Origin of the sequence: Hyphococcus aureus (assembly GCF_042643165.1) — a bacterium.
In the GTDB taxonomy this organism is placed as follows: domain Bacteria; phylum Pseudomonadota; class Alphaproteobacteria; order Caulobacterales; family Parvularculaceae; genus Hyphococcus; species Hyphococcus aureus.
The window spans coordinates 1-110,364 of sequence record NZ_JBHRSH010000001.1 but is presented as its reverse complement, the minus strand read 5'-3'; the positions used below and the strand labels follow the sequence as shown (position 1 = coordinate 110,364).

Annotated in this window: 115 protein-coding genes (1 of these 115 only partly in view); 67 read left to right on the top strand and 48 right to left on the bottom strand. The window is 58.0% G+C overall.

Annotated features, from left to right (window positions below; all coding sequences use genetic code 11):
- From ACFOOP_RS00575 to ACFOOP_RS00565, 3 genes are all read left to right on the top strand, one after another.
- Window positions 1–377, top strand: the 3' portion of a protein-coding gene (locus ACFOOP_RS00575; RefSeq protein ID WP_379878666.1) for a metallophosphoesterase. 574 nt of this gene lie to the left of the window's left edge; only the last 377 of its 951 coding nucleotides appear in the window; the start codon falls outside the window, past its left edge; the stop codon is at window positions 375–377.
- Between the two features lie 462 nt (window positions 378–839).
- Window positions 840–1,721: an SDR family oxidoreductase gene (locus ACFOOP_RS00570; RefSeq protein WP_379878664.1), complete on the top strand. Its 882-nt coding sequence runs from the start codon at window positions 840–842 to the stop codon at window positions 1,719–1,721.
- Window positions 1,722–2,561: an MOSC domain-containing protein gene (locus tag ACFOOP_RS00565; RefSeq protein ID WP_379878662.1), complete on the top strand. Its 840-nt coding sequence runs from the start codon at window positions 1,722–1,724 to the stop codon at window positions 2,559–2,561. It abuts the gene before it with no gap.
- A 2-nt stretch (window positions 2,562–2,563) separates the two neighbouring features.
- On the opposite strand, the gene ACFOOP_RS00560 is transcribed toward ACFOOP_RS00565, so the two are convergent.
- Window positions 2,564–2,791, bottom strand: a complete 228-nt coding sequence (locus ACFOOP_RS00560) for a hypothetical protein (protein WP_379878660.1) — start codon at window positions 2,789–2,791, stop codon at window positions 2,564–2,566.
- Between the two features lie 102 nt (window positions 2,792–2,893).
- Here ACFOOP_RS00560 and ACFOOP_RS00555 point away from each other — a divergent pair, with 102 nt between their 5' ends.
- The 6 genes from ACFOOP_RS00555 to ACFOOP_RS00530 all read left to right on the top strand — a co-directional run bounded on the left by ACFOOP_RS00555 (window position 2,894) and on the right by ACFOOP_RS00530 (window position 9,364).
- A complete protein-coding gene (locus tag ACFOOP_RS00555) occupies window positions 2,894–3,823 on the top strand; it encodes a histone deacetylase family protein (RefSeq protein ID WP_379878658.1) in 930 nt (309 codons plus the stop codon).
- A 41-nt stretch (window positions 3,824–3,864) separates the two neighbouring features.
- Window positions 3,865–4,479: a histidine phosphatase family protein gene (locus ACFOOP_RS00550; protein ID WP_379878656.1), complete on the top strand. Its 615-nt coding sequence runs from the start codon at window positions 3,865–3,867 to the stop codon at window positions 4,477–4,479.
- Window positions 4,480–4,614: 135 nt separating this feature from the next.
- Window positions 4,615–5,946 (top strand): aldehyde dehydrogenase family protein, encoded by a 1,332-nt coding sequence (locus ACFOOP_RS00545; RefSeq protein ID WP_379878654.1) that lies wholly within the window; start codon window positions 4,615–4,617, stop codon window positions 5,944–5,946.
- A 532-nt stretch (window positions 5,947–6,478) separates the two neighbouring features.
- Window positions 6,479–6,796 carry a helix-turn-helix transcriptional regulator gene (locus tag ACFOOP_RS00540; RefSeq protein ID WP_379878652.1) on the top strand — a complete coding sequence of 106 codons (318 nt, stop codon included), beginning with the start codon at window positions 6,479–6,481 and terminating at the stop codon, window positions 6,794–6,796.
- Window positions 6,783–7,691, top strand: a complete 909-nt coding sequence (locus ACFOOP_RS00535; RefSeq protein ID WP_379878650.1) for a reverse transcriptase family protein — start codon at window positions 6,783–6,785, stop codon at window positions 7,689–7,691. The genes ACFOOP_RS00540 and ACFOOP_RS00535 overlap by 14 nt, the downstream gene beginning before the upstream one ends.
- A 74-nt stretch (window positions 7,692–7,765) precedes the next feature.
- Window positions 7,766–9,364 (top strand): ABC-F family ATP-binding cassette domain-containing protein, encoded by a 1,599-nt coding sequence (locus tag ACFOOP_RS00530; RefSeq protein WP_379878648.1) that lies wholly within the window; start codon window positions 7,766–7,768, stop codon window positions 9,362–9,364.
- Window positions 9,365–9,493: 129 nt separating this feature from the next.
- On the opposite strand, the gene ACFOOP_RS00525 is transcribed toward ACFOOP_RS00530, so the two are convergent.
- The 3 genes from ACFOOP_RS00525 to ACFOOP_RS00515 form a co-directional block, all read right to left on the bottom strand.
- Entirely contained in the window at window positions 9,494–9,979 is a 486-nt protein-coding gene (locus ACFOOP_RS00525; RefSeq protein ID WP_379878646.1) for a YHS domain-containing (seleno)protein, read from the bottom strand.
- A gap of 216 nt (window positions 9,980–10,195) precedes the next feature.
- Window positions 10,196–11,053, bottom strand: a complete 858-nt coding sequence (locus ACFOOP_RS00520) for a cysteine hydrolase family protein (RefSeq protein ID WP_379878644.1) — start codon at window positions 11,051–11,053, stop codon at window positions 10,196–10,198.
- Window positions 11,054–11,339: 286 nt separating this feature from the next.
- On the bottom strand, window positions 11,340–12,518 hold the full coding sequence (locus tag ACFOOP_RS00515) for a BaiN/RdsA family NAD(P)/FAD-dependent oxidoreductase (RefSeq protein ID WP_379878643.1): 1,179 nt from the start codon (window positions 12,516–12,518) through the stop codon (window positions 11,340–11,342).
- Between the two features lie 100 nt (window positions 12,519–12,618).
- Here ACFOOP_RS00515 and ACFOOP_RS00510 point away from each other — a divergent pair, with 100 nt between their 5' ends.
- Window positions 12,619–12,879 carry an exodeoxyribonuclease VII small subunit gene (locus ACFOOP_RS00510; protein WP_379878641.1) on the top strand — a complete coding sequence of 87 codons (261 nt, stop codon included), beginning with the start codon at window positions 12,619–12,621 and terminating at the stop codon, window positions 12,877–12,879.
- Here the strand turns inward: ACFOOP_RS00510 and feoB are convergent, their stop codons facing one another.
- Both feoB and ACFOOP_RS00500 read right to left on the bottom strand, forming a co-directional pair.
- Window positions 12,880–14,733, bottom strand: a complete 1,854-nt coding sequence (gene feoB / locus ACFOOP_RS00505; protein WP_379878639.1) for a ferrous iron transport protein B — start codon at window positions 14,731–14,733, stop codon at window positions 12,880–12,882.
- Window positions 14,730–14,963 carry a FeoA family protein gene (locus ACFOOP_RS00500; RefSeq protein ID WP_379878637.1) on the bottom strand — a complete coding sequence of 78 codons (234 nt, stop codon included), beginning with the start codon at window positions 14,961–14,963 and terminating at the stop codon, window positions 14,730–14,732. The genes feoB and ACFOOP_RS00500 overlap by 4 nt, the downstream gene beginning before the upstream one ends.
- A gap of 330 nt (window positions 14,964–15,293) precedes the next feature.
- Between ACFOOP_RS00500 and dxs the strand changes: the two genes are divergently transcribed.
- The 3 genes from dxs to ACFOOP_RS00485 all read left to right on the top strand — a co-directional run bounded on the left by dxs (window position 15,294) and on the right by ACFOOP_RS00485 (window position 19,301).
- Window positions 15,294–17,207 carry a 1-deoxy-D-xylulose-5-phosphate synthase gene (gene dxs / locus ACFOOP_RS00495; protein ID WP_379878635.1) on the top strand — a complete coding sequence of 638 codons (1,914 nt, stop codon included), beginning with the start codon at window positions 15,294–15,296 and terminating at the stop codon, window positions 17,205–17,207.
- A gap of 47 nt (window positions 17,208–17,254) precedes the next feature.
- Window positions 17,255–17,725, top strand: a complete 471-nt coding sequence (locus ACFOOP_RS00490) for a methyltransferase family protein (RefSeq protein ID WP_379878633.1) — start codon at window positions 17,255–17,257, stop codon at window positions 17,723–17,725.
- A 109-nt stretch (window positions 17,726–17,834) separates the two neighbouring features.
- On the top strand, window positions 17,835–19,301 hold the full coding sequence (locus tag ACFOOP_RS00485; RefSeq protein WP_379878631.1) for a sodium:solute symporter family transporter: 1,467 nt from the start codon (window positions 17,835–17,837) through the stop codon (window positions 19,299–19,301).
- A 78-nt stretch (window positions 19,302–19,379) separates the two neighbouring features.
- On the opposite strand, the gene ACFOOP_RS00480 is transcribed toward ACFOOP_RS00485, so the two are convergent.
- A complete protein-coding gene (locus ACFOOP_RS00480; protein WP_379878629.1) occupies window positions 19,380–19,952 on the bottom strand; it encodes a type 1 glutamine amidotransferase domain-containing protein in 573 nt (190 codons plus the stop codon).
- A 110-nt stretch (window positions 19,953–20,062) separates the two neighbouring features.
- Complete coding sequence (locus ACFOOP_RS00475; RefSeq protein ID WP_379878627.1) at window positions 20,063–21,094, bottom strand: serine hydrolase domain-containing protein; 1,032 nt, start codon at window positions 21,092–21,094, stop codon at window positions 20,063–20,065.
- A gap of 69 nt (window positions 21,095–21,163) precedes the next feature.
- Between ACFOOP_RS00475 and ACFOOP_RS00470 the strand changes: the two genes are divergently transcribed.
- From ACFOOP_RS00470 to ACFOOP_RS00460, 3 genes are read left to right on the top strand one after another with little or no spacing between them, the layout of a single operon-like run.
- Window positions 21,164–21,889, top strand: coding sequence for a TlyA family RNA methyltransferase (locus ACFOOP_RS00470; RefSeq protein WP_379878625.1), 726 nt, complete (start codon window positions 21,164–21,166; stop codon window positions 21,887–21,889).
- Window positions 21,867–23,159 carry a class I SAM-dependent RNA methyltransferase gene (locus tag ACFOOP_RS00465; RefSeq protein WP_379878623.1) on the top strand — a complete coding sequence of 431 codons (1,293 nt, stop codon included), beginning with the start codon at window positions 21,867–21,869 and terminating at the stop codon, window positions 23,157–23,159. Before ACFOOP_RS00470 ends, ACFOOP_RS00465 begins: the two co-directional genes overlap by 23 nt.
- A 3-nt stretch (window positions 23,160–23,162) precedes the next feature.
- Window positions 23,163–24,236: a class I SAM-dependent methyltransferase gene (locus ACFOOP_RS00460; protein ID WP_379878621.1), complete on the top strand. Its 1,074-nt coding sequence runs from the start codon at window positions 23,163–23,165 to the stop codon at window positions 24,234–24,236.
- On the opposite strand, the gene ACFOOP_RS00455 is transcribed toward ACFOOP_RS00460, so the two are convergent.
- The gene (locus ACFOOP_RS00455) at window positions 24,211–25,185 is read right to left on the bottom strand and encodes an alpha/beta fold hydrolase (RefSeq protein WP_379878619.1); all 975 of its coding nucleotides are present in this window, start codon (window positions 25,183–25,185) and stop codon (window positions 24,211–24,213) included. The two genes, ACFOOP_RS00460 and ACFOOP_RS00455, sit on opposite strands and share 26 nt — an antisense overlap.
- A gap of 118 nt (window positions 25,186–25,303) precedes the next feature.
- On the opposite strand from ACFOOP_RS00455, the gene ACFOOP_RS00450 reads away from it, so the two are divergent.
- Window positions 25,304–26,218 (top strand): alpha/beta hydrolase family protein, encoded by a 915-nt coding sequence (locus tag ACFOOP_RS00450; RefSeq protein ID WP_379878617.1) that lies wholly within the window; start codon window positions 25,304–25,306, stop codon window positions 26,216–26,218.
- A gap of 4 nt (window positions 26,219–26,222) precedes the next feature.
- On the opposite strand, the gene aroC is transcribed toward ACFOOP_RS00450, so the two are convergent.
- Window positions 26,223–27,323 carry a chorismate synthase gene (gene aroC / locus ACFOOP_RS00445; RefSeq protein WP_379878615.1) on the bottom strand — a complete coding sequence of 367 codons (1,101 nt, stop codon included), beginning with the start codon at window positions 27,321–27,323 and terminating at the stop codon, window positions 26,223–26,225.
- 99 nt (window positions 27,324–27,422) lie between these two features.
- Between aroC and pdxH the strand changes: the two genes are divergently transcribed.
- From pdxH to ACFOOP_RS00410, 7 genes are all read left to right on the top strand, one after another.
- Window positions 27,423–28,079, top strand: a complete 657-nt coding sequence (pdxH, locus tag ACFOOP_RS00440; protein ID WP_379878613.1) for a pyridoxamine 5'-phosphate oxidase — start codon at window positions 27,423–27,425, stop codon at window positions 28,077–28,079.
- 11 nt (window positions 28,080–28,090) lie between these two features.
- Complete coding sequence (locus ACFOOP_RS00435) at window positions 28,091–28,486, top strand: Rid family hydrolase (RefSeq protein ID WP_379878611.1); 396 nt, start codon at window positions 28,091–28,093, stop codon at window positions 28,484–28,486.
- Window positions 28,487–28,600: 114 nt separating this feature from the next.
- On the top strand, window positions 28,601–29,638 hold the full coding sequence (locus ACFOOP_RS00430) for an amidohydrolase family protein (protein ID WP_379878609.1): 1,038 nt from the start codon (window positions 28,601–28,603) through the stop codon (window positions 29,636–29,638).
- 87 nt (window positions 29,639–29,725) lie between these two features.
- Window positions 29,726–30,124, top strand: a complete 399-nt coding sequence (locus ACFOOP_RS00425) for a hypothetical protein (RefSeq protein WP_379878607.1) — start codon at window positions 29,726–29,728, stop codon at window positions 30,122–30,124.
- A gap of 61 nt (window positions 30,125–30,185) precedes the next feature.
- Window positions 30,186–30,704, top strand: a complete 519-nt coding sequence (locus ACFOOP_RS00420; RefSeq protein WP_379878606.1) for a tellurite resistance TerB family protein — start codon at window positions 30,186–30,188, stop codon at window positions 30,702–30,704.
- A gap of 55 nt (window positions 30,705–30,759) precedes the next feature.
- Window positions 30,760–31,566: a DUF2189 domain-containing protein gene (locus ACFOOP_RS00415; RefSeq protein WP_379878604.1), complete on the top strand. Its 807-nt coding sequence runs from the start codon at window positions 30,760–30,762 to the stop codon at window positions 31,564–31,566.
- 167 nt (window positions 31,567–31,733) lie between these two features.
- Window positions 31,734–32,081, top strand: a complete 348-nt coding sequence (locus ACFOOP_RS00410) for a hypothetical protein (protein ID WP_379878602.1) — start codon at window positions 31,734–31,736, stop codon at window positions 32,079–32,081.
- Between the two features lie 69 nt (window positions 32,082–32,150).
- On the opposite strand, the gene ACFOOP_RS00405 is transcribed toward ACFOOP_RS00410, so the two are convergent.
- Genes ACFOOP_RS00405 through ACFOOP_RS00385 form a run of 5 tightly spaced genes read right to left on the bottom strand, consistent with a single transcriptional unit; the run spans window position 32,151 to window position 37,550 of the window.
- On the bottom strand, window positions 32,151–33,593 hold the full coding sequence (locus ACFOOP_RS00405) for a Na+/H+ antiporter NhaC family protein (RefSeq protein ID WP_379878600.1): 1,443 nt from the start codon (window positions 33,591–33,593) through the stop codon (window positions 32,151–32,153).
- Complete coding sequence (locus ACFOOP_RS00400) at window positions 33,590–34,747, bottom strand: trans-sulfuration enzyme family protein (protein WP_379878598.1); 1,158 nt, start codon at window positions 34,745–34,747, stop codon at window positions 33,590–33,592. The genes ACFOOP_RS00405 and ACFOOP_RS00400 overlap by 4 nt, the downstream gene beginning before the upstream one ends.
- Before the next feature lie 9 nt (window positions 34,748–34,756).
- On the bottom strand, window positions 34,757–35,710 hold the full coding sequence (locus ACFOOP_RS00395) for an ROK family protein (RefSeq protein ID WP_379878597.1): 954 nt from the start codon (window positions 35,708–35,710) through the stop codon (window positions 34,757–34,759).
- Window positions 35,656–36,567 (bottom strand): MBL fold metallo-hydrolase, encoded by a 912-nt coding sequence (locus ACFOOP_RS00390; RefSeq protein ID WP_379878595.1) that lies wholly within the window; start codon window positions 36,565–36,567, stop codon window positions 35,656–35,658. Before ACFOOP_RS00390 ends, ACFOOP_RS00395 begins: the two co-directional genes overlap by 55 nt.
- A gap of 47 nt (window positions 36,568–36,614) precedes the next feature.
- On the bottom strand, window positions 36,615–37,550 hold the full coding sequence (locus ACFOOP_RS00385) for a hypothetical protein (protein ID WP_379878593.1): 936 nt from the start codon (window positions 37,548–37,550) through the stop codon (window positions 36,615–36,617).
- A gap of 134 nt (window positions 37,551–37,684) precedes the next feature.
- On the opposite strand from ACFOOP_RS00385, the gene ACFOOP_RS00380 reads away from it, so the two are divergent.
- Complete coding sequence (locus tag ACFOOP_RS00380) at window positions 37,685–38,053, top strand: hypothetical protein (RefSeq protein ID WP_379878591.1); 369 nt, start codon at window positions 37,685–37,687, stop codon at window positions 38,051–38,053.
- Here the strand turns inward: ACFOOP_RS00380 and ACFOOP_RS00375 are convergent.
- Together ACFOOP_RS00375 and ACFOOP_RS00370 are read right to left on the bottom strand one after the other, a co-directional pair.
- Complete coding sequence (locus ACFOOP_RS00375) at window positions 38,050–38,436, bottom strand: hypothetical protein (protein ID WP_379878590.1); 387 nt, start codon at window positions 38,434–38,436, stop codon at window positions 38,050–38,052. The two genes, ACFOOP_RS00380 and ACFOOP_RS00375, sit on opposite strands and share 4 nt — an antisense overlap.
- Before the next feature lie 35 nt (window positions 38,437–38,471).
- Window positions 38,472–38,912, bottom strand: coding sequence for a protein tyrosine phosphatase family protein (locus ACFOOP_RS00370; RefSeq protein WP_379878588.1), 441 nt, complete (start codon window positions 38,910–38,912; stop codon window positions 38,472–38,474).
- 79 nt (window positions 38,913–38,991) lie between these two features.
- On the opposite strand from ACFOOP_RS00370, the gene ACFOOP_RS00365 reads away from it, so the two are divergent.
- The 4 genes from ACFOOP_RS00365 (at window position 38,992) to ACFOOP_RS00350 (ending at window position 40,653) form a co-directional block, all read left to right on the top strand.
- Window positions 38,992–39,411, top strand: coding sequence for a VOC family protein (locus ACFOOP_RS00365; protein WP_379878587.1), 420 nt, complete (start codon window positions 38,992–38,994; stop codon window positions 39,409–39,411).
- 13 nt (window positions 39,412–39,424) lie between these two features.
- Window positions 39,425–39,598, top strand: a complete 174-nt coding sequence (locus ACFOOP_RS00360; protein WP_379878585.1) for a hypothetical protein — start codon at window positions 39,425–39,427, stop codon at window positions 39,596–39,598.
- Complete coding sequence (locus tag ACFOOP_RS00355) at window positions 39,595–39,813, top strand: VOC family protein (RefSeq protein ID WP_379878583.1); 219 nt, start codon at window positions 39,595–39,597, stop codon at window positions 39,811–39,813. The genes ACFOOP_RS00360 and ACFOOP_RS00355 overlap by 4 nt, the downstream gene beginning before the upstream one ends.
- A 228-nt stretch (window positions 39,814–40,041) precedes the next feature.
- Entirely contained in the window at window positions 40,042–40,653 is a 612-nt protein-coding gene (locus tag ACFOOP_RS00350) for a class I SAM-dependent methyltransferase (RefSeq protein WP_379878581.1), read from the top strand.
- Window positions 40,654–40,662: 9 nt separating this feature from the next.
- Here the strand turns inward: ACFOOP_RS00350 and ACFOOP_RS00345 are convergent, their stop codons facing one another.
- Complete coding sequence (locus tag ACFOOP_RS00345) at window positions 40,663–42,345, bottom strand: amidohydrolase (RefSeq protein WP_379878579.1); 1,683 nt, start codon at window positions 42,343–42,345, stop codon at window positions 40,663–40,665.
- 362 nt (window positions 42,346–42,707) lie between these two features.
- On the opposite strand from ACFOOP_RS00345, the gene ACFOOP_RS00340 reads away from it, so the two are divergent.
- Window positions 42,708–43,436 (top strand): VPLPA-CTERM sorting domain-containing protein, encoded by a 729-nt coding sequence (locus ACFOOP_RS00340; protein ID WP_379878577.1) that lies wholly within the window; start codon window positions 42,708–42,710, stop codon window positions 43,434–43,436.
- 119 nt (window positions 43,437–43,555) lie between these two features.
- Here the strand turns inward: ACFOOP_RS00340 and ACFOOP_RS00335 are convergent, their stop codons facing one another.
- The 3 genes from ACFOOP_RS00335 to ACFOOP_RS00325 all read right to left on the bottom strand — a co-directional run bounded on the left by ACFOOP_RS00335 (window position 43,556) and on the right by ACFOOP_RS00325 (window position 46,035).
- The gene (locus ACFOOP_RS00335; protein WP_379878575.1) at window positions 43,556–44,371 is read right to left on the bottom strand and encodes an NTP transferase domain-containing protein; all 816 of its coding nucleotides are present in this window, start codon (window positions 44,369–44,371) and stop codon (window positions 43,556–43,558) included.
- Between the two features lie 117 nt (window positions 44,372–44,488).
- Entirely contained in the window at window positions 44,489–45,334 is an 846-nt protein-coding gene (locus ACFOOP_RS00330; RefSeq protein ID WP_379878574.1) for an NTP transferase domain-containing protein, read from the bottom strand.
- Window positions 45,307–46,035, bottom strand: coding sequence for an HAD family hydrolase (locus ACFOOP_RS00325; RefSeq protein WP_379878572.1), 729 nt, complete (start codon window positions 46,033–46,035; stop codon window positions 45,307–45,309). Before ACFOOP_RS00325 ends, ACFOOP_RS00330 begins: the two co-directional genes overlap by 28 nt.
- A gap of 159 nt (window positions 46,036–46,194) precedes the next feature.
- Here ACFOOP_RS00325 and ACFOOP_RS00320 point away from each other — a divergent pair, with 159 nt between their 5' ends.
- On the top strand, window positions 46,195–47,496 hold the full coding sequence (locus ACFOOP_RS00320) for a lipopolysaccharide biosynthesis protein (RefSeq protein ID WP_379878570.1): 1,302 nt from the start codon (window positions 46,195–46,197) through the stop codon (window positions 47,494–47,496).
- Between the two features lie 35 nt (window positions 47,497–47,531).
- On the opposite strand, the gene ACFOOP_RS00315 is transcribed toward ACFOOP_RS00320, so the two are convergent.
- From ACFOOP_RS00315 to purD, 5 genes are read right to left on the bottom strand one after another with little or no spacing between them, the layout of a single operon-like run.
- Complete coding sequence (locus tag ACFOOP_RS00315) at window positions 47,532–48,038, bottom strand: GNAT family N-acetyltransferase (RefSeq protein WP_379878568.1); 507 nt, start codon at window positions 48,036–48,038, stop codon at window positions 47,532–47,534.
- A 10-nt stretch (window positions 48,039–48,048) separates the two neighbouring features.
- Entirely contained in the window at window positions 48,049–49,113 is a 1,065-nt protein-coding gene (locus tag ACFOOP_RS00310) for a phosphotransferase (protein ID WP_379878566.1), read from the bottom strand.
- A gap of 24 nt (window positions 49,114–49,137) precedes the next feature.
- Window positions 49,138–49,416 (bottom strand): TMEM165/GDT1 family protein, encoded by a 279-nt coding sequence (locus ACFOOP_RS00305; RefSeq protein WP_379878564.1) that lies wholly within the window; start codon window positions 49,414–49,416, stop codon window positions 49,138–49,140.
- Window positions 49,413–50,303 carry an alpha/beta fold hydrolase gene (locus tag ACFOOP_RS00300; protein ID WP_379878562.1) on the bottom strand — a complete coding sequence of 297 codons (891 nt, stop codon included), beginning with the start codon at window positions 50,301–50,303 and terminating at the stop codon, window positions 49,413–49,415. Before ACFOOP_RS00300 ends, ACFOOP_RS00305 begins: the two co-directional genes overlap by 4 nt.
- Window positions 50,300–51,589, bottom strand: coding sequence for a phosphoribosylamine--glycine ligase (gene purD, locus ACFOOP_RS00295; RefSeq protein WP_379878560.1), 1,290 nt, complete (start codon window positions 51,587–51,589; stop codon window positions 50,300–50,302). Before purD ends, ACFOOP_RS00300 begins: the two co-directional genes overlap by 4 nt.
- Before the next feature lie 98 nt (window positions 51,590–51,687).
- On the opposite strand from purD, the gene ACFOOP_RS00290 reads away from it, so the two are divergent.
- Window positions 51,688–53,136 carry a hypothetical protein gene (locus ACFOOP_RS00290; protein WP_379878558.1) on the top strand — a complete coding sequence of 483 codons (1,449 nt, stop codon included), beginning with the start codon at window positions 51,688–51,690 and terminating at the stop codon, window positions 53,134–53,136.
- 80 nt (window positions 53,137–53,216) lie between these two features.
- Window positions 53,217–53,423, top strand: coding sequence for a hypothetical protein (locus ACFOOP_RS00285; RefSeq protein ID WP_379878556.1), 207 nt, complete (start codon window positions 53,217–53,219; stop codon window positions 53,421–53,423).
- Here the strand turns inward: ACFOOP_RS00285 and ACFOOP_RS00280 are convergent, their stop codons facing one another.
- The 3 genes from ACFOOP_RS00280 to ACFOOP_RS00270 form a co-directional block, all read right to left on the bottom strand.
- Entirely contained in the window at window positions 53,424–53,909 is a 486-nt protein-coding gene (locus ACFOOP_RS00280; protein WP_379878554.1) for a hypothetical protein, read from the bottom strand.
- Window positions 53,906–55,153, bottom strand: a complete 1,248-nt coding sequence (locus ACFOOP_RS00275; protein WP_379878552.1) for a sulfite oxidase — start codon at window positions 55,151–55,153, stop codon at window positions 53,906–53,908. The genes ACFOOP_RS00280 and ACFOOP_RS00275 overlap by 4 nt, the downstream gene beginning before the upstream one ends.
- A gap of 85 nt (window positions 55,154–55,238) precedes the next feature.
- Window positions 55,239–57,032 carry a tetratricopeptide repeat protein gene (locus ACFOOP_RS00270; protein ID WP_379878550.1) on the bottom strand — a complete coding sequence of 598 codons (1,794 nt, stop codon included), beginning with the start codon at window positions 57,030–57,032 and terminating at the stop codon, window positions 55,239–55,241.
- Window positions 57,033–57,335: 303 nt separating this feature from the next.
- Here ACFOOP_RS00270 and xseA point away from each other — a divergent pair, with 303 nt between their 5' ends.
- The 6 genes from xseA (at window position 57,336) to ACFOOP_RS00240 (ending at window position 61,363) form a co-directional block, all read left to right on the top strand.
- Window positions 57,336–58,793 carry an exodeoxyribonuclease VII large subunit gene (gene xseA, locus ACFOOP_RS00265; RefSeq protein WP_379878548.1) on the top strand — a complete coding sequence of 486 codons (1,458 nt, stop codon included), beginning with the start codon at window positions 57,336–57,338 and terminating at the stop codon, window positions 58,791–58,793.
- An 85-nt stretch (window positions 58,794–58,878) separates the two neighbouring features.
- A complete protein-coding gene (locus ACFOOP_RS00260; protein WP_379878546.1) occupies window positions 58,879–59,127 on the top strand; it encodes a DUF2093 domain-containing protein in 249 nt (82 codons plus the stop codon).
- Window positions 59,124–60,125: a M23 family metallopeptidase gene (locus tag ACFOOP_RS00255; RefSeq protein WP_379878544.1), complete on the top strand. Its 1,002-nt coding sequence runs from the start codon at window positions 59,124–59,126 to the stop codon at window positions 60,123–60,125. Before ACFOOP_RS00260 ends, ACFOOP_RS00255 begins: the two co-directional genes overlap by 4 nt.
- A 46-nt stretch (window positions 60,126–60,171) precedes the next feature.
- Entirely contained in the window at window positions 60,172–60,417 is a 246-nt protein-coding gene (locus ACFOOP_RS00250; RefSeq protein WP_379878542.1) for a (2Fe-2S)-binding protein, read from the top strand.
- Window positions 60,418–60,536: 119 nt separating this feature from the next.
- Window positions 60,537–61,016, top strand: a complete 480-nt coding sequence (gene bfr, locus ACFOOP_RS00245; protein ID WP_379878538.1) for a bacterioferritin — start codon at window positions 60,537–60,539, stop codon at window positions 61,014–61,016.
- Window positions 61,016–61,363, top strand: coding sequence for a Kazal-type serine protease inhibitor family protein (locus ACFOOP_RS00240; protein WP_379878536.1), 348 nt, complete (start codon window positions 61,016–61,018; stop codon window positions 61,361–61,363). The genes bfr and ACFOOP_RS00240 overlap by 1 nt, the downstream gene beginning before the upstream one ends.
- Here ACFOOP_RS00240 and ACFOOP_RS00235 read toward each other — a convergent pair whose 3' ends face one another.
- From ACFOOP_RS00235 to ACFOOP_RS00220, 4 genes are read right to left on the bottom strand one after another with little or no spacing between them, the layout of a single operon-like run.
- Window positions 61,364–62,314: a lysophospholipid acyltransferase family protein gene (locus ACFOOP_RS00235; protein WP_379878534.1), complete on the bottom strand. Its 951-nt coding sequence runs from the start codon at window positions 62,312–62,314 to the stop codon at window positions 61,364–61,366.
- A complete protein-coding gene (gene lpxK / locus ACFOOP_RS00230; protein WP_379881475.1) occupies window positions 62,311–63,288 on the bottom strand; it encodes a tetraacyldisaccharide 4'-kinase in 978 nt (325 codons plus the stop codon). The genes ACFOOP_RS00235 and lpxK overlap by 4 nt, the downstream gene beginning before the upstream one ends.
- A complete protein-coding gene (locus ACFOOP_RS00225; protein WP_379878532.1) occupies window positions 63,288–64,589 on the bottom strand; it encodes a 3-deoxy-D-manno-octulosonic acid transferase in 1,302 nt (433 codons plus the stop codon). The genes lpxK and ACFOOP_RS00225 overlap by 1 nt, the downstream gene beginning before the upstream one ends.
- Before the next feature lie 9 nt (window positions 64,590–64,598).
- The gene (locus ACFOOP_RS00220) at window positions 64,599–65,321 is read right to left on the bottom strand and encodes a lysophospholipid acyltransferase family protein (RefSeq protein ID WP_379878530.1); all 723 of its coding nucleotides are present in this window, start codon (window positions 65,319–65,321) and stop codon (window positions 64,599–64,601) included.
- 92 nt (window positions 65,322–65,413) lie between these two features.
- Between ACFOOP_RS00220 and ACFOOP_RS00215 the strand changes: the two genes are divergently transcribed.
- From ACFOOP_RS00215 to ACFOOP_RS00205, 3 genes are all read left to right on the top strand, one after another.
- Entirely contained in the window at window positions 65,414–67,165 is a 1,752-nt protein-coding gene (locus ACFOOP_RS00215; RefSeq protein WP_379878528.1) for an ABC transporter ATP-binding protein, read from the top strand.
- 119 nt (window positions 67,166–67,284) lie between these two features.
- Window positions 67,285–67,599, top strand: coding sequence for a hypothetical protein (locus ACFOOP_RS00210; RefSeq protein ID WP_379878526.1), 315 nt, complete (start codon window positions 67,285–67,287; stop codon window positions 67,597–67,599).
- 67 nt (window positions 67,600–67,666) lie between these two features.
- Window positions 67,667–68,326, top strand: a complete 660-nt coding sequence (locus ACFOOP_RS00205; protein ID WP_379878524.1) for a hypothetical protein — start codon at window positions 67,667–67,669, stop codon at window positions 68,324–68,326.
- Between the two features lies 1 nt (window position 68,327).
- On the opposite strand, the gene ACFOOP_RS00200 is transcribed toward ACFOOP_RS00205, so the two are convergent.
- The 5 genes from ACFOOP_RS00200 to ACFOOP_RS00180 all read right to left on the bottom strand — a co-directional run bounded on the left by ACFOOP_RS00200 (window position 68,328) and on the right by ACFOOP_RS00180 (window position 72,085).
- Entirely contained in the window at window positions 68,328–69,023 is a 696-nt protein-coding gene (locus ACFOOP_RS00200; protein ID WP_379878522.1) for a protein tyrosine phosphatase family protein, read from the bottom strand.
- Window positions 69,024–69,030: 7 nt separating this feature from the next.
- Window positions 69,031–69,264 (bottom strand): DUF4170 domain-containing protein, encoded by a 234-nt coding sequence (locus ACFOOP_RS00195; protein WP_379878520.1) that lies wholly within the window; start codon window positions 69,262–69,264, stop codon window positions 69,031–69,033.
- Window positions 69,265–69,284: 20 nt separating this feature from the next.
- On the bottom strand, window positions 69,285–70,628 hold the full coding sequence (locus tag ACFOOP_RS00190; RefSeq protein ID WP_379878518.1) for a TldD/PmbA family protein: 1,344 nt from the start codon (window positions 70,626–70,628) through the stop codon (window positions 69,285–69,287).
- A gap of 83 nt (window positions 70,629–70,711) precedes the next feature.
- Entirely contained in the window at window positions 70,712–71,368 is a 657-nt protein-coding gene (locus tag ACFOOP_RS00185; RefSeq protein WP_379878516.1) for a glutathione S-transferase family protein, read from the bottom strand.
- A gap of 3 nt (window positions 71,369–71,371) precedes the next feature.
- A complete protein-coding gene (locus ACFOOP_RS00180) occupies window positions 71,372–72,085 on the bottom strand; it encodes a glutamine amidotransferase-related protein (RefSeq protein WP_379878514.1) in 714 nt (237 codons plus the stop codon).
- A gap of 82 nt (window positions 72,086–72,167) precedes the next feature.
- Here ACFOOP_RS00180 and ACFOOP_RS00175 point away from each other — a divergent pair, with 82 nt between their 5' ends.
- Complete coding sequence (locus tag ACFOOP_RS00175) at window positions 72,168–72,947, top strand: enoyl-CoA hydratase (RefSeq protein WP_379878512.1); 780 nt, start codon at window positions 72,168–72,170, stop codon at window positions 72,945–72,947.
- A gap of 3 nt (window positions 72,948–72,950) precedes the next feature.
- Here ACFOOP_RS00175 and ACFOOP_RS00170 read toward each other — a convergent pair whose 3' ends face one another.
- Together ACFOOP_RS00170 and ACFOOP_RS00165 are read right to left on the bottom strand one after the other, a co-directional pair.
- On the bottom strand, window positions 72,951–73,949 hold the full coding sequence (locus ACFOOP_RS00170; RefSeq protein WP_379878510.1) for an amidohydrolase family protein: 999 nt from the start codon (window positions 73,947–73,949) through the stop codon (window positions 72,951–72,953).
- A gap of 81 nt (window positions 73,950–74,030) precedes the next feature.
- Window positions 74,031–74,297 (bottom strand): PGPGW domain-containing protein, encoded by a 267-nt coding sequence (locus tag ACFOOP_RS00165; RefSeq protein ID WP_379878508.1) that lies wholly within the window; start codon window positions 74,295–74,297, stop codon window positions 74,031–74,033.
- A 262-nt stretch (window positions 74,298–74,559) separates the two neighbouring features.
- Between ACFOOP_RS00165 and ACFOOP_RS00160 the strand changes: the two genes are divergently transcribed.
- The 4 genes from ACFOOP_RS00160 (at window position 74,560) to ACFOOP_RS00145 (ending at window position 79,352) form a co-directional block, all read left to right on the top strand.
- The gene (locus tag ACFOOP_RS00160) at window positions 74,560–76,104 is read left to right on the top strand and encodes a UbiD family decarboxylase (protein ID WP_379878506.1); all 1,545 of its coding nucleotides are present in this window, start codon (window positions 74,560–74,562) and stop codon (window positions 76,102–76,104) included.
- Between the two features lie 71 nt (window positions 76,105–76,175).
- Entirely contained in the window at window positions 76,176–76,586 is a 411-nt protein-coding gene (locus ACFOOP_RS00155; protein ID WP_379878504.1) for a hypothetical protein, read from the top strand.
- Window positions 76,587–77,689: 1,103 nt separating this feature from the next.
- On the top strand, window positions 77,690–78,151 hold the full coding sequence (locus ACFOOP_RS00150; protein WP_379878502.1) for a hypothetical protein: 462 nt from the start codon (window positions 77,690–77,692) through the stop codon (window positions 78,149–78,151).
- A gap of 127 nt (window positions 78,152–78,278) precedes the next feature.
- Window positions 78,279–79,352, top strand: coding sequence for a helix-turn-helix transcriptional regulator (locus ACFOOP_RS00145; RefSeq protein ID WP_379878501.1), 1,074 nt, complete (start codon window positions 78,279–78,281; stop codon window positions 79,350–79,352).
- 30 nt (window positions 79,353–79,382) lie between these two features.
- Here ACFOOP_RS00145 and ACFOOP_RS00140 read toward each other — a convergent pair whose 3' ends face one another.
- Both ACFOOP_RS00140 and ACFOOP_RS00135 read right to left on the bottom strand, forming a co-directional pair.
- Window positions 79,383–80,234, bottom strand: coding sequence for an ATPase (locus ACFOOP_RS00140; protein ID WP_379878499.1), 852 nt, complete (start codon window positions 80,232–80,234; stop codon window positions 79,383–79,385).
- A 135-nt stretch (window positions 80,235–80,369) separates the two neighbouring features.
- Complete coding sequence (locus ACFOOP_RS00135; RefSeq protein WP_379878497.1) at window positions 80,370–80,912, bottom strand: polysaccharide biosynthesis/export family protein; 543 nt, start codon at window positions 80,910–80,912, stop codon at window positions 80,370–80,372.
- 491 nt (window positions 80,913–81,403) lie between these two features.
- On the opposite strand from ACFOOP_RS00135, the gene ACFOOP_RS00130 reads away from it, so the two are divergent.
- The 8 genes from ACFOOP_RS00130 to ACFOOP_RS00095 all read left to right on the top strand — a co-directional run bounded on the left by ACFOOP_RS00130 (window position 81,404) and on the right by ACFOOP_RS00095 (window position 90,265).
- Complete coding sequence (locus tag ACFOOP_RS00130) at window positions 81,404–82,555, top strand: glycosyltransferase family 4 protein (RefSeq protein WP_379878495.1); 1,152 nt, start codon at window positions 81,404–81,406, stop codon at window positions 82,553–82,555.
- Between the two features lie 2 nt (window positions 82,556–82,557).
- Window positions 82,558–83,439: a glycosyltransferase family 2 protein gene (locus ACFOOP_RS00125; RefSeq protein WP_379878493.1), complete on the top strand. Its 882-nt coding sequence runs from the start codon at window positions 82,558–82,560 to the stop codon at window positions 83,437–83,439.
- A 3-nt stretch (window positions 83,440–83,442) separates the two neighbouring features.
- Window positions 83,443–84,222, top strand: a complete 780-nt coding sequence (locus tag ACFOOP_RS00120; RefSeq protein WP_379878491.1) for a sulfotransferase family 2 domain-containing protein — start codon at window positions 83,443–83,445, stop codon at window positions 84,220–84,222.
- Between the two features lie 172 nt (window positions 84,223–84,394).
- Window positions 84,395–85,888, top strand: coding sequence for a lipopolysaccharide biosynthesis protein (locus tag ACFOOP_RS00115; protein ID WP_379878489.1), 1,494 nt, complete (start codon window positions 84,395–84,397; stop codon window positions 85,886–85,888).
- 189 nt (window positions 85,889–86,077) lie between these two features.
- On the top strand, window positions 86,078–87,232 hold the full coding sequence (locus tag ACFOOP_RS00110) for a glycosyltransferase family 4 protein (protein WP_379878487.1): 1,155 nt from the start codon (window positions 86,078–86,080) through the stop codon (window positions 87,230–87,232).
- Entirely contained in the window at window positions 87,229–88,029 is an 801-nt protein-coding gene (locus tag ACFOOP_RS00105) for a sulfotransferase family 2 domain-containing protein (protein ID WP_379878485.1), read from the top strand. Before ACFOOP_RS00110 ends, ACFOOP_RS00105 begins: the two co-directional genes overlap by 4 nt.
- A 37-nt stretch (window positions 88,030–88,066) precedes the next feature.
- Complete coding sequence (locus tag ACFOOP_RS00100) at window positions 88,067–89,032, top strand: glycosyltransferase family 2 protein (protein WP_379878483.1); 966 nt, start codon at window positions 88,067–88,069, stop codon at window positions 89,030–89,032.
- 69 nt (window positions 89,033–89,101) lie between these two features.
- Entirely contained in the window at window positions 89,102–90,265 is a 1,164-nt protein-coding gene (locus ACFOOP_RS00095) for an acyltransferase family protein (RefSeq protein WP_379878482.1), read from the top strand.
- On the opposite strand, the gene ACFOOP_RS00090 is transcribed toward ACFOOP_RS00095, so the two are convergent.
- On the bottom strand, window positions 90,262–91,035 hold the full coding sequence (locus tag ACFOOP_RS00090) for a sulfotransferase family protein (RefSeq protein WP_379878480.1): 774 nt from the start codon (window positions 91,033–91,035) through the stop codon (window positions 90,262–90,264). The two genes, ACFOOP_RS00095 and ACFOOP_RS00090, sit on opposite strands and share 4 nt — an antisense overlap.
- Before the next feature lie 265 nt (window positions 91,036–91,300).
- On the opposite strand from ACFOOP_RS00090, the gene ACFOOP_RS00085 reads away from it, so the two are divergent.
- The gene (locus tag ACFOOP_RS00085) at window positions 91,301–92,191 is read left to right on the top strand and encodes a glycosyltransferase family 2 protein (protein WP_379878479.1); all 891 of its coding nucleotides are present in this window, start codon (window positions 91,301–91,303) and stop codon (window positions 92,189–92,191) included.
- A gap of 10 nt (window positions 92,192–92,201) precedes the next feature.
- Here the strand turns inward: ACFOOP_RS00085 and ACFOOP_RS00080 are convergent, their stop codons facing one another.
- From ACFOOP_RS00080 to ACFOOP_RS00065, 4 genes are read right to left on the bottom strand one after another with little or no spacing between them, the layout of a single operon-like run.
- Window positions 92,202–93,611: a glycoside hydrolase gene (locus ACFOOP_RS00080; protein WP_379878477.1), complete on the bottom strand. Its 1,410-nt coding sequence runs from the start codon at window positions 93,609–93,611 to the stop codon at window positions 92,202–92,204.
- Window positions 93,611–94,726 carry a glycosyltransferase gene (locus ACFOOP_RS00075; protein ID WP_379878475.1) on the bottom strand — a complete coding sequence of 372 codons (1,116 nt, stop codon included), beginning with the start codon at window positions 94,724–94,726 and terminating at the stop codon, window positions 93,611–93,613. Before ACFOOP_RS00075 ends, ACFOOP_RS00080 begins: the two co-directional genes overlap by 1 nt.
- 33 nt (window positions 94,727–94,759) lie before the next feature.
- Window positions 94,760–97,030 carry a GumC family protein gene (locus ACFOOP_RS00070; RefSeq protein WP_379878473.1) on the bottom strand — a complete coding sequence of 757 codons (2,271 nt, stop codon included), beginning with the start codon at window positions 97,028–97,030 and terminating at the stop codon, window positions 94,760–94,762.
- Between the two features lie 56 nt (window positions 97,031–97,086).
- Entirely contained in the window at window positions 97,087–98,394 is a 1,308-nt protein-coding gene (locus tag ACFOOP_RS00065) for an outer membrane beta-barrel protein (protein WP_379878471.1), read from the bottom strand.
- Between the two features lie 281 nt (window positions 98,395–98,675).
- Between ACFOOP_RS00065 and ACFOOP_RS00060 the strand changes: the two genes are divergently transcribed.
- The 11 genes from ACFOOP_RS00060 (at window position 98,676) to ACFOOP_RS00010 (ending at window position 109,579) form a co-directional block, all read left to right on the top strand.
- Complete coding sequence (locus ACFOOP_RS00060) at window positions 98,676–99,707, top strand: endonuclease/exonuclease/phosphatase family protein (RefSeq protein WP_379878469.1); 1,032 nt, start codon at window positions 98,676–98,678, stop codon at window positions 99,705–99,707.
- Complete coding sequence (locus ACFOOP_RS00055) at window positions 99,698–100,810, top strand: nucleotidyltransferase domain-containing protein (RefSeq protein WP_379878467.1); 1,113 nt, start codon at window positions 99,698–99,700, stop codon at window positions 100,808–100,810. The genes ACFOOP_RS00060 and ACFOOP_RS00055 overlap by 10 nt, the downstream gene beginning before the upstream one ends.
- A 121-nt stretch (window positions 100,811–100,931) precedes the next feature.
- The gene (locus tag ACFOOP_RS00050) at window positions 100,932–101,075 is read left to right on the top strand and encodes a lasso RiPP family leader peptide-containing protein (RefSeq protein ID WP_379878465.1); all 144 of its coding nucleotides are present in this window, start codon (window positions 100,932–100,934) and stop codon (window positions 101,073–101,075) included.
- A gap of 62 nt (window positions 101,076–101,137) precedes the next feature.
- Window positions 101,138–101,419, top strand: a complete 282-nt coding sequence (locus ACFOOP_RS00045) for a lasso peptide biosynthesis PqqD family chaperone (protein ID WP_379878463.1) — start codon at window positions 101,138–101,140, stop codon at window positions 101,417–101,419.
- Window positions 101,403–101,831: a lasso peptide biosynthesis B2 protein gene (locus tag ACFOOP_RS00040; RefSeq protein ID WP_379878461.1), complete on the top strand. Its 429-nt coding sequence runs from the start codon at window positions 101,403–101,405 to the stop codon at window positions 101,829–101,831. The genes ACFOOP_RS00045 and ACFOOP_RS00040 overlap by 17 nt, the downstream gene beginning before the upstream one ends.
- Window positions 101,832–103,736 carry an asparagine synthase-related protein gene (locus ACFOOP_RS00035; RefSeq protein WP_379878460.1) on the top strand — a complete coding sequence of 635 codons (1,905 nt, stop codon included), beginning with the start codon at window positions 101,832–101,834 and terminating at the stop codon, window positions 103,734–103,736.
- Window positions 103,733–104,647 carry a phosphoenolpyruvate carboxykinase (ATP) gene (locus ACFOOP_RS00030; RefSeq protein WP_379878458.1) on the top strand — a complete coding sequence of 305 codons (915 nt, stop codon included), beginning with the start codon at window positions 103,733–103,735 and terminating at the stop codon, window positions 104,645–104,647. The genes ACFOOP_RS00035 and ACFOOP_RS00030 overlap by 4 nt, the downstream gene beginning before the upstream one ends.
- Window positions 104,644–106,437 (top strand): ABC transporter ATP-binding protein, encoded by a 1,794-nt coding sequence (locus tag ACFOOP_RS00025; protein ID WP_379878456.1) that lies wholly within the window; start codon window positions 104,644–104,646, stop codon window positions 106,435–106,437. Before ACFOOP_RS00030 ends, ACFOOP_RS00025 begins: the two co-directional genes overlap by 4 nt.
- A 156-nt stretch (window positions 106,438–106,593) precedes the next feature.
- Window positions 106,594–107,463 carry a sulfotransferase gene (locus ACFOOP_RS00020; protein ID WP_379878454.1) on the top strand — a complete coding sequence of 290 codons (870 nt, stop codon included), beginning with the start codon at window positions 106,594–106,596 and terminating at the stop codon, window positions 107,461–107,463.
- A gap of 31 nt (window positions 107,464–107,494) precedes the next feature.
- A complete protein-coding gene (locus tag ACFOOP_RS00015; RefSeq protein ID WP_379878452.1) occupies window positions 107,495–108,373 on the top strand; it encodes a sulfotransferase family 2 domain-containing protein in 879 nt (292 codons plus the stop codon).
- A 525-nt stretch (window positions 108,374–108,898) separates the two neighbouring features.
- On the top strand, window positions 108,899–109,579 hold the full coding sequence (locus tag ACFOOP_RS00010; protein ID WP_379878450.1) for a sugar transferase: 681 nt from the start codon (window positions 108,899–108,901) through the stop codon (window positions 109,577–109,579).
- A 152-nt stretch (window positions 109,580–109,731) separates the two neighbouring features.
- On the opposite strand, the gene ACFOOP_RS00005 is transcribed toward ACFOOP_RS00010, so the two are convergent.
- Window positions 109,732–109,944, bottom strand: coding sequence for a hypothetical protein (locus tag ACFOOP_RS00005; protein ID WP_379878448.1), 213 nt, complete (start codon window positions 109,942–109,944; stop codon window positions 109,732–109,734).
- Between the last annotated feature and the right edge of the window lie 420 nt (window positions 109,945–110,364).

Sequence of the window (110,364 nt, the reverse complement as noted above, 5' to 3'; positions counted from 1 at the left end):
TAGAACTTGTTGCGCTTTCCGACCAATGGGATCATCGCCAAAAATTGTCTCTTCTGACAGCGCCGCAAAGCGCGCCGCGCGTCGTTCTCACCCATAATCCGGCGACGATTAAGGATCTCCGCACCGACATGACGGCCGACCTTCTTGTCGGTGGGCACACCCATGGCGGACAGATTCAATTGCCGTTTCTGACTTGCGCGGTAACAGGCGTCTGCGGTGATGCGGCTTATGGTTTGCGAGCCGTTGGGGATGTTCAAATTTTTACAACCTCAGGCACAGGCATGGTGGGTTTGCCCATGCGCTTTCGTGTCCCGCCCCGCATGGATATTTTGAAAATTCACTATCCGTCCTGCATCGAAACGGGAAACTCATTTTAAGACTCGCGACACAACTTTGATCGTTGTTTCATGTAAAATTTTTCATAATCGCGAATATAGCCGTTACACAAAAAGATGATCGATTTCTGTGTTGCATTGCGCACGTTCTAATGTGTAAGTGCGGAAGAAACGATCTCGCTTTCAACCCTCCATCGGAAAGGAAAGATAATGTTCGTAGAGTCTCGCGACATGTCGCAGCTGGCGGAAATCAAGAATCATATCGATTCTCATGGTTTCGCCTCGGCAATCATGAAGGATCATGTCGCGATCGGGTTCTCAAAAAAACAGCCGGGCGGGGATAGTCCCGGCATATTGAGGCAGAGGATTGTGCGTGTGAGGTCGCTGGACGAAGCCTGTTGCGCGATTGGCTGTTGTTGTATGATGCGGTCTCAATAAGGGGCGCCAAATTCTGTTGCATGCCTCGCAGGTGCGGCTAGTCTGCGTCTCGCGAGGAGACAACCCATGACAGATTTGAAGAACAAAACACTATTCATCACTGGCGCAAGCCGCGGCATAGGTCTGGCGATAGCGCTAAGGGCGGCGAAAGACGGCGCCAATATCGCCATCGCCGCCAAATCCGCCGAGCCTCACAAACACCTGCCGGGAACGATCTATACGGCGGCGGAGGAAATCGAAGCGGCGGGCGGCAAGGCGCTGCCGATCGTGTGCGATATCCGCCATGAGGATCAGGTTCAGGCAGCGGTAGACGCGACGGTCGAAAAATTCGGCGGCATCGACATTTGCATCAATAATGCTTCGGCGATTTCTCTGACGGGAACCGAAGCCACCGAGATGAAGCGGTGGGACCTGATGCATTCCATTAATGCGCGGGGGACATTCCTGACATCGAAGACCTGTATTCCGCATCTCAAGAAAGCGAAAAACCCGCATGTTCTGATGTTGTCGCCGCCGCTCGATATGAGCCCGAAATGGTTTGCCGGTCATACTGCTTACACCATGGCGAAATATGGCATGTCCATGTGCGTTCTCGGCATGGCGGCGGAATTTAAGACCGACGGCATCGCTTTCAATGCGCTTTGGCCGCGCACGGCGATTGCAACGGCGGCCGTGAAATTCGCGCTTGGCGGAGACGCCATGATGCAGGCTTCGCGCAGCGTCGATATTCTGTCCGATGCAGCGCATCTTATCTTTACCAAATCCGCTAAGGAGTTCACCGGAAATTTCATCATCGACGACACGTTCCTTTATGAAAACGGCGTGACCGATTTTGAGAAATACCGCGTCGATCCTTCGAAGCAGCTGGCGCCGGATTTCTTTGTTCCCGACTCCTCCACGCCGCCTCCGGGTGTCGTGGAAACCCTGATGAAGGGAATGCTGGGCTAGGTGAAGGTTGCTTCTCTACATATCCACCCGGTCAAATCGATGCGGGCTCTTGATGTGGACCGTGCGGGTATCGAGACGCGCGGTCTTGTCGGCGATCGCCGCTGGCTGGTGACCGATGGGGAGAGTGGTTTTCTGACACAGCGAACCTGTTCCGTGTTGGCGAAAATTGATGCGGTATATGAGGGCGCGGCGCTCAGGCTTTCCGACGGCGAAACAGAGTGTGTCGTCGATCCGCCTGCGGGCGGCGACCGGCGCCAAGTCACAGTCTGGAAGGATCAGGTGAGCGCCGCCGCCGCGGGGCAGGGCGCCAGCGACTGGTTGTGCGGCGTTCTGGACCGTGCTGTGCGTCTGTTTTATATGGATGACGATTCGCGCCGCATGACGTCCGGCAATTGGGGCAATACACGGCCAGTGAGTTTCGCCGACGGTTATCCGCTGCTTGTTACGACGACGGCGTCGCTCGCGGCGCTTAACGAAGCCATCGTTGCGAATGGCGGCGAAGGCGTGTCCATGGCCTGTTTCCGTCCCAACATCGTCATTGACGGCGCTGATCCGTGGGCGGAGGATTTCTGGAAAGTGATCCGCATTGGCGGCGTTGAGATTGAGCTTCTAAAGCCATGCGACCGGTGCGTTGTGACGACTCTTGACCCGGCGACGGGCGAGAAACTGGGGCGTGAGCCCCTAAAGACGCTCAACATGCTGCGCCGGTCGGCGCATTCGGACCTGTCAGGCGCTGTTCTGTTTGGCTGGAATGCGGCTCCGCTAGGAGAAGGCGTTCTCGCCGTCGGCGATGCGGTTGAAATTATCGAGCGCCGTCCCGAAGGCTGGCCGCTCGCGTAGAATTAGTGGTGATGCGGCTCGGTGTTGATCTTGCCGCATTTACCGCATTTGATCACCGCGCCATGGGCGTCGTGGTGGCCCACATTCACAAGCAGCTTGGTCTTGCAGCCGCCGCAGCGATAGGTTTCGTCGCCGCCGCCCTCGCGTAAGGGTTTTCCAGCCGTGTGTTCTTCGACCTCAACGCCCTTGGCGCGTTCGGGGTCTATGACGATCATATCGAATTGGGGCATGGGCGCTCCGGGAGGTTTCGTTTCCCAGACTTATAAGCCATTCGAGCTGAAAACCTAGGGCGGCGCATTTTCATGGGGCCGGGCGCGCGGTAGAACAAAGCTATGACCACGCTTTTATACACCCACTCCTCTTTCGCCGCTCATGAAGTGCCGCCCGGCCATGTGGAGCATCCCGGCCGCTACGCCGCTGTTGAAAAGATGCTGGCGTCCAAGGATTTCGCATCGCTTGAACGGCGTACGCCGCCGCGCGCAAGCGCCGAACAGGTCGAGCGTGTCCACCCTGAGCGCTTCCGCGACCTCATTGAAGACAATTCGCCCGCTGAGGGGCTTGTTCAGTTTGACGCCGACACTTTCGCCGGACCCCATTCCGTTGACGCAAGCTTGCGCGCCGCCGGCGGCGCCTGTGCGGCGGTGGATGCGCTTTATAAGGGTGAGGCGAGGAACGCGTTTATCGCCGCCCGCCCGCCAGGACACCACGCCGAGCCCGAACGGGCGATGGGCTTTTGCCTGTTCAACGGCGCCGCCATCGCGGCGCTTCATGCGCGCGCTTCGCATGGAGCCAAACGCGTCGCCGTCGTCGATTTCGACGTTCATCACGGCAACGGCACCGAGGCCGCTTTCTGGCATAATGAACACGCCTTTTACGCCTCGTCCCATGAATGGCCGCAATATCCGGGGACAGGCCGCGCCAGTGACCGCGGCGGCTTTGACAATATCGCCAACGCCCCGCTTGCAAGCGGGGAGGGAAGCCTCGCCTTTCGCCGGGTCTGGGGCGAGACATTATTGCCGGCCCTGTCTGATTTCGGGCCGGAGCTGATTGTCATCTCCGCCGGGTTCGACGCCCATGCAGCCGACCCCTTGGGCGGGTTGACCCTGACGGAGGATGATTTCGCCTGGGTCACGCGAGAGATCGCCGCGGTTGCCCGGGACAAGGCGGGCGGGCGGCTGGTGTCGATCCTCGAGGGCGGTTACGATCTGAAAGCGCTGGCGGCCAGCGTCGCCGCTCATGTCAACGTCTTGATGGACGGATGAAAACCGCGCCATAAGGGCGGCTGGGGCAAAGCAGTAACGTCATGACCGGCCGTATCATCACCGCACGCCATGGGCGTCCAAATTTGTCGCGCGATGTGACCATCACCGCGCGCGAATATGGCGACTGGTGGGCGCGTTACGACGAAAGCGGCCTGCACCCCGATGAGCGCCCGCCCGAGGGGCTGATCGCACTCGCAAAGGGGGCGAGGACCGTCCTTTCCTCGACCTTGCCGCGCGCCATCGAGACCGCGGCGCAGGCGACCGGTGGCGCGAGGGAGGTTCCGGCGGACCCCATTTTCGTGGAGGCGCCGCTGCCGCCGCCGCCCTGGCCGGATTTTCTGAAACTGCGCCCCGGCCAGTGGGGCGTTGTCTCGCGCATCCTCTGGAGCCTCGGTTATGCGCCCCCGGGGGTGGAGCATCAGCGCGAGACCTGGGGCCGGGTTGCGGAAATCGCGACGCGTCTCGAAGACCACGCCGCGAAGGGCGACGTTCTGCTTTGCGCTCATGGCTATCTCAACTGGATGATCGACCGGCAGCTTGTCCGCAGCGGCTGGACCCGGACGGAGCGCGACGGCGGCAATCACTACTGGTCGTGGCGGATCTATGAACCGCCGGGCGAGAAGCGCCCGGTCGGGGCCGAAGTCGCCGCGCAATAGGCCTGCGCCGTTCCGTTTAGGCGCGCCCATTTGGCGCCGGCGGAGGATTTCACGACTATCGCTTCAGGATTAGGCAAGCCCCGCACGGCGCGGATTTGCTATGCTGAAACCAACAGATTGAACGAGGCAAGCCCCATGAAAAACCCATCTCCAGCAGATCTTCAGCGCGTCTTTGACCTGCAAAGCGAAAACCAGTGGAACATCAAGGCGTCGAGCGCGCAGACCCGTAAAGCCAAGCTCGCCAAGCTGAAAGACGCCGTCGCGGCGCATGCCGACGACATCGTCGCGGCGGTGCAATCGGACACGCGCAAGCCGGAGGCTGAAATCCGCGTGACCGAGGTCGGCGGCGTGATGGGCAACATCCAGATGAATATTGACGGCCTTGAGGAGTGGATGAAGCCGCAAATGATCCAGCCGGCGTCCAATCCGGACGACAAGGCGAAAATCACCCATGAGGCGCGCGGCGTCTGTCTGATCCTCGGGCCGTGGAATTTCCCCCTCGGGCTGACCTTCGGCCCGCTCGCCGCCGCCGTCGCTGCCGGCAATTGCGCCATGGTCAAGCTGACGGATCTGTGCCCCGCCACAGCCGAAATCGCCGGCAAGATCATCCGCGAGGTGTTCGACGAAAACGAAGTGGCGCTGTTCGAGGGCGATGTCTCGGTGGCGCAGGCGCTGTTGGAGCTGCCCTTCAACCATATTTTCTTCACCGGCTCGCCGCGCGTCGGCAAGCTGGTGATGGCGGCGGCGGCGAAAAACCTCGCCTCCGTGACGCTGGAGCTTGGCGGCAAGTCGCCGGTCATCGTCGATGAGAGCGCCGATATCGACAAGGTCGCGGCCGACCTCGCCCAGGCCAAACAGTTCAATGGCGGTCAGGCTTGTATCTGTCCCGATTATGTCTTCGTCAAAGACGCCCAGAAAGACGCCCTGACCAAAGGCTTCGCCGCGAAGGTGAAAGAAAATCTCTATACGGATGGAAAGCTGAACAAGGAAAACATCGCCCAGATCGTCAACAAGCGCAATTTCGACCGCGTCAAAGGCCTGTTTGACGATGCGGTGGCGAAGGGCGCGACGGTCGCCGCGGGCGGCGAGCTGGAGGCGGAAGACCTGACCGTTCATCCGACCATGCTGACCGGCGTCACCCCGCAGATGAAAATCATGCAGGAGGAGATCTTCGGCCCCCTGATCCCGGTGATGACCTACTCATCCATGGATGAGGTGATCGGCTATATCGAGGCGCGCGACAAACCGCTGGCGCTTTATATCTATAGCAAGGATCAGGACACGGTGAACAAGGTGCTGGCCCGGACCTCATCGGGCGGCGTCACGGTCAATGGCGTCTTCTCCCACTATCTCGAAAGCCAGCTCCCCTTTGGCGGGGTGAACACCAGCGGTATCGGCTCCTATCACGGCGTCTTCGGCTTCAAGGCGTTCAGCCATGAGCGCGCGGTTTACATGCATCAGGGGTAGAGGGCACGAGATGAAAAAAGTTCACTAAAAGTGATTTTTTTTCTTGCAATTGTATCTGTTTTCACCTCATATTCATGAGGTTCGATACCCTTTGGGTCGGAATTAAGTCTTTAGACCTTGAGCCTTTCGGGGCTCGCGGAAGGGGAAGCCCTTCTACCGCTAGTTAGGCCCACGGCCTCCGCCACGACGACGGGACCGAGCGCCGGCCAAGCAGACACGGCGAAAGACACGCCGTGTCTATGCATGATGGTGAAGCTGTCGTGTCCGCTTTCTGATCGGTGAAGACCTCTCACTAATTCCGGTGAGAGCGATCAGAAGGAGACATGAAGATGTCAGAGATTGAACGACGACGGCGGCGACTGAAACGGAAAAGGGAGCGATGGCCAGCTTGGCTGCGCTCGAAATACCTAATTCGTGGGCTCTTTATCTTGGGGCCGCTCTTCTTTCGACTGGTTCGGATCATCCGTACTTTGTTTGGATTGAATGAGTAAGTCGCTAGCCGGATTGTATCAGTAAGGAGAGGTGAAGGAAGATGTTATCGGAAGCGTTGAGATTGCTGCGAGTGTTTCATGATATGAAACAGGGCGAGCTTGCAGAACGGCTTGAGCTCTCGAAATCCTATGTTTCTGAAATTGAAAATGGCAATCGTACTCCCTCGTTCGATGTTATTGAAAAGTATGCAAATATTTTTGGTGTGCCAATATCTTCCATTATGTTCTTTTCGGAACAGCTTGACGCAAAGCATGGTGACAAAGCCCATGCAGGCAGCACACGCAAAGTGATCGCCTCAAAAATTTTGAACTTCCTGAAAGTAATTGAAGAGCGGACGGCAGTACATGAAGCCCCCTGACGCACAAGGATACGCTCTTCGGGATTGCGCCTTATTTAACATACAAACGCGTAAGAAACTTGCTGAGCGTCTTTTAATCAGTCCTTCGCGACTGAAACGCCTTACAGACGGTCGAGATCGTTATCGCTGCTGGGCTGAGCCAAAGAAAAATGGTGGGTTTCGTGAGATCGAAGCGCCCCTTGATGATTTGAAAAGTGTACAGGCCCGCATCTCTGATCTCTTGAAGCGTGTAAACTCGCCTGAATATCTAATGGCTCCTGTGAAAGGCCGTTCATATGTTGATAACGCGGCGGCTCATATTGGTGCACGCGCCTTCCGTCTACTCGACATCGAGGATTTTTTTCCGTCCTGTACAGACAAGCGAGTGTTCTGGTTCTTCAACTCTGTCTTGTGTTGCTCTGTCGATGTTGCCGCGACGATGACGCGGCTCGCGACCAGAAACAATCATTTACCGCAGGGAAGCCCGTGCAGTCCGATACTAGCCTTCTATGCGTATCTTGATATGTGGGAGATGATTAACGGGATAGTCGAGAGAGGCCAATGTCGCCTTTCTGTGTACGCAGATGACATTACTATCTCAGGGGCTATCATTCGCGGATCTGACATCTGGATGATAAAAGAAACCCTCTATAAGTTTGGTCATCGTTACAATCGCGATAAAGAGCGCGCGATCATCGGTCGCGCGGCAAACGTCACCGGCGTAATTGTTAAAGACAACGCCCTGTTGTTGCCAAATCGTCAGCATAAGGCGCTTGCCCAAGCTATGCGCAAGCGCACCACAGCTACGTCGTTCAAAGAGCGCATAGCAATTGATCGCCAGATACGAGGCCGTGTCGCCCAAGCGGAGCAAATTACGAGACATGTAGAGAAACGCGCCAAGATCTCTACAGAATAGCATATCGCGCCAAAACCTTCCCTCCGCGTCATACCACCCCTTGCCTAATTGCTGCATTGCGGTAAGACCCCGCAATGTTGACGATTTCGAACCTTGATTACCGCGTTGAGGCGCGCCCCCTGTTTGAGGGGGCGAGCGCCCAGATTTCCGATGGCTGGAAGGTCGGGCTTGTGGGCCGCAACGGCACCGGCAAGTCGACCCTGTTGCGCCTCATCCGCGAGGAGATCGCCCACCCCGCCGCGGACAGCGCCATCCGCATGTCGGCCAAGGCCTCACTCGGCTGGGTCGCGCAGGAGGTTGCGCCCACAGACGAGACCATTCTGGAGGTCGTGCTCGCCGCCGATCATGAGCGCCACGCCCTGTTGGCGGAGGCCGAGACCGCCGAAGACCCCATGCGCATCGCCGACATCCACACGCGCCTGATCGACATTGACGCCTGGTCCGCCGAAGCGCGCGCCGCGGAAGTTCTGAAAGGCCTCGGTTTCTCCGATGGCGATCTTGCGCGCGCCACGCGTGAGTTCTCCGGCGGCTGGCGCATGCGCGCGGCGCTCGCGGGCGTGTTGTTCGCCGAGCCGGATCTGCTGCTGCTCGACGAGCCGACCAACTATCTCGATCTCGAAGGCGCGGCCTGGCTAGAGGGCTATATCAAGAAATATCCGCATACGGTGCTTATCGTCTCTCACGACCGCGAATTGCTGAACCGCTGCGTCACCCACACCATGGCGCTGGAGCACAAGCAACTGACCGTCTGTCCCGGCGGCTATGACGCCTGGCTGAAACTGCGCGCCATGAAAGTCGCCCAGCTTGAGAGCCAGCGCTCCAAGCAGGAAGCCGAGAAAGCGCATTTGCAGGCCTTCGTCGATCGCTTCCGCGCCAAGGCGTCGAAAGCCCGTCAGGCGCAGTCGCGCGTCAAGAAGCTTGAAAAGATGCAGGATGTGTCGATCCCGCTGGCCGAGCGCACGACGCCGTTTCATTTCCCCGCGCCGAAGGACCAGCTTTCGCCGCCCATGCTGCATATCGCCGGCGCCGATCTCGGCTATGGCGATGATGCGCTGATCCTTGCCGATGTCGATCTGCGGGTCGACCCGGAAGACCGCATCGCCATTGTCGGCGCCAACGGACAGGGCAAGACAACGCTGGTGAAGTCCATCGCCGGACGGTTGAAGCTTTTGGGCGGCGAGGTGACGGCGCCGCGCTCCATCCGTATCGGCTATTTCAGCCAGGACCAGCTTGACGAGCTGACGCTGGGCGACACGGTGCTCGATCATGTGCGCCGCGCCATGCCCAAGGACACGCCCGTGGGCAAACAGCGCGCACAGGCCGCACAGATGGGGTTTTCCCACGAGAAGGTCGATACGACGGTTGAGAAATTATCCGGCGGCGAAAAGGTGCGCTTGCTGCTGGGACTGATGTCTCTCGATGCGCCGCATATCCTGATCCTCGACGAGCCGACCTCGCATCTCGATATCGACAGCCGCGAGGCGCTGATTTATGCGCTGAATGATTTTCCGGGCGCGGTGTTGTTGATCACCCACGATGTGTTTCTCGCCGAAGCGACCGCCGACCAGCTCTGGCTTGTGAAGGACGGCAAGGCCGAACCTTATGCGGGCGATCTCGACGATTATCGCGCGCTGATCACGCAGGCGGATAAACGGTCAAAGGCTGCGGCCTGAACGCAGCAATCGCCCGCCTCCCAATGGGCGGCGGGCGTTTCGACAAATGCGTTGGCATTTGGTTTTAACGGCTTCTCCCGCGTATGCGGTGCAAACGGCCGAACGGCGTCGTCCGGCCGCTCGGGCGCGTTAAAGATCTTTCACGGCCGTATGCTGGATCGACGGCCATTTCGCTTCCGCTTTCGCGAGAATGCGTTTTGAGTCTTTTTTGTACTTTTCAAAAATGTCGGCGTTGACGAACAGATAGAGCTTGCCGTCGACAATATCCGCATAGCGCGGATCGCCGTCGAGTTTCTTGCCGAGAGCGACGGCGTAAGCGCAGAAGCCGCCATATTGCGGTATGTATTTCTCCGGCGCCGCCTTGAACTGGCCGGCGGATTTCGCGGAGGCGAAGTAGTAGGCGACGCCGTCAATGACGACCGTGTGGGCTGCGTCGCCTTCGGCGACCGCGTTCAGCGTCGTCAGGGCGACAGCGTCGACGCCGTGCAGGCCGAGGGGAGCGCCGGCCGTCGTAATGCCGGAGGAGACATTGTTTTCATCTGCTGCAAAGCTCGGCACAGACGACGAGAATATGAGAGCGATGGCGGCGGCGGTGGTCTTGAATGTGTTGGTCATTGTTTTTTCCTTTGATTGAGTTGAGGCGTAGGCGGATTGAACTTCCGAAAATCGGTCTGGCGGTTTTGCGGAAGAGGGTTGGCAGGCGAGTGAACGCAACGGAGCGCCTGTGCAGTCGCTTTTGAAAGACGCGCCCGGCTGGCTGGGAGCTGGTGGGGGAGGCGCCAGCCGGGCGCAGCAAGCCATCAAGTCGAGTGGGGCGGATGGCCTGGGGGGTCAGCGGCGGTATGCGGATTTGATCGCTTTCACAGTGTTTTCCGTATTGTCGACAGCGCTGGCGATCATTCGGAAATTGGTCAGCGAGGCATCATAGCCGTTATAATGTTCGGTAATGGCGCCGGCCGTCGCATCGGTGACGACCATGACTTCAAAGCCGTTTTCGATGAGCGCGCGCATGTGCGATTCAGTGCAGAGGTTTGACGACATGCCGCCGAGGATGACTTTGTTCACGCCGGCCTTGCGCAGCTGGAGAACAAGGTCGTTGCTGTCGGGGCCGTAGACTTTGTGCGGGCTCGTGACGACAGTGCGGCCGTTGTTGATATAGGGCTTGTACTGATCAAGCCAGTCGGCGCCGGAGCCTTCAAAACCCTCGAGATCGAGCGCATTCTTGCGATCGAACATGCCGATCTTGTGCATCAGCGTCTCAAGCGTGCCTTCAAAGCGCCATTTATGGTCGTGCTCATAGTAGTAATGCGGAGAGACAAAAACCGGCATGTCGGTTTCTTCCGCGGCTTTGAACAGCGCGCCGAGGTTTTGAACTGTTCCGTTGTCAGTGATGCTTTTGCCGACGACGCCCCAGGTGACGCCTTCAAGCGAGAGAAAATCGTTTTGCGGGTCGGTGATGACGATCGCCGTGTCGTTAGCGGTGATCGTGAAGCCCGGTTCGGGAAGGCCGTCATTGAGCGGCGGCGTTTTTGCGGTCGCGGCGCGCGACGGTCCGCCTTCCGCGAAGGCTGGGGCGCCCGTCACCAGCGTAATGATTGCGGCGAACAGCACCAGATTGGCGACGATAGCGAATGTGAGCGCCGTCATGTTGACGGTCCGGCTGTAAAATTGACGAAGCGAGGTTTCCATCTCTCCATCCCCTTTCTTTCGAAGTGTTTCCATCATGAGGAGCGGATGCGCTTCCGCCCGGTTGGCCGATTGATAACATTAACCGATCGGTACATGTTAAATAGAGTGCGTGTACCGAACTGTCAATGTGTCGGCGCAAAAAAGCCGGCCGTGGCGACGGCCGGAAGTTTTTTGGTATGTAAGATGCTGTTTTTATTTGGTAATATATTGAGACCGGGCGATCTCACAGATTGCCAGAGTAACTATTCAGTTAATGTCGTGTGCGCCGCCTGGGGTGGATTGCGGCTCAAACCACCTGTCCGGCCGCCCAGCCGGAAGACCAGGCCCACTGGAAATTATAGCCGCCGAGCCAGCCGGTGACGTCGACCGCTTCGCCGATGAAATAGAGCCCCGGCGTTTCTTTCGCTTCCATTGTCTTTGACGACAGCCCGTCTGTGTCGATGCCGCCTAGCGTGACTTCCGCCGTGCGCCAGCCTTCGCTGCCGGCGGGTTTCACGCGCCATTGCTTCACCGCATCGGACAGTACTTTCAGCTTTTTGTCGGAGGCGTCGCCGATTCTGCCTTCAAGTCCGGCGCGCGCCGTCGCCGCATCGGCGAGCCGCTTGGGCAGGAACTCCGCCAGCACGGTTTGCGGCGCCAGCTTGCCGGTCGTTTGCCGTGCGGCGCGCAAGCGTGCGAACACGTCAATATCGGGCGCAAGGTCAATCGCAATGTCGTCGCCCTCGCGCCAATAGGATGAGATTTGAAGGATGCACGGGCCCGAAATGCCGCGATGGGTGAACAGCAAGGCTTCGCGAAACGCCATGCCGTTGCAGGAAACGCTCGCTTCCGTGCTGACGCCGGAGAGCGCCTTCATCTCTTCCAGCAAGCCGCTGGTGAAGGTGAGAGGTACAAGCGCCGGGCGCGGTTCGATGATGTGAAGACCGAATTGCTGCGCGACGTCATAGGCGAAATCCGTCGCGCCCATTTTCGGAATCGACTTGCCGCCGGTCGCGATGACAAGCGATGAACAGGCGAGGGCGCCGCCGCTGGTTTCCAGCGCAAATCCATCCGCTGTTTTCTCGATAGTGCCGATGCTCGTAGACAGGCGCAGCTCGGCGCCCGCCTCTTTGCAGTCGTCAGTCAGCATCTCGATAATCGACCGCGAGCTATCGTCGCAAAAAAGCTGGCCCAGCGCCTTCTCATGATAGGCGATCCCGCGCGCCTCGACCCGTTTGATAAAATCTGCGGCGGAGAACCGCTTCAGCGCCGACTTGCAGAAATGCGGATTGGCCGAAAGGAAATGCTTCGGCGCGGCGTGGATATTGGTGAAATTGCATCGCCCGCCGCCGGAGATGCGAATTTTCTCGCCGGGATGCTCGGCATGATCGATCAGGAGGATGCGCCGTCCGCGCCGGCCCGCCTCAATCGCACACATCATGCCGGCTGCGCCGGCGCCAATAACGATAACGTCAAAACTGTTCATAGGCCTGTTCTTATGGGCTTTGCTGCGCGCCGCATAGGGGGCCAAACCAGTATGCCCGCCTCCTATTGCTCGAGGGAGCGGGCCCCGCTAAACAGCCTCTATGGCTAAAGCACCCTCACCTCAAGCAAGCGGCGACATCGCCTCACTTTCGTTTGAAAAAGCGCTCGCCGAGCTTGAAGGCATCGTCAGCAAGCTCGAAAGCGGCGGGGCGGCGCTCGAAGAATCGATCGCTCTCTATGAACGCGGCGCGGCCCTGAAGGCCCATTGCGAAAAGACCCTCAAATCGGCGCAAGAGAAAATCGAAAAGATTGTTGTCGGCGCTGATGGAAAACCGAAGACCGAAAAAGCGAGCTTTGAGTAGTCAAAGCCCGGCGGCGCGGCTCGTCCAAAAAGTGAGGCCGGCGGCGGCGTAGGCGAGCGCAAACAGATAACCAAGCGCGAAGCCAGCCCATTTCCATGACCCTGTTTCCCGGCGGATGGTGGCCAGAGTCGCGAAACATTGCGGCGCAAACACATACCAGGCGAGGAACGCGAGCGCAGTCGGCAGACTCCACGCCGATTGCAGGGTTTCCGCAAGTCCTGAACTGTTTTCCGCGGCGCCGTGCACAGCGTAGACGGTGCCGAGCGCGCCGACCGCGACTTCACGCGCGGCCATACCCGGCACCAGCGCAATAGCGATTTCCAGATTGAACCCAATGGGCGCCAGCAAAGGCTCCAGCAGCCCGCCAAGGCGTCCTGCGTAACTCTCTTTCAGGCTGGCCGCGGAGGCGGGATATGCCGCGAGAAACCACAAGATAACGGAGGTCGTCAAAATCACCGTGCCGGCGCGTTTCAAAAACGCCGCCGCGCGTATCCACAGGCTGATGAAAAAATCCTTGGCGTTGGGGAGCTTGTAAGTGGGCAGCTCCATGATCAAGGGTTGCGAGCGCGCTTTGGCGATCGTCCGCTTGAAGATGAAGGCGATCAACACGGCGCTAATAATGCCCGTGATATAAAGCGCAAAGAGAACGAGGCCCTGCAAGTTGAACAGGCCGACTTTCTCGGCGGGAATAAAGGCCCCAATGATGAGCGCATAAACGGGCAGGCGCGCCGAGCACGTCATCAAGGGCGCAATCAGGATCGTGGTGAGCCTGTCTCGGTCGTTTTCGATAACGCGCGACGCCATGATGCCCGGAATGGCGCAGGCGAAACTCGACAGCAGCGGAATGAAGGCGCGGCCATTGAGCCCGAAACGGTGCATGATCTCATCCATGAGAAATGCGGCGCGCGCCATATAGCCTGAGGCTTCAAGGATCAGGATGAAGGTGAAAAGTATGATGATCTGCGGCAGGAAAACGACGACGCTGCCGACGCCCGCAATGACGCCGTCGACAAGAAGATCGCGGAGCCATCCGGACGGCAGATGCGCGGCGACGAAATCGCCCAGCGCCCCGGCCCCGGCGTCTAGCATGTCCACCGGTCCCGCAGACCAGGTGTAGACCATCTGGAACATGGTGAAGAGCAGCCCGGCGAGAATAAACGGACCTGCGACCGGGTGGAGAACGACGCGGTCGATGGCGCGGGTAGCGCGGTTAAAAGGCGGCTCATAGGTGATGGCGGCGCTGGCGATCCGGCGCGCCTCGATCTGATGTGCGCGAACGTCTTCCGGGGCGGGGAAGGGGCCCGGCGGCGGCGCGGCGATTTCTTTTTTGGCGAGGGCCGCGTCGAGTTTTGCGAGCAGTGCTTCACGGCCGGCTTTGCGGGTGGCGTTGGCGGTGACGACAGGAAGTCCCAACTCTTTTTCGAGCCGGTCAATGTCGATCTCCAGGCCGTCGCGGGTCGCGAGATCGAACATGTTGAGGACAACGATCATGGGCGCGCCGATCGCCCGCAACTGCAACACCGATTGAAGGTGCGTGCGTAAAGTGGCGGCGTCGACCAGCGCAAGGATTAACTCCGGCGCCGTGTCCAGTTTGCCAAGCACCGTATCGAGCGCGAGGCGTTCATCAAGGGAGCGCGGCGACATGCCGTAAAAACCCGGCAGATCGATCAGGTCGACATTGCGGCCAGCTGGCGTTGTAAAGCGGCCATGGCGGGTCTCAACCGTGGCGCCCGGATAGTTGGCGACTTTGGCGCGTCCGCCCGTGAGGCCGTTGAATAATGTGGACTTGCCGCAGTTGGGCGCGCCCACAAGAGCGATCCGCGTTGGCGCGATGTCCGTGGCTGCCGCGCTCATTGGTCGAGTTCCACCTCGATGGCGCGGGCCTCTTCCGTGCGAAGGGCGATAAGGGTCCGGTTCAGCCGCACACAGATCGGGGTTTTCGCCAGCGGCCCGAAATGGGCAAGTTCGACGGAGTCATCCTCCGCAAAACCGATTTCGCGCAGCTTCGCCTCGATCAGGGGGTCGGCGCCGCTGATCGCGGTCACCCGGCCAACGGCCCCTTTTTTCATGTCGGTCAGTTGCATAGGCGTTTCCTGAGGCGTCTATCTCGCCCTTTTGAGAATGAGTTGCAATAAGGGATTTCCCGTAGACCCTGCGGCTGATTAGCGGGGAATGACATTAGCGGCTGAGGGCCCGGCGAAAGCAGATCCGTCAGCGATCACGCTTCTGGCGGCGTCCGCGCCCCTTAAGCCACAATGGGCTTCAAATCTCCGGGGGCTTGCCGCCTTTTCACCCCAATAGGGGTGGAGAAATCCTCGTGAAGCGCTAGAACGGTCCCTTGCCGCAGCGCAGCGGGAGAGGGTCCGCAAGCGCGGCGTCAGGTGCTGGTTTAATAAGAATAAAAGGGTTGCCCCATGGCTGTTGAAACGCCGCTGCTCGACACCGTCAAATTCCCCGCAGATTTGAGAAAGCTGGACAAGAGTGAATTACGCCAGCTCGCGGATGAACTCCGCGCGGAGATGATTGATGCGGTGTCGGTAACCGGCGGCCATCTTGGCTCCGGGCTCGGCGTGGTCGAGCTGACGACGGCGATCCACTATGTCTTCAATACGCCTGATGATCGCCTTGTCTGGGATGTGGGTCACCAGTGCTACCCGCACAAGATTCTCACTGGTCGCCGCGACCGCATCCGCACCTTGAGACAGGCCGGCGGTCTTTCCGGTTTTACGAAACGCGCCGAGAGTGAATACGATCCCTTTGGCGCCGCTCATGCGGCGACGTCGATTTCGGCGGCGACGGGCTTCGCCGAGGCGTCGCGCCATTTAAAAAAGAACACGACATCCATCGCCGTCATCGGCGACGGCTCCATGTCTGGCGGCATGGCCTATGAGGGGCTCAACAACGCCGGTCATCTGGGAAGCAAACTCGTCGTCATCCTCAATGACAATGACATGTCCATCGCGCCGCCGGTTGGCGCCATGAGCGCCTATCTGGCGCGGGCGTCGTCATCCGGCGTCTATCAGGGCTTCCGGACATTTGGTAAGCAGCTCGCGAAACGCCTGCCCAAAGCGATCTACAAACAGCTTGCGAAAGCCGAAGAATATGGCCGCGGCATGGTGTCCGGCGGCACCTTGTTTGAAGAGCTCGGCTTTTATTATGTAGGCCCCATTGACGGCCATAATCTCGACCAGCTCGTGCCGGTGCTGGAGAATGTGCGCGACATGAAAGAGGGCCCTGTGCTCGTCCATGTGGTGACGCGCAAGGGCGCCGGTTATCCGCCTGCGGAGGAATCCGCCGACAAATATCACGGCGTCGCCAAATTCGATGTCGTTTCCGGCAAGCAGCAAAAAGGCACGCCCAATGCGCCCGCCTATCAGAAAGTCTTTGGCAAGACCCTGATCAAGGAAGCGGAAAAGGACGAGCGCATCATCGGCATCACCGCCGCGATGCCGTCCGGCACGTCGCTCGACATGTTCGCCGAGGCGTTCCCGGATCGCTGTTATGATGTGGGCATCGCCGAGCAGCATGCCGTCACTTTTGCGGCGGGTCTCGCCGGCGATGGGTTGCGTCCGTTCTGCGCGATCTATTCGACCTTCCTTCAGCGCGCTTATGACAGCGTCGTTCATGACGTCGCCATCCAGAACCTGCCCGTTCGTTTCCCCATGGACCGCGCCGGTCTTGTGGGCGCTGACGGCGCGACCCATGCGGGCTCTTTTGACCTCGCCTATCTCGGTTGTTTGCCGAATATGGTGATCATGGCGGCTGGCGATGAAGCTGAACTCGTTCACATGACGGCCACTGCCGCGGCCTTTGATGAAGGGCCGATCGCGTTCCGTTATCCGCGCGGCGAAGGCGTTGGCGTCGACTTGCCGGAGCAGGGCAAGATCCTCGAAATCGGCAAGGGCCGCATCATGCGTGAAGGCACGAAAGTCGCCTTGCTGGCGTTGGGCGGCCGCTTGCAGGAGGCGTTGAAAGCCGCCGACACGCTGGAGGCGCAAGGCATCTCCACAACAGTCGCCGACGCGCGCTTCGCCAAACCCCTCGACCATGACCTCATCATGCGCCTTGTGCGCGAGCATGAAGTGCTGATCACGATTGAAGAGGGCTCGCGCGGCGGCTTCGGCGCCTTCGTCTTGCATTTCCTTTCCGATTCCGGGCTCCTCGATACGGGCGTTAAAATCCGCACCATGCATCTTCCCGATGTGTTCCAGGATCAGGATTCGCCGGCGAAGATGTATGACCATGCGCGGCTGAATGCGGTTCATATCGTCGAGCGCGCGCGCGAGGCTCTCGGTATGGAATCGAACGTCGTGAATCTGCGCGGCTGACCGGCTCTTTCGGCCGGTGGCGATCCTCTCGCGCAAGGGAGGCCGAGGTGAGTGAAGACCTGCCGAAACCGTCCATTCTGGTCATCATTCCGCCGCCTGTCTGGGCGCTTTTGTTCGTGCTCACCGTATGGCTGACCGGACGCATGGTGGGACTGGCGGCGCCGTTTCATTTTCCGTTGATTGGATGGGCGGTTTTCGCAATCGGTTTTCTGATCTCGGCTTCCGGACGGCGCGCCTTCGCCCGCGTCGGAACGGAAGTTGTTCCAGCATCCAAAAAGAATTCATCGCTGGTCGTGTCAGGGCCTTTTAACTATACGCGCAACCCCATGTATCTCGGCATCCTTGTTGCGACAATCGGGCTTGCTTTTGTCATCGGGACAATCCTCGCCTTTGTGGCGCCTGTCATCTTCTTTGTGTTCGTGAATTTTATCTCCATTCCATATGAAGAGGAAAAAATGGAGCGCCAGTTTGGCGATGATTATCGCGCCTATAAAGCTCGTGTGCGTCGCTGGATTTAAAAAAGCTTTGCTTTTTCTGATCATCCGTCCCCGGAAAGCCGCTTTCCCTCTTTTCAATCGTTCCGATTTGCGGCTCAATAGCCCGGCTTTGAAAGCGAAGGGATGTTGAGTGGAAGACCTGTCACGCACGGAGTTGATGCTCTTTATTGCGGTCTATGTCGTCATCCAGATCGCTATCGGTCTGTGGTTCGCGCGCGGCACCAAGAGCGATACTGACTATTACATCGCCGGTGGCCGGCTTGGGTATTTTCCTATCACCTTGTCTCTCTTTGCGACCTGGTTCGGGGCGGAGACAATTCTCGGTTCGTCGGCGGCGGTCGCCGAGGGCGGGTTATCCGGCGCGCGCGCTGAACCATTTGGTTACGCCCTTTGTCTGGTCGCAACCGCCTTTTTCGTGGCGGGGAAGATTCGCAGCCATGGCTATGTGACCATCGCCGACTTTTTCCTCGACCGGTTCGGCAAGCAGGCGGAATTCGTAACTGCAATCGTGCTGGTTGTAATTTCGGTCATCTGGGCCGGCGCGCAATTGCTCGCCATCGCCGCCATTCTAGAAACGACCCTCGGCCTTCCCGGCGTTTTAACGCTCTTCGCCGCCGCCGGCATTGTCATCTTTTATTCGATGTTCGCCGGCCTTATCGGCGACGTGGTGACCGATGTGGTCCAGGGACTGTTTCTGATGGGCGGCGTTGGCATTCTCTTCGCCGCCATCATTCATCAGTTTGGCGGAATATCCGCCATGTTGTCGGTGATCGAGCCGGAGCAGCTTCGCCTGATCGCACCGGGTGAATCCCTGTTCACGCGCGCCGACGCATGGGCCATTCCTGTTATCGGCAGTCTCGTGACGCAGGAAATCATCACGCGTTTTCTCGCCGCCAAATCGACATCGGTTGCGAAAGCGGCGGCGTTTTCCGCGGCAGGGCTGTATATCGGGATTGGCATGATGCCGGTGCTGATCGGTCTTTCCGGCGCGCATCTGGAGGTGCCCGGCGCGGCGGGCGACAACTTCATTCCGGCGATGGCGATAGAGTTTTTGCCGCCTTTGCTTGCGATTGTTTTCATCGGAGCGCTTTTTTCTGCGATTCTTTCGACGGTGGACTCCAACCTTCTCGCGGTCTCGTCGCTCATCTCGATCAATATCCTGAAAAAACTTCATGCGCGGTCCAGCGAACGCCGCCAGCTCATGATCGCGCGTTTCGGCACCGCGTTCGCCGGCGTCGGCGCGCTCGCCGTGGCATTGGGCGGCTCTGATATTTACGAGTTGATCGCGTTAACGTCCGTTTTCGGCCAAGGCGCTATCGTCGTGGCGACGCTGATAGGTCTGAGAACGCGTTTCGGCGGCACAGCCGCGGCGCTCGCTTGCATATACACCTGCGTCGCTTTCAACCTGGCGACGCTGCTCATCTTGCCGCTGCAAAGCGCCATGGGCGAAGGTTTAGGGGTTGGGCCTGCGCTGGGAGCGGTGCTCGCGGGCGATGTGGAGCCGATCGACGGCTACTTCATCTATTCTGTCGTTGCGTCGCTTGCCGCCTATCTGATTGTCGGCCTGCTCGAACAGTCTTTCCGCAAAGCTCCTTAATAATCATAATGCGTGAAAAGCCCCGCTTTCGAGCGGGGCTTTTCTGATCACTGCGCATACGAGGAACGACAGACGGGGTTACGCAGCGATCGATTTCTTCTGCGCCTTGTGTTCGCCTTCACAGAATTCTTCGATGATCTTCCGGTTGAAGGCGGGCAGGTCATCGGGATTTCGGCTGGTCACAAGACCCGCATCCACAACGACTTCTTCATCACTGACATGCGCGCCGGCGTTTTTGAGATCCGGCTGTATCGCTGAATAGCCGGTCATTTTTCGGCCCTTGACGACCTCAGCCGTGATCAGCACCTGCGGTCCGTGGCAGATCGCGGCGACAGGAAGCTTTTTCGCAAAGGCGCTGCGGACGAATGCAATCACCTTCTCGTCACTGCGAAGCGCATCTGGATTGTAGAGACCACCCGGGATCAGAATGCCGTCATACTCATTAATGTCGGCATGGGTGATCTCTTTATCGACTTTTATGGTCCTGCCGCGCTCCAAATGTTTGAAGCCCTGAATGTCGCCGGTTTTGAGAGAAACAATATCAATCTCGGCGCCTTCTTTTTTCAGCGCATCCAGCGGGGAGAAAAGTTCAGATTCCTCAAACCCGTCCGTTGCGATAATGGCGATTTTTCTGTTCTGGAGTTTTGTCATAGCGTATCTCCTTTCGTTACAGCATTGCTTTGGTGCTATGTGAAAGAAAACACGGGGCGCCTATGCGCCGTTCCAGAAATTATATGTATTTATCTCGTCAAAAAGACGTTTCAGCGCTTGAGAAAGGCGAGCAGAAACTCCACATCCGAGTAAGGTCCGCCGCGACGCCGCTGGCCGAGCTTGCGCTCAATGACGCGCGGATATTGCCGTACAATCACCAAATCCATTGACGGAATGATGTAGAGGCGCTGGCCGCCGGCGCCGGCGGCCATAAACAGATCGCCGGGAAGTTCGCCGCGGCGTGGATGGGTGAACATGTCTGACGCAACGGTCATGGTGCGCGATGCGTCAAGCGTTTCCTTGCTCGGCTGTTCATTAAGCCACCAGGTGAGGCCGTATCCCGCATTAACGTCAGAGCCGGTGAAATTTTCTGCAAGAGCGGTTGGATCGACGAGCTGCATTCCTTTCCAGGCGCCTCCCTGCAAAACAAACTGCCCGAAGCGCGCCCATTCTCTTGCCGTGAGGTCGGCGCCGGACGGCATGGTGGGATAGCCGCCGCGTTCATTCCATTGTGCGGGATGAATATCGAGAGGATTGAGAATGCGCGCCTGCAGATAGTCGACGGCGTTTTGATAGGCGCCGCCGTCAAAGTTGCGGAGCTTGCGGCGCATGATCTCGCCGAAGATCTGGAAGTTGACAGGGCCGTATTCGAAGGCGGTCCCGGGCGGTGTAACGACCGGCAGGGCGATAGCGTCGTCATAAGTCGGCGGACGGAAGACGCCGGTCGACTCAATTCCGCTCGTCAGGGAAAGAAGCTGGCGGATGGTGATTTGCGCTTTTTGCGGATCGCTTCGCCATTCAGGCAGGGTGTCGGCGGCGCGCTCGTCCAGAGACAACAGCCCGTCCACGATTGCGGCGGCGGCGATCACGCCGGAAAAGCTTTTCGTTCCGCTGGCGAGTTCGAAGGCTTTGTCAGGGCCGCCCTTATTGGGATAGTCCTCAAATTCAAGCCGGCCCTGTTTCAGGACCACCAGCGAGACGCCGCCTTTTTTCGCATTATAGTCGGCGGCGTCTTTGACATCCGCCTTGGCGGCCGCGCAGACGCCAATGGCGACGAGACCGGTGAGAATGGCAAGGCGCATGTCGTCTCTCCTTGGCGATATGGCTGACCGTGATTATACGATGATGCGCCGCCTATCCGTCGGAAAAAAATGCGCCTCGACCAATATCTCGTCCAGCAAGGGTTAATGGAAAGCCGCGCCCGCGCGCAGGCGGCGATTGCTGCGGGCTTTGTTATGGTGAACGGCGCTGTTGCGGAAAAATCCTCCCAGAAAGTCCCGGAAGGCGCCGAAATCGCCGTCACCGGCGCGGCCCATGATTATGTCTCGCGCGGCGGCGTGAAACTTCAGGCGGCGCTCGATCATTTCAAGTTTGATGTTTCGGGAAAAACCTGTCTTGACCTTGGCGCGTCGACCGGCGGCTTCACCGATGTCTTGCTTCGGGCTGGGGCCGCGAAAGTCTATGCTGTCGATGTTGGGACTGGACAGTTACACGAAAAAATTGTCACCGATGCGCGCGTCGTAAATCTGGAAAAGACCCATGCGAAGGATTTATCGCCTGCGCTAATACCAGATCCCATTAACATGATCGCCTGCGACGTCAGCTTCATCAGTCTTAAAAAGGCGTTGCCATTTGCCCTGGCGCTGGCGGCGCCCGGCTGCAAATTAGCGGCGCTCATCAAGCCGCAATTCGAGGTTGGCCGTCAGGGCATCGGCAAGGGCGGGCTTGTGAAAGAGGGGCTGGAGGAGCCTTGTGCGCAAGAAATGGCGCAATGGATTGAAAGCGCAGGCTGGGCGGTTCATGGATTGATCGACAGCCCCATTCCTGGCGGCGACGGCAATAAGGAATTTCTTCTTGGCGCGACGAAGAAAATTTAAGTCCCGGGCCAAGGCGCCGTCGCCAGCAAAAACTGCAGAGGCGGAGATCATGGAGATCGGCGCCCGCGGCGACGGCGTGGCGTTTATCGAGGGCGAGAAAGTCTTTACACCCTATTCGGCGCCGGGAGATGTGGCGCGCATTACCTATCGCGGCGGGCGAGGAGAGATCGAGTGCCTGAGCGCCGAGAGCCCTCATCGCAGCGCCGCCCCATGCCGATATTTTGGCCATTGCGGCGGCTGCGCTCTGCAACATTTGTCAGTGGACTATTATCGCGACTGGAAACGAAAACTGGTCGTTGATGCGCTGGCGCGCGAGGGTTTCAGCGAAGAGATCATCGCGCCATTACATGCCTGCCCGCCTGCGTCGCGCCGCCGCGCGGCATTTGCAGTGCGCCGAACCGCCTCAGGCGTTGTTTTCGGTTTTAATGAACGAGGCGCGTCGCGCATCGTAGCTATCGACCACTGTCTCGTGCTGGCGCCGCAGCTCAGCGAGGCGATCTCACCTTTACGCGCGCTCGCCGGCGCCGCGCCCTCGCGATGGCGCGCGTTCGATCTGCAGGTGACGCTCTGTGATAATGGACTTGACGTCGCTTTCACCGGCGGCGACGCCTCAGACGATCTGACCGGTCCTGAAATTATGGCGCTGACCGAGGCGGCGCAGGCCGCAGGGATTGTGCGCCTTACGGCCGACGGGGCGCCGGTGGCCATGTTTGAAACACCTGTTGTGCGTTTTGGGGGCGTACCTGTTGCAGTTCCGCCGGGTGGTTTTTTGCAGGCCAGCGCTGAAGGTGAGGCGGCGCTATTGAGCTTCGTTCTTGAACATACAAAAGATGCGAAACGCGTCGCTGATTTATTCTCCGGTTGCGGAACTTTTGCGCTTCCCCTTGCCGCCGGCGCAGCGGTGGATGCGTTCGATTCCGATGCGCCAGCAATCGCCGCACTGGATACTGCGTCGCGCGGGGCGGGCTTACGCTTTCCGTTGCGCGCCGAACGGCGAAATCTGTTCGAGCGCCCGTTAAGCGTTGAAGAATTGAACCCCTATAACGCCGTGGTGTTCGATCCGCCCCGGGCGGGCGCCAGGGCGCAGGCGGAAACGCTGGCGCAATCTTCGGTTCCCATCGTCGTCGGCGTCTCCTGTAATCCAGCGAGTTTCGCCCGCGATGCGAGCATATTACGGGCGGGCGGCTACAGCCTGTCGCAGCTTTTGCCCGTTGATCAGTTCGTGTTCTCGGCCCATGTTGAGCTTGCCGGGCTTTTCACGAAGGAGTGAGACATGGCGCCGCTCAATGTGATGATCGCCAATAGCGCAAAGCGCGCCGCCTATAGCGCCGGACAGGCGGCGCGGGTGCTCTGGTATACGGGCCATTACGCCTATGGCCGCCGCTTGATGGGGCCGCTTACTGATCCGGGCGAGGCGCCCTATGCGGAAGAGTTTGGCCCGCTTGATCGCGAGCGTTTGAAAACCGCTTTTCGGGAAGTGTTTCAGCGCGACTGGAAGAATATAGAAGCCGGGATTTACAAAATGCCGGCGGAACTCAGGCGGGCGCCTTCGCCATCCAGGCTTTGGCGTACCAGCCGCGATTATCTTCTTGATGCGCGAAAGGTGGCGCAGCGCAAATACACACGCGCCCATTCGGAAGTGCTGACAGATGCGGCGCGCGACAAATATCCGCGTTATTATCTTCAGAACTTTCATTATCAGACCGACGGCTGGTTAACCGATGCGTCTGCTGCGCGCTATGACATGCAAGTGGAGACATTGTTCACCGGCTCGGCGGCGGCCATGCGCCGGCAAGCCTTGCCTTTTGTGCGGGACGCCCTGGCGGAACGCGATGCCGGCGCCGCATCTCTCCTTGACCTTGGTTGCGGCGGCGGGGGTTTTCTCGCCGATATTCACGACAACTGGCCGATGCTAAATCTCACAGCGCTTGATTTGTCGCCTGCCTATCTCGGCCGGGCGCGGGCCGCGCTGGGCGGCGCCAGGGATGTAAATTTTGTTCAGCAACCGGCGGAAAAAACGGGGCTTGCCGACGCCTCGTTTGACATCATCACCTCCGTCTATCTGTTCCACGAATTGCCGCCGAAAGTGCGCGCCGAAGTATCAGCGGAAATTGCGCGGCTGTTAAAACCGGGCGGCGTTTATATCCACACTGACACTATTCAATTTGGCGATGAGCCGGGCTTCGACATTCTTCTGGAGAATTTTCCGCGCGGGTTTCACGAGCCCTATTACGACTCTTATTGCCGTACGGATTTGCCTGCGTTGTTCGGCGAGGCGGGGCTTGAGAAAACGCAGGAAACGCTGGCGTTCCTCACGAAAGTTACGGCGTTTCAGAAACCGGCGTAAGCACCCTGTCCAAAAACGCATCTATGTCCGCTGCCGTCTGGTCCGGCGCTTCTTCCATGGGAATGTGCCCGACGCCGTCATAGATGGTGACTTCAGCATTCGGCAGCCGTTCATCGAATGTCATTGCAGCCGTTGCGTGGATCAGCGCGTCATCTTCTCCCCAGATAATCAATGTCGGCGCCGTGATGTTATGAATTTCATCGGCATAGGCAACTTCGCGATCGACCAGCGCGCGCTGCCCCGCCGCTGCGCGGTTGCCGGGCAGGCGCAAAAGTTCCCAGTAACGGTCCACGACCTCATTGGTGATGATCGATTTCACAGAGACGGATTCAAGCGCCGACCTTTCGACAGCGGCGCGCGGTGTGAATTGTTTTAAGAGAAACCGCCCGACGGGATTTTTCAGAAGGCGGAAGCCGAGATTGAGCGGCGGTTCACTTTCGCCTTCGTGAAGCGGCATGCCCGACGAATCGAGCAGGATCAGCGCGTCGATCTTTTCCGGATGCGCGAGCGCATAGCGCCAGGCGACCCAGCCGCCCATGGAGTTTCCGCCGAGTACGAAATGATCAAGCGACAATTCCTCAGTGACAAGATCCAGCGCTTGCGCCATGCCTGCGAAGGAATAATCGTGATTTGCGTTCGGACCTGTCAGCCCATGTCCCGGCTGGGTGTAGGTGATGATGCGATATTGATCGCTCAACCGTTCGACTAATGGCTCCCATGTATGCAGCGAGGCGGCGGTGCCATGCACCAGCACGATGGGAACGCCGTTCCGGTTTCCCTGATCGCGATAATGGACGCGCAGGCCGTTTGGCCCTTCCACGAATTGCGAGGCTTCATTCGTATATTTCGCCTCCATCGCCGCCGGGTCCGTATCCGGCGTGCGCAGGAAAATGAAAGCGCCGGCAAGAAGCGCCAACAAGATGAGCGGAATTAGATAGCGTTTTTTCATGGCGTACTCTTAGCGCGTCAGGTCTACTTTTGAATACGGATTTGTGCAGGCGCCATTTAGATGGTAATGCAAACAATGTGCGGCGCGGGAAGGCGCGCCGAAACGAGAGGAGGGGCTAATGCTTATGTTTACCAGGATAGCGCTGATCGGCGCAGGGGCAGTGCTGCAGGCGGCCTGTGTGACAGGCGGGCAAGATGCGGCAATTGCGGGTAATCCCGTGATCCGCGACCCGGCGGCGATCGATCCGGACTATCCCCCGGCGATCATGGAGCTTGGCGTCGATTCGCATGGCAAGCGCATGAACGGCCATATCTATATCGCCGACGGGCCCGGCCCGCACCCGACCGTGGTCATGCTGCACGGCTTTCCCGGCAATGAAAAAAATCTTGATCTGGCGCAGGCGATCCGCCGGGCAGGTTGGAACGCGCTTTTTATCCATTATCGCGGCGCCTGGGGCTCTGAAGGCGTATACAGCTTCGCTAACGGCATTGAGGACGTCGCCTCAGCGCTCGCTTTTCTCCGCGATCCGGCCAACGCCGATCTGCGCGTCGATCCCGATCATCTTGCGCTGGTCGGTCACTCCATGGGCGGCTTCTTTGCGCTTCAGGGCGGCGCGCGCGACGAGACGCTGTCCTGCATTGTCGGTATTGCGGCGGCCAATCTTGGCGATCGCGCCGATCTGGCCGGCGCCTCGCCTGAACAGCTTGAAGATTTCAAACGCTATTCCGACGATACGGTGATGCTGAACGGTTTTAACGGCGACACCGCGATCGCCGAACTCGCCGCCGCCGGCGACAGTTTCGACAATACGCTGCTCGCGCCGAAATTTAAGGGCAAGCATATGCTTCTGATCGCGGGCGAACGCGACGAGGCGGTGAATATCGCCGTGCATGATCGGCATATGGCGGCATACAGCGCTGTTCCGGAAATCGACCTTGCTGAATGGCGCGTCGACGCGGATCATTCCTTTTCGTGGAGTCGGATTGCGCTTGCCGAAAAAGTCACCAGCTGGCTGAACGAAACCTGCCGATAGGGGGTCAGCCGCATTGCGCGCGATGGATGAGCGCGTGATCTGCAAGCACTAACGCCATCATGGCGATGCCAACCGGCACGCCGCGAATGCCGACGCAAGGGTCGTGACGGCCTTTGGTCTGAATGGTTGTCTCTTCGCCTTTTGACGTAATCGTCCGTCGCGGCGTCAGGATTGATGAGGTCGGCTTCACCGCAAAACGCGCAACGATATCTTGCCCCGAGGAAATGCCGCCCAATATGCCGCCCGCCTTGTTGGAGAGGAAATGCGGCGCGCCATTCTTCATGCGGATTTCGTCGGCGTTTTCTTCGCCCGTGAGGGCGGCGGCCTCCATCCCGGCGCCGATCTCGACGCCTTTGACCGCATTGATCGACATCATCGCGCTCGCGAGATCTGCGTCGAGCTTGCCGTAAACCGGCGCCCCAAGCCCGGCGGGAACACCGGAGGCGACGACTTCAATGACTGCGCCAAAAGAAGACCCGCTCTTGCGCGCTTCGTCGAGTTTTTCCGCCCACAGTTCGGCGGCCTTGGCGTCCGCGCACCAGAATGGATTCTTATCGACATTCATCCAGTCAAAATTATCGCGGTCGATTTTGTAAGGCCCCATCTGCACCATGGAGGCTCTAATCCACACGGCGCTGTCAAAGACATGGGCGAGAATTTTTTCGGCAACAACGCCGGCGGCGACGCGCGCAGCGGTTTCGCGTGCGGATGATCGTCCGCCGCCGCGATAATCGCGAAAGCCATATTTGGCGTCATAGGTATAGTCGGCGTGGCCGGGGCGGTATTTGTCGCGAATATCGGAATAGTCTTTTGAGCGCTGGTCCACATTGTCGATCATCAGGCTGATCGGCGTCCCCGTTGTGCGAGGGCCGTCGGTTCGGTCATCCTCGAAGACGCCAGAGAGGATTTTGACTTCGTCGGGCTCTTTACGCTGGGTCACAAATTTTGAGGTTCCGGGCTTGCGCTTGTCCAGCGCAATCTGGATGTCTTCCGCGCGCAGGATGATCCCCGGCGGGCAGCCGTCAATAACGACGCCCAGCGCCGGCCCGTGGCTTTCGCCCCAGGTCGTAAACCGCAACATCCTGCCGAAAGAGTTGAAAGACATGCCTGATCCGTATGACTCGCTTATCGCGCGGGATGAGCTTATAGCCAATCCCGCAAGAATTTCCTAACTCCCTGTTCTAGCACGGCAAAGGAGCAAAAAATGGCCGACATCATCCCGCCGAGCCCCTCGGAGGAAGCCTATGCCGTCGATCAGGATCAGGGCGATGTTTTCAATATCGGCGATCCGTTCGCCCTGTTCGCCGACTGGCTGGCGCTCGCCGTCAAGAAAGAGCCCAATGACGCCAACGCCATGGCGCTGGCGACGGTGGATGAAACCGGCACGCCCGATGTGCGCATGGTGCTCCTGAAAGACGTCGATGCTTGCGGCCTGACTTTCTACACCAATCTGGAAAGCGCGAAGGGGCAAGAGCTTGCCGCCAACCCGAAAGCGGCCATCGTGTTTCACTGGAAATCGATCCGCCGTCAGGTGCGGTTCCGCGGCAATGTGGAGCGGGTCACCGACGAGGAGGCTGACGCCTATTTTGCGACTCGCGCACGCGCTTCACGCATTGGGGCCTGGGCGTCCGATCAATCGCGCCCGATGGAAAGCCGCTTCGCGCTGGAAAAAGCGGTGGCGAAAAAGACCGCTCAATTCGGCCTTGGCGACATTCCCCGGCCGCCTCACTGGTCCGGATACAGAGTAATTCCGACGCAGATAGAATTCTGGGTGAACCGGCCTTTCCGGCTTCATGAACGGCTGGTCTATCGGCGGCCGGACGCGACGTCGGCCTGGACAAAAGAAAACCTGTATCCATAATTTGGGGCGATATGGGCCGGTCTGTTGAAAGCCGCGTGATGCCTGACCTGATGAAACCCATCGGGCCTTATTCGCATTATACAAAGGCAGGCGATTTCATTTCCATCAGCGCCATCGCGGGGGTGGATCCTGCGACAGGCGATCTCGTCGGCGATGACGTCGAAAGCCAGACGGTGCAAATTCTGAAGGCGATCAACGCCATCCTTGAAGAGGCCGGTTCTGACTGGGCGCACCTTCTTCACGTCAATGTCTTTCTCACCGACATGTCACTCTTCGCGCGTATGAACGAAATCTATGCCGGCATGCTTGGCGACAACCGTCCGGCGCGTTCCGTGTTAGAGGTGCGCGCCCTGCCGAAGGCAGGCGCTTTGCTGACCATGAATGCAACGGCCTTTGAAAAGCCCTGAAGCGCCGCCGGCTGACTGCGCCGATCCTTACGTCTGGCTTCCTCTTGCGGAGCGTCCCTGCGACGCGGCGCGGTAATCTCCAGCCAACAAAGCTTAATATCAGGGAGATGCGACATGGCCGGCAAGCTCAGAACCATTGCAACCGAGGAAGCCTTCTCGATTCCGGAGGTCGCCGAGGCGCTGAAATATGTTTCGCGAGGGCCCAGCCAGTCCCTCGACAAGCTCCTTGTAAGAGGCATCTATGATTCCAATGACGGCAAGGGTTATGACGCGCTGAACTTTCTCGACGGCCTTCTCGATGTAGAAGATCGCCGCCTGAAACAGATGGACGATCTTGACATCGACATGCACCTCCTCTCGCTGACAGCGCCGGGGGTGCAGATGTTTGACGCCGACACGGCGACCGATCTCGCCGCGCTCGCCAATGATGTGCTCGCCGATATCTGCAAGCGTCATCCGACTCGGTTTTCCGGGCTCGCCGCCTTCGCGCCGCAATCGCCGAAGCGCGCAGCAAAGGAAATGGAGCGTGCGATCAATGATCTGAAGCTCAACGGCTTTATTTTGAATTCGCACACCAATGACGAATATCTCGATGATCCGAAATACTGGCCGTTTCTGGAAGCGGCCGAAGCGCTGGACGCCTGCATCTATATTCATCCGCGCGCAGCGTCTTATGGATTGAAAGGTCCGTTGCAGGATTACGGCATGGATTCGGCCATGTGGGGCTATGGCGTCGAAGTCGGCACCCATGCTGTACGCATGATGACGTCCGGGCTGTTCGACAAATTTCCGAAACTCAAAATCTGCATCGGTCATATGGGTGAGGCGATTCCGTTCTGGATCTGGCGCATCACCTTCATGAACTCTCGCGCCCAGGAGGGCGACCGCGCGCCGAAAACCTCCCTCACCATGGAGGAGTATTTCAAGCGTAATTTCGTTATCACCACGAGCGGTGTCGAAGACCATCTGGCGCTCGATTATTCCATCAAGAAGATCGGCGCGGATAATGTTCTGTGGGCCATCGATTATCCTTATCAGCCCATGAAGCCAGCCGTCGATTTCATCCGCTCGGCGTCGCTCGATGACGAGACCAAGGCGAAAGTCGCCCACAAAAATGCTGAGCGAATCTTCCATATCAAGCCGTTGGAGTAGGGACCGGTCCGAATTCGCCATAGCCCTCAAATTGCGTTTTTGTGTTAAGGTTCGTCCCGTCGGGCGCGATCAGGACGGGGCATTCGCATGTCGATCAAGGAAAAGCCGCTCATTAAAGCAGTCGAAAAGCTCGGGCCGCTGCCCGGCTTTCTATTCGAAAATATGGTCTTCGCCGGGATCTTTTCGATCGTTATGTGCGTTGTTTTCGGCGGCGTTTTTGTGGTGTTTCAGGTCGCCGGAAGGGGCGCGGTCGAGGCGCTCTTTCTTTATGATGCCTTTCGGATCGGCGGATATTTCGGGTTGGTTGTGGGCGTTATTGTGCATTTGCTCATCTTTGTCAGTTCCTTTTCTGAGCCTGAAGAAGGAAAAATCCGTCGCCGATTTTTCTATGGCGGGCTATTTTGCGCCGTCTCTCTCCTCATATTCGATTATACGACCAAGGCTCCTTTGAGCGCCTGGTTCGAGCAGGCGGGCCCGCTTGTCTGATATTGCCGTGTGTCTCCAAACCCCCTAGATTTTGCGGCGTCTGAGGACGGGGAGCTTCGGGATGCACATCATCATCGCCATACTCGGCGCGCTGGCGGCGGCCTTCTGGGCGTTCACCCATTTCATGAACGCCGCCAATCAGGGGCGCGAGGCTGTCGGCGAGGTCAGAGGCGTGATCCGCCGGGGTAAGTGGAACCGGCGCGTCGATCAGCGGCTTATTGAAAACCTTTCCGACCCGCGCGAAGCCGCAGCGGTGCTGCTCTATCAGATGGCTGCCTATGACGGCGCCGTGACCGACCGGCAGGCGGCGCACATCGTTGGTGAAATGCAAAAGGCTTTCGAGGCGGACGAGGAAACAGCGCAGGGCCTTTACGCTTTTGGCCGAATGGCGGTGGGCGAGATCAATGACGCCGGCAACAATGTGCGCAAGATCTTAAAGCCGGTTGTCGATGTCTGCACCGACGTTGAAAAACAGCAGCTTGTCGACTTGCTGGAGGGTACAGCGGAAATTGAAGGTCCGCCTGCGGACATTCAACGGCGGTTAATTGCCGAGGCGCGGAGGGTGCTTCTAACAGAATAAGCCAAATATCCCGCGCCCCAAAAAAACGACAGGGTGAAAACCCAGGGAGGATCCAATGGCGCAAGCACAACAACAAACGGGGATTAATCCTGTTTCCATCAATGACCTGATTGAATCGGTCGCCGCCGGTGTGCGCGATTTCGCCAGGGCGCCGCTTTACGGGCTTGTCTTTGGCGGCCTGTTCGCTGCGGGCGGCTGGCTTCTGATGGCGTTGTTGATGGTTCTTGGTCTTCCCTATCTTGCTTATCCCCTGGCCATGGGGTTCGCCCTTGTGGCGCCCTTCGCGGCCGCCGGGTTTTATGCAGTGAGCGATCATCTGGAGCGCGGAAAGCCATTGTCATGGGGCGGCGTTCTTGGCGGGGTGCGCGACGCCGTGCGTGGTGATTTGCGGTGGATGGCGCTGGTCACCGGCTTTGCGCTTGTCATCTGGATGGATATCGCCGCGTTTCTTTTTTTCGCCTTCACCGGCTTTCACGGCGTCGGCCCCGATTTTCTCGACCAACTTTTTTCAACGCCGTCGGGCCTTGTTTTTCTGGTGCTCGGAAATTTTTCCGGCGCCCTGATCGCCTTTTCCATTTTTTCGATTTCGGTGGTCTCTTTCCCCATGCTCTATGATCGCGATGTGGATTTTGTGACGGCGATGGTGACGAGCGTAAAGCTGGTTCTGTCGAGCCCCGTGACCATGATGGTCTGGTGCGCCCTCATTGGCCTTCTGATGGGGCTTTCCGTGTTGTCGGGATTTGTCGGCTTTTTCGTCATTCTGCCCGTTATAGGCCATGCGACCTGGCGGCTTTATCGTCATGCGATTGCGCGTCCGGTCGAGGGCGATATTTCAGGGGCGGCGGCGCAATTGGCGGGTTAAAGGCCAACCTTTCCATGCTTTCATGGGAAAGGCGGCGCGAAAATTTGATTATATGCAGGGATTTTGGCTAGGGTAACGCAGACGACAGGCAGCAACATCTCACTTGGGAAGGAGACAAATTCGTGCTGAGACTATTTGTAACTTTGGGGGCGAGCGCGGCGTTTATCATGAGCGCGGCCTTTGCTCAGGATGACATGACGGAAGATACGGCCCCGCCGCCGGAGCCGGTGGCGACGCTTGGCGATTGCGCGCTCTACGCCGAAGCGCCGGAGATGCCCGATCCCAAGGAAGCAACCGCGGAAGATCGCGCTGCGACGATTGAAGGCATCAAAGGTTTTCAGGCTGCGCTGGGTGAATATCGTGCATGCCTAGACACAATCTCCGGCAATGAAGAGCTTGAGGTCGATGCGCGTCAGGCGGCGCTCGATGAATTCAACCGTACGGTGGAAATGGAAACCGATATGGTCAAGGACTGGCAGAAGTTCAGCAAGAAATACGACAAAGCCAACAAATAGGTATTTGCGTATTTCCGTACGCTGATTGAAAAGCGCCGTTATTTGTAACGGCGCTTTTTTGTGCGCGGATTACGCGGGCCCGACTTTCTTCAGTCCGCGCCCGGTCAGGACGTAAGCGCCGGCGAAGAGCAGCGAAAAGACCGGGCCAAGATAACAGAAGACGGCCCATGGCAACAGGTCGATGGTCGCAACGCCAAGCGTCCCGGCCATGAAAAGCCCGGAGACTGTCCATGGCATCAAGGGTTCTGTCACGGTGACGGAGTCTTCGATGGCGCGGGAAAGATTTTCCGGCGCGAGGCCGCGATCAGCGTAAGATTTCTTGAAAAGCCCGCCGACAATCAGCGATGTGACGCCGCCATGGCTGGTGACGGCGATCATTACGAAACCCGCGGTCATGGTCGCTGCGATCAATCCGAAAGCGGAGCGTACCGCCGACAACAATGCGTGAAGCAGAGTCTTCATTGCGCCTGACACTTCCATCGTTGCGGCTAGGAGAAAGGCGGCGATGACGAACATCAGTGTATAGGACATGGACATGACGCCGCCGCGATTGAGCAGGTTTTTCAAACTGTCCGTGGCAAAGCCGTTTGCTTCCGGTTGAACCAGCGCGAGATTGAAGCCTTTGACCAGCGTTCCCGCGGCGGTCTCAACAGGAAAGCCTTGCGCGAAGACGCCAATGAAAATCGCAATCACGGATGAGGTCATGATCACAAGCGCGGGCGGGCGTTGCAGGGCGATGCCGCCAATGGCGATGAAAAGCGGAAGGGCGGCGACCAGATTTAAATGAAAGATCGATTTCAACGCCGCCTTGATCTCGGCGGCTCCCGTTAATGCGGCGCCGTCGGCATGGGTTCCGAAAAATCCAGTGGCCGCATAGACTAGCGCGGCGATGAGCGCTGGCGGCAGGCTCGTCCAGAGCATATGGCGAATATGATCATAGAGTTTCGCGCCGGCGCCGATGGCGGCGATGTTGGTCATGTCGGAAAGCGGCGACAGCTTGTCGCCGAAATAGGCGCCGGAGACGACGGCGCCCGCGACCGGCGCAAGCGGCAGGCCCATGGCGCCCGCGGCGCCCATGAGCGCAACGCCGATGGTTCCCGCCGCGCCCCATGACGTGCCTGAAATTGTGGACATCAGCGCCGTGGCGGCGAAAGCGGTCAGCGCCATGAAACTTGGATGGATCAAATCAACACCAAGCGTCACCATCAGCGGGATCGTGCCGGAAAACATCCAGCTCGACAGCAACGCGCCGATGGAGAGGAGGATGAGAATCGCCGGCAGCGCTTCGGCGATGCGCCGCCCGGCTTCCGTTTGTATATCGGCCCAGTTGCGGCTCTGACGCATGGCGACGGCGCCGCCAGACGCGGCGGCGATCAGGATGGAAACGAGCAGCAGGTCGCTTGAAAAGCCGATGGTGACAACGCCGGCGACAATCGCGCCGAAGAGAACAATCAGCGGAGCGAGCGCGAGCCATAAAGGCAGTCGGGGCGTTGGCGTTTGCGCATTTGTCACGATAAGGCCTGCTCAAGATCGGCGATGAGACTTTCTGCGCCTTCAAGTCCAACGGAAAACCGCAAGAGCGTTGCGGGAAGGCGCGTCGTACGGCCCGCCGGATCGGCTTTGTGACCGCAGATGACGAGGCTTTCTGCGCCGCCCCAACTCACCGCACGGCCGAAAAGTCTGAGGCGGTCGGCAATCGCGAGCGTCTCTTCGTAACTCACATCTTTCAGGGCGACGGAGAACAGCCCTGAAGCCCCCAGCATTTGTTTTTCAAACAGCGCTGCGTCCTCTTTGCAAAAAGCCGGATGATAGATATCGCTGATGCGCGGATGGCCTTGAAGAAAATTCGCGACCGCAAGCGCGTCTTGGTGATGGCGCAGCATGCGGTCGGGTAAGGTCATCAATCCGCGCAGCAATAAAAAGGCGTCGAACGGCGCCAACACCGACCCAAGCAACATATAGCTTTTATAAAAGAGGCGCTCGATGAGCTCCTGCGAGCCCATCACCGCGCCGCCAATGACATCGCTATGACCGCCGATATATTTTGAACAGGAATGAATCGTGAGGTCGGCACCGAGCGCCAGCGGTTTTTGCAGGAGCGGCGTCGACACCGTGTTGTCGATGACGGTCAGCGCGCCGCGCGCCTTCGCCATGACGCAAATTGCGGCGACCGGCAGCAGGCGGAACAGCATGGAGCCGGGGCTTTCCATGTAAACAAGCCGCGTTTCGTTGCGCATTTCCGCTGAGATGGCGTCAACGTCCCGCGCGAAACTATGCGACCAGGAGACGCCAAAATCCTCAAGCCGCGCCGCAAGCTCCAGCGTCGGACCGTAAATATCGTTGACGAACAGCACATGATCGCCGGCTTTTAAAAAGCCAAAGAGGACGGCGCTGACGGCGCCCATGCCCGATCCGAAACATTTGCAGGCCTGCACGCCCTCGAGTTTTGCGAGCGTCTCTTCAAGGACTTTCACTGTCGGGTTTGTGCCGCGGGAGTAAACATTGGCGGAATGTTCGCGCGAAAGCCCGTCAAGCAAGTCCTTCATGGTCCGCTTACGGTAGAGAGACGCCTGAGAGATCGGCGGCAGGACGGCGCCATGGTGATTGTCCGCAGCCTCGCCTGCGCGCAGGCAAATCAATCTGTCTTCCGGATCAAGCGCGATCATGTGCCCGCCTCAACGCGCACTGGCGCCATTCGCCTCAAGCGCGAGATACGCTGCGCCAAGGGCGCCGGCGTCGCCGCCCAAACCGGGAGTGAAAATGTAAGTGTCCGCATGATCTGCCTCCGCGCGCACCGTATAACCATTTGTGCGTTCCACAAACTGCGCACGGATCATATCCATCAGGATTGCGCGTTTCATCACGCCGCCGCCAAGGATGATCCGTTGCGGCGCGAGGAGATAGGTGATGGAGACGCAAAGCTGCGCTAAACTGTCTGCGACCAGCGGCCATGCTTCGTGGGTGTCGGGCAGAAGATGCGGGTCGGCGCCCCAGCGCGCGGCGATTGCGGTGGCTGAAGCAAGACCTTCAATGCAATCGCCGTGATAGGGGCAGCTTCCGGCGAAAGTCTGGCGATCATATTCTGCGCGGGCGGGTTTGATGTGGCCGAACTCGGCGTGGCCGGGCGCGCCTACAAGATTTCTGGCGACCAAGGCTGCGCCGCCGACCCCGGCGCCGACAGTGATGTAAACGACATCCGACAATCCCTTGCCGGCGCCCCACGCCGCCTCTGCGAGAAGGGCGGCGTTGACATCAGTGTCGAGCGTGCAGGGAAGGCCGGTCTCCTGTTCCAGCATGCGCAACGGATTGGCTCCGCGCCAGCCCGGTTTTGGCGTGGCGCCGATCAGACCATAGGTTTGGGATTTCCGGTTGCGATCGACCGGCCCGAAACTGGCGAGGCCAAGCGCTTCGATGGAACAGCCTTCACCGCGCATCTTATCGATCCAGTCCGCAGCCGCCGCGACGTTTTCCTCCGGCGTTGTCGTCGGGATCGTCGCGCGCGCGAGAATGCCGCCGGGGCCTTTTGCGGCGATGAGCTTCCAACTCGTCCCGCCGGCGTCGATCCCCGCGACAATCACGATGGATCGGCTAGGCGAAACGCCGACTTCATCTCTGGCTCGCCGTCGCATGAGACCGCGCCATTGCGCACAAGCCGGATCAGATGGGCGAGGACGTTGAGCGCCGCCGCGCCATGAAGCCGCTTGTCCACATCGGCGTATAAAGCCCCGGTGATGTCCTTGATATTGTCGCGGCCCTTTTTCAGTTGCTCGACAATCTGCGCATCGCGCATCAGGCGATGGGTTTTCACCGCCCTCACAAAGCGCTTGGGATTGTGAATAGGCGCGCCATGGGTCGGGAAATAAATTTCGTCTTCGCGGGCGAGAAGTTTATCGAGGCTTTGGATATAGGCGCTCATGTCGCCGTCGGGGGGCGCCACCACCGTGGTCGCCCAGCCCATCATGTGATCGCCGGTGAACAGCGCCTTCTGGTCGGGCAGGGCGAAGCAGAGATGATTGGAGAGATGGCCGGGCGTGTGCACCGCTTCAATGCGCCAATTCGGGCCTTCAATTACGGCGCCGTCGCCGATGGTCTCATCCGGCGCGTATGAATAGTCGGCGCCTTCGTCGAGCGCCGGGGCGTCATGTTTTTTCTCGCGCACCGGATGGGCGCCGAAACCGATGAGCGGAGCGCCGGTCGCCGCCGCGAACTTCATCGCAAGGCCGCAATGGTCGAGATGCGTGTGGGTGATGAGGATATGGGTTACCCTCTCGCCGTCGATTGTTTTCATCAAAGCTTCGAGATGCGCATCGTCATTGGGGCCCGGATCGATGACCGCAATGTCGCCCTCGCCGATGATATAGGTCCCGCTGCCCGTATAGGTGTAGGGGCCCGGATTATTCGCAATGACGCGGCGGACGCCGGGCGCGACCATATCGGCGACGCCGGGCGTGAAGTGAATATCTTTGACGAAAGGGATTGCGGCCATGACGACTGTCTAGTCCGATCTTTCGCAAAAGGCGAAAGATTCTCTGATCACTCGGCCAGTTTGGCGTCAATGGCGGCGGCGAACGCCTCAGCCAGGGCGCGCATGGCGGTGAGCTTGTCCTGGCCGCGCATGGCGGCGGGCGGGCCCATATCGGTCTTGTTGGCGTCAACGATATAGATGCGCCCGTCATGGCGGTCGCGCAGGATGTCGAGCCCGCCATAATCGAGATGCATGGCGGCGGCGAAGGCGGCGATCTTTTCCTGTTCCGCGCGCGAGAGCATGGCGTCGATCGGCGCCAGATCGACGCGGTGATTGTCGTTGGTGAAGCGCAGCGCCCGGGTGCGCTTTTTCAAAAAGACATAAGGCGTTGTGCGGCCGCCGACGATTGGCGTTCTGATATCCACATGGTCCTTGCCGTCAAACGTATTCTCGATGATGCGCTGATAGACGTAACCGGGTTTTGTAGTCGCGATCGGGCCTTCGATCTTGCGCCCGTCATGCTTTCCGTTCAGTTCGGATTTTTCGACCATCACGCCGCGATGCGTTGTCGGATCGACTTCGAGATTGTAGCCGAAGACTTCTTCGAAGATGCGCGCCACAACGCTCTTGCGAATATCGAAGCAATTCACATTAAAGGCGGGTTTGGCCGTAGGGATTGTGCGCGGCGCGGTGAGGAATTCGCAGTCTTCGAAATAGAAATGGAGATCGGCGTCAGCCGGGTCGTCGACGATCTTCACATCCGCAAGCTGACACACTGGCCAGATGGCGTAATAGGAGCGCGGCTTTTTCGGGAAAAAGGATATTTTCGCCCGCGGTTCGCGTCCGCGCACCATGCGCGTTGCGCGCAGGGCGTTCACGAACCAGACAAAACTGGCGATACGAAACGCGTCCCTGGCGAAATCGCGGTTCAGCGGAATCTGTGCGCCGGTTTCGGTGGCGACCAGTTGATTACCGTTAATTTTGAACTCGCCAAAAATGGACATAGCGCTCCGCCCGAACCGCCCCAACCGCGGCACTGAACATGGCTTTTCCCGTGATGACAAGGAAATAAAATGGCTGTGAGGCGCGGAAATCGTGATGTTGCGGTGAACGGCGCGGCTTTTGCGACGGGACGCGCATGTGTGCCGTTCGTAAACAGATCGTTAATTTCATCGCCGCAGGCCTTATGGCCGGGTTTACCCTGCCGGCTGTTGCGCAGAGCGGACCGGCCGCTGCGCCGGACGTCGCTCATAGCGCCGGGACCGTCACTATCGGCGACGGATCAGGGGGTGTGACCGACCGCGCTTTCGTTGCTGCGCCGCCGAACTATCTTTACGTCGTCGAAAAAGAGCGTGGCAGTTTTCTCGACTGCGGCGAAGGCCAGGATGGCCGGGCCACCGACGAAGACGGTCGGGATATGGCGATCCTGCGCTGCGGCGTCACGCTCACGGAAACGATTGTCATCCCCGCGGCGGCGACAAGCGCGCGCATTATCATCCACTATTAATAGACGCTGCGGCCATCCATCAGACAGCTGTCCGTTTCCAGCTCGCCTTTGTCATCACGGCGGGCATAGACTTTATATTTCTTGCCGTAATCAAACGACACGCCGCAGGCGTCCTCGCTGATATTATGCCAGACGGCGGTGCGGCCGGAGACGGATGAATCGCTCGACGAGTTGACGTCGAATATGGTCGCCATACGGTCCTCGACGGATCGCTTGTCCGCGCCGAGGATGACTTTCGCATCGATCACATATCCGCTGAGTGTAACCTCAGGGGAAATGTTAGCGGGGCAGGTGCAGTCGGAGAATTTCTTGATCACTGGCGGCGCATTGTAAGCATCCGATCCCTGCACCATCATTGTGAGCAATAACGCAAAACCAATCATACTGAGGCGTCTTCCTTTTTCGTCTCTCTCTATGCCTATGCGCCGCGGCAAAGGGCCTGAAGCGCTGGCGCTTGGCCCGAAATATCATAGCCGGCAGCAGCCGCCTCGGCGATGATTTCTTCCGGCGCACGGCCCGCCGAGGCTTCGAGATAGGCGCGCAGGATCGTCGACCGTGTTCCCGAGCGGCAAAAGGCGAGCGCTTTGCCGTCGCCATTTTCATCTAACGCTTTTTTGAGGGCGGAAATATGGCTTTGACTGATGCCGCGGCCATCAACGGGAATGTGAATATAAGAGATCCCTGCGGCTTCGGCGGCGCGGGCGATGTCGTCGCTTTTCGGCTGACCTAAAGCCTCACCGTCCGGGCGGTTGTTAATAATAAGGCTGACGCCTTGCTTGGCGGCGAGGGCGGCGTCGTCGGGGGCGATCTGTTGCGTCACCAGGAACCGGTCCGTCAAGGGAATGAATTTATCAGTCATTGAGCGCGATTGTATCCCGTGTAAAAAGTCCCGACCGCGCGGCGAAAAGGGCCGACGCGATTTCGGGAGTTATATAGTCATGACCGCGCCCTTGTTCCACCTTGCGATCCCGGTTGACGATCTTGTCGCAGCCGAGGCGTTTTATGGCGAGGTTTTCGGATGTCCCCGTGGGCGGCGCTCGGACAGTTGGATCGATTTCGACTTTTTCGGCCATCAGCTGGTGACGCATCTCGCGCCGGAGGAATGCGGCCGCGCCGCCGCCAATCAGGTTGACGGCAAGGATGTGCCGGTGAAGCATTTCGGCGTCATCCTCGACGGGGAGGCCTGGCGGGCGCTGGCGGACCGGCTGACGGCGGCGGGCGTCGATTTCGTAATTGAACCTTATGTGCGGTTTCAGGGCGAGCCGGGCGAGCAGGGGACGTTCTTCCTGCTCGATCCTGCTGGCAACGCGCTTGAGTTCAAATATTTCGATGACCCGAGCCGGCTGTTCGCAACCTGAATGGAGACAATGGATGTACATTCCCGATGGGTTCGCCCGGGTGGCGCCATATCTTTTTGCGGATGACGCAGGCGCATATATGGACCACTCATCGCCGCGCTCGGCGGCGTTGAAACGGGCCGAACGCTTCGCGATGACGGCAAGCTTGCTAATGGGCAGGTCCGCTTCGGCGATGCTTCGATCATGATCAGCGAATCCGGACGGGGTTTTCCACCAACGCAGGCGACATATTATTTCTACGTTGAAGATGCGGACGCCGCGATGGAGCAGGCGCTTCATAATGGTATGGAAAAAATCATGGACGTCGCCGACATGCCTTATGGCGATCGGCAGGGCGGGGTTAAGGACAGAGCCGGAAACATCTGGTGGATTTCACAAAGGCTCAGCGACGCTCCCTATTGAGTGACGCATCAGGTCACGGGAAGGGGCGCGCCTTGCGGCGTTCCTACGGTTAGTCGTCGTCTCCGATATCGCCCAGCGACCGGATCGCAACCCACATATTCCAGAGTACGAAGACAACCAGCAGGAAAAAGATCAGAAACTGCCAGAACGTCATAATGCTGTTTATATGGGGCGCGGCGCGGCTCATACAAATGAATTCGGACGCCGGGGGAGAGGAAGCGCGAAGTTGTGAAGACCAAACCAAGCAACGCCGGATATGCCGGGGAAGCCGAAGACCTGCTCCGCCGCTATGAGGCGCTAACTTTTGAAGAGGTGCACGAGTCGGTGCTGCACCTGTTGCCGGAGACGCCATCGCGCATTCTGGAAATCGGCGCGGGCACGGGACGTGACGCGGCAGCCTTTGCAAGGCGTGGCCACAAAGTGACGGCGGTGGAGCCAACCTCGGCTTTGCGCGAGCCAGCCATGGTGTTGCACCCCGAACCGGAAATTGAGTGGATTGATGACAGTCTTCCGGCGCTGGCGTCATTGAAAGAACACAGCGGCGTATTCGATCTGGTCATGCTCACGGCGGTGTGGATGCATCTTGATGCGCAAGAACGCGCCGAGGGCATGGACGAGCTTGCGCGGCTCGCCGCGCCCGGCGCTAAAATTATGTTCCTCTTGCGTCACGGGCCGGTTCCGGAAGGCCGACGCATGTATGACGTCAGCGGCGAGGAAACCGCCGTCCTTGGGGCGCCATACGGTTTGCGCCCAGTCTTCAGCATGCGCCATGACGCGATAACAGAGAATAATCGAAAGGCCGGCGCGACGTGGACACGGCTTGTGCTGACGAAAGCGTAAGGGTTCGGGTTACTCCGCCCGGAAAACGATCTCTCCGTCGACAACAGTCATGACCGGTTTCGCGGTCAGGATTTCCTGTTCCGGAATTGTCATGATGTCTTTTGAAAAGACGGTGAAGTCGGCGCGCTTGCCGGGTTCGATGGTGCCGAGCAGCCCTTCCTGAAAAGAGGCGTAGGCTGGCCAGATCGTAAACATCTTCAGGGCTTCCTCGCGCGACACGGCTTGCTCCGGGCGCCAGTTCTCGTCCTGATAGCCGTCAAGGCCGCGGCGGGCGACGGCGGCGTAGAACTCGATCAGCGGATCGCCGCGCTCTACCGGCGCGTCGGAGCCGCCAGCAATGATCGAACCGGCGTCGATCAGCGAACGCCAGGGATAGGCGCCGTCAAGCCGGTTCGTTCCCAACCGGTCCGGCGCGAAGAAGAGATCGCCGATGGCGTGGCTCGGCTGCATGGACGGGATGACGCCCAGTTCCGCAAAGCGGGGAATATCGTCCGTATCGAGAATTTGCGCATGTTCGACGCGCCATCTGAGATCGCCCGCATCGAGATTGCGCTGGAAGGCTTCCTCATACCAGTCAAGAATGAGCTTGTTGCCGCGATCGCCAATCGCATGAGTGTGCACCTGAGCGCCCGCCGCGATGGCGCGATCGAAAAGGCTTTCCGCCTTGGCTTTTTCCATGAGCATAAGCCCGTCCGTGTCGGGCCGGTCGGAATAGGGCTCCAGCAAGGCCGCGCCGCGCGAGCCGAGGGCGCCGTCAATAAATAGCTTGATCGCCCGCGTTAGGATGCGCCCGTTTTGGCTGGCGCGCGGGCCGTCTTTTTCAAGTGCGGCGAGGCCGTCTTCATTGAGGGCGTTGTAAACACGGATGTTGAGGGCGCCGTTCGCGGAGAGCTCTTCCATCATGGAAACATTCTGCGGCTCCACCCACATATTGTGCATGCCGGTCCAGCCATAGGCGGCGTAAACGTCGGAGGCTTTTGCATAAGCCTCGCGTTTCGTCTCATCGCTGGCTTCGTCAATAAGGCCGTTCACGAGGAACATGGCGTGGTCGATCAGAATGCCGGTGGCGCGGCCCGAGGCGTCGCGTTCGATCTTTCCGCCCTCGGGATCGGGCGTCGCGTCGTCAATCCCTGCGGCGTCGAGCGCGGCGGAGTTGGCGACCAGCGCATGGCCGTCGGCGCGAGAGAGAATAACGATCCGTCCGGCGCTCACCGGATCGAGATCGTCGCGGGTCGGCATCCGCCCTTCCGGCCAGCCGGTTTCGATCCAGCCGCGACCGTAAAGCGTTTCGCCTTCCCCGACATCAAGGGCTTTCTCTGCGATAATTTCCACAAGCGCGGCGACGGACGAGACTCCTTCAAGATTGAGGGTCAGCTCGCGAAAGCCAATGCCGAGCAAATGCGCATGGGCGTCCGTGAAGCCCGGATACAGGGCCGCACCGTCAAGATCGATGATCTCGGGATTATCCCCGGCGCCGGCGATAACCAGCTCGTGCGAGCCCACCGCCAGAATGGCGCCCTGTGAGATTGCGACCGCCTCCGCCGGGGCTGCGTCGTCGACGCCAGTATAGACTTGCCCCCCGGTGAAAACTGTCACGATTGGGGTTGCGGCGGTCAGAGGGGCCTCCTCACGAGCGCATCCAACGACAAAAAGCGCACATAGTGCGGAAATCAGGGTGAATATCCGTTGCATGAAGGGGCTCCTGACGAGGGAAGAGGTCGGTGTGCGGGTGCGCAGGAAAGGTGTATCCCGGGTCCCCGGGCGCGGGCAATCGCTAATCGCCGAATCGGGCACTTCGAAAAGAACACAACCCGCGAAAAATCTCCCAAAAGCAGGTGTTTATGGTTAATGGCGGGGCATAAATACACGCTATAGGGGAATTGTTTTGGTAAAATGCGCTACCGTGTTGCAATGCAGCACTTTTTTTGGGTTAACGCGTCCTAAATGAATTGACAATTTGCATAAAATTGGGAGATTGGGCCCGTCGTTAAAAATGTTTTAACGATGCGACTTCCGGCGTTTCCCGGATTTAGTTTTGAGTGGGGGACTACACCATGAAAACCCTTCGTTATCTTGCGGCCGCAGCACTGGCCGCGGGCTTTATGGCGGCGCCGGCGAATGCAGCAACTTTCGTGTTTAAAGGCGATGGCCTCAATGTAACTCCTGACAACGTTGCAAACGTCAACAATACTTGCGCAACTTCTGGCGGCGTAAGCAACGACCTTTGCACGATCAATCACGCTGAAGGTTTCGAATATTCGAACGACGGCGCGATCGTCGACGTTTATGCTTATGCTGGCGTGATGACGCAGGACGACGCGAATGCAAATAATGCAGCGCGCCTTATCCAGGACATCAACCCTGCCGACTCCGGTCTCGGCGCATGGTCGGAAAACAACACTTCCGACGATCAGACGCAGTTTGATGCGCGCGAAGCTATCCGCTTTGTCTTCGACCAGGCTTACACGGTGACCAACGTTGAATTTAACCGTGGCGGCGACCAGGACTGTTCGTCTGCTGGCGGCGGTGAAGGCGACTGCGGCGCATTCCAGCTGTTCGTTGACGGCGTGGATATGGGCACGATCGTTCTTGGCAGCCTGATCGATGTGATCCCGAACCTCGGCTATGGTCAGGACTTCCTTCTGATCGCACTGACCGAAGGCGCTGGCTTCACGATCGCTCAGCTGACAGTCAGCGACGTTCCGGTTCCGGCTGCGCTTCCGCTGCTTCTGTCCGGCCTTGCAGGTCTCGGCTTCGCTTCGCGTCGCCGTAAAACTGCCTAACGCACACAGCGTTAAACGGAATTGAAAAAGCCGGCCTTCGGGCCGGCTTTTTTGCATTTTGAAATGAGCGTGGAGTGGCGTCTGCGGCTTATATCGGGTCTGCTTTTGCTGAAAACGCTCTAGGCGCCGCCCGCTGCCTTTGTCTCCGCAATGATCCGGCTTGCGACGGCGAGCGACTGTTCATTGTCAACATCGATAGGGGCTTCCGGAAACGGCATTTCGACGACGCCGATGCTGGCGCCGAACTTCCGGCTCAGGACCCTGAACGCGCCCTCAAGCGTGTGCCATGCGTTTTTGTAGGCGATTGCATTCACCAGACCAAATGTCCTGATTGCGCGCAAGGGGGAGCTTTTGAGGAACTGGCCGCCGCTGCGAAAGACCTCCGCCGCGCGCACCGCCTGACGGTTCATCAGGGCGAATGTATTGCAATTGGTGTATTCCCCGTCTTTGAAGCGGTGAAAACGCGGCTGCCCCTCGGGATATTTAGAGAGCAGGATCTCTTTGTTGCAGAGCGCCACGGAGGCGTCGGACTGATCTGCGCGCTCGGCGAAATAGCGATACATTTCTCCGCTGAACAGGACATTGTCCGCCGTCGTGATGATCGCGGGCAGATCGCTGTCATCGCTGAGCGCCGCCGCGACGCTGTCAAACAGATTGTCGGTGGATTTCACGAAGCGAATAAACCCGGCGTCCATCAGTCCGCGTATATACGCATCGCTTTTTAAGGGCGCGTCGTTTTCGATGGAGACGCTGACGCGGCGCGCAAGGCCGCTTGAGATGATATGCGCCACTGTGCGTTCGAGCAGGGATTTGCCGTCAATCTCGACAAGGCATTTATGGCTGACGCCCGCGGCGGCGGCCACGGGATTGACGACGCCTGCGCGCTGCGCAGCCATGATAACGAAGTGGAATTGCCTTGGATCGTCTTTGTTCATGAGGTGTCGTCTATGTCTCTGCAAATGAGGACGCATAGGTGATGGAACATTCGGACGCAACAAGTCCTGCCGCAGCGCCAATCTCCTGAAACGATCAGAGGCATGAAGGAGAAGCGCTTAGCGGGCCGTCAGAATCTTTTCGACGGTTTCAAGATCGGACAGCTTGTCCACATCGATAGCGGCGTTGGCGAAAGGCAGAACGATGGCGTGAGCGGGGCACTGGAAGACCTTTCCAGCCCTCAGAAACGCCGCGTCTATTGAAAAGAGCTTGAAGACAAAACCCAGAAGGTTCACTGGACCGAAGGCGGCCGCGAGACGCCATGGCGATTTGCGGTTGGCCTCGGTCTTCTCCCAGAAGCGGACAGCCTTAAGGCCTGACCGGTCGTTGATCGCAAACAGGTTGGCGCCGGAAACCTCCATGTCCTGAAACTTCAAATAGGTCCGCTGCATGTGCGGATAAGCGGCCTCGATGGTCTTCCGGCAGACGACAGCGACGCAGGCGCCCGGCTTGGCGCGCGCAGAGGAAATAAACTGGGTGACAATTTCCGGCGTCAGCAGGGGATGGTCGGCGGTGGCGATCAGGAAACGCGAATCGTCCTTGCGCATTGCAATCGCCGCAGCAACGCTGGCGCTGATAGTGGGGGCGGCGCATACCCGCTCGACGGGAATGCGCGATTTCACTTCTGCAACACCGGGAATGTCATCAAGGGGGCCAAGGGCCTCCTCCGTAACCAGAACAATGCGTGAAACCGAAGGCGATTTCGACAAGGCGTCGAGAACCCATGCGATCATCGCACGGCCATTGGTTTCAACCAGCGCCTTGTAAACATGTCCGCGCGCCGCCGCGACGGGATTAACGCCCGGGCGTTTGCCGGTGATGACGATCGCCGTATAATCGTCTTTGCAAGCAGTCTCGTCTGTCATGGTCTCGTCTGTCACAGTTGCGACTCCAGCGCCGTCCATGAGCAGACCTGCCATCCGGCTTGTCTGGCGTGCGCATGCAAAGCCGGCTTCGGATTGATCACATAGGGCGTTTCCACGGCCTGAAGCAGCGGCAGGTCGGAAATATGGTCCGTGTAGAAAGAAAGATGCAGGTTGTCGCGGTCCTGGCCATATAAAGCGTCAAGACGCGCGGCGACCATCTCGCGCTTGGCTTCGCCATAACAATTCTCTCCGGCGATCTGCGGCGGCGCTTCGTCGGATGCGAAGCCGGTCGCCGTGGCGATGCACTCATCCAGCCCAAGCCGTTCGGCGATCAGGCGCGCATAAAAGTCGACGCTCGCGGTCGCCAGAATAATTTTGTCGCCATCGGCGCGATGACGCGCAATCGCGGCGAGCGCGTCGGCATAGAGGCCGCCCGCCATGACGCCGGTGACGAAACGGTCTGAAAGCTCGGCGATGCGGGCGTGCTCGAAGCCGGAAAGCGCCATCGCCAGCATCCGGTTCTTCAAGGTCTTGCGGCTGAGACGGCCCGCCTTGTAAAGGGCCATGTGAGGCACAAAGCGGGCGAACAGGGCGAGCCGCTGCGGGCCGTCCGGTCTGGTGGATAAAAGGAAAGGCGTAAAGGTGCCGACCCGCGTGATGGTGCGGTCAAGATCGAAGATGGCGGCGCGGCTCCTGCCGTTCCGGTCCGTTGGGCGATTGACGTCCCGGTTTTCAAGCATTCTCGCAAAGCCTCTGGAATCACCCTTACTCCTAAAGCCGCTTGATCTCTCCATGCAAGCCGGAAAGCGCCATGCGTTGATCTGGCGCGGAGAGTGGGCTTATTGCGGGCACAGAAAAAGCCCATTCTGGTTTAATTGGCCGGCGCATTTGGAGCAATCATGACGGAGGCGAAAGCAGCAACGGCCAAACCGGCGGGACCGGTTGCGCGCATATTGAAGAATGCGCGCGCGCTCGTCTCCGGCAAGGCGGTGGGCGGCGTGCTGAGCCTCGCCTATCTCGCTATCGCCGCGCGCGGGCTGGGTCCGGAAGGGATGGGCGCGCTCGTCCTCGCTCATGCCTACGCCACGGTGATCGCCGGTCTCGCGCGGTTCCAGTCCTGGCAGGCGGTCATCCGCTTCGGGGCGCCCATGGTCCGCGACGGGGATGACGCGCGCTTTCGGGACCTTCTGCGCTATACGATCCGCCTCGACATATTGAGCGCGGTGGTCTCGATCGTTGTCGCGCTCGGGCTCGCGCCCGTCGCCGCTAGGGCGTTCGGCTGGTCAGACGATATCCGTGGGCTGATCACCGTCTATTGTTTCGCAACGCCCTTCCTGATCGCGGCGACGCCGACCGGCGTGTTGCGCCTCTATGACAAGTTCAATCTGCTCGGCTGGCAACTCACTCTGATGCCGTCAATCCGGTTTGTCGGCGCCATTATACTCTGGCTGACCGAGGCGAGCGTTGGGGCTTTTCTCGCGGTCTGGATCGCCAGCGTGTTTGTGCATGGCGCCAGTCTCTGGGTTCTCGGCTGGCGTGAGCTGCAAAAGAAAAACCTGACGCCGGATGTGGTTGGAAAAGCCGACCGCGCGGCGGACAAGGCATGGCTGCCCTTTATGATCAAAACCAATCTGTCGAGCTCCATTACGTTGATGCACGACAATGTGCCCTTGTTGATCGTCGGGGGCGTGTTGGGCCCGGCGGCGGCGGGTCTTTTCAAACTCGCTTTTAATCTTGCGAATGTGCTCGCCCAGCCCGTGAGCATGTTCAATCAGGCGAGCTTTCCGGAGCTGTCAAAAATCGAAGCGGACAAGGGCGTGCGCGCCATGGCGAGAGTCGCGTTCCAGTCCATCGGCACGGCGATCCTGATTGCGCTTCCCGTGGTCGCGGTGTTCTTCCTCTTGCGCCGCCAGCTTGCGGTCGGTGTCGGCGGGGAAGAGTTCGCCGCGGCCGCGCCGTTGATCGCGTTGATGGCGTTTGCGCAGCTCTTTCAGATCGCCTCGCTCGGGCTTGAATCGGCGGTGCTTGCGCGCGGGCGCGCCGGTTGGGCGCTCACCGGGCAAATTGCGGCGGCGTTCGCCCATCTCGGCTTTCTCTCCCTGATGCTGACGGCGATCGGCGTCATCGCCGCGCCGGTCGCGATCATGACGGGATGGAGTGTGTTGATTGCAGTGTTGCTGGTGGCGTTGTTGAAGGCGTAACGAAGCTGGACGGCGCCGTAAGAACGCAGTGTTATTTATAACGCCGGTAGAAGATAAACGTCCCTTGCATATCCGTCGGGAAATTTTTCACGAACAATAACGCGCCCGCCAAGTTTTAAGGCAAGGTTCCTGGCGGCTTCATTGTCATCATTCATGTGCGTTTCGACCTGCGCCCATTGTAATTCTTTATAGGCATAGGCGATTACGGCGCGCGACGCTTCAAGTGCATAGCCATTGCGGCGTGCAGAGGGGATGATCCACCAGGTGAGTTCGGAGCGCGGCCATCCCTCCGGCCAGACAAGCCCGGCGCCGCCGACCATCTCTCCGGAGGTTTTTTCTTCGACCGCCCACATGCCATAGTCGCGCAATTGCCAGTGCCCGAGATCAGCGGCGAGTTTTCGGAAGGCGAGATGCGCCGGCAACGGACCGCCGTAAGCGAGCGACGCACTTTTGTCGGCATAAAAATCGCGGTAGACGGAGAAGTCGTCTTTTGACGGCGCGCGTAAGGTCAGCCGAGCCGTTTGTAGAGTCGGTATAGTCATCGACTTGTCGTCAAGCCCCCGCCTTCTGCGCAAAACCCCATGCCAGCGCGGCAAGGGGTTTGACATTCTCGCCCATCTGTTTTGCGGCTGGCGAGGAGGCATTACCTTGCAATGACCGCGCATAGACGCCCTGAATGATCGAGGCGAGGCGGAACATGTTGTAGGCGAGGCAGAAATTGACATCCGGCACGCCATCGCGGCCTGTGCGCGCGGAATAACGCGCCACCGCTTCGTCAATGGTCGGGATGCCCAGCGCGTCGAGATCGGCGCCGAGCAATCCGCCGCGCACGCTCGCCGGCATGTGCCAGACCATCAGGAAATAAGTGAAGTCGGCGAGGGGGTGGCCGAGCGTCGACAATTCCCAGTCGAGCATGGCCAGCACTTTCGGCTCCGTCGGATGCATGATGGCGTTGTCGAAACGAAAATCGCCATGAACGATGGAGGTGGCGTCATCCGACGGGATCGCAGTCGGCAGCCAGTTCATGAGATTGTCCATCTCTTCGATGGTTCCGGTTTCAGCCGCCACATATTGTTTCGACCAGCGGCCGATCTGGCGTTCGAAATAATTGCCCGGCTTGCCGTAGTCGCCGAGGCCAGCCTTTTCGTAATCGACATTGTGAAGGTCGGCGAGCGTGTCGATCAGCGCAAAATAAAGCGGCTTGCGCTTTTCTTTCGCGACTTCAGGCAGGCTGGCGTCCCAGAAAATCCGGCCCTCGACGAAGTCCATAATGAAAAACGCGGTGCCGACGACGCTTTCATCCTCGCACAGGGCGTAGGTTTTCGGCACGGGGAAATGTTGCGTTCCGAGCGCCGTCATCACTTTATATTCGCGGTCGACCGCATGCGCGGAGGGCAGGAGTTTTCCCGGCGGCTTGCGGCGCAGGACATATTTTTTCGCTGGCGTCGTGATCAGATAGGTCGGGTTCGACTGGCCGCCCTTGAATTTCTTGACGGTCAACGGACCTGCATAGCCATCGACATTCTCGCGCATATAGGCGTCGAGCGCGGCTTCATCGAATTTCAGATGTTCCGGCGTGTCGGCGAAGCCGGTGAATTCATCTGCGGCGCTCGTCATGGCGTTTCCTTTTTTTTTGAAGCCTTATCCGGCCCTGTAATGATCGAGGATCATGAGCGCGCCGATAATAACAAATCCTGCCCCGGCGATAAGCTTCAATGGCAGCGCCGAGAACCATTTATCCGCGGCCGCGCCTGCGATCACCGCAAGGCCGGTAGAGGCGACAAGGGCGAGCGCGGCGGCGGCGAAGACCATGAGTTTCGATTTGCCGCCATCACTGGCGAACAGAACGGTTGCAAGCTGGGTCTTGTCGCCAAGCTCGGCGAGGAAAACGGTGATGAAAATCGACAGGAAGGCGGTCATGGGGAAACAGTCCTCAACTTGCGGTGGAAATCAAAAAAAGCGGAAAGAACAAGGTCCGGCGCCTCTGTCTGCGGATAGTGGCCGATGTCGTCAAATAGAACGGCGTCTGCGTTCGGAACCTGTTCGAGATAATAGTGATAAAGATGCGCGCCGGAGACCGGGTCCGCGCCGCCATTGATGAGGCGCAGCGGAACGGCGGTGTCTTGGAGCGCGCCGACCCAGCGCGAGCGCATCACTTTGCGTTCGGGGATATATTGCAACAGCTTGTGAAAAACCCGCTGACCTTTGTTCTCGCTCATCAGCGCCCAGTGGCCGTCGATTTCTTCATCGGAGGCTTTGGTTTCCGGTCCGAAAATCTGGTCAAAAGTCGCGCGTAACTTGTCGCGCGTCAGCATCATGCCGAGAAGGGGCCCAAGCGGCGTCAGCCCCAGTTTCTGGATCGGCCGCGCGCGGTGTTGTTCGGGAAAGAGCCCGCCATTGAGGAACACAAGAGATTTCAGCGAAAAGCTCAGTGTGCGGTCATTATGGCGTGCGAGCAATTCCTGACCGACGCTGTTGCCGTAGTCATGCACAAGAAGATGCGCCTCGCCGACGCCGAGATGTTCGAGCAGCGCTTCCTGCAGGTCCGCCTGATTAAGCAGGGAATAGCGGATCGCCGCCGGTTTGTCGGAAAGGCCGAAGCCGAGCATGTCGAGGGCGGCGAGATTGAAATGCGCTTCCAGCGCCAGCCACATCGCCGACCAGTCCCAGGAGGAGGTGGGAAAGCCGTGAATGAGCAAAAGCCAGGGCTTTTGCGGGTCCGGCTGGTCAGGCGCCCTATAGGCGATGTGGTGTCCCGCGCAGTCAAAGCCGTGCGCCGCTTTTCGCCATTCGTCCAGGGCGATCATTTGGCCGGCTCCGCATCGTCCCGCTCAAGGGCGCGCCAGCCAATGTCCTTGCGATAGAACCCGCCCGGCCAGTCGATGGCGTCGACGCCGGCATAGGCGCGCGTCACCGCCTCCCGGATATCCTTGCCCGTGGCGGTCACGTTCAACACCCGCCCGCCATTGGAGACGAGTTCGCCGTCCTGTTCTTTTGTGCCCGCATGGAAGACAAAGACGCCCGGAAGCGCGTTAGCGTCATCGACGCCTTTGATGAATGATCCCTTTTTGTAGGCGCCGGGATAGCCATCGGCGGCGAGGACGACGAGCGCCGCCGCCTCTTCGGACCAGTCGAGCGTCACGCCTTTCAAGGCGCCTGTCGCAGCCTTGTACAAAACCGGCAGCACGTCGCTGTTCAGGCGCCGCATCAGGATCTGGCATTCCGGATCGCCGAAGCGCGCGTTGAATTCGATCAGGCGGGGCTTTTCATCCTCGATCATCAACCCGGCATAGAGAACGCCCACATAGGGCGCGCCGCGCTTTTTCATTTCCGCGACGACCGGTTCGATGATCTCTTTCATTGTCCGCTCACGGACTTTTTCGGTGAAAACCGGCGCCGGGGAATAGGCGCCCATGCCGCCGGTGTTCGGGCCTTTGTCGCCGTCATAGGCGCGTTTGTGATCTTGCGCGTCGATCAGCGGCAGAATGTTTTCGCCGTCCGTAATGGCGAAGAAACTCGCTTCCTCGCCGCGCATGAACTCCTCAATGACGATGGCTTCGCTCGCCTCGCCAAAACGTCCGCCGAGCATCTCTTCAATGGCGTCGTCGGCGTCTTTGATATTCTCGGCGATGACAACACCCTTGCCGGCGGCGAGGCCGTCCGCCTTGATGACATAAGGCGCCGTCTGCTCGCGCAGAAAGGCTTTGGCGGAGGCGATTTCGGTGAAGCGGCCATAGGCCGCCGTTGGGGCGCCTGCGGCGCTGGAGACCTCTTTCATGAAACTTTTGGAGGATTCGAGCGCGGCGGCGGCTTTGGATGGCCCGAAACAGGGGACGCCCTTCACCTTCAGGAGATCGGCAAGCCCGGCGGCCAGCGGGGCTTCGGGACCAACCACAACAAGGTCAATGGCGTTTTCGGCGGCGAAATCAGCAATCGCCTTAATATCGCCGTCTCCGAAGGACAATTTTTCGCCAAGGTGATTGAGCCCCGCGCTTCCAGGCGCCAGATAGAGCTTTGACAATTCCGGGCTTTGCGCGATTTTCCAGCCCAGCGCGTGCTCTCTGCCGCCGCCGCCAACCAACAGGACTTTCACTTGGCCGTTCTCCTTGCTTCGCATCGTGGATTTAAGCGGCGGCATTCTCGCGATCAACGCCCAACCCTTCACCGTCCGACCCACGACCGCTTTGTCGCATGATGGAACACCCGAAGACACAGGAAGCGGGAAAAAAACCGCCGCCACGCGCGCTGTTGCGCTCAGGGCTGAGTCGTCTGCGGGCAGGCTGGGGAAAGTTTTACGGGCCCTGGGGCCGGACAAGCGCGCGTTTCCTCGATTATCTCGGCGCGACGGATAAACGCCGCCGGCGGGCTTCGATCTCGCTCGCCATCGCCATCAATCTCATTGTCCTGACGCTGCTGTCGACCTTCGCGAAAGTGCGAATCTGGATCCCCAATGCGCCAAGCGACTTCATTCAGGTGACGCTGGTGGAGCCATTGCCCCTCGATCTGCCCCTGCGCGATCCCGATCTCGACCCCCAGCCGGAACCGGAGTCCGAACCAGAGCCCGAGCCAGAACCTGAAATTGTCGAGGAGCCCGAACCTGAACCTGCGCCCGATCTGATTGAGGAACCGGAGCCCCAACCTGAGCCAGAACCGGAGCCTGAGCCCGAGCCAGAACCGGAACCAGAGCCTGAGCCGGAAATTGTTGAGGCGTTTGAGCCGGAACCGGTTCCCGAGGCGCTGCCGGAACTCAATCTCGATCTGGAGCCGCAATTCGCGCCGCCGGCGGAAGACCCGGAGCCGTTTATTCCCGACCCCGTGCCGACGGCGCGGGACGATGTTCTGGCGCCGGCGCCCGAAGACGAGCCGCTGCAGCCTGAGCCTGAGTCCGAGCAGCCGCTGGTTGAGGTTGAGCCGGAAACAGAACCGGTCGCCGGCCTCGACGAAATTGTCGGCGAAGAGGAGGGGGAAGGTCTCGATGACAGCGAAACCGAAGCCGAGGGCGAGGACGCCGAGCCCGAAGACCCTGTGCTCGCCGAAGCGCCAGAAGAAATTGTCGAGGAGGCGCCCGTCAATGACGACATGTTCGATGAAGAGCCGGTCTTCGGACGCCGGACCTTTACCATGCCTCGCGTTGCGCTTCCCGGCATGGAAGGGGGCGCAGAATTGCCCGAAGGCGCCGCGGCGATCCTGCCGGGAGATTCCGGGGTGGTCGCCATTTTCTGTCCCGAAGAATTCGACAATGAAGACAAGCAGGCCGAATGCGCGGGCCGCACCGAAATCCGTTCAGGATGGCGCCCGGGCGCCAGCGGCGAGGATTGGAGCCGTGCGACCGAGCTGTTGAAAGGCGACCGTCAGCGCGGCGTTGCCGGACCAACAGCCGGGCCCGTCGTCAGAACGCTGCGCGAGCAACGCGACTATGGGGAGGTGGAAGCGCTGCAGGATTTCCGCCGCACCCAGGATGGCGTCAATAATCTGCCTGACGCTGGCGACGACAATCTCATGCGCGGGGTCGAGGGTAACCGGCCCGGCATTGGTCCGAAAGCGTTCGAGCCGTCATGGACCTTGCGGGAGAATGGCGAGTATTCCCAGAAGGAACTCGACGAGATTGGCGAGCAAATTCGCGAGGACGACGACGATTAAGGCCCGCAGAAACAATTCGTGATTGGCGGGCGGTGGAGCGTCTCCCCAAATCCCCGCCAGCATTTTTTGCGGAGTTTACAATGCTGGAAAAAATCGGGATCGCCGCTCTTGTTGTATTGGTGGCGTCGGAAAGCTTTGCCTTTGCAGAGGCGATTTTATGGGCGAGCGCTGCGGCGGCTCATCTTGGCGCGGCAATGCAGAACGGAACCTTTGTGGTTTCCGCCTTGCTTGGCGCCGCCGCCGGGTTCTGGATCTTGCAATCGGCGCTGGCGCATCGCGCCGACTGATTATTCGCTGAATTCCCGCGACAGGTAATCGAGAATCTCCGCCCGCGTGTCCGCTGGCGGCTCGGCCATGCCCTGTTTGTCCACCATCCAGTGAAGCAGGTAATCCCAGCCGTCGCGGCTTTGGCTTTGTTGCATCACAATTTGCAGCGTGTGACAGGCGCTGCACCAGGCGGCGACGCTATCAACGCCAGCGCTCCGTGGGAGACCCCTATATTCGTCATGTGGATCGAACACAGAAGCAGTTGTTGAGGCGGCAATATCCGCATAAGGATTAAGCGCTGCATAAGCGGGCGCATAGTTTATCTCACCGTTCCATACCTCTTCCACGCTTTCCGCCATGTCGCTTTCGACAGTCGCGGCCGGTTCATGAGATGGGGCCGGCGCCGCCGGTTTTTCGCTGCTGAACAGCCGCACAAGAATGACGATGGCGAAAATCATAGCGGCCATGGTGGCGATGCGCGCGAGCATGTCTTGTGCGGACGTCACAGCGCGAAGACCGCAATGCGATGCATCAGATTGTTGAGATAACCGCGCGGGTTCCAGCCCGGTTGCGTCGCCGGCTGCATCCGGCCGTCATTGTCTGTCGCCCGCGCCCACACTTCGTAATAGCCATGCTGAGGCAAGGTCAGGTCCGCCCGCCAATGCTGCCAGGCATAGCGGTTGACGGGGCGGGTTAAATCCGCGCGCGCCCAAGTGGCGCCGAAATCAATGGAAACATCCATCGCCGCAACGTCATTATCGCCGGCCCAGGCATGGCCGTGGACTTCGAAAACATCGCCAGCCTGTACGCGATGGCCGGTCTGCGGCGCGGTGATGATTGATTTCACGGGCATCGATTCAATGATCTTCATATCGGCGTCTGCGACTTCGGTGCCCGGCGCCACCGGCGTTTTAGGAATGCGATAGGACTGGCCGGTCATTTTCTCGCCGTCATGTTCATGATCGAGAACGGCAATGCGCGTCAGCCATTTTTGCGAACACGATCCCGGCCAGCCCGGTGCGATCAACCGCAAGGGATGCCCGTTAAGCAGGGGGATGTCGTCGCCATTCATGGCGTGCGCGATGATGGTGTGTGGCTCCATTGCTTTTGCAATGGGAACGCCGCGGGAGATTGCATGTTTTTCCGGATCGCCAGAGAGATGAAGATCGGCGCTGTAGTGACCGGTATAGACCGCGGAGCGCTTTAGACCCGCGCGGCTCAGCACATCGCTCAACCGCACGCCCGTCCATTCCGCGCAGGAGACGGCGCCGAAACTCCATTGATTGCCGCGCGCCGCCGGCGTAATGAATTTTCGGCCATTGCCGCCGCATTCAATCTGCAGCTGCAACGCCACCTGCTGGAAGTCGCCGCGCAGATCGTCGAGGGATAAAGTCAGCGGTCTTTCGACCTCACCATCGATAGATAATGTCCAGTTCGCAATGTCTTCATCAGTCAGCGATGGCGTCAGGCCGTTATTGCGCACGAACATATGCGCGGCTGAGGTGACATTTTCATCGAGCAGATGCACCGGCGTTTCAGCGTTGAGAGGCCGGTCGCCGAGAATGGTCAGTCCTTCCTTGCCGCTCAGCCCGTCCTGCGCCAGCGCCACCGGGATCACGCCTTCCGGCAGGAAGCGGGCGAAAGGAATGGGCAGGCCAAGCGCTGCGGCAAAGGCGGCGGTTCCCGCGCCGGTGAACAATGCGCGGCGGGAGAGATTGTGTTGGGGCTGGTCGCCTGACGGATGGCTCATAAAAAAATCACTCCAAACTCCGGAAGGGAGTTTGGAGTGATCGCAGGGTCCGCGCGAGGGGCAAAACAGCGCGGACTGAGGGATTTTAGAGATCAGCGACGCCGGGATAGGACTTTTTCCCGCCGATCCACGCGTCCTTGAACAGGGCGGTGGCGTATTTCGCCGCGTTCTTGTCGCCCTGCGCCTTGTAGCTTTCGGCGAGGCCGTAAAGCACCCAGGCGTTGTTCGGGCTTTCCGACAGCGTTTCGATGAAAAGCTGTTCGGCGCGTTCAGCCTGTCCGTCCTGCAGCAAATATCCCGCGAGCGATTGCGCGGAAGGGTAATACCACCAGGGCGGCTCCATGTAAGGAATGTTTTCCTGAATGGCGACGGCTTCTTCCATCGCTTCAATCGCGCTGGCGAGATCGCCTTGCACGGCGCTGGCGCGCGCGATTACGGTGAGGCGCGCAATGTTGAGGACTTCCATTGCGGGAACGCCGCCGCCTATGAGCGGAGATAAATCCGCCTCGGCGACGATAGCGCTGATCGCCTCGGCTTCTTTCATGGCCGCCGCCGCGTCGCCCATTTTTGCGTAGGCTTCGCCGCGGGCGTAACGCCATGCGCCCTGCAGGAACGGCATGGCGTCGCCCGGATCTTCTAACGCCAGAATATCTTCAGGCGCTGCGAACTGCACCATGGCGTAATAGGGCGCGGCTTTGATCGGCTGCACGAATGGCGCTGCGCTCGCCATTTCCACCGGCAGCTTCTCATCGAGTTTTTTCGCCATGGCGAGGGCGGTCGCGTCATCGCCGGCCATCTGCGCAGAGGTCAGGGCGAAGTGAATATTGTGGGTGAAGTAGCCATATTCATACATCACCGACGCATCGGCGCTGTCGAGATAGGCTTCATCCGCTGCAACCGCGTCGATATTCTGCTCAAGCGATTCCTTGAACCGTCCGACGACATAATAGGTGTGCGACGGCATGTGGATGAGATGGCCGAGGCCGGGCGCAAGACCGGCGAGGCGTTTTGCATGGGCAACGGCGCGATAGGGATCGCGCGAGGCTTCGGTCATGTGAATGTAAAGATGGATCGCAGCCGGATGATCGGGATTGCGCGCTAGCACGCCTTCGATCAGCGAGACGGTGCGGGCTGTCCGGCCTTTCGGCGTGCGGCCGCCATCGGCCCAGTAATCCCAGGCCTGCGTATCCATATTCGCTTCTGCGGCGAGCGCGGCGATAAAGTCGTCATCAGGATAATCTGTTGCGACCTGGTCCATGGCGTCGGCGAAAGCGTTGTCGAGTTTGGAGCGGTCATCGGGCTGGACTTCGGAATAGCGATAGTGAAGCGCGTTGATGATCGCCTTTTCTTTTTCGCTCGCGTTGCTGCGCAAGGACATCGCCTTTTGCAATGCTGCATATGCAGGCGCGACGGCTTCCTCGCCCATGGGTGCGTTGATATTGGGGCCGAGCGCGAAGGCTTCGCCCCAGTAACACATGGCGCAATCGGGATCGATTTCCTGCGCGCGCTTGAATGCGTTGATCGCCTCGCCATGATTGAAATTATAGGTATAGGCGAGACCCTGATTGAACCAGGCCTGCGCTTCCGGTTTCGATGTCGTTACGTCATAGGAAATGGCGTCGAGGCCCGAACGCAGCATGGCGCCCGTATCGGTTTGCTCGTTTTGCGCGGCGTAGGCGTTGGCGGCGCGGATGAAAAAGGCGCGGCGTTTGGAAAGCGCGCCATTCTCTTCGCCGCAGGCGGCGCGTGCAATCAGGAGCGGATGCAGGAACGGCGCTGCGGCCATTTCCTGTTCTCCGGAAATGTAGCGGCTGTTGACGCCAAGTCCGCCGAGCGCAATAGCGGCTGCGGCGGCGCCGATCAGAAATTTCTTATTCATAGTCTCTCCCCCTCTCGGGATATTTCGTTGTTCGTGTTCGCCGGGGTCGGCGCGGTCTGGCTGCCTAGGGGACAGCCGCTTGTAATGATACTGACTTTGGTTAGGGCTCCGAACCCGAAATGGCGCCTGAACGGCGCCCGAATTTGGAAAGCCAACAATCGTTGCGCCCTGTACCGGACATACGCTTTACAGGACTGTGATCTGCAACACAGAAAAGGGCGCCGGAAAACAATTTTTTGCAGTGAGATTTCGCGACGCCGCCACCCTTATCCCGTCGCGAAAAACATGCTTTAACATGAAATGATGAGTGACAGAACTCCCGGCAATTTGCATGAATATAGTGTTTCGGAGCTATCCGGCGCCGTAAAGCGGACCATTGAAGACGCTTTCGGGCTGGTTCGTGTCAAAGGCGAGCTTGGACGCTGCACCAGAGCGGCGTCGGGCCACATGTATCTCGATCTCAAAGATGACAAATCAGTCATTTCCGGCGTCATGTGGAAAGGCAACGCTGCGCGTCTTTCCATTAACCCGGAGCAGGGGATGGAGGTCGTCGCCACCGGCCGGATGAGCACTTTCCCCGGCCAGTCGCGCTATCAACTCATCATTGATTCGCTTGAGCCTGCCGGCGTCGGCGCGTTGATGGCGCTTTTTGAAGAGCGCAAGAAAAAACTCGGCGCTGAGGGGCTGTTCGCGCCTGAGCGAAAAAAACCGCTGCCCTTTCTGCCGGAAGTGATCGGGGTTGTGACCTCCCCCTCGGGCGCGGTGATCCGCGACATTCTCCACCGCCTGCGGGAGCGTTTCCCGCGTCATGTGATTGTCTGGCCGACCTTGGTGCAGGGCAGGGGCGCGGAAGAAAAAATCGCGGAAGCGATTCGCGGGTTCAATGCGCTTTCCCCTGACGGCGATGTTCCGCGTCCGGATGTTTTGATCGTGGCCCGCGGCGGCGGCTCGCTGGAAGATCTCTGGTGCTTCAACGAGGAAGTTGTCGCCCGCGCCGCGGCGGCGAGCGAGATTCCGTTGATCTCTGCGGTGGGGCATGAAACCGATACGACGCTGATTGACTTTGTATCGGATAAGCGTGCGCCAACCCCGACAGCGGCGGCGGAGTTCGCGGTGCCGGTGCGCTCGGAACTGTTGAGCGAGCTGTTGAATAAAGAGCGCCGGTTTACGGGCGCCGTTGAACGGCTTTTTGAAACGCGGCGCTCGGCGCTGTTGTCTGCGGCGCGCGGTCTTGGTCGTCCGGAAGATATTCTCGGCGCGGCGACGCAGCGGCTCGATCGCGCGTCCGATGGGTTGCGCTCAGGATTGCGCGGCCGGCTGGACACGGCGCTCACCTCGCTGGCGCGGACCAGCGGGCGGCTGACGCCAAATTTGCTCGCCCACGGGTTTGCAACACGGGAAAACAAAATCGCGACGCTCTGGTCGCGCGTCGCCGATCGCACCGACCGGATCATTGTCGACCGGCGTTCGCGGCTGGCCGCTTCGGCGCGGGTGCTCGCCGCTGTCTCCTATCAGAATGTGCTCGACCGGGGTTTTGCGCTGGTGCGCGGCGCCGATGGGGCTCTCATCCGCCGGGCTGGCGACGCCGCCTCCGGCGCCGGCGGCGAAATCCAGTTCGCAGACGGCGTCCGCGCGATCCGTTTCGATGGTGACGTCAGCCGGGATAGCGCGGAAGGGAGCCCTCAAAAAACCGCAAAGAAATCAGAGAATAAATCTCAGAAATCAGGGCCCGGGCCGCGCCAGCCCCGGCTTTTTGACTAGGCTCGGCCGCTGATCCGGCCCTTTGCCCAACCTTTGACTAAGGGTGTGGCCGCGCGGTATTGATGCCTGGCGAGAACGCCAGACCATGATCGGCCCAGTTGTGAGCGGAACAGTGAACCCATTTGACTCCATGAACGCCGAGGACGAAGCCGTCATCGAATATGATGATGCGGAATTTCATGTCGTGAAGCCCGGCGCCTTTGTGATTTGCGCGGTCACTGGCGTGCGCATTCCGCTGCGCGCCTTGCGTTACTGGAATGTCGACAAGCAGGAGCCTTACGCCGACGCTGCTGCGTCCATGGTCGGGTTCGGCCTCAAAGGAGCCGCCAAATGAAACCCCTGTTCGTATTCATCGCTGCGGCGTTGACGCTTCCCGCCCTTGCGCAGGAAGAACCCAAGGGCCTTCCCAAAAAGCCGTCGACGAAAATCTTCAATGTGGAAGAGGACGACGGCAAGGAGGACCTCGCCCGGCGCGCCAATTACGCCGAAGCCATGAACGAGGTCGCCGAGCGACAGAAAGTCTTTGCTGGCGCACCTGAGCATTTTTCGCTCGACGGATCTTATGCGCAGGGCGGCCTCCTCTTTGGCCAGACCGAAATCGGCGCCAAAGTGAAGCTCGATGGCGATGACGTCATGGTTGACGACGACGGACGTTTTCTTCTCGGTTTCGGGCGTGACAGCGCGCTGACGGCGCTGGTCGTGGTGACGCTTCCTGACGGAACCGTGGAGCGCCGCTCCATAGAGATTGAAGACCGCGAGTTTCCGGTTCAGCGCATTGACGGCCTCGACCAGTCCAAGGTCTCCGGCTTCACAGAAGAACAGCTCGCCAAGATCGCTGTGGATACGGCGCTCAAAAAAGCCGCTCGCAAAGAGACCCAGAGCCTCGCCGACTGGTCGTTAGGTTTCGACTGGCCGGTGACCGGGCGTATTTCCGGCGTTTTCGGCTCCCAGCGGATTTTGAACGGCGAGCCCAAGCGGCCCCATTCCGGGCTCGATATCGCCGCGCCCACGGGCACGCCGATCCACGCCCCGGCGCCGGGCGTCGTCCGGCTCGCCGAGGACGATATGTATTTTGAGGGCGGGCTCGTCCTCCTCGATCACGGACATTGGCTTGAGAGTGCGTTCCTTCATATGTCCCGGATCGATGTGAAGCCGGGCCAGCGGGTGGAAAAGGGCGATATTATCGGCGCTGTCGGGGCGACCGGCAGGGTGACAGGGCCACATCTCCACTGGTCCATGAAATGGGCCGGTCAGCTTGTGGACCCGCAGCTGACGCTTGATCCCATGGCCAATGTGACGGCGGCCCAAGTGGACACTTCCGGCGGCGAATAGCTTTACTCTTTGTTATTGACAATCATTCTTAACTGACCCATGTTTCATGGGCCGGTCAGGATTCTTCGCCGGCGTTCAAGGGATGCGGCGAAATCCGATGTATGTGTGTATTTGCAATGCGCTGAAGGACCGTCAGCTTGCGGCTGCAAGCCATGGCGCGCGCAATGTCGCTGAGGTTTTCCGCCGCTGCGGACGCCGCCCACAATGCGGCAAATGCCTGCCTGACGTGGCGCAGCTCATCGAAACAACGCGTGACGAAGATCAAGGCGCCACGAAACTCGCCGCCGAGTAAGCGTTCCATCAAAAATCAAAAATTTTTCTGCGCGAGTGATAGTCGCTTGCAAAGAAAAACCTTTCGCGCACGCACGCGTTCTCTATTTTGTCCCAAGGAATCAAAAGGAGAGGCGCCCCATGAAAGGCGACCAAAAGGTCATCGATTATCTCAACAAGGCTCTGCGGCTCGAGCTGACGACGGTCAACCAGTATTTTCTGCATGCGCGCATGTTCAAGAACTGGGGCTTTGAGCGTCTCGCCAAGATTGAATATGAAGAGTCCATTGATGAGATGAAACATGCGGACGAGTTGATCGAGCGCATTTTGTTTCTCGACGGCCTTCCGAATGTTCAGGACCTCGACAAGGTTTATATCGGCGAGACAGTGAAGGAGGCGCTTGAATGCGACCTCCAGGCCGAACAGCGCGCCCATCCGCTTTATAAAGAAGCGATCGCCTATTTCGAGAGCGTCAAGGATTACGTCTCGCGCGCGCTGCTCGTGAGCATTCTCGAATCCGAGGAAGAGCATATCGATCACCTCGAAACCCAGCTCGACCTGATCGGCAAAGTTGGCGAGCAGAACTATCTGCAATCGCAAATGCATAAAGGCGACGATTGATGCGCGCGCTGGCGGGGATCATCTTTTTCCTGCTGGCCGCCTGCGCCGCTACGAGCGAATCCGATAGCGACGGCGCAGAAAACACCTCTCCCGCGCCGGGCGAGACAGGCGGCATTTGCGGGGGGATCGCCGGGTTTCAGTGCGGCGCCGAGGGCGACTATTGCGCCATGGAGTTAGGCGCCTGCAAAAACATCGCTGACGCGGCGGGGGTGTGCAAACCAAAACCGCAAATATGCACCCGTGAGTACCGCCCGGTTTGCGGCTGTGATGACAGAACCTATTCGAACAGTTGTTCTGCGGCGGCGGCGGGCGTCAATATCGCCTATGTCGGCATGTGCATGGACTGATCAATATAATTCTTTTGGCCAGCGGCGGTGAAACCACAGCCACTGGCCAGGATTTGCGCGGATTTGCGCTTCCAGCGCTTCATTGATTTTTATGGTCAGGGCTTCCGCGTCAGCGGCTGCATCGCCGGTCGGTGTGAATGCTAACGGGTCATGCACGGTTAAGCGGAAATGCGCGCCTTTAAGGCGCAGAAGCTCGATCTGGATGAGGGGGGCGTTATATTTGAGCGCCAGCCGCGCCGCCGCCGGCGCCGTCATGGCGGGCAGCCCCATAAACGGCACGGATATGCCGCTATTGAGTTTCTGATCCACCAGCATAGCGAGGGAGCGGCCTTCCTTCAGCGCGTCCACCAGCGCGCGACCGCCGCGTTTTCCTTTGGGCACCTGGCGGCGCGACATGACGCGCCCGCGATGGTTGATGATATATTCATCCGTCAGCGGATTATTTGCGGCGCGATAGACGAAGCTGTAATCGAGTCCTGCGTGATGCAGGATTGATGGGACAAGCTCCCAATTTGCGAAATGCGGCGCGAACAGGATCGACGGCTTGTCGCTGGCGATAATCGCGTCGAGCTTTTCCTTGCCGATCATTTCCACACGATCATTGCTTTCAAATTCGCGTAGATAGGAAAGATGTGGAAATTCGGCGGCGGTGCGGCCCACATTCTCCCAGACGTCTTTTACAACGGCGCGGATCTGCGCCTTCGACCAGTCGGGATTGACGAGGGCGAGGCTGCGCTCCGCCTTGCGTGAGACGGGGCGAATAAGCGGTCCCACATGGCGCATGAAATGTCCCGCGACGCTGGAAGCGAGATCGACGCCGAGCAGTTTGAACAGGCCGGTGAGGGCGACCACGACCGCGAGTTCAATCCGGTGCAAAAGCGTCACGGGCCGGTCCCGCCGCTCGGGTAGCGGGATGTCTTCGCTTTCGCTCACGGGTTGCGTCATGGTCATACCGCGCTGTCTTTCCGGCCTTGGTTGATAACGCTCATGAGATGACGCTTCAATGCGGGCGCGTCGTCGATGCACATGCGCACCGGCAAGGTGAGAAGGTCTTCGCGGAAGTCGGCGGGGAGTTTCACGACGTCTTTTTCCGTACAGATCAGCCGCGCCTTCTCGCGCTTGGCCTCGCGGGCCAGAAAGCGCAGCTCCGCCGGCGCATAGCGGTGGTGATCGGGAAAGCTGAGGCGCTGCGCAAGTTCATAGCCTGCCTCTTCGAGGGTTTTGAAAAATTTCTCCGGGCGGCCGATCCCGGCGAACGCAATCACGCGTTCCGGCGACGGCGCAACAGGCTCAAGCCACGCGCAGAAATCCGCGCCGTTTTTATCGCGTTCCATGGCGACGGCGATCTGCGCGCGCGCTTTGGCTTCTTCGAGCGGCTCCCGATACGGGCCGGCGGGAAAAAGCCCTGCGCCCGGCGTTTCGGTTGCCGCGCCAATCAGCAGGATCGAGAAATCCTTGTGCAGGGTCGGATTCTGAAACCCATCATCCATGATGATCACGTCTGCGCCTTCGCGGGCGGCGAGGCTGGCGCCTGCCGGACGGTTGCGCGAGACAATTGTCATTGCCTCTTTCGCCAGCAGCAGCGCCTCATCACCCACATCATCCGCATCGTGACGATCGCGATCAACGAGAGCCGGCCCAGCCTCGGCGCCGCCATAGCCGCGCGTCAGGAAAGCAGGCGTCACGCCTTCTTCTTTCAGCAATTGCGCCACGAGCAAGGCGAAGGGAGTCTTGCCGGTTCCGCCCAGCGTGGCATTGCCGATGCAGATGACGGGAATGGCGGCGCGCGAAGGTTTGGTGAGGGCGAGGCGCGCTTTGTATCCTGCCTGATAGACAAAGGCGGCGGGCGTGAGGGCGGCACGGATCGCACGGCCCGCGAGCGTGTCGCTACGCCAGAACCAAGGCGAAGACCGGGATGTCAGCATCAATGCGCAGTCTCGCTTGGAAGCGCGGGTTCGATTTTACCACAGACTTCACCGAGAATACGTTCCGCGCCGGCTTCTGCGGCTTTGCGGGCCGCGTCTGTCATCGCCGCGCGTGTTTTGGCGTCGGAGAACAGCCGCGTCGCCGCCGATGCGATCTCGCGTTCATTGCGGGTCAGGGCCGCGCCGCCGGTGCGCCGCATTTCGCGATAGGTCTCAACGAAGTTGAACACATGGGGGCCGTGCAGGATCGCGGCGCCAAGGCGCGCAGGCTCCAGCGGATTGTGCCCGCCCTTATCCACCAGGCTGCCGCCGACAAAGCTGACATCGCAAAGCCGGTAAAAAAGGCCAAGCTCGCCCAACGTGTCAGCGATGTAAACTTTCGTCTCCGGCGTAATGGCTTCATTTTTTGAACGCCTCGCGCAGGTCAGGTCGTGTTCCGCGCATAGCGCCGCCACTTCCTCGCCGCGGCCGGGATGGCGCGGCGTCACGATGGTGAGGAGGCGCGGGAAAACAGCGTTCAGAATTTTCGCCGCTTTCAAGACCGAGTCTTCCTCGCCGGGATGGGTGCTCGCGGCAAGCCAGCGGCGGCGATCGCCGATTTGCGTCTTCAACGCTTCGAGCGCCGCCTCATCGCCGGGAAGCGCAGGCGCGGCGTATTTCAGATTGCCATAGGTTTCGATGCTGCGGCCCGAGAGCGCAGAAAGCCGTTCGGCGTTTTGCGGATCCTGCGCGATGATGAGATCGAAAGAAGAGAGAATGAATTTGATCGCATTGGGCTGGCGCCGCCAGTCCTCGAAAGAGCGCGGCGAGACGCGGCCATTGACGAGCCCCATGAATGTTGCGCGCCGCCGCGCGGCGAGAATTAAATTCGGCCAGAATTCCGATTCCACAAACAGCGCCGCATCGGGCCGCCAGTGATCGAGAAACGCCTCCACATAATCAGGATGATCGAGGGGAATGAACTGGTGAAACGCCCCTTCCGGCAGGCGCTCCTGCATCAGCTTCGCGGACGTCACCGTGCCTGTGGTGACGAGGAAATTACAATCGGGCCGGTCGGCCTTGAGGCGCTCGACCAAGGGGATGACGGACAGGGATTCGCCGACGCTGGCGCCATGGATCCAGACCAATGGGCCTTCGGGGCGTGGGCGTCCGGCCTGGCCGCGGCGCTCGCCAATGCGGCCCGCATCTTCCTTGCCGGCCTTCAGGCGCTGTTTCAGCGCGAAGGACGCCACCGGCGCGCCGGCGCGGCTCACCGTGCGGTAAATTTTCAGGCCCAGCGGCTCGCGAAGCGGTCTCGTCATCCGGCGTGTCTAGTCTTCTTCTGTTTTTCTTCGTCTTTTGCTTTTGGCGCGCGCATCTGCGTCACGGGTGACGGCGATCAGCGCGGTCTCGACATCGGCGCGGATCTGCTCCAGCGCGTCGCCGCTCGCCTCCGCAGGGACTGTGATGGGCGCGCCCGCCACGTAATAGCCTTTCGAGAAGGGCGCGGCCAGCAGGAAGCGGTCCCAGGTGGAAAGCCGCATGCCGCGGCTCACGGAATAGGCGGCGGGGATGATCGGCGCCCCGCTCATCTGGGCGAGGCGGATGACGCCGGGCTTCAGCTTTTCACCGGGCCCGCGCGGGCCGTCAGGGGTGAAGCCGACAATTGCGTTCTGTTCGAGGGCGGTGACCATCTGGGCGATCGCCGAGGCGCCGCTTTTGTTTTTTCCCGGCTTTTTCGGGTTGGCTGCGGAGCCGCGGATGAACTCGACCCCGAAGCGGGAGACTCCATTGGCGATGATCTCGCCGTCGCGATGGGCGGAAATCAGCATGAAAACCCGCGAATCCGTATGGCGCCTGACGGCGGCCGTCATGAGAAGACGCCCATGCCAGAAGGCGAGGATCACGCCTTTGCCGCCCTTGAGCGCCTCCTCCACATGGGACTGGCCCTCAATCGTCCAGCGCGAGGTGGCGTAGACGAAGCCGATATAGGCCCCGATCAGGCTCGCGGCCGCCCGCATAACGAAAGGGCTTCTGAGAAGGCGTTTCAGCATCGCTCCGGGGTTCCTCAATTTCCACGCGGGGTCAATAGCTTGCTTCCATTCGCGGCGCTCGCGACAATAGGCGTTCAGGAAAGGAAGCCCTTTTGGCCGATCAATCGACAGTGTCTCTCGCCCGGCGCCTGTGGCGGGATTATCTTGTGCGCTACTGGCCGCGGCTCGCGCTCGCGCTCGCCGGCATGGCGGTCTATTCGGGCGCGAACGCCGCCATTGCTTTTGGCGTGGAGTGGGTTTTTGCGGGGCTTTCGGGCGCGGGCGATGATCCGGCGCCGTTGGGCCGGGTCGCCTCTTTTGGCCCGCTGGCGATTGTCGGGCTCGGGCTGGTCTATGCGGGCGCGCTATACGCCATCAGCCGCCTCAATGCCGGGGCGGCGCTTTCGGCGCTCCGCGATATCCAGAATGACATGTTCGACAAAATGACCGCACTCGACTTCGCGCAATTGCGCGGCGAGGTTTCCGGCCAGTTCATGGCGCGGTTCACCAATGACATCACTGTCTTGCGGGAAACCTTGAACCGCCTCGCCAATGGCGTGCGTGACGCGCTGACCTTTGCCGGGCTTTGCATCGCCATGCTATGGTTCGACGCAATTCTGTTTGCGATCGTGATCGTCATCTATGCGATTGTCGGTGTTTTTGTGGCGCGCATCGGCAAGATGCTGCGCGGCGCTTCGCGCAAGGCGCAGGAGCAGGCGGGCGATCTGACCGCGCTGATCGGCGAGAGCGTTTCCGGCGCCCGCATGGTGAAGACCTATCAGATCGAGCCGCTTGAACGCGCGCGGGCGAGCGACGCCTTTGACGAACGCATGGTCGTGCTGAAGAAAATGGCTTATGCGCGCGCGTTGAATGAACCGGTGATTTTCATTGCAGGCTCTGCGGCGGTGGCGGTGATTATCGGCGTTGTCGCCTGGCGGATTTCATCGGGCGCGACGACATTCTCTGAATTCACCGGCTTCATGACGGCGCTTTTGTTGTTGTCGCAACCGGCGCGAGGCCTTGGCACCCTGAACGCCGTGATGCAGGAAGGCTTCGGCGCGTTTGAGCGGATGTTGTCGCTGATCGACGCCCAGCCAACGATCAAAAACGCCGAAGGCGCTTTCGATCTGCCGCCGGGGCCGGGCGCCATCCGATTTGACAATGTTTCTTTTTCTTACGGTGACGCCAGCAAGGCGGTGGAGGGCGTTACGCTCGACATATCTGCGGGCCAGATGGTGGCGCTGGTCGGCGCCTCGGGCGCTGGAAAATCGACCTTGATGAATTTGCTGCCGCGTCTTTACGAACCGGCGTCGGGGCGCATTTTCATCGATGGCGAAGATATAACACAGGTGACGCTGCGTTCCCTGCGTGCACGCATGGCGCTGGTCAGTCAGGAAGCGGTGTTGTTCAACATGTCGGCGCTGGAAAACATCGCCTTCGGCCGGCCGGGGGCGAGCCGCGCGGAAATCATTCAGGCGGCGGAGAACGCGGCGGCCAACGACTTCATTGCGCAATTGCCGAACGCCTATGACACGGTGCTGGGTGAAGGCGGCGCGACTTTGTCGGGGGGGCAGCGCCAGCGTATCGCGCTTGCGCGCGCGTTCCTGAAAGACGCGCCGATCCTGTTGCTTGATGAAGCGACGTCAGCACTTGATGCGGAATCCGAAGCAAAAATTCAGGACGCGTTAAAGCGGCTAACAGCGGGCCGCACAACGCTTGTCATTGCGCATCGTTTGTCCACCGTTAAAGACGCCGACATGATTGTGGTGATGGACAATGGCCGCATCATTGAAACGGGCACGCATGATGAGCTTGTTGAAAATGGCGGCGCCTATGCGCGTCAGGCTGCGTTGCAATTAGTTTGACCAGTGTGTTTTCAAATTTCCTAAACAGATTTTCTTACCACTATTGCTTGCGACTATCGCGTGTGCTGCTTCACAATCAAGAGGTTCGTTCTGGACAGTCGTTCGCGGATGATCCCTGTTTGGCTGTTGAGCAACGCGAAGGGAAAAAGATAGTCGTTGCAATTGGCCGCGAAGCATTAGCCTTGAACGGGGCGCCAAATACGGAAGTCTTGCATCCATTTGATAGCAAAATTTATGAGCCTGAAAAGGTCGACGCTATTGCGGCGCTAATAAATCATAGTGTGTATGAGATTTCTTCTAGATTGCCAAAAAAACCTTTTGCCCCAAGTCTGACGCTAATTTCAGATGAAGAAATTTTTTTCAAGCCCAATACACAAAGAGAAATTATGCAGCGCTGTGGTTTTCGGAAAATAACGGTCGTGAGAGACGCGTAGGAAACTCAACGAAAGGTCATGCTGCGCTGCAAATGGCCTAACGCAGAAAACCTTGATATGCTGCGGCATGGACAAGTCGCAAGAATATAAAAAACGCGGACATGTCAGTCTGGAGGAACTGCTCGCGCCCGAAGTGGCGCACGCCTATCTCGGCATTATGCAAAAGGCCATGGGTGACACGCCGGAATTGCAAAAACGGTTTTACAAGGACGCGCTCGCTGTTTCGCGGCGCTCGCTGGAGCTTTACAGCCAGTTTTTTCCGTTTTCGCTGGCCCTCTTATGGGGGCTGACCCCGACAATGGAAGATGTTGTCGGCGCCAAGCTGTTGCCGGCTTACGCCTATGGCCGGGTCTATGCGCGCGGCGCGCAGCTATTGGTGCACAATGATCGCGTCTCAAACGAGCACAGCATGACGCTGACGCTCGGGTATGCTGATGATCGTGTCTGGGATTTTTATATCGACAAGAACCGGTTGCCGGACAGTGAAGCAAAAAATCCGTCGCAGCCTTGGGTTTTCAATGAAGATGAGTATCGCTGCGTCAAGATGCAGCCAGGCGATGCGGTTGCATATCAGGGCGTTCACTATCTGCACGCCCGGCCTGCGCCAAATCCGAATGAATGGTCAGCGCATATTTTCCTTGGCTGGGTTAATCGGGACGGTCCATATAAGGACTCCGCATTTGACGGGCTCTCCCTGCCGCCGAAGCCGACATTTTATTTCGGCTGACCTATTCCCGCCGCAAGATCACTTCCGTCAGTAAATCGCCCCAGCCCTTTGAGCGGAAGGTGGCTTTGACTTCGGCCGGGTCATACACAGTGTCGACCCACTCGAAAAACGCGCCGACATCGGCAAGGGAAATGTCCTTCTCTTTCGCATAGGTGATGTAACGAGCGAAAGCGGCGTCGATCACGCCCGTCTTGCCGGCTTTCACATGACCGTATTTGAACGACAATTGGTCGAGCGCTTGATCGAGTGGAACGCCTTCATGAAAGAACAGGAACAGTGTCGCCATCACGCCCGCCCGGTCCGCGCCGGATTTGCAATGAATGATGGCGGGATATTCGATCTCGTCAAACAGCTTTCGCGCGCCGTGCAGGATTTCCTTTGACGGCGCTTCGCGCGAATAGACACGAAAATTGACGAGAGTCAGTCCCAATCGCGCGCAGGCTTCTTCTTCAAGGAAAAGCTGGCCTGAGGGTTTGGGGCCGCGCAGATTGAGAACGGTTTTAACGCCTTTCGCCGCCCAGTTTTCGAGATGTTTGGGCGACGGCTGATAGGTGCGCCACATTTTTCCCGGCGCGAGCTCGTGGGAGTTGTCATAGATCGTGCGCAAAACCCCGTGATCGCGCAGCATCAAGTCGCGAAAGGCGCGCTTGCGGCCTTCCGGCGTGTTGAACTCTTCGCGGGTGAAGGGCGCAGCCACGCGGGGGCTAGAACTTCCCGTCGCCGTCGGGATCGAGCATCTTGTGCATGTGGACGATGAAATACCGCATATGCGCATTGTCCACGGTCTGCTGCGCTTTGGCGCGCCAGGCTTTTTCAGCCGCAGCGTAATTCGGATAGACGCCGACAATATCGAGCTTGTCGAGATCACGGAATTTGACCTCTTCAAGATTTTCAAGTTCGCCGCCAAAGACGAGATGCAGCAATTGTTTGTCGCTCATGAGACGCTCCGTATATGTCTTTAGTCGCCCGCGATGGTCATCGCCGGCACGAGAACGCTCGGCGCATTGGTCGACCCGCGAATTTCAAGATCGTTGGCGGGAATAAGTCCCGCATACATTTCGAGGATATTCCCGGCGATGGTGATTTCGCTCACCGGATAGGCGATGGCGCCATTTTCAACCCAGAAGCCGGAACAGCCGACGGAATAATCGCCGGTGTTCGGGTTCACCTGGGGGCCGAACATGTCAGTGAGATAGAGGGCGTCTTTCGCATCTCTCAGCAGGCCGTCAAAAGAGAGCGGCCCCGGCTGCAGCGTCAGATTGGTCGAGCCTGATCCCGGCGCGCCGCCTGTGCCGCGCGTGGCGCGCCCATTGGTTTCAAGACCCAATTGCGCGGCCTGCGACGAGTTCAACAGCCATGCGGTCAACACGCCATTCTTGATGAGGTCGATGCGCCCATTGGCGACGCCTTCACCGTCAAAGGGACGTGAGCCTGCGCCGCGGGGCACATGGGGGTCGTCGATGATATTGATTGCGTCCGCGAAAATTTTCTCGCCCATTTTATTTTTGAGGAAACTGACGCCGCGGGTGATCGCTGCGCCATTGGCGGCGCCGGCGAGTTGCGATACGAGGGAGCTGGCAAGGCGATTGTCGAAGATAACCGGCGCGGTGCGGCTTTTCAGCTTTTTGGGGCTGAGCCGGCGCACGGTGCGCTCGCCCGCGCTTTTTCCGACCTCGGCGGCGCTTTTCAGATCGCTGAGATGGGTTTTTGAATCGTAGTCGTAATCGGTCTCCATGCCGTTATCGTCCTTGCCGACGACACTGACAGAGACGGAGTGGTTCGATCCGCCTGACTGGCCGAAAAAGCCGTGGCTCGTCATCAGCCATTTCCAGCCCTCGCCATAACCCGCCCCGGCGCCGGAGGAATTGACGATCCCTTTGACGGCGAGTGCGGCTTCTTCGCATTCGGCGGCGCGAGATTTCAGGATGTCGGTCGAGGGTTCGGCGAAATCACCGAGATCAAGCTCGGGGAACGGGGCTTTGGCCAGCCGCTCCGCCGGGGCGAGGCCGCACCACGGGTCTTCCGGGGCGGCTTTGGCCATGGCGACGCAGCGCTCGGCAAGCTCCTGAAGGCCGGCGGCGGAATGGTCCGTGGTCGAGACCGAGGCCTGACGTTTGCCTATCAGGACGCGCAGGCCGAGATCGGCGGCCTCTGACCGCTCTACGTCTTCGAGGTTGCCCATACGCCAGGAGACGCCCGATGAGACGGAATGGAACAGGACCGCGTCGGCGGCCTCGGCCCCTTCGGCCTTGGCGTCGGCGATCAGGCGTTCGAGAATGGCTTGTGCTTCGTTTGTTTGCATGGGCTGGGGGATAATCGGTTGCAGCCGGGGAGGCAAGACAGGCAGCCAATCAACCTCCCTTTAAGGGACAGGCTGGGGCGGTGCTAACCTACCGCCGCCAGTTCCACCCGCGCCCCATCGCCCCATTTTTTCATGGCGGGCAGGGCGAACATCATGTCGCGATAGCGGGAAGCTTCCGGCGACAGCTCGAGTGGGCCGTAGGTGACAAAACGCGAGACCACGGGCGCATACATGGCGTCAGCGATGGAGAACTTGCCGAACAGGAAGTCACCATCAGCGCCATATTCTTTCCGGCATAGGGTCCACAACTCGTTGATGCGGTCGATGTCTTTTTGAACGCCGCCGGAGGTGGTGTGGGCGAGACCTTCGCGCAGGAACATCATCGGCCAGACATTGCGCAATGCCGAAAAGCCGGAATGCATTTCCGCCGCAACGCTGCGCGCGACGGCGCGCGCGTTGATGTCTTCTGGCCAGAGCTGTTTTTCCGGGAAGAGGTCGTTGAGATGTTCGGCAATGGCGAGCGAATCCCAGACGACGAAATCACCGCCGGCCCTTTTGTGGGTTAGGAACGGCACCAGGCCGGAGGGCGACTTCTCATTGAGGATCTTGCGGGAATAAAGCTGGTCGAGTTTGATGTTATCTTCCGTGAACGGAATGCCGGCCTGCGTCACTAGAAACCATGGCCGCAACGACCAGGAGGAAAGATTCTTGTCGCCGATGGTGAGGGTGAGGTCGCTCATGTGTCACTTCTCATGTTGCAGAAAGAAATTGGCGATCCACTTGCCCATAAGCTCGCGGTCCGAACGGTTTTTGTAACTGGCGATGCCGGGGTCGGCGCGGTCGGCCGGGATGCGGCCCTTGCGAAACCGCAACAGGGTCTCGCCATAATCATGGGCGAATTCCGGATGCTGCTGGAACGAGATCGCCGGGCCTTGCGCGAACTCCAGAACGCCCATGGGGCAGAACTCACTGCCGCCGAGAATGCGCGCGCCTGGCGGCAGGGCCGTCACCTGATCCTGATGGGAGACGGCGCAGGCGAGGTGGTTCGAGGGCGGGATCATCCAGTCGGTCTGCGCCTTGATTGCGTAATCATGGACGCCAACGCCCCAGCCCTTGTCCGACTTCTCCGCCTTGCCGCCCAGCGCATCTGCCATCAACTGATGACCGAAACAGATGCCGACCTGCGGCTTGCCCGCTTTCGCAGTCTGGCGGACGAGCTCCGCGCAGGGCTCGATCCAGTCCAACCCGTCATAGACGCCAGCGGGCGAGCCGGTGATCAGCAATCCGTCGAACTCCGACAGCGCCGGCGTCGCCTCGCCCACATGGGCGCGCGTTGTAGAGAATGAAAAGTTGGAAGAATGCGGCGCCAAAAGCCTTTGAAACATGACGAAATAATCGCCGAATTGGCTTTTCAGGGGCTCTGGCGGTTCGCCGGTCTCGAGAATGCGGATATGCATGGAACTGCTTTCAAACTGCTCCCTGTTCTTGATCCCGGAGCGATGATTGCGTCAAGTCGCGAAAGTTGCGAAAGGCGGCTTTATGACCGATCACATTTCCATCACCCGTGAGGGCGCGATCCTCAAACTCGGCTTCAACCGGCCGGATAAAAAGAACGCCATTACGGCCGCCATGTATGGGGCGCTCGCCGACGGGCTGGCGGAGGCGGACCGGGATGACAGCATCCGGGCCGTCCTGTTCCACTCGCGCGGCGACGTTTTCACCTCGGGCAATGACATCGCGGATTTCATGTCGGGCGCGGGCGCGATTGCGGGCGGGGCGGAGATCCCACCGGTTATGCGCTTTCTCGAAGGCATTGCGACAGCGGAAAAACCCCTGATCGCGGCGGTCCAGGGGCCGGCGGTGGGGGTTGGCGTCACCATGCTGCTTCACTGCGATCTGGTTTATGCGAGCGACGCGTCAACCTTCCATACACCGTTCGTCAATCTCGGCGTTGTGCCAGAGGCCGCGTCGAGCCTGTTGCTGCCCGAGATCGCCGGTCACCAGCGAGCGGCGGAGATACTTATTCTTGGCAAGAAGATTGACGCCGCGCGCGCTCTCGAGTTCGGTTTTGTGAACGAGGTCGTGGCGGCGGATGCGCTGGAAGCAACCGCACTGGCCGCGGCGCAAGCGATTGCCGAAAAAGCGCCCGCGGCGATGAAGCTCACCAAGAAACTGATGAAGGGCGACCGTGCGCCAGTGTTGGCGCGCATGAAAGAAGAAGGCGTGCATTTCGCGGCGCAGTTAAGGTCAGCCGAGTTTCGCGAAGCCGGCATGGCCTTCATGCAAAAGCGCAAGCCGGATTTCTCAAAATTGGGCTGACGCCTATTCCTCAAGTCTTAAAAACCGCACGGCGTTGTCGTGGAGGATGTCTTTCTTCTGCTCATAGGTAAGGAAAGGCGCATCATTAATGGCCTCAATGCCTTCCTCGATCATGCCGGGCCAGTTCATCTGGTCCGAGCCGAACATGATGCGGTCGCCGAAACCGGCGCGCACGATCTCTTCCAGAAAGGCGTAATAGTCCTCGCGCGGGGCCGCGAGCTGTAACACGCCCGTGTCCACATAAAGCTGCGGGTAGAGATAGAGCATCGCTTTCATATCGTCCGCAAACGGAAAGCCCGCATGCATGAGATAGACGCGCAAGGTCTGGTGTCGGTTGAGGATCGCCTCCATCTTCAGCGGCGTCTGGACGCGGAAATCGGGATAAAGCAATGGCGCGCCCGGCGGGCCGATTCCGAGATGAATGCCGACCGGAATGTCATGTTTGGCGGCGACCGCCCAGTAGGCGTCGAAGGCCGGATCGTCAGCGAGGAAGCCGCGATACTGGTTCGTCACTTCCGCGAGGACCTCGAATTCGCCATTCTCGAATTCTGCTTCGATCTCTTCGGCGGAAACATCGTCGCGTTTGAGGCTGAGCTCGCGTCCGGCGATGAAGAGGCCCGGCGCCGTCGCCTGCCAGTCGGCGATGCGGTCGGCGGGGCCGCTGAGCACGCCTCTGACATTGTATTTCTTCATGAGAGCAATGGTCTGATCGCGCACTTCTTCATCCGTCGCGGGCCCGAGGATTGGATCGTCGCAGGGCGGGTCCATCATCAGCGCGCCCATTTTTGCCGGCCATGGCGTTTGCGGATCATATTGAAGGTTCGCCGCGACGCCGGGACAGGCGGCGTTGGGCGCGGGGCCGTTTCCGTCCGCCGGGTAGGCGTGCAGATGAACGTCGATGATCGGGCCTTCATAGGCCCTGTGATCCGCCTTTTTCGCCAGCGCCGGCGAGGACAGGCTTACCGCCGCAATCGCCGCGATCAAAATCCGGTTCAATGTCATGAGTGATCCCCCCTCAAGATGAACTGTCATCCTAGAGGAATTGGCTGGCCAGGGCAAAATCGCGGGCGGCTTTTACGCCGATTACTCAGCCGGGTGCGGGTGGGTCTTGTCGATGGTCGATTTGATCACCGGCGGCATGCGGTGATGCCAGCGGCGCAGGGTCCCGTCGAGATTGGGCCATTTGCCGCGCATATGCCGGATCAGCCGCTGCACCGCCGGGATGTAGGGGGCCAGCAGCGCAAAACCGATGGTGAGCATGATCAGGCCAAAAGGAATCGGCAGCGGCAGGACAATGAGACCCGCGACGACCAGCAATGATCCAAACACCTGATGCACGATCGGCAACATGCCGAGTAAACTCCCCAAATACCCTTTACATGGAGCCCGGAACCGGTCCGGGTGACGCAAACTGGGCGGTTTTGTCTTCACGCGCCGCTATCCCGCGCCGCGCCTTGATAAGGTATGCTCCGGCGCCTTTACCGTAAAGGGGAGGCGCCAAAAATACGTTAAGCCGGGCGGTTACATTTTGGTGAAACGGACGTTAACCCGGCGGAATTGAGGCGGCCCGGCGCCGCCCGTGAAGGCGCATCGCGCCAAACAGGAAGTTTTGATGTCAAAACCGGTTCAGCCTTCATCCTCCTTGCGCGAATTCATGGCGCGCCTCGAATCATCGGGCGAGCTTGTGCGGGTGTCGGAACCCGTCGCGGTCAAACTCGAAATGACCGAGATCCAGACAAGGCTGCTGGCTGAGGGCGGTCCGGCGGTCTTGTTCGAAAAGCCGGTGATGGATGACGGATCGATTTCGCCCATGCCGGTCCTCGTCAATCTCTTCGGCACAGTGAAGCGCGTCGCCATGGGCGTGACGCTTGAGGGCAAGGTCCGCGAGACGGGCGAAGACCTTCGTGAAGTGGGTGAACTGCTGGCCTTCCTGCGCCAGCCCGAACCGCCCGGCGGCATCAAAGACGCCCTTGAGATGCTGCCGCTCGCGAAGACCGTCATGGCCATGAAGCCCGCCTCCCGCGATTGGGGCGCGCCCTGTCAGGAGGTCGTGAACACCGGCGACGAGATCAACCTGGATGACTTGCCGATCCAGACCTGCTGGCCGGGCGAGCCCGCGCCGCTGATCACCTGGCCGCTGGTGGTGACGAAGGGGCCTTCGACCAAACGCGAGGACGATTACAATCTCGGCATCTACCGGATGCAAAAGCTGGGGCGCGATAAAACCATCATGCGCTGGCTGAAACATCGCGGCGGCGCCCAGCATCATGCGCGGTGGGGGAAGGAAAAACGCGAACCGCTCCCCGCCGCGGCGGTGATCGGCGCCGATCCGGGGACGATTTTGGCGGCGGTGACGCCGGTTCCCGACACGCTGTCGGAATATCATTTCGCAGGGCTCCTGCGCGGCAAGAAGGTCGAGCTCGTCGACTGCAAGACCGTGCCGTTGAAGGTGCCCGCCGAAGCGGAGATCGTTTTGGAAGGCTACGTCTCCCTCGACGACTACGCCGATGAGGGGCCCTATGGCGATCACACGGGCTATTATAATTCTGTCGAAAAGTTTCCGGTGTTTACGATCACCGCGATCACCCATCGCAAGGACCCGATCTATCTCTCGACCTTTACCGGCCGCCCGCCCGATGAACCCTCCGTGCTCGGCGAAGCGCTGAACGAGGTGTTCATTCCGTTATTGCAGCAGCAGTTTCCGGAGGTCACGGATTTCTGGCTGCCGCCGGAAGGATGCTCCTATCGCATCGCGGTCATCAGTATGAAGAAGGCTTATCCCGGCCACGCCAAGCGCGTGATGATGGGCGCGTGGAGTTATTTGCGCCAGTTCATGTACACCAAATGGATCATCGTCGTCGATGACGACATTAATGCGCGTGACTGGAAAGACGTGATGTGGGCGGTCTCCACCAAGATGGACCCGGCGCGCGACATCACCGTGATTGAAAACACGCCCATCGATTATCTGGACTTCGCCTCACCCGAAGCGTCACTCGGCTCCAAGATCGGCCTCGACGCCACCGACAAGCTCCCGCCGGAAACAAAGCGCGAATGGGGCGAGGAAATCCGCATGGATGACGCGGTCGTCAAAAAAGTCGACGAGATGTGGGAGAGGTTGGGTTTGCCGGGAAGCGGGAAAGGGATTTGGGGGTAAATAAAGATGATTGCGTCTTAGGTTTTACTTTGCTCAATTAGTCGTGGGGCAATGACAAGGGGAAAATAGAAATGGGAATTTTTCGACGTCTTGCACACGGCAAAAAAGAAACGCAGGCGCCTTCGCTCGATAACAGTGATGAGCAGCCGAAAGCCGATTTTATACGCGCAGACGAAGTTGGGCCAAGACCAGCAGCAAGACTTCAATCCAAAGACTACCATGTCGTTTTTGATGGCGGGGACGGGTCTTATTCAATCGCGATTGGAACATGGAATCCCGATCCTCGTATTTCAAACTCTGGTCAGGCAACTCGAACGTTACTTTTCCGATGGAATGGCCCCTCAAAGAGCGACTCAGGAATTCCGAATTCCACACAACCTGATTGGATGCCTCTCCCGAAAGAGTTTGCGTACCCTATTTTGGATCATATTGCGGATATGCAATTCGACCATTGGTGGGGCCTGCTTGATGGAGAAGAATAGGATTTTCTATCCCCTGTGGCGGCGGGCCTCAATAAGAAGCTAAAGCAAAGTGATATTGAGTTTCTTTTTCCTCCCTCTCCCCCTTGGGGAGAGGGAGGAAGTGAGGGCGTTAGAGCCCTACCTCCGTCAGACGGTCAAAGACCCAAAACTGTCGTGACGCGCCTCAGCAAATAATCCTCGTTGAATGCTCGTGATGCATCAACACCCCCTCCGTCTCCCCCGGATTTAATCCGGGGTCGACACCTCCCCCGTAAACGGGGGAGGAGGGCGCTCCTGTGAAATGGTTCGCCTTATCTAGACGCGTGTTCCCTGCCTAGATGTTGGCTCTCTCTTCCCCCGCTTGCGGGGGAAGTACCCGCGAAGCGGGGGATGGGGGCGAACGTCGCACCGCGAAACCGTGCTTGTGCAATGCTTGTAAAGTCGGCCACGGGCATTGTTCAGACAGGTTTGCGTTTTTCCGTAAACGTCTTGTGCGGATGATTTGAGGCTTCGCCGGTTTCAGGGCGGACACTTATCACGAAGTTTGTTCACCCCAACCCCTCTCCCTCAAGGGAGAGGGGCTTTACCTCAGGGGCGCAGGGGGCGGCGGCAAGTATAAGGCCATTCCGGAACCCGTGGATAATTTTTCACCACTTTTCCGGCGGCCGTATAATGCTCAATCTTGAAGCATGAATAAGGTTCCGGATTTCTATGAACGCCGACCTGTTTTCCGATTCGCCGCGACTTGATCGCGGTGTTCACGCCCCTTTGCGGCTGGGTCCCACGGTCAAGCCGCGGGGAGGCGTCAGACACCTGACCGCGCCTTTCGCAGGTGAGGCAAGGGCGGAGCAGAAAATGCTGAATGGCGCCACATCGCCTGCAAAGCCAGAAAAGACGCGGCCTGAATTGAACGCGAGGCGCCGCCGCCGCGCCTTTCCCGCCTCCATGCGGGAAGACGAAATCACCGCCCGCCCATCACCAATTTTGATGATGCCGGGCGCGCACGCCTTCCTATGGTGCGTCTTGTCTTCGGCGCATCCGGGGGGAGGGCCGCTACGCAACCCAATGGCCGATGCGCCGAAGACGCTTGTAAGCATCAACGCCTGATGAAGGGGATTTCTGTCATGCACCACGCCGTTTCGATCTTTTTGACATTTCTGGCCGCGCTGGGCCTCACACTTGTCGCCGCCGGCGCCGCCCATGCCGGCGACGATGAGGCGCCGGCTCTGACGCAACCGATGAAGTTCGGCGACGCCGCCATGAACTGCACGCAACTGGTTGAGGAAGTCGGCGCCATGGAGACAGTGCTCGGCGGCAATCCGTCCGAGGCGCTGATGGACAGTGAATATCTCGCCAATGTCGGGACCGGCCTTGCGCAACAGGCGGCGCTCTCCGCCGGGGCGGGCCGCGCGGTGGGCGCCATCGGCCAGGTGGGCGGTCTGCTCGGCAAATCGTCCAAGAAGAAAAAAGAACGCGAAGCCCAGCAGCGCGCCATCGCCGAGAAGCGCTGGCTTTATGTGGTCGGGCTCTATCAGGGCAAATCCTGCGACGCGCAGCTCGCGGCGGCCGCGCAAGGTACCGAATAAAGCGTGAGGGCGCATCGCCGTTGATGGCGGTGCGCTCTTGCCGCGGCGTAAATTGACGCCGGTCATTGATCATCGCCCGCCATTTGATAAGACTGGCGGCATTGTTGCGTTGAGTTCCGGAGGTTTCATGAAGTCGGCTTTTATCGATCGCGTTTACGAGGCGTCGTTCGCGCCCGATCTCTGGCCGGGCATTCTGAGCGATCTCGCTGAGATGACGGAGTCCAAAGGCGGGCTGTTGCTCTCCACCAAGGAGAAATCACTTAACTGGACCGCGAGCGATAGCGTCTACGGCGCCTTTGACGAATATCTCAAAGGCGGATGGTTTCGCCGCTGCGGTCGGCGGGTGTGCCTTCTCGAAAAAGCGCATTCGGCTTTTCTGACGGAACTCGATTACTGGACCGAAGACGAAATTCAAAACAACGACATTTATCAGGAGTTTTTCTATCCCCGCGATCTCGGCTGGTCGGCTGGCACCGGCCTGATCATGCCGACGGGCGACCACATTGTTGTCAGTGTGGAGCGCAATCATGATCGCGGGCCCATGGAAGAGCCGTTCATCAATACACTGAACGAATTGCGCCCGCATCTTGCACGCGCGGCGATGATCGCGGCGCGCATGGGGCTCCAGACCGCGACAACCGCAAAGGATGCGTTTTCAAAGCTCTCCGTTCCCGTGGTCCTCCTTGATCTCAATGGGACAGGGATTGATTGCAGTAGTGAAGTCGAGACGCTGTCCGACGCGATTATATGGGGCGCCAATGAACGCCTCGTGTTGAAAGATGGCGATGCTAATGAGTTATTCCAGGCGGCGCTCGGCTCGCTCGACAAACGCTCGGCGGTGCAGTCCTTCGCGATCAGGAATGATGACGGACGTCCGGCCTATGTGGCGCATATGGTTCCTGTCAGCGGATCGGCGCACGATATTTTCGCCAAAGGCTATGCGCTGCTTGTTTTCAATCCGATCGACCTCAAGGCCCGCCCGTCGATTGACCTGTTGCGGTCGTTGTTCGATCTGACAGCAGCGGAGGCGAGCGTTGCGCGCGAGCTTGGCGCCGGCGTGCCGGTGGAGAAGATCGCCGAGCATGGCGGCGTCTCGATCAACACCGTGCGCACTCAGGTCCGCAAGATTATCGAAAAGACCGGCTGCAACCGGATGCCCGAAGTGGTCTCGCTGATCTCGAATCTGACCTTGCCCCATTAGGGCGCTGTTCGCTGATCACCGGCGCCGCGGTCAGGCTTGTTTTTTGATCGACTTGTCTACGAGATCGAGGAAATCGTCGGGGCTTTGAACTTTTTCGACATCGCGCGCGGTGATTTTGACGCCCCAGTTTTTGGCGACGGCTTCATAGCGCGGCGCGCGCCAGTCAATCAGGCGCGCAAAGCCCCAGCGAATGAAAGCGTCGGGATCGACTTGCCTTTCAGCAACGCCGGTCTCTTTCAGGTAATCAGCCCAGACCTGACGCAGAAAGCCTTCATTGTAATACATCGGCTTGGGCGCCCGGTCGAAGCGCGCTTTCAGCGCGTCCTTATGGGCTTCGTCGCCCGCAATATAAATGATGAGGCAGCAGTCGCTGACCGCTTTCAGGACCGAATCGTTTTTATCTTCCGGATCCACGACTTCGCAGATTGATCCCGACGTGTCGCAGATGAACTTGTCATAGCCATAGATCGTTTTGGCTTTTTCAATGAAACGCGGCGTGTCCAGCATGGCGCGGATTTCCGCTTCGCGATGCTCGCGCTGACGGCGCACATATTCATCGAACGGAATGCCGCCCTTGTCCGGATCGCCTGGCTTGCCAAGATATGTCGATAGCGGAGAGAGGTTATCGAAGGTGATGTTCGAAGAAATGTAAATTGAATCGGACAGCAAAAGCTCGCGCAGGAGCGGCGCCTTCATGGCCTCGCGCTTGAAGTTGTCTTCAATCGCCTCGTCCATGTAGCGGGTGCCAATGCGGTAATCGACGGAGTAATGAAACCAGCGCTCCTCGGCGCGCAGCATCGAGGCGATCCGCGTCTTGCCGACGCCGGACATGCCGAGAACCGCCAAAGGATCGCCACGTTTGTAAGACTGCTTTTTAGACATCACCGGAGCCGCCGTTCAGAACCGGACGTCCTTAACCCCTATCGACCTTCAAGGCAAAGAGGCGATCGATTTTTTCAGCCGGTTGCGGCGGCGCATGGAAACAACTCAAAGGGTAGGGACGCGCGACCAAAGAGCCTAAAAAAAGCGTTCGCCGACCCGGATTGTGTCACCAGGCAACGCCACCGTCGTGGGCGTCAGCTTGTATTTTACTTCTTCATTTGCCCCCGTATGGGCGATGTACACAGTGGAGCGATTGGCCCGGTAGGTATAGCCGCCAGCCTTCGCAATGGCCTGCAGCACCGTAATCGCTTCGGAGTAAGGATATTCCCCGGGGCGGCTGACCTCGCCGAGAATGTAGATTGGGCGCGGATTGGCGATCTCGACCAGCACTCTCGGTTCGACGAGATAACCATTCGCCAGAGCGGCCTCCAGTTCCTGTTTGATTTCGGCGCTGGTTTTGCCGGTTACCGCGAAGCTTCCAATCAGCGGGAAGGCAATCTCCCCCTGACCATCGATCAGATAGGTCCCGGTGAGCTCGTCTTCTCCGTATACTGAAACTTTCAGTTGGTCGCCGGAAAGGAGTTGATATCCCGAGACCGGCCGCAGCGGAGCTGTTTCTCCTGTGGCGCAGGCCGCAAGGGTCATCAGCAAGACGGAAAAAAGTGCAAACCGCGTCATATTCGACCTTTCAACCTCATCGGGATGGTCGCCCGCTGATTGTGGCGCATCCCGACCCCAGTCTTCCCCCGGAAGGCAAACACTTATGCTGCATTGCACCACGAATGCGAACAAAATGCAATATGAAGATCGTTGTTCCCGGGGCCGCCCTGCTCCTGCAAGGAATTCCGAAAGGCTCGCGAAAAGATATAATTTTCAATAGGTAGTTTACGACGCTCCCGCCCGTTTTGTAGCGCCTCGATGTTGGTCAGCGTTTTGAATTGCCAGAAATTTGCTTTTCGATTATGTTGCGTCGCACAAGAGCGAGCTTGAGGCGACATGCCTTTTGCTGAGTTTCGCGGATTGTTGAAAAGGACGAAGATGGGGGAAGGCGCGGCGAGCGTAACAGAAACCTGCATCCGTCTTGAACCAGGCGGCCTTGTGGCCGGCTTGTCTGTTTTGAGCCGGCGATTCGGGTCTGACCGGTTAGCCAATACTGCGCGAGACGGCCTGTGAGCGCCGCGCAGGATTTTAACGTCGCCATAAACGGCAAGTTTTTGTCGGCCAATCCCACTGGTGTCCACAGGGTTGCGGAAGAATTGATCCGTGCGCTTCAGACGATCATTCAGGAACGGGGAATGCCGCCTTTTACGGCGGAGGTGATTTGCCCGTCTGACATCCGCCGTTCATTTGAAGATGGCTTGATTCCCATGCGGAAGGGCGGCGTGTTCACCTGGCAATTCTGGGAGCAATTCGACCTTCCCTTTCTGGCGCGCAAACGCTTGCTTGTGAGTTTGTGTAATTTGGCGCCGATCACGGTGAGCGATGCGATCACCATGATCCATGACGCGCAGGTCTATTTAACGCCTGAATCCTATTCTCCTGCTTTCCGGAGCTGGTATCAGTTCATCTTGCCTGTCATTGGCCGCAGGCATCGGCGCATACTCACTGTTTCTGAATATTCTCGCGAACAACTCGCGTTACATAATGTGGCGCCGAAAGAAAAAATTACCGTTATTCATAATGGCGTTGATCACATGAACAAGGTTGGCGTTGATCCATCGATCATCGACCGGCTTGGCCTGGAAAAGCGTAATTATATATGCGCGCTGGCTAATACGCAGCGGCATAAGAACATCTCCGTTCTTTTAAAGGCGTTTTCTGAAAACGAACTTGCGTCTTGCAAGCTCGTGCTTTTTGGCGCGGCGGACCGGAACGCTTTTGCGCAAGAGCTTGGCGTCGAAGCGCCCGCCAATGTGGTCTTCGCCGGATTTGTGACTGATGAAGAAATGCGCAGCCTGATGGAAATGTCTCTCGGCTTTGCATGTCCATCGACAACGGAAGGGTTTGGTCTGCCGCCGCTGGAAAGCATGTTGCTGGGCGCGCCGGCGATTGTCGCGCCGGAAGGCGCCTTGCCGGAAGTCTGCGGTGAAGCGGCCGTCTATGCGGATGCGTTTGATCCGTCTGCTTGGTCCGGGGCGATTGCGCGGCTTCGCGCCGATGAAGCCTATTGGTCAGAATTAAGCCAGTCCGGCAAGGCGCGGGCCGCTCAGTTCACATGGAGAAAGTCTGCCGAAAAACTGCTGGCGGCCATAAACGCCGAGCTTCTGGACATGAATTCCGCCGAACAGCCGATCACCGCGTCAAAACAGATGAGCGCATAAAGATGAAGACGGCGGTGATCATAGCGAGCCTTGGCCGCGCAGCGGAGCTGGAACAGCTCACACCGCATCTCGTTGCACAAACGGAGCCAGCGCACAGGATCGTTTATTCCGTTACAGAAAGGGCCGATCTTCCTCCTGAGACATTACTGCCGGCGAATGCGGAAGTCATGTTCGGCGAGAAGGGGTTGCCTAAACAACGTAATCGCGGGCTGGAGCGGGTGATGTCCGATTGCGATATCGTTGTTTTTATCGACGACGATTATCTTCCGTCGCGCTACATGCTTGAAGGGGTGCGCCGGTTCTTTATCGCCCATCCGGACTGCGCCGGCGCTACCGGATATTTGCTTGCGGATGGCATTAATTCTGAAGGTGTTTCCTACGATGAGGCGACGGCGCTGATTGAGGAGGCCGACGCAAATCCCACTCTCGATGACGCCGTCAAGCGCGATCTTAATGGGCTTTATGGATGCAATATGGCTTATCGCGCGGAGATGATCGGCGACACGCGTTTTGATGAATGTTTGCCGCTTTATGGCTGGCAGGAGGACATTGATTTCGCCGCAAGTCTTTTGCCGAAAGGCCGGCTTGCCAAAACCCATGCCTTCTGGGGAGTTCATCGCGGCGTTAAAGGCGCGCGGACAAGCGGGGTGAAACTCGGCTACTCACAGGTCGCCAATCCTTTCTATCTGATGCGTAAAGGCACGATGAGTGCAAAATACGGCTGGAAACTCATTGCGAAAAACGTTGCGGCCAATCACTACAAAATGTTCACGCCTGAGCCCTGGGTTGACCGGGCAGGGCGCTGCCATGGCAACTGGCTCGCCTTGTGGGAGCTATTGACCGGGCGGTCCGATCCGCAACGGATTTTAACCCTGAGAAGATGATGTATGGCGATTGCAGCGCATAGCGACGTTCATCGCGCCCGGTCCCTTGAGGTGCAAATGAAGCAGGCTGGCGCCAGGGCGCTTGCGCGCGCGCCTTATATCGCCCGCCGAAGCGCATTCAATACGATCGGGCGCGGCTGGTTTCGTTATCTGGAGAAATTGCCGGAGCTTTACCCCGACCGCGAATACTCACTCGATCCATATCTTAAGATGAATTGTATCTTTGTGCATATTCCAAAATGCGCAGGCGTTTCCGTGACAAAAATTTTATTTGGCAATCTCGGCGCAGGGCATGAACCTGTGAAACATTATCTCTTCTATCTGGGCGCCAAGCGTTTTGACGACATGTTCAAGTTTACAATCATGCGCGAACCTGCCGAACGAATCTCGTCGGCCTTTCATTTTCTCAAAAAGGGCGGGTTCAACGCTGCAGATAAAAAATGGGCGGAACAATGGATAAAACCTGAATGCGGTGTGGATGAATTCATCCAGGAAGTCCTTGTGAAAAAAGAGGCGCGCTCATGGATTCATTTTCGGCCGCAAACCTATTTCCTGATTGATCCGCGCACTGGAGAGCCTGGGGTCGATTTCATATCCAGGCTTGAGCGGCTCGATGAGGATTTTGTGAAGATCGCGCGAAAGCTCGGTGTCGCAAAAGAGCTGCCCAAACTAAACGTCACGCCGACTTCGACATTGTCCAATCGGGGAATGTCAAAAACGTCGCGCCAACTTATTGAACAATTGTATGAAGATGATTTTCACCTTTTTGAACGTGCGGCGTAGCGCGATGTTCATCGAGATGAAAAAGAGTCGGTCAATTTAGTGTTGTTGTCCAGAAAATGCCGGCGATAAACTCAACGTCCTTCTCATCCTCAAGGCGTCATCCTGAAACGGAGGGACCGGCTCCCGTCCTTTTCGTTGACCTTTTGCACTATTATCAACGGGTGTGAGCGCCATGGCGGAGCGCAGTCTTTCTTCAAGCCTGATGCGCGGGGCGGTTTGGCTCGGCGCTGGGCGCGCTTCTGAAAGCCTGATCGGCCTGTTAAGCACCGTTATTTTGGCGCGGTTGCTGGCGCCGGAGGACTTCGGCGTTGTTGCGCTCGCGGTGGCGCTAACCGAAATCGTATCGGCCTTCACGACGATGCATCTTTCCAACGCGCTTATTCAGCTCAAGGAAGAAAAGATCGGGCATTATCATGCGGCGTGGACGCTCGCCCTGATCCGCGGCCTGTTGATCGCAATTGTCATTTCTTTGTGCGCTATTCCCTACGCCAATGCGTTCAATGATCCGCGATTGCTTCCCTTGACGATGGCGTGCGCCGGCATTTTGTTTGTGGGCTCGCTTGAAAATCCGCGCCTTACCCATTTTTCACGCCAGCTTATCTTTTGGCAGACATTCGCCCTGACCCTTGTTTCCCGTGTCGCCTATCTCGCGATCATCATCGCCGTAGCGCTGATCTATAAAAACTACTGGGCGATCATTGCGGGCTCTCTTGCTGCGACCTGCGCGCGGGTGATCGTTTCCTATGCGCTGTTTCCCTTTTTGCCGCGCATTTCGCTCAAATATGCAAAAGACCTGCTTTCCTTTTCAATCTGGCTCACTTTCTACCAGACAGTGACGGCGCTCAATAATCGTATCGACCAGATTTTGGTGGGCTCATTTCTGGGACAGGCGAAGCTTGGCGTTTATGATATGGGCGTGAGGTTGGCGAGCATTCCGACCAAGCAGGCGACACAGCCAATTATCGCTACCCTTTTTCCTGGCTTTTCGAAAATACATAGGGAGAAAAAAGACCTTCCCTCCTATTTCTCCAAAAGTCAGGCGTTGCTGGCGTCGATCGGATTGCCGGCCGGAATCGGCTTTGCCTTGCTGGCCGACCGGGCCGTGCCCTGGGCGTTGGGTGAGAAGTGGATCGAAGCGATTCCCGTTGTTGAGTTCATCACCGTCATCTTCGCAATCCGCACGATCGTGTCGCCAGCCTCCGCCCTCGCGATGAGCATGGGAAAAACACGCCTGATGTTTTTCAACAATCTGCTCGTGTTTCTCGTAAGGGTGCCCTTGATGGTGGCTGGAGTCATATCGTTCGGGCTGATTGGCGCTGTCGCGGGACGAGTGGCGGCGGGGCTATTCAGCACCTTTATTGATCTGAGGATGGCCAAACATTTAGCGGGTCTGACCATCCGTGCGCAGCTTTGGGCCGCGCGGCGGTCGATTGCTTCTGTCATGGTTATGGCCGCCGCCGTTCGCGCGCTGGAGATCTTCATGGAATGGCGCGGCCTTGAGTGGAGCGCGTTTGTAATGATCGTTCTGATCGCAACTATAGGCGCTATAATCTATCTCGGTACGCATGTTTTGTTGTGGCGGCTTGATGGGGCGCCGCAAGGAGTCGAAACAACGGTGCTGACGCAGTTGAAGAAAGCGCCAGTCTTGCGCGCATTTCTGCTGTGAAGCTCGGGCGACAGCCGGTCCAGAATAGCGATTGCTGTTCAGGAACGGTCGAAGCCGCCCCTATTTTTATAACTCATTGAAAATAAATTTGATTTTCTATTTTTTAAGGGTCGGTGTCACGCTTTTCTGTTGATTATTGTTGCGCTGCAGCATAAGCTTTGCGGGTAAGGTGGTCTCGTCGGTTTCACTATGGCCAAGGAACTTATCGCTGATTTTTCACTTGGTCTGATCAATCGGACCGGCGCTTATTATATTTGCCGTGACATCATTGAAGAGTGCGCGGATCTTTTCAGCGACGTCTATTGCTGGCGGCTGAACAATTCCTATGCGTCAAACGATCTGGCGCGAAAAATCAGCGGTCGCCTGATGATGCTGGAATATCGGCTTCTTGGCGGCGGCGAGATATTTCAAATCAAAGCTTCCCGCAACGCCGACGGTGCGCGAACGGTCTTCATGGACCCGCTTTATGTGTTGCGCAGTCCATTGACGTCGCAGGATGTGGTCCTGTGTCACGATGTCGGTCCTATCACCCATTCCGATCTGTTTGATGAAGGAACCGTGGCGCTCTACCGTGGGGCGTATAATAAAATCCAGTCCGCTGCGCCCGGCATTATCTGTGTCAGCCGGACGACGGCGGATGCATTTCAAAACATCTATGGCGATGCATTCCGTTTTATCGAGGTCATTACGCTTTATCCGCGTCCCACGCCGTCCAGCTTGGCGACAGAAAAACCGGAGACCGTCACAAAGCCCTTTTTGTTGAGCGTTGGCGCTCTTGAGAAAAGAAAAAACTACGACAGGACCATCGCCGCTTTTTACGAGGCTGGCTTGAGTGACGACTATGAGCTTGTGATTTGCGGGCCGCGGGGAAACAGCGCGGAGGCGGTCGAGGAGGCTGTTTGCGACAAACCCGAAGTGCGTCTTTTGGGGCGGGTGTCGGACGCCGAGCTGGGCTGGCTCTATGAAAATGCGCATGCATTTGTGTTGCCGAGCCTGCTCGAAGGGTTTGGCGTTCCCGTAATCGAAGCCGCGCAGCAGGGGCTTGTTTGTATTGTCAGTGAAAAATCCGCGCAATCGGAAGCCATAAACGAAAACGCGATTCTCGTTGACCCAACGGACATTGCTTCCATTGCGAAAGGCATGCGTCGCGCGCTTGCGCTTTCGGAAACAGACAAGCAGCGCTTTATCGATGGTGCGAAAAATTACGCAGCGCAAATCACCAGGGATCGTTTTGTCCGCGAATGGCGCGCCTTGCTCACAAGAGAAATTGAAAGTCCATCGCCCAGGCCGGCGGCGCTGCAAACAACAGCGCCGGTTCAGGCGATTTATGAGAGCAGTTCATGATTATTTCGGACAAGCATCAGTTCGTCTTCATTCATATTCCAAAATGCGCCGGCTCCACAGTAAAGGCGGCCAATCGAAAATTATCCGACACGCATTTTTTCAGTGGGGAAATTACGCATCCCGAGTTGGGCAAGATTGAATGGCCGGTGCCAACCCATATGCCCCTCTGGGCGCTTGCGGACTACTATCCTGAGGTCTTTTCAAAAATAAAGGCTTACAAAGCCTTTGCTGTTGTGCGCGATCCTTTTGAAAGATTTGGCTCGGCTATTATGCAATATGGCCGTGAATTCCGGGGCCTGACGAGCGCTGAACTCACCAATGAGAAATTTGCGGAGCTTTGCCGGGAAGTCATCGCATGGCTGAAAGACAATCAGGTCGGCCTCAACCCGCATTACATCCACTTTACGCCTCAAGCGGATTATATACTGCTGGGTGAAGAGAGGGTCGTTAAGGAGTTATGTGTCGCTGGTAATTTTGCGCCGCTAAATAAATTCCTGCGCGAACATGAGCTGAACCCTGTGCCGGAAAAAGAGGCCCAGAATACAAGCGTCACGCCATCCAATCCAGTCATTGCGTTGATCATCAACAAGTCAAAACCGCTTTATCAATCCTATCTGTCGCCTCAAGTCAAAAAAAATGCATGGCGGCTGCTGATCAAGTTCGGATTATTCCAGCCGTCGATGAAACGCTATTCAGTGTTAAGAGAAGACGCTGACATCGCGGCGTTTATCGAAGAGTATTATGCGAGAGATTTCCCGCTGTATCGTGAGACCGTAGCGCGCTTGGAGGCGGCGTAATGACGAGAGTCGCACGAACCCCTGTGGAGCGCCGGTCATGAAGCAGTATGATGCGCCCGAAGTTTCGTGCATTTTGCCCGTCTATAATGGCGAAGGGTATATCGCCGAGGCGGTTCAGTCTGTTCTGGTGCAGACCTATGAGAATTTCGAACTCATCGTCGTTGATGACGGTAGCCGCGACGGGTCGCCGGCCATTCTACGTTCCTTCGCCGAGAAAGACCCGCGCGTAAAAATCATCACCAAACAAAATGGCGGTATCGTTAGCGCCTTGAATGCGGGCCTTGAGGCGGCGCGGGGGAAATATATCGCGCGCATGGACGCTGACGATATCATGTTTCCGAACCGGCTGGAGCTGCAGCGGAATTTTCTGGAAGCCCATCCCGATGTTGTGATGGTCGGCGGCCTGCTTCACAGCATTGATGAGCATGGGCGGGGCATTCAGGAGCCGGATAACCATAATGTCGGCAAAGATCCTGTCTTCATGCCGCACAATTTACTGATTTATCCGCCCAAGGCGCCGCGGCCGCTGCATCCCTTGATCATGCTTCGTAAAAAAGCGTTGCAGGAGATTGGCGGCTACCGAGATGCATATCGACATGTCGAAGATTACGACATGTATTTGCGCATCTGCAAATGTGGGAAAGTCGCTGATCTTCAGGAAATGCTTCTTTATTATCGCATTCACGGCGACAATATTTCTGTGCGGAATCTCCAGGAGCAGGAACAAAACGCCGCACGCGCCGATTTGGAAGCGGTCAAGAAAGAGCGGACAGCCAGCGGCGCACAGCCGCTGAAAATTTCACCCAGAAGTTTTCAGGGCTATGTTGATCTCCGCGTCTTCCGAAGAAATGTGAGTTACGGAAAATTCCGGCCGAAACATGCTCTGTCTGCATTGGTGAATATTCTGGGCGGCGCCATTCAGACAGAAAGACCGGTCAGCATCCGGCTCTTCCTGATGTGGGGGGTGAATGTGTTGCGTTCCCGGAAAGTGATTTTCCGGTAACGGTTGCCGCCGCGCTTCATCGCGCGCGGTCAAGAAGGCAAGCGCAGTGCGCTATAGACGGGCGGGAAAATGTATCAGGGCTTTCTAAGGCTTTTGCTGTCCCTCATCGTGGTCGTGTATCACTTCTTCAAGACGTCACCCATGCCGGGCCCTATCGCGGTAATGGCGTTCTTTCTGGTTTCCGGCTTTCTGATTTCCCGGGTCGTCGTCAAAACCTATTCAACGTCTGACGGCCTGAAGCGCTTCGCGGTGAATCGCATTTTGCGGCTCTGGCCGACTTATCTAGTTATTATTTTCTTTTCTGCGGCCGTTATCGCCATAGATCCCGCCGGGGCGAGCCGGGTGAACGCTGCGCTTTCCTGGCCCCAGTCAGTTGGGGGATGGGCGGCGCAGTTTTTCATTGTCGGGCTGACCCTTTTTCCCATGGATATTTATCCGCACCGCTTCGCGCCGCCGGCGTTCAGTCTTGCGATAGAACTGTTTCACTATGCGCTGATCGCCGTTGTCATTCGCGGCGATGCGATGCGAACATATGTCTGGCTCGGAGTCGGGATCCTTATCGCCGCTTACATTGTCATCGCGGGATTATATGGCGCTGCCTACTATTCATATTTCGGCCCGACGATCGCGTTTGCCGCCGGCGCAGCGTTGCATCTCGGTTATGACAAATGGCGAGACAAGGCGCGCAGATGGCTGGCCGGTAGGGAAAGCCTGTTCGCTGCGGCTGCGGTGTTCTGCTTTCTGATTTATGTTTTTGCGCAGGAAATTGCGGCGGTGTTCATCATTGTCGTGTTGGGAAAAGCCTCGAGCTTCGCAGGGGACATTCTTCCCGGCGCCAATGCGCTCATCTTGTACGGATCGATTCCATTTGCATGTCTGGCTTTTTTCGCGTGCATGATTGCGCCGCACCGCAGCGATACGGCGCCCAGGCGCTTTGTCTCCAAATTTTCGGATCTTTCAGGTGATCTGTCCTATCCGCTTTTCCTGGTGCATTGGCCTATGCTCGCCTTGACCGCCAAACTGGCGCCCTGGTGGGGCGTTTATGATTGGCGCTTGCGCGTACTCGCCATTGTGCTGAGCATCGTTTTTAGTCTTGCCGTCGTGTACAGCATAGAAAAACCGATGGAAAAAATACGCAACCGGGTCAGGCGTGGGGAGCCGGCCGGACAACCGGCGGCTTCGGCTCCGCGTCCAACTCCCGCAATGGCCGAAAGCCCGCAAAGCGGCGCCTAGCATGCGGTTTCCGCTATAAAGCGGTCATAGGCGTCGGACGCTCTGGCGAGCGCTTTTCGTTCCTTATCGGAAAGCTTCAACGCTTTCATATGCTGCGCCTTGCGCGCGACAATCTTTGAATGTTTGGTTGCTTCAAATGGATCCCCGACGCCCGGCTCCTTGACCACATCATCTGGCGCATATTGATTTTTTAATGGCGGCGACAACTCCAGCGCATAGGAAAGGCGCTTCAGTTTTTCTTCAGGGGCGGCGACGAGATCCTCGAAATTAATGCAAGTTTTCCGATCCGATCCGAAATGGAGCCAAAGATCACGCATTTGCTCCAGCCGTGCTTCGTAATAGGCGCAGGCTTTTAGAAAACTGCCATATTCGTTGGACCTGATTTTCTGGAACAGCCGGACAATTGAGGGAATGCTTTCCTCGGGCCGCCTAACCATGAAAATGGCGCGCGCGGAGAAAAAATCCGGCGGCGGATTGTCGTCCAGATGATTATGCAAAAGTTTGTCATATAAAAATTGCGCCTTGAACGTCCAGCGGCGCTTTTTGGCCTGATTAAGGGCAAGAAGGCCGGGCGTGGTTTCCTGTGTGTATGAAATATGGGCTTCGCCATAGCCGCTTATGTCGCCGCGTGAGCACAGAATATTGGATAATGCTGTGGACCCGCAGCGCATATGGCCAATCAGGAAAATACAGTTTTCATAGGAACAGGCAGGAAGGATAATGGATAGGCCGCGCCCGGCGACTCCCTTGAAGGCTTCACGAATTTCCATAACCGCCCCCGTCCCCTCGTTCAGGTGCGCTGAAGCTCATTCCTCTCGACCAATGTGAGTATATGATGTTTTTTGCTTTATGTGCACCGCAAAATCGATATTTTTGTGGAAATCTCAGCCGCTTGGCGCGTGACGCATCTTTTGCGCAAAATCGATGGAAGAACGGAACATTGACGCGGTTTAATCGGAAAAAGATATTGATGCAAAACAGCGTTTCATTATTGCTGCGCACTAAAATGCTGGGTGCGCCAGGGCATGATAGCGCATGAGCATCGTGACGATTGCAATTTGCACGCATAATCGTGCCGATGACGTTGAGGTTTGCTTGCGGTCAACATCGCCGCAGGCAAAAAAGCTCCGCCTGAAGATGCTGATTATTGATAGCGCTTCCGCACCCGATCAGGCGGCGAAATTAAAACAGTCTGCGGATGATCATGGCGCTTTTTATTTTCGGTGCGATGAGCCGGGCTTGTCCATTGCGCGCAACAGGGCGCATGAGGAGGCGGAAAACGAATGGATTGTCTATCTTGATGATGATGCGGTTCCCCATGAAGACTGGGCGGCGCGTCTCGTGGAAGCGCTTTCTGAGGCGGACACGTCGACGGCCGTTATCGGCGGAAAAATTGCGCCGCGCTGGCCCGATGGGGTGGATGCGAACCACATTACGCAACGCTGGATGCTATTGCTTTCCTGTGTGACGGATGAAGGCGTCGGCGAGGTGTCCGAAGGGCACAATATTTGCGGCGCCAACTTCGCTGTCCGCCGCAGCGCGCTGGAGGCGGTCGGTCTGTTTCCCCTCGGCCTTGGCCGTATTGGCGCCCGCCTGATCAGCGGCGAAGAAGCCTATGTAGTCGCACGGTTGGAAGAGCTAGGATTTGCGTCGCGCTATGACAGTGCTTTTGTGGTGGATCACGTTATACAAGCTGAGCGCATGCAATTGGAATGGGCGGCGAAAAGGGCTTACTGGGAAGGGTTTTCCCGGGCGCGTCTGTTCAAGAAGCTGGGAAGACCTTTGCCACCGGCGATGAACCCTTTAAAACTTGCTGCTTCTCTGCCAGCGCTTTTTGGATTGAAGACATTTTCGTCCGATCCCGATTTCGCCATCCGATACAATATGGCGCTCGGATCGCTCGCAGAACAATTCGCGCGCACATAAATGCACGGCGTCAACTATGAGCGACGGAATGACTGCTTGCAAAAGCAGGGGCCGCGCGCAAGCACAAGGCGACGCCGCTCAGCAGGCCGAAAACCAGACCGGGATCGGGAGAGGGCGCGGAAACCGATCGGGGAATAAGAAGCGCGATCACCGTCCAGCTTGCGGCAGCGCCAACGAGGTTTCTGGGATTCATCTGGCGGTGCGTGTAATAGGTCGAGAACCGAAAGGCTTTCAGGACGCTTGCAAGATGCGCCGTAAACGTCACCAGACCGAAAACGCCCATACTGCCAAGAATTGCAGTGAGAATACTGGAGGAGCGGAATGATCCGGGGCCAACGCCTAGCCCCCAGGATACAAAGAAAGCGTCGATACCTTGCCTGGCCCAGAACATGCGCTGCATGCCCGAAAAGGATTCTGATTTTTCAACCGTGAGGTCGGCGAAAGTTCGCGCCAGCGTGTTGGCGAAAGAAGGCGCAAACAGGGAGGTTGCAGCGACGCATAAGAGCGCCAAAGCGCCGGCGCCCATTAACGCCAGTGTGTTTCGACCTCTTATGGAGCCGGGCGTGAAAAAGGCGCGAAGCAGCAGAACGGCTCCATATCCGCCAAGCGCGACAAAAGCGGTTGAGGAGAGTGAGAAGACAAGGGCGATAAGAAGAAGGGCGGCGGCGGCGCCGGTCAGCCGCGGATAAAAACCGCGCAACCACAATTCAAAACACAAAACAAGCCATATAAAACCGACATTCGCATATTCAGAAGCCTCGGGCAAAATGCCGTTCATGCGCGAAAGACCGGCGATGGTGTGATCGGTTTGTGAATATTTTGCATTTCTGAAAAACGCCAGAAACTCTTCATAACCGGTGCCGCTCAGCAGGAAATCCGAGAGGCCCAAAAAGGCGTGAAGAAGGCCAACCAGCGCTGCGGCTTTTGCGAAGGCCAGATGCGCGTTGGCTCTTTTCATCGCGATATAGGCGCAGAGGGCGGCGGCCATTGTGCCCAGGAGGTAGACGCCTGTTGTAATATTTTCAGGCGCGAAACGTAGCGGCGTCACGGCGAACATGTCGCGGGAAACGATTGGAGTCATGGGCGCCACTTCCATCGCGCCTGAAAAAATAAAAGGCAAGGTAAGCGCCGCGACAAAACCAAATATGCAGAAGAAAACAAGGTAGATATTCTGAAGAACCGCTTCCGGCACAATTCCGGACCGGTATCGCCCCGGCAAGAAGGCGCTAGCGCATAAAAAAACCAGCCCGAACACTGCGGGTTGGATGGAAGCATTGCCGAGAGCGGGGATGACGATCGCCGCAGAGCCGCCCATGAGGCTGAAAAACATCAGGGCTATCAGTAAGGCGAGGGGGCTGCGCCAGATCAGCAAAGGCGTGCATATGGCGAGCACCAGCAAACCGAAGATGGTGAAGCTCATTATGCGCAATCCCGTTCAGCGGCGGAGATTGCTGCGCGCATATTTTCATCGAAGGCTGGCGTCGAAAACCGGGAAGCGTTTTCAATGGCGTCGCCGGGATCGAAATGGGGCAGCCAGCTTTCAAATTCGGTGATGGTTTGCGTCAGAGACAACGCCGTCTGTTCTTTGAAAAAGATTCCGGTTTTACGGTCGATGATTGTTTCCGCGGCGCCGCCTTTGCCGTAGGCGATAACCGGTCGCCCGGCCGCGTTCGCCTCCACGGGAATAATCCCGAAATCCTCCTCCGCCGGAAAGATCAGCGCGCGGCAATTGGCGTAGGCTTGGCGCAGCTCCTCGAAACTCACATGAGGCAAGATCGTAATGTTTGACTTCGCGCGCCTGGCAATTGATTTGGAAAGCTCGCCTTTTCCAATCATCAATAGCGGCGCCTTTAATTCGTTGAAGGCGTCGACAACAATATCGGCCCGTTTGTAAGGGGTCATTTGTCCGACCCAGAGATATTTGTCGCTTACATCATTGGACGGTTGAAAAAGGTCTGTCGCAACCGGAGGATAGACGACGCTTGCGTCGCGGCCCCAGCTTTTCTTGATGCGCTTGCGGATAAAATTGGAGTTTGCAACGACGCTGTCGATCCGCGCCGCCGTGGAAATGTCCCACATGCGAAGATAGTGAAACAAAGGCGGCATGACCGTTCGGCTCATCACGCCTGCCTGGCTTCGATAGTCGTGATAGTGATCCCAAAGATAGCGCATAGGCGAGTGGCAGTAACAAATATGAAGCGCATCCGGCGCCGTGATGACGCCTTTGGCTGGACCGGATTCGCTGCTGATGACGAGATCGTATCCTCTTAAATTCACCTCTTCGAGCGCGGCGGGCATGAGAGGCAGATATTTCTGGTAATGTTTCTGCGCGCCGGGAAGTTTGTTGATGAAAGTGGTGATTACTTTCCTGTCCCGAATAATCTCAGAGACGGCTTCGCGGTCATAAACATGCGTAATGATGTCGGCTTGCGGATACAGGTGCAGCAGGCGCTCCAGCACGCGTTCACCGCCGCGCATGCCCACAAGCCAGTAATGGACAATCGCGACGCGCGGATATTTTTTCAGCGTATCCATGGAGAAATCCGGGGCGATTGGCGCGCTATGGTTCTATGCACTGCTCCGCACTTTGTAATAGTCTTTGTACCGATGGTAGTAGTAATAGGGATCGCCAATAGCGAAACGAGACTGCCGTTTCGCATTCACCTGGGTCAGGACGACGCCCATCGTGTCCCGCACGCGCGCAGGCAAAAGCCGAATTGTTTCGCGGATGGCGTCGCGCGAGGTTTTACGCCAGTGGACCGCCAGCACCACAAAGTCGGCATAGGCGGCAAGCTCGCGCGCTTCTGAGACGGGCAGGATAGGCGCGGCGTCAAGGATGACAAAGTCAAACCGTTCGCGCAGGGAAGCGATAAGCGCGCCAAAAGCGCCTTCATGATGAAGCCGGGATTTCCTCGGGAAGCGCTGGGTGATGGGTAGAACCGCACAGCCGGATTCCTCGTCATAGACAAGCGCCTGATCGAGTGTGGCCTTGCCTTCAAGTACGGCTTTCAGGCCGGGAGAATTTCCGGTGTCAAAAATCTTGGACAAGCCGGTGCGCATCCGATCGCAATCGACAACCACCGCGCGTTTGTTTTGTGCGGCGACGGCGGCGAGGCAAGCGGAGAAAGTCGACTTGCCTTCACCGGGAAGGGCTGAGCTGACGTAAATGACCTGCGACTTTTTTGGCGACGCCATAAACTCAACGGATGTGAGAATGCTGAATATTGCTTCGCGCAATGGGGAGCCATCGCAATGAACGACAGTCTTCAGCGCTGTCTCCTTGCGCTGCTTAAAGGATTTGTTGAGCGGCATGATGCCGAGGCTTCTTACGTTCAGCTCACGCTCAACTTCTTTGTTGGTCGTCAGTCCTGAAAAATTCATCTCTGTGATGAGGCATATCGCTGCGCCGAGGATCACGCCAAAGATCGCGCCAAAGCCAAGATTGAACATGATATTGGGCTTGCTGGGGGAGCCGGGCGTTCTGGCTTCGGAGAGAATGCGTGAGTCCGATTCCTCAATGCCTTCGCGCGCAACGGTTTCCTTGAAGTTTTCCAGATAGCTTTCATAGAGCGCTCTGGATGTCTCGGCCCGGCGTTGTAAATCGTTGAGCTCCGCCTCTGCGCGGTTATTGCGTACGAGATTGGATTTTGCGTCCTCGAGACTCTCGGTCATAGAGGCGACGCGCTGACGCGAAACGCGGGCCTGCGCCGCAAGTCCAGATATGATGCGGTCAATTTCCGCTTGGATCGCCAGATCAAGGTCCGCGAGTTTGCGTTCCTCTTTTTGAAGCTCCGGGTGTTCTGGACCGTAGCGGCCGCGAAATTCTGCGACCTTTACGCTCAGCGCAGCGCGTTGGGAGCGAAGAGACGAAACGACGCTTGAAGAGAGGGATTCGCTCAGATTATCTCCGAGCGACCCTTCGGCGAGCGCAGCTCTGGCTGTGGTGAGGCGCGCTTCGTCTTCGGCGGATTTGGCGTTCGCCAGCGCCAGTTGTTGATTGAGAGCGGAAATATCCTGCTCCGTCAGGGTGACCCCGGTAGAACTCAGCATGTCGTTTTCAATGCGGAACTGCTGAACCCGCTGATAATCTTCCTTGGCCTGCAGGCTTAGCTCGTCAATGCGCGCCCTGAGAAAGTCCGCCGTTCGCTGGCCGTTCGTTCTTTTCTGAGTCAGCTGATCGGTGACATAGGCTTCGGCAAAGGCGTTGGCCATCGCGGCGGCTTTTTGCGGATTGCTGTGTTCATAGCCAATGCGCAGGGAATAGCTGTCGCCAATACGCACGGGCATGAGACCGCTTCTGGCGATATCGATAACAAGAGGTCTCGCCGCTTCAATGTCCTCTTCTGAAAGCTCTACAACGGGCGGCGCTTCGCCTTCAAAATAGTCGATTAACCGGGCCAGTCCCTTTGGCTCCTTGCGCAGACGGGGGTTGAAATCCGGATCGTGGATAAGATCGAGTCTATCGACGACGACTGCTGCAAGGTCGCGCGAGCGCAGGATGCGTAATTCCGTATTCACTTCGGAGTCGCCTCGCGGCAGCCGGCTGAGGACCGAAAAAACTTCCGGCGCCGGATTAATGGCGCGCGTGTTGAGGGCGACTTCAGCCTGGGCGTAGTAGGTTTTCGGCTGGCGCAGCGTCAGCGCCGCCGCCGCGAGGAACACCATGATGGTGATGTAAGTGAAAAGCCTGACCCGCCGGAAAAAGAAGCTGAGGATCAGCTGGAAATCGAGCCGGTCGTCGTCCATGCGGTCATATCGGGAGGAGTATTGCTGAGGCGCAAGCCGCTCCGCAGGCGGTTGCGCGTCGCTGTTCCCCGTAAATATTTCCGGCAGACTCACAATATCACCTTCACTGGATCAGAAATTATGCCAACCGGTCGAACCATAGAGACACCCTATATCGCAAATACAAGTTTGGCGGTGAGGCGAGTGGAGTCAGAGTCATTAAATAGCGGAAAGTCAGCATTGGCGGATCGTCCGCTATAGGCGGCCTTCACCTCAACGCCGATATTTCTGTTTACCTTGTAGGTGGCCGAGAAATCCCCGAGATAACGATTGACCGAACCGTCGATGTTTTCAAAATTATCGTGGGTCATGCTGAAAGAGGTTCGCAAATTTAAATTGCGCAGTAATTCATAATTTACTGACACCGCTGCACGGGTTTGCGACACCGCTGAAATTTGTTCAAAGTTGCTCGTTGTGATGTTCTGGTCGGCCTGCAGGGATACGCTGATCAGCGTTGTCGGATACCAATCGATTTCGGCCCGAACGCTGAGCCCGCCAAAATCCGAAAAATTGTCGCTTTTGAAATCGTTGTTGCGATAGCCGACAGACACTGAGCTCGTGATCAGTTCCGTTACATTATAGCTGAATCCACCCCTGAGCGCAGTGTAGTCAGAATCGCGGTCACAGCAGTCCCGGTCGTCTTTATATTGATATTGGGCCAATGTGCCGGTTGCGAAGAAGGCGGCGGACTCGCTGACATCATAAGACGCACGCAAACGTCCTCCCAAAAAGGTGCGGTCTCTGAAGTCCTGATCGGCGACGGCGCCGTCTCGCGATGTATAGTCCGTGGACGTTACGAATAATTGGGGGGCTACTTTGGCGCGGCCAAAGGCGTGCGCGAATAACAAAGAGGCGGAGTAAGTCTTGATCCCGATCGGGGCGCCGTCGCCAAGATCATTTTCAGCCGTGCCGCGAAAGGCGTCTCTGGAGTTGAAGGATGTATTCAACGCAAAACCGGTATTGTCCTTGATCGGACCGGCTAGCGTTGCGTTGACGCTATAGTCGCTTCGATTTTCGCTGGTTTCTTCAAAATACTGTTTAAGCAGGCTGCGCCCTGAGACTTCAGCGCGAAGGGAGCCCCATTGCTTGCGAGCGCGCAACCGCGGTTCGATAATCGCCGCGCTGTCAGAAGCAACCTCGTTTCGGTTTCCGGAGCGGGCGTAAACGTTTGAGTCGTGTTCAATCCCGACCTCTAACGCGGGGAACACTTCAACGCCGCCCAGTCTTAAACCAAGGGGTTGATAACCGGGCAGGGCGCGGCTGCCCGCGACATTCGGCGGCGCGGCGTCGAAGATCTCCTGCGCGGCGGCGTCCATATAGACTCCGCTGAACACGCCGCCACTGACGACGAGCGCTAAAGCCTTTGCTTCCCTGCCAGATTTGGTGCGTTGCAACACCCCACCTTCGAGGGTGTTCATATCAGGATGCGAGCGAACGTGACGCGCGCTTCGCGCATTTTCGGATAAACGGAGAAACCGCCTGAAAACAGGAGGTTGATACATAGGGCTTGGGTTTATCCTCGCCACGAAAGCCACCCCCAGTCAACAATTTGAGGTGGGCTACGCAACCACAAATTTGTTGAAATTCACCTTGGCCTATTATATCTATGTTGCAATGCAATACAAGCGAATTTCGCGTTCGCAACATTCGCTTGGGCCTAGCGCCGCCTTGGATTTTTAGCCAGCAACGGAGTGACAAAGTGCGGGTTCGGCGACCATGGCGGCTCGTGGTGAGCGTCTTCGCGCTGCTTGCATGTCTGGCTGGATTGCTGGTCATTGGCTTGAGTCAGTTGGCTGAACAGCGTCCGGCGCTCGATATTTATAATCATGCAATGCCGTACTGGCTGATTTTATTGGCGTTTATCGCGCTGACGTCAGCATGGTTTGTCTGGTCCGCCGGACACAAGACCGTTTTGGCGGCGCCGGCCCTGCTTTTCGCGGCGACGCTATATCTCAGTTGGGTTTTCATTGGTCCGGAAATCGCCGGTTTTGTTCGGCCGCAAAGGGCGCCCGCCGCGCCTGAGGCGCTTAAAATTGTATCTTACAATTTGAACATGCGTAACTCCGCCGGGCCGGTCGCGGCTGAATGGATCGCCGCTCAAAAGGCGGATATTGTCCTGCTGCAGGAGGCGGGCGATCGATCCCGTGAAATCCTCGATGCCCTGATTACGCAATATCCGTATCAGATAGACTGCCTTAGCTCCAAAGCGCATTGCTCAACCCTGATTTTGCTGCGCGAGCCGCCACGTTTTTCCAAAGGATTGGCGAAAGGGGATCCGCAAAACCGCAAAACGCTCTCCGCCGCCTATGCGGAAAGCTGTTTTTCCGGCGCCCTTACGCGAATTGTTTCGGTGCATCTTTCGCGTCCCGGCGGCGCGCGCAAGCAAGAGCGCGATATGGTGCGGCTCGCAAAAGAGATGGAGCAGTTTCCTCCTGACTCGATCATTGTCGCCGGCGATTTCAATGCAACCCCGTGGTCATTCGCCCTGCGGGACCTCGACCATGCGCTTGGCGTGAAAAGAATAACCCATGGCCTGATGACCTGGCCGGCGGATGACCCTTATTTGCCGCCGCTTTTGCCAATCGATCATGTCTATGTCGGGGACCGCTTCCAGGTGAGAGATATCCGCCTCGGTCCCGCAAACGGTTCCGATCATCGTCCGGTTATTGTGAGTTTGGCCCTGAAAACAACTGCAGGCGCGACGAGCGACAGTGACGCGGAATGTCTCTGAGGCGGCATAGCAAGGAGTTCCGCCTGCTTGTCGCGGCAACGAAGTCACCTGCTGAAATCGTTCGTTTTTTCAAGATTGACGGCACCGGTGACGAGTTGAACTGGACCTTGTTTTTGTCGCTGGCGCAGCGCCACCGTGTGACCGGTCTCGTTGCCGCCAATTTGCTAGCGGTCGCGGATCAGCACGACGCGGGCGCGGCGCCGCCGGAAAGCATTCGCCGCGCGTTGCAGGACTGGCGGCAAAAAGCGTTGCTCTTGGAGGTGAGGGCGCTTGCAGAGTTAAAGACTGTTTTGCGTGCTTTTCAGGACCGGGGAATGGAGCCTCTTCTCCTGAAAGGGTTATCCATGTCGCACTCAGCTTTTGACCAGTTGGGGCTGCGCCACAACCGCGATATTGACCTCCTTGTCTCGGAGACTGAAGTCGATGAAACGCAAAGATTGCTGGGCGGCATCGGTTTTTTGCGCGTCGAACCCGCCGCGAACGCATCAGAGGCGTTGGTGAAAAAGTGGCGTGACATTAAAAAAGACTTTGTCTTTATGAACCCCGGGACGGGCGCCATTGTCGAGGTGCATTGGCGCTTGTTTGACAATCCGCATCTTTGTCCCAAAGCAGGCGCTGCGTCGCAGAAAATTGTTCTGTTCGATCAGGTCGAATGCAACACCCTGACGGATAGTGAGAATTTTCTTTACCTATGCCTGCATGGCGGCCAGCACGCCTGGTCGCGGCTCAAATGGCTTGCAGACGTCTATTGGCTGATACAAAAAGATCCGTATACAGATATTGATGCTTACTGTAGGAACGCTGTGGCTGCGGGCTATGGCAACGCTATCGGCCAGACGATGATCTTGCTTCGTGATCTTTACGGTCAGCCGTTGCCGGCGGCGGGCGCCGATGCGGCGAAGCGTTTCGGCGCGAGGCTGCTCGCACTGTGCGCCAGGGTCACCATGACCAGAGGCGAGGCGCGGGAGATCGAAGATCTATGGCTGGGCTCTACTTTCAAGAACTTGGGGCATTACTTCCTGACAAGTAAACGCCAATACTTGTTAGCAGAAATGAGGGATGACATTTATGAGAAACTCCATTTTGACGCGAGAATCGGCTAGAGGGCGATTTTTTCTAATTTCCTGGTTAAATTTTGTGCACCTGCGGTCATAAAAACGTTGACGATACGTAAGGAAGAATGCAAGGATTTCGCATCTGCAACAAATGCGGGGGATATTGGCTATGACTGACAAGCTTAACTACGAAGCTCCGGAGTTGGAATTGGTCGGCTCTTTTGAAGAGGTCACGCTGGGCAACAGCACGGGTGACGATCTTGACAAAGACTTTGTCGCCGGCACCAGCTTCAACGACCTGACATTTTCTTGAGGATGTCCTTGCGGCAATCTGGCGGGTAGTGTTCCGTCGGATTGTCGAAGTTGCGTAATCCCATGACTCAATCTGTCAAAGTCGATGCGGAAGGTGTAGTTTATACTACAGTATCCGATGGAGCCGTATTACTGAATACGCGCACCAATGTTTATTACTCGCTCAACCCTGTCGGTGCGGATATCTGGAAAAACCTGCTCCAGGACAGGCAAGAGGGCGCAATTATCGCTGATCTGGTCGCAAGATACGACGTCGCTGAAGAGCGCGCGACGCAAGATTTTCATTCTCTGATTGAAAAGCTTGAAAAAGCGGGATTGGTGATCTGCGATGAGGGCGTTCGCTAGGACTTTTTTCCAATTACGTCTACGCGACATGCGGCTTGTCGCATTGGCCTGGTTGCTGAATGTTTTTATTCGCACAGGCCTTACACTGACCTCCTATAAATTTCTTGAGCCACTGCTTCCTGCAAAGCCGAACGGACCTGCGGCGCCGGAAGCTTTTTTACGCCGGGTGCGCTTTACTGTTTTCTACTCAGGCAAAGCGGTTCCGCGATGCACTTGTCTTGTCCGCGCGCTTACTGCACGCACACTTCTTGCAATGAAAGGACATTCATCGACGCTCCATGTCGGTGTGGCGAAAAATCCCGGCGCGCAAATGGAGGCGCATGCCTGGCTCACCAGCGGAGACAGCGTTGTCACTGGTGAAGAGGGGTATGACCTTGCGGATTACGCGATCCTTCCCGTCGGACCATCCTAGATGAGCGGGGTTTTCGGTGTCTTTTATAAATCCGCTGAGGCTGCGCCGGTAGAAGCGCTTGAGGAAGAGGCGCGGCGGATGGCGGTGTCGCTCCGCCATCGCGGCCGGGATGATATCAAAATCTCTACCTTTGCGGATGGGTTCATCGGCCATGTCCTGAAGGATACCGGCTGCAACGGACTTTATCAGGACGAAGACGGCTATATCGCCGTTCTTGACGGCCGTATTGATGCGCTCTCCGGCGCGCCACCGCAAGGCGGTGGCGACTTTGTCCTGCGCGCCTTTCTGGACGCGTTCAAAACGTGCGGATCTGCGTTCCTCGCAGGTGTCACAGGCGACTTTGCACTTGCCATATGGGATCCGAATGGGCGTGAATTGTTTCTGGCGCGCGACCGTTTCGGCGTTTGCCCTCTTTATTTTTGCAACCCGGCGCACGCCTTCGCCTTTGCGTCAGAAACGCCAGCCCTGATCGCCGCCTGGCCGGCGATGGGCGAGGCCCTTTGTGAAGATGTCATTGTTGACTATGTCGCGGGCGCTGTTTCGCAAGATCATAGCGAGACAGTTTTCCGGAAAATATCGCGCCTGCCGCCGGCCCATGGCATGAAGATCAACGCTGCCGCAACATCTTTATTTCAATATTATGATTTGGGCGAACATACGGCGCGCGCGCCAGATATTTACGCCAGGGAGGGGGATGCCGCTGCGCAGTTTCGGTTCTTGCTGAACCAGGCTGTCGATCGCCGTTCGCATGGCAGTGGCGAGGTCGGGTGTATGCTCAGCGGCGGTCTCGATTCGTCCTCAATCGTATGCCTTGCCGCAAAAACCGCCGCAAAAGAGCAAAAGAATCCACTCCTGACGGCGTCACTCGTTTATGGATACGGCGAAGGGGAAGATGAAAGCTTTTACATCGATGCGGTTAACCGCAAGGCGGGCCATGTCTCGCCATTGCGCATCGACGCCAGTCATGTCGCCGCGTTCGGCGAGGTGGATAAAGCCCTCACCGCTTTTGGCCGCCCACCCTTTTCACTGAATTGTGCGACAGCGTCGTTACTGATCGATGAGACTGATCAAGACGGGAGGGTGCGTATTCTCCTCGACGGGTCAGGCGGCGATGAAGTTGTGTCGCGCGGCGCAAATTATCTCGTGGAGTTGGCGCAACAGGGAAACGTCTTAGCACTGTGGAAGGAAATAGATCCCGACAGTCTCGGCGCCAAACGAACGAACCGCACCGAAATTTTCCGAACGCTGATGCTGAAACATTCTCCGCTAACGGGGCCGTTAAGATCTATAAAAAAAATGGCTCTCGGCGGGACACGCTGTGATGGCGGTGTTTTGTCATGGGCGCCTTTTTTGCGCGGGCCTGCGCGTTGCCTTGAGGCGCCTGAGCGTTACGAGCCTGCGCTGATACGTGAAAGGTTGAGCTATGGACAACAGGAGCATCTGCGGGAGCTTCTGGATGCGCGCCAGGCGCTCTCGCTTGAAATGCTCGATCATCAATCAGCGCACAGCCATCTTGAAGTCCGCTATCCGTTTTGGGACCAAGATCTTGTTGAATTCTGTGTTGGGTTGCCAAGCAGGGAAAAATGGCGGGACGGGTTCGGGCGCTCTATTCTGCGCCGGGGGCTGGCTGACGATTTGCCGAAAGAAGTCGCTGAACGCCGTGACAAGTATAATTTCGCCGGGCGCTTTTTGAGTAGTTTGCGGGCGGCCGACGGCCTTCAGCGCATGTCGGCTGTGCTGTACGAAAAAGCCGGTCTTGTCGACCCTTATGTCAATGTGGAGTATTTCCGGACTGTTCTTGCGAATTTTAAGGATGAGCAATCTGCTGTGAGCATTCAAAATCTGTACGCTTTATGGCGAGTGACAATGTTATCGGCATGGCTGGAAAGCAGGCAGAGCGCATGACATCTCAGTGTCGCTATTTTTACAGCTGTTATGGTTTTCTAATCGAATCTGAGTTTTTCCTGCCGGAGCTTGATCCTGCGCCGCAAGGTGATGCCGATATCATTGTCAGCAACCGACCAGATGTCTTGTTGAACGAACAGCCTCCAGAGGGCGGTCAGCCGGCGTTTCTGCCTGATCTGCAAATTTTCGACTTTGCGAATGTGGCGCGGCTGGAGATTCATAACGCGACGGAAATTCGCGTCGGCCTCCGTCCCGGCATCAGCGAGGACTGTCTGGGCCTGCCGCTGCTTGGTCCGGTGTTGGCGACGCTGATGCATTATCGCGGCAGGCTTGTCATCCATGGCAGCGCGATTGTGGTTGGTCATGAACTATGGGGCTTTGTCGGCGACCGCGGCGCGGGGAAGTCAACCATGGCGGCGTTTTTGATCCGGCAGGGCTTCCCTCTGTTTAACGACGATCTCATCTCCATCGGTTTTCCGTCTGATTCCGCTCCGGTGGCGCATCCGGGTTACGCCGCGACAAAGATCATGAAGCAAGCGTTCGACCGAGTGGGCGGGCTTGAAGGAGACATTCTGGAAACAGGGGGCCTGCCCTATAAAAAAATGCGCATCAGGTTAGCGCAAAAGCCGACATCGGAAGCGATGCCGCTCAGCCGTCTTTGCCTGCTCAAGCGGGGAGAGACGGCGAGCCTGCAAGAAAAGTCGGAGCGCGAAGAGTTGAACGCGGTTTTCCAACACATCTATATGCGCAAATATGGCGCCGCTCCGGCCGCGGACGGAAGGGCGCAGGCATGGTTCGAGCAAAGTGCGGCGCTCGTAAAGACGACGCCCGTCAACGTCCTAACCGTCCCCTCAACGCTGGATCGCATGCCAGAAGCGGTTGAGCTTGTTTCCAAGAGCGCAGGCCTATGACGGCGCAACCTGCAACACCACTGACAGTCTTCTCTCTCATCCGCACCGTCGCGCAGGCGACAGGCGCCAGCTTTGTAAAGACGGTGGCGCTCTTGTTGCTGGCGGGGCTGACCGAAGGGTTGTCGATTGTATTGCTGGTTCCGATTATCGGCGTTTATGGCGGCGCTATTGGCGATTTTGAAGCGCCCGGTCTCGGCGCCGACGCGTCGGCGGCTGTGCAACCGCTGTTTCATAGTCTGCCGCTGTTGCTTTTCGGCTTGGTGTTGTTGATCGCCGCGCGCGCTTTTCTAGTGCGTATGGCGGAACTGACAAACGCAAAACTGATTCAGGATTACTGTCTGATGACGCGCCAGTCGCTTTTTGAGAGCGTCGTCAATGCAAGCTGGTCTTTCCTCGCTTCTTTAAGGGGCGCGGATATCAATCATTCCCTGACGGCGGATGTGGATCGAATTCAGACCGCGCTGATTTCATTGATGACGCTCATTCGGGCCTGTGTGATGGCGCTGGTCTATGTGATTGTGTCGCTGTTCTTTTCCTGGAAAATGACCTTGATTGCGGCGTTGCTGGGCGGCGCATTGTTGTTATTGCTGGCGCCCTTGCGGCGCCGTGCGCGCCTTTATGGGACGCAATTCAGTCAATTGCGTCAGCGCCAATATCACATCATTGGTGATTTCATCGACAGTATGAAGGCGTCGAAGGCTTTTTCGACGGAACAGGATTTCTTTGAAAAACTGAAGACGTCTCTGCGCGCCATCCGGGACGCTACGCTCAGTTTCACTAAGGCTGCGAGCCTGGCGCAAATGTGGGTGCAGATCGGGTCCGGCGCCGCGCTGGCTGTATTTGTTTATCTCGCGCTTGACCGCTTTGACTTATCCCCTGCGGCGACCATCGCCATGATTGTCGTCTATCTTCGGCTCTCCCCGAGAATTTTATCGATCCAGCAGACGATCCAGACCCTGAACGCCAATATGAATGCGCTTGAGGTGGTGCTTGCCTTGAAGGCGCGGTGTCTGGCGCATGAAGAACCCAGAGATGCGCAAGGGCAGGCGCCGCTGACCCTGATGCGGGGTATCCGCTTTGAAAATGTCGGCTTCAATTATGAAGCCGGGCCCGCTGTATTATCCGGCGTCAGCCTGAACCTGCCGGTGGGCGCGATCACGGCGATTGTCGGGCCGACCGCAAGCGGGAAAAGCACCTTCGCAGATCTTCTGATGGGCCTGACCTCGCCGTCGGAAGGCGCCATCTATATTGACGAAGCCCGCCTTGACGACGGCAACCGGCGGGGCTGGCGCGCCATGGTCGGATATGTGCCGCAGGAAACATCGCTTATGCACGATACGGTGCGGGCGAATTTGCTCATGGGCGCGCCTGAGGCGAGTGACGCGGATATTCAGAACGCCTTGCGACTCGCGAAAGCGGACAAATTTGTCGCCGACATGAAAGATGGTCTCGAAACGGTCATAGGTGACCGGGGCGCCTTTATGTCAGGCGGCGAACGCCAGCGTCTTGCACTGGCGAGAGCGATCTTGCGCGCGCCAGCATTATTAGTGCTCGATGAAGCAACAAGTGCGCTCGACTGGGAGCATGAGTACGCGATTATTGAAGGGCTTAAAGAACTCCGCGGGAAAATGACGATCCTTGTCATTGCGCACCGGCCATCGATTCTGGACGCTGCCGATCAGATTATTGTCCTGAAGCGGGGGCGGGTCATTGAGTCTGGAGCCGCTGACACAGTGCTGGGCGAGAAGGGCGGCTATGTCTGGGAAATGACGCAAGATCAGCGCAGATAATCTTTAGGCTGAGAAAAGATCAGCAGCGCTGAACCTCGAAAAAATATTGCGCAGTGCAGCATTTTTGTTTGCTAAGCAGCATAATTGCGTCTTATGCTGCGGGAGCAGCCCGCATCGTGCGCCGCAATGCAGGCCTCAGGCTAAGAGGGACTTGTTATGAGCAATCCGGCGTCTTGGCGCGAAACATTGAAAGACTATAAGCGGGAGGTTTATTGCGATTACCTCTCATGCCGCTCTTTCTTTGACGGCGCGTCCGAGGCGTCGCGCCAGCATGTAAACTGGCTTTTTATTTTGACCTTTCCCAATGGCGGGTCAACGGCTCTGGCGAAATTGCTCCTTACATCGCCAAGCACGGTTTCGCTAACGCCAAATGCGGAAGGGCAATGGTTGATCCCGTCCATGACCCGTGCGCGCGACAGGTGGGACGAGAACTATTCCCTTTCCTATCGCAAAGTGCGCGCCGTGTGGCTGGATCAGGTCAGGAAAAAGACATCCGGTCCGTGCCTTGTCGTTGAGAAATCGCCGCCGAATATGGTTCGCTATGACAAGCTCTTGTCATCATTCGACGGGATGAAAACCGATTTGATCACCTTCACGCGCGATCCCTATGCGGTCTGTGCGAGCTGGCACAAGCGCTATGATACGGATGAGATGATTTCGAACTGGAGCCTGCCTTGTGACGAGGGCATGCCGGAATTTCAACGCTTCGAGCATCTGGCGGAGATCTGGTTGCGCATGGCGCGTTACATTCTGGCGGCGCGCCCGCATGCGCGATTGAATTTGAGATATGAAGACTTCACGGCCGATGTGCCTGGCGCCGCGAAATCATTATCCAGCGAGATCGAAATGCTGAGCGATATCTCTCTGGAGGCCAAGGTCAAGGTCAAGGATTACCCGGACCAGAAAATCATCAATATGAATGACCGGCAGATTTCACGCTTGTCTGACGAGCAACGCGCTGGCCTGACGTCTGGCCTCAGCAAGGATCGCGACACACTCGACGCGCTTCACTATCAGATTTTATGAAGGATTTTTGTCACAAGCGGGGGGCTTGGAAATGTTTAAACGCAACGCGCTCGGGTTAAATTCCGCGGTGGAGCGGGTGGCCGCGAAAATTACGGCGGTGCGCCAGCAAAATATCATCGGCAAGGCTGACGCCTATTATGAACAGGGGGAAGCCGAAAAGGCGCGCGCTGAATATCAGCGTATTATTCATGTTGCGAAAAGGAAAAAGCCGCGGATATTGCCGACCTACGCGTTCCAACGGGCGGGCGAATTTGGCTATCACTCTATTGATTTGCCGAAATATAAAATCGCCTATTTCCCGATTCCAAAAAACGCCTGCACATCCCTGAAATGGCTTTTTTACGAGCTCATCTACGGCGCGCCTTTTGATTCTCAGCACCCTCTTGGCACCATTCACAAGTTCTTTCGGGGGGGCACCATGCTTGCCCACAATCCGAACTATGCCGATCGTTGCAAAGTCGTTGTTATCCGCGATCCCATACAGCGTTTTATCTCCGCTTACCGCAATCGCATCCTCTATCATCAGGATGTCGCCTCGCTCTATGCTGAAAAGGGGCTGAGTGAGGCGCCGGAGATCAATCAGTTCGTCGATGACCTGGAGTTTTACATGCGCCGCTCGCGTGTAACGAACCACCATTTCGGGCTTCAGTCTTTGTATTTGACGGGCGATTTTTCGTTTTTCGACAAAATCTATCCGATTGAACAGCTCGGTGAGTTGGTTGCGTTCCTGTCCGACACGGTTGGCCGGCCTCTTGAGTTGCCTCGGAAACAGGCAGGCGGGCCGAAAGTGACGTTGCAAGACCTGTCGCCGGAGTCTTTTGCAAAACTATTGGCGTTTTATGACGCCGACTATCAGTTCCTCGGCGATTATTATTCCGCCGACCATATCAAGGCGCTTTATGCAGCGTAGCGCGGCGTCAGCGCAATTCATGCCGATAATTTGACGCAACTTAAAATCTCAATTTTTTCACAACTATAGCTTTCAGCGATTTAATGGCGCGCAGTCGTGCAAAACTCTCGCCGATGAGCGATGATCATTTTCAACGCATGAAACATCTCTTGAGATGTAAATGAGTGATCCATCGGCGCAGAGTTGAAAATGATTTTCTTGCAAAACGTCCGGCGTAAATCGCGGCGGTTGAAATGACCGAGAGTGTAGCGTGACGGATGAGCCGCAAGCGCCTTTGATGGCTGTTCCGGAGTATCGGAACAGCGCGCGCCGACAGCGGTCACTTTCCTTTTCAACTAGCGGCGCCGGCGGATTGTCCGGTTCCAGCCTTACCAAAAGTTTTGTTGCGACGCGGCAAAAATACGTTGCACTGCACACAAAACTTGATAAGCTTTACTCAAGGTCAACGGCATTTGTTCGTATTCCTTGCTGGGGGTTGTTCATATGGAGCGTATTCCTAACTTCGGGCTTGCAATGCGGGGACGTATGACACACCCGCTTGATAAAGCGCACGCGCCGGGCGCCACGGCGTCAGCCACGCAAATAAAGACGCGCAGCATCGGCCCCTTGACGCGCGTCTTCGACATAGTTTTTGCTGTCGCCGCCATAGTGTTTTTTGCTCCGCTAATGGTTTTTATCGCCATTGCTGTCGCCATGAGCAGCCCGGGCCCGGTCATTTTTGCGCATTCGCGTGTGGGGCAGAACGGCAAGCTGTTTCCCTGCCTGAAATTCCGCACCATGGTGGTGAACGCTGACGAAGAACTTCAGCGCGTGTTGAAGTCATCGGCCGCCGCCCGCGCCGAGTGGGAAACTGACCACAAATTGAAGAACGACCCGCGCATCACGCCGATTGGCAAGTGGCTGCGCAAATTCAGCCTCGATGAGCTGCCCCAGCTGTTCAATATTCTGATCGGGCAGATGAGCGTTGTCGGTCCGCGCCCGATCGTCATTGACGAGATCAAGAAATACGGAAAGTTCTTCGACGATTATTGTTCCGTGCGGCCGGGCCTGACCGGCTTGTGGCAGGTCAGCGGGCGTAACGACATCAGCTATGATGCGCGCGTCCAACTGGATGTCAGCTATGCGAGAAACCGCACTTTGCTTCTTGATATGAAGATTGTGCTGCAGACGGTGCCCGCGGTGATCGCCTTCCGCGGAAGTTATTAGGCTCAAGGCCAACAGATTTTATCGTTGCTGAAAAGAGCTATGGCGCGCTTCAAGGCGCGCCATCTTCCGTTTCTGTGCTTGTTGTTGGCGTGACTGAACCGGCGCATTGATTGCGGGAAGCGGCGTGGTTCGGCGGCGGCGCAGGGATCGCTTTAGTTTAAGAACGTCACGATGATCGCGGCGACAAAAGCCCAGGACAACAGACCCAGAATAATCATGACGAACACACGGTCGCGCGCCGGGATCTTTTTGTCCTCTGCGCTGGCGTCGCTATAGGCTTCGCTTTGTTTTGCGTGTGTGGACTCGCGTTTCAGCAACCCTGAGAAAAGGGCCAGCGGCGCCTGATAGAGTGCTTTTACGTTCATTTCCTCACGTCCCGCTCGCGCTTTTATTCTGTTTAGCGCACAGCTTTTTAATAAGAGTGTAACGGAAGAGAAGAGGCGTTCCTATAATTTTTAAACAAAATTGACATATATGTTGCAGCGCAGCGAGGGCGGGGGGCCCGATATGCCGAAATTTGCGAGGTGCGAAGACGGCATTTGGACGCCGCAGTCAGGTCACCGCAGGCGTGAAAAAGAGATGGCTCTGCTCAAATGCTGGACGGCGAGCGGGTGCGCCCCTATTGGCCGCTATCTTTCATCTCCGCCCGGAACGATAATGGTCTGCCACCGAAATAGTGGTCCGATGAATCTGTTAGTCTCGGCTTTGAAAGAGGAGCTGAGACATGGCGAAAAGAGCCAAACCGGAAGAGATCATTGCGAAGCTGCGTGAAGTTGAAGTCCGCC

Excerpts from the sequence above, each read along its gene's own strand:
- ACFOOP_RS00570 (WP_379878664.1), top strand. The coding sequence starts at position 840 with ATGACAGATTTGAAGAACAAAACACTATTCATCACTGGCGCAAGCCGC.
- ACFOOP_RS00560 (WP_379878660.1), bottom strand. The coding sequence starts at position 2,791 with ATGCCCCAATTCGATATGATCGTCATAGACCCCGAACGCGCCAAGGGC.
- ACFOOP_RS00555 (WP_379878658.1), top strand. The coding sequence starts at position 2,894 with ATGACCACGCTTTTATACACCCACTCCTCTTTCGCCGCTCATGAAGTG.
- ACFOOP_RS00550 (WP_379878656.1), top strand. The coding sequence starts at position 3,865 with ATGACCGGCCGTATCATCACCGCACGCCATGGGCGTCCAAATTTGTCG.
- ACFOOP_RS00545 (WP_379878654.1), top strand. The coding sequence starts at position 4,615 with ATGAAAAACCCATCTCCAGCAGATCTTCAGCGCGTCTTTGACCTGCAA.
- ACFOOP_RS00540 (WP_379878652.1), top strand. The coding sequence starts at position 6,479 with ATGTTATCGGAAGCGTTGAGATTGCTGCGAGTGTTTCATGATATGAAA.
- ACFOOP_RS00535 (WP_379878650.1), top strand. The coding sequence starts at position 6,783 with ATGAAGCCCCCTGACGCACAAGGATACGCTCTTCGGGATTGCGCCTTA.
- ACFOOP_RS00530 (WP_379878648.1), top strand. The coding sequence starts at position 7,766 with ATGTTGACGATTTCGAACCTTGATTACCGCGTTGAGGCGCGCCCCCTG.
- ACFOOP_RS00525 (WP_379878646.1), bottom strand. The coding sequence starts at position 9,979 with ATGACCAACACATTCAAGACCACCGCCGCCGCCATCGCTCTCATATTC.
- ACFOOP_RS00520 (WP_379878644.1), bottom strand. The coding sequence starts at position 11,053 with ATGGAAACCTCGCTTCGTCAATTTTACAGCCGGACCGTCAACATGACG.
- ACFOOP_RS00515 (WP_379878643.1), bottom strand. The coding sequence starts at position 12,518 with ATGAACAGTTTTGACGTTATCGTTATTGGCGCCGGCGCAGCCGGCATG.
- ACFOOP_RS00510 (WP_379878641.1), top strand. The coding sequence starts at position 12,619 with ATGGCTAAAGCACCCTCACCTCAAGCAAGCGGCGACATCGCCTCACTT.
- feoB (WP_379878639.1), bottom strand. The coding sequence starts at position 14,733 with ATGAGCGCGGCAGCCACGGACATCGCGCCAACGCGGATCGCTCTTGTG.
- ACFOOP_RS00500 (WP_379878637.1), bottom strand. The coding sequence starts at position 14,963 with ATGCAACTGACCGACATGAAAAAAGGGGCCGTTGGCCGGGTGACCGCG.
- dxs (WP_379878635.1), top strand. The coding sequence starts at position 15,294 with ATGGCTGTTGAAACGCCGCTGCTCGACACCGTCAAATTCCCCGCAGAT.
- ACFOOP_RS00480 (WP_379878629.1), bottom strand. The coding sequence starts at position 19,952 with ATGACAAAACTCCAGAACAGAAAAATCGCCATTATCGCAACGGACGGG.
- ACFOOP_RS00475 (WP_379878627.1), bottom strand. The coding sequence starts at position 21,094 with ATGCGCCTTGCCATTCTCACCGGTCTCGTCGCCATTGGCGTCTGCGCG.
- ACFOOP_RS00470 (WP_379878625.1), top strand. The coding sequence starts at position 21,164 with ATGCGCCTCGACCAATATCTCGTCCAGCAAGGGTTAATGGAAAGCCGC.
- ACFOOP_RS00460 (WP_379878621.1), top strand. The coding sequence starts at position 23,163 with ATGGCGCCGCTCAATGTGATGATCGCCAATAGCGCAAAGCGCGCCGCC.
- ACFOOP_RS00455 (WP_379878619.1), bottom strand. The coding sequence starts at position 25,185 with ATGAAAAAACGCTATCTAATTCCGCTCATCTTGTTGGCGCTTCTTGCC.
- ACFOOP_RS00450 (WP_379878617.1), top strand. The coding sequence starts at position 25,304 with ATGCTTATGTTTACCAGGATAGCGCTGATCGGCGCAGGGGCAGTGCTG.
- aroC (WP_379878615.1), bottom strand. The coding sequence starts at position 27,323 with ATGTCTTTCAACTCTTTCGGCAGGATGTTGCGGTTTACGACCTGGGGC.
- pdxH (WP_379878613.1), top strand. The coding sequence starts at position 27,423 with ATGGCCGACATCATCCCGCCGAGCCCCTCGGAGGAAGCCTATGCCGTC.
- ACFOOP_RS00435 (WP_379878611.1), top strand. The coding sequence starts at position 28,091 with ATGGGCCGGTCTGTTGAAAGCCGCGTGATGCCTGACCTGATGAAACCC.
- ACFOOP_RS00430 (WP_379878609.1), top strand. The coding sequence starts at position 28,601 with ATGGCCGGCAAGCTCAGAACCATTGCAACCGAGGAAGCCTTCTCGATT.
- ACFOOP_RS00425 (WP_379878607.1), top strand. The coding sequence starts at position 29,726 with ATGTCGATCAAGGAAAAGCCGCTCATTAAAGCAGTCGAAAAGCTCGGG.
- ACFOOP_RS00420 (WP_379878606.1), top strand. The coding sequence starts at position 30,186 with ATGCACATCATCATCGCCATACTCGGCGCGCTGGCGGCGGCCTTCTGG.
- ACFOOP_RS00415 (WP_379878604.1), top strand. The coding sequence starts at position 30,760 with ATGGCGCAAGCACAACAACAAACGGGGATTAATCCTGTTTCCATCAAT.
- ACFOOP_RS00410 (WP_379878602.1), top strand. The coding sequence starts at position 31,734 with ATGAGCGCGGCCTTTGCTCAGGATGACATGACGGAAGATACGGCCCCG.
- ACFOOP_RS00400 (WP_379878598.1), bottom strand. The coding sequence starts at position 34,747 with ATGATCGCGCTTGATCCGGAAGACAGATTGATTTGCCTGCGCGCAGGC.
- ACFOOP_RS00395 (WP_379878597.1), bottom strand. The coding sequence starts at position 35,710 with ATGCGACGGCGAGCCAGAGATGAAGTCGGCGTTTCGCCTAGCCGATCC.
- ACFOOP_RS00390 (WP_379878595.1), bottom strand. The coding sequence starts at position 36,567 with ATGGCCGCAATCCCTTTCGTCAAAGATATTCACTTCACGCCCGGCGTC.
- ACFOOP_RS00385 (WP_379878593.1), bottom strand. The coding sequence starts at position 37,550 with ATGTCCATTTTTGGCGAGTTCAAAATTAACGGTAATCAACTGGTCGCC.
- ACFOOP_RS00380 (WP_379878591.1), top strand. The coding sequence starts at position 37,685 with ATGTGTGCCGTTCGTAAACAGATCGTTAATTTCATCGCCGCAGGCCTT.
- ACFOOP_RS00375 (WP_379878590.1), bottom strand. The coding sequence starts at position 38,436 with ATGATTGGTTTTGCGTTATTGCTCACAATGATGGTGCAGGGATCGGAT.
- ACFOOP_RS00370 (WP_379878588.1), bottom strand. The coding sequence starts at position 38,912 with ATGACTGATAAATTCATTCCCTTGACGGACCGGTTCCTGGTGACGCAA.
- ACFOOP_RS00365 (WP_379878587.1), top strand. The coding sequence starts at position 38,992 with ATGACCGCGCCCTTGTTCCACCTTGCGATCCCGGTTGACGATCTTGTC.
- ACFOOP_RS00360 (WP_379878585.1), top strand. The coding sequence starts at position 39,425 with ATGTACATTCCCGATGGGTTCGCCCGGGTGGCGCCATATCTTTTTGCG.
- ACFOOP_RS00355 (WP_379878583.1), top strand. The coding sequence starts at position 39,595 with ATGATCAGCGAATCCGGACGGGGTTTTCCACCAACGCAGGCGACATAT.
- ACFOOP_RS00345 (WP_379878579.1), bottom strand. The coding sequence starts at position 42,345 with ATGCAACGGATATTCACCCTGATTTCCGCACTATGTGCGCTTTTTGTC.
- ACFOOP_RS00340 (WP_379878577.1), top strand. The coding sequence starts at position 42,708 with ATGAAAACCCTTCGTTATCTTGCGGCCGCAGCACTGGCCGCGGGCTTT.
- ACFOOP_RS00335 (WP_379878575.1), bottom strand. The coding sequence starts at position 44,371 with ATGAACAAAGACGATCCAAGGCAATTCCACTTCGTTATCATGGCTGCG.
- ACFOOP_RS00330 (WP_379878574.1), bottom strand. The coding sequence starts at position 45,334 with ATGGACGGCGCTGGAGTCGCAACTGTGACAGACGAGACCATGACAGAC.
- ACFOOP_RS00325 (WP_379878572.1), bottom strand. The coding sequence starts at position 46,035 with ATGCTTGAAAACCGGGACGTCAATCGCCCAACGGACCGGAACGGCAGG.
- ACFOOP_RS00320 (WP_379878570.1), top strand. The coding sequence starts at position 46,195 with ATGACGGAGGCGAAAGCAGCAACGGCCAAACCGGCGGGACCGGTTGCG.
- ACFOOP_RS00315 (WP_379878568.1), bottom strand. The coding sequence starts at position 48,038 with ATGACTATACCGACTCTACAAACGGCTCGGCTGACCTTACGCGCGCCG.
- ACFOOP_RS00310 (WP_379878566.1), bottom strand. The coding sequence starts at position 49,113 with ATGACGAGCGCCGCAGATGAATTCACCGGCTTCGCCGACACGCCGGAA.
- ACFOOP_RS00305 (WP_379878564.1), bottom strand. The coding sequence starts at position 49,416 with ATGACCGCCTTCCTGTCGATTTTCATCACCGTTTTCCTCGCCGAGCTT.
- ACFOOP_RS00300 (WP_379878562.1), bottom strand. The coding sequence starts at position 50,303 with ATGATCGCCCTGGACGAATGGCGAAAAGCGGCGCACGGCTTTGACTGC.
- ACFOOP_RS00290 (WP_379878558.1), top strand. The coding sequence starts at position 51,688 with ATGATGGAACACCCGAAGACACAGGAAGCGGGAAAAAAACCGCCGCCA.
- ACFOOP_RS00285 (WP_379878556.1), top strand. The coding sequence starts at position 53,217 with ATGCTGGAAAAAATCGGGATCGCCGCTCTTGTTGTATTGGTGGCGTCG.
- ACFOOP_RS00275 (WP_379878552.1), bottom strand. The coding sequence starts at position 55,153 with ATGAGCCATCCGTCAGGCGACCAGCCCCAACACAATCTCTCCCGCCGC.
- ACFOOP_RS00270 (WP_379878550.1), bottom strand. The coding sequence starts at position 57,032 with ATGAATAAGAAATTTCTGATCGGCGCCGCCGCAGCCGCTATTGCGCTC.
- xseA (WP_379878548.1), top strand. The coding sequence starts at position 57,336 with ATGAGTGACAGAACTCCCGGCAATTTGCATGAATATAGTGTTTCGGAG.
- ACFOOP_RS00260 (WP_379878546.1), top strand. The coding sequence starts at position 58,879 with ATGATCGGCCCAGTTGTGAGCGGAACAGTGAACCCATTTGACTCCATG.
- ACFOOP_RS00255 (WP_379878544.1), top strand. The coding sequence starts at position 59,124 with ATGAAACCCCTGTTCGTATTCATCGCTGCGGCGTTGACGCTTCCCGCC.
- ACFOOP_RS00250 (WP_379878542.1), top strand. The coding sequence starts at position 60,172 with ATGGGCCGGTCAGGATTCTTCGCCGGCGTTCAAGGGATGCGGCGAAAT.
- bfr (WP_379878538.1), top strand. The coding sequence starts at position 60,537 with ATGAAAGGCGACCAAAAGGTCATCGATTATCTCAACAAGGCTCTGCGG.
- ACFOOP_RS00240 (WP_379878536.1), top strand. The coding sequence starts at position 61,016 with ATGCGCGCGCTGGCGGGGATCATCTTTTTCCTGCTGGCCGCCTGCGCC.
- ACFOOP_RS00235 (WP_379878534.1), bottom strand. The coding sequence starts at position 62,314 with ATGACCATGACGCAACCCGTGAGCGAAAGCGAAGACATCCCGCTACCC.
- lpxK (WP_379881475.1), bottom strand. The coding sequence starts at position 63,288 with ATGCTGACATCCCGGTCTTCGCCTTGGTTCTGGCGTAGCGACACGCTC.
- ACFOOP_RS00225 (WP_379878532.1), bottom strand. The coding sequence starts at position 64,589 with ATGACGAGACCGCTTCGCGAGCCGCTGGGCCTGAAAATTTACCGCACG.
- ACFOOP_RS00220 (WP_379878530.1), bottom strand. The coding sequence starts at position 65,321 with ATGCTGAAACGCCTTCTCAGAAGCCCTTTCGTTATGCGGGCGGCCGCG.
- ACFOOP_RS00205 (WP_379878524.1), top strand. The coding sequence starts at position 67,667 with ATGGACAAGTCGCAAGAATATAAAAAACGCGGACATGTCAGTCTGGAG.
- ACFOOP_RS00195 (WP_379878520.1), bottom strand. The coding sequence starts at position 69,264 with ATGAGCGACAAACAATTGCTGCATCTCGTCTTTGGCGGCGAACTTGAA.
- ACFOOP_RS00190 (WP_379878518.1), bottom strand. The coding sequence starts at position 70,628 with ATGCAAACAAACGAAGCACAAGCCATTCTCGAACGCCTGATCGCCGAC.
- ACFOOP_RS00185 (WP_379878516.1), bottom strand. The coding sequence starts at position 71,368 with ATGAGCGACCTCACCCTCACCATCGGCGACAAGAATCTTTCCTCCTGG.
- ACFOOP_RS00180 (WP_379878514.1), bottom strand. The coding sequence starts at position 72,085 with ATGCATATCCGCATTCTCGAGACCGGCGAACCGCCAGAGCCCCTGAAA.
- ACFOOP_RS00175 (WP_379878512.1), top strand. The coding sequence starts at position 72,168 with ATGACCGATCACATTTCCATCACCCGTGAGGGCGCGATCCTCAAACTC.
- ACFOOP_RS00170 (WP_379878510.1), bottom strand. The coding sequence starts at position 73,949 with ATGACATTGAACCGGATTTTGATCGCGGCGATTGCGGCGGTAAGCCTG.
- ACFOOP_RS00165 (WP_379878508.1), bottom strand. The coding sequence starts at position 74,297 with ATGTTGCCGATCGTGCATCAGGTGTTTGGATCATTGCTGGTCGTCGCG.
- ACFOOP_RS00160 (WP_379878506.1), top strand. The coding sequence starts at position 74,560 with ATGTCAAAACCGGTTCAGCCTTCATCCTCCTTGCGCGAATTCATGGCG.
- ACFOOP_RS00155 (WP_379878504.1), top strand. The coding sequence starts at position 76,176 with ATGGGAATTTTTCGACGTCTTGCACACGGCAAAAAAGAAACGCAGGCG.
- ACFOOP_RS00150 (WP_379878502.1), top strand. The coding sequence starts at position 77,690 with ATGCACCACGCCGTTTCGATCTTTTTGACATTTCTGGCCGCGCTGGGC.
- ACFOOP_RS00145 (WP_379878501.1), top strand. The coding sequence starts at position 78,279 with ATGAAGTCGGCTTTTATCGATCGCGTTTACGAGGCGTCGTTCGCGCCC.
- ACFOOP_RS00140 (WP_379878499.1), bottom strand. The coding sequence starts at position 80,234 with ATGTCTAAAAAGCAGTCTTACAAACGTGGCGATCCTTTGGCGGTTCTC.
- ACFOOP_RS00135 (WP_379878497.1), bottom strand. The coding sequence starts at position 80,912 with ATGACGCGGTTTGCACTTTTTTCCGTCTTGCTGATGACCCTTGCGGCC.
- ACFOOP_RS00125 (WP_379878493.1), top strand. The coding sequence starts at position 82,558 with ATGAAGACGGCGGTGATCATAGCGAGCCTTGGCCGCGCAGCGGAGCTG.
- ACFOOP_RS00120 (WP_379878491.1), top strand. The coding sequence starts at position 83,443 with ATGGCGATTGCAGCGCATAGCGACGTTCATCGCGCCCGGTCCCTTGAG.
- ACFOOP_RS00115 (WP_379878489.1), top strand. The coding sequence starts at position 84,395 with ATGGCGGAGCGCAGTCTTTCTTCAAGCCTGATGCGCGGGGCGGTTTGG.
- ACFOOP_RS00110 (WP_379878487.1), top strand. The coding sequence starts at position 86,078 with ATGGCCAAGGAACTTATCGCTGATTTTTCACTTGGTCTGATCAATCGG.
- ACFOOP_RS00105 (WP_379878485.1), top strand. The coding sequence starts at position 87,229 with ATGATTATTTCGGACAAGCATCAGTTCGTCTTCATTCATATTCCAAAA.
- ACFOOP_RS00100 (WP_379878483.1), top strand. The coding sequence starts at position 88,067 with ATGAAGCAGTATGATGCGCCCGAAGTTTCGTGCATTTTGCCCGTCTAT.
- ACFOOP_RS00095 (WP_379878482.1), top strand. The coding sequence starts at position 89,102 with ATGTATCAGGGCTTTCTAAGGCTTTTGCTGTCCCTCATCGTGGTCGTG.
- ACFOOP_RS00090 (WP_379878480.1), bottom strand. The coding sequence starts at position 91,035 with ATGGAAATTCGTGAAGCCTTCAAGGGAGTCGCCGGGCGCGGCCTATCC.
- ACFOOP_RS00085 (WP_379878479.1), top strand. The coding sequence starts at position 91,301 with ATGAGCATCGTGACGATTGCAATTTGCACGCATAATCGTGCCGATGAC.
- ACFOOP_RS00080 (WP_379878477.1), bottom strand. The coding sequence starts at position 93,611 with ATGAGCTTCACCATCTTCGGTTTGCTGGTGCTCGCCATATGCACGCCT.
- ACFOOP_RS00075 (WP_379878475.1), bottom strand. The coding sequence starts at position 94,726 with ATGGATACGCTGAAAAAATATCCGCGCGTCGCGATTGTCCATTACTGG.
- ACFOOP_RS00065 (WP_379878471.1), bottom strand. The coding sequence starts at position 98,394 with ATGAACACCCTCGAAGGTGGGGTGTTGCAACGCACCAAATCTGGCAGG.
- ACFOOP_RS00055 (WP_379878467.1), top strand. The coding sequence starts at position 99,698 with ATGTCTCTGAGGCGGCATAGCAAGGAGTTCCGCCTGCTTGTCGCGGCA.
- ACFOOP_RS00050 (WP_379878465.1), top strand. The coding sequence starts at position 100,932 with ATGACTGACAAGCTTAACTACGAAGCTCCGGAGTTGGAATTGGTCGGC.
- ACFOOP_RS00045 (WP_379878463.1), top strand. The coding sequence starts at position 101,138 with ATGACTCAATCTGTCAAAGTCGATGCGGAAGGTGTAGTTTATACTACA.
- ACFOOP_RS00040 (WP_379878461.1), top strand. The coding sequence starts at position 101,403 with ATGAGGGCGTTCGCTAGGACTTTTTTCCAATTACGTCTACGCGACATG.
- ACFOOP_RS00035 (WP_379878460.1), top strand. The coding sequence starts at position 101,832 with ATGAGCGGGGTTTTCGGTGTCTTTTATAAATCCGCTGAGGCTGCGCCG.
- ACFOOP_RS00030 (WP_379878458.1), top strand. The coding sequence starts at position 103,733 with ATGACATCTCAGTGTCGCTATTTTTACAGCTGTTATGGTTTTCTAATC.
- ACFOOP_RS00025 (WP_379878456.1), top strand. The coding sequence starts at position 104,644 with ATGACGGCGCAACCTGCAACACCACTGACAGTCTTCTCTCTCATCCGC.
- ACFOOP_RS00020 (WP_379878454.1), top strand. The coding sequence starts at position 106,594 with ATGAGCAATCCGGCGTCTTGGCGCGAAACATTGAAAGACTATAAGCGG.
- ACFOOP_RS00015 (WP_379878452.1), top strand. The coding sequence starts at position 107,495 with ATGTTTAAACGCAACGCGCTCGGGTTAAATTCCGCGGTGGAGCGGGTG.
- ACFOOP_RS00010 (WP_379878450.1), top strand. The coding sequence starts at position 108,899 with ATGACACACCCGCTTGATAAAGCGCACGCGCCGGGCGCCACGGCGTCA.
- ACFOOP_RS00005 (WP_379878448.1), bottom strand. The coding sequence starts at position 109,944 with ATGAACGTAAAAGCACTCTATCAGGCGCCGCTGGCCCTTTTCTCAGGG.